We start from the raw sequence: 115,343 nt of genomic DNA, 5'->3' as shown, positions 1-115,343 counted from the left end.
GTACCGACACACTACCACCACCAATGGAAGCACCGATTAGTGAACATTCGCGGTCTCCGTGCCATAACTCAATTTTGACCGTATTAGGATGAGGAGCAGGCAGACCACTTGTAAAAAACTCCACCTCCATACCCGCTTCCTCTGCATATTGCTCTGCATCCGGTATACGGGGATCATCGGTTACATAATCAAGCAAGCCACCGATCAATGCGAGATCCGTACCATGCCCCTGATACGTATCGGCGAAGGAGCCATACAGCGTTAAACGGGCACGTTCAGGCGTGCACCCCAACCACTGACGGGCAATTCGACCCAATCTTGCTGCTCCAGCCGTATGTGAACTTGATGGACCTGTCATGGACGGACCAATAATTGAAAAAACGTCTTTAAAACGCATCGCAAACCCTCCATTTATAATCGTCATTTTCATCCAGACATACACCCATAATGTTCCTTTATTACTGAATGATGACATAAGAAAAGGACAGAAGAAGGCCTTAAGGCCCTCTCTCTGTCCTCGATACCTGAGAGTTTCATGATAAGAAGCGCGGCGGATTGATGCATGCCCTGTATTCACAGGTAATGTCCCCTGCACACCGTGCTGCTTGACCATATACCCCTTGGGTGGCGCAGATCGCGCACTCTCCAGAGTTGCGTCCAACGATGGTACATTTACCTGAGAGATTAACCACTGCGCCGGGTGCGTAGCAGCTTGCTCCTTCGGTGCCCGACAGCTGCCTTTTTACTCGGCATGCCCAGGACTCTCCCGCTCGCTATCATTCGCTTGTATGGAACCATTCTGATCGTGTACCAGAACGATAATTGAAGTTTTTATTACTTTCTCATTAAGATTAATCGACCGGAAGATCAGTGTCAACAAACTTAACGATTTCTTTGTGAATATTTACTTTTTTCCATTTCATACACAGAATAAATCAACAATTTGTAAACTTTTATCACATGAATGTGTTAATGCGTTTCATTCAGAAAGCGTATACATTCGTTTGTTTCTATGAGCAATATCTGTGATTAGTACTATCTATGTTAAGATCCACAGAACGGTTCGGGTATTCAGGCAACCATTATTCTGTACTAGAATTGCCGTATTTCTGCCTGTCACCCCACCACCGCCTTGGGCTTCGCCGGTTCATCGTAATACCTGCTTCGGGAAGGAAACATGCTCGTCACCCACAATCCCAACGCTGCCAGCACCATCACACCAGATACAACCGTATATACCATACGAAGCGACAACTGCTCTGCCACCACGCCTGCAACCAAAATGGAAACCACCTGCAGCACGCTTAACACCAGTCCAAGTATACTGCTCATACGGCCCATCAGATCGACAGGGATATTATTTTGATAAAAGGTAACCAGGCCCGTATTCGCCAGTGCCGAGCACAGACCAAGCAGAATAAAAGCAAACGCCGCCAGTTCAAACGAGAACGAACGGGCGAACAGGAAATAACCTAGCGCGACCAGAAGCACACCGCCACCCATCATGTGACGGATCGGCAAATGTTTGGCGAACAGCCAAACCAGCATGGAGCCTGCCAAATAACCAATCCCCGTGATACTCATCAAAGCTCCGTACTGCGATTCAGGCAGGTTCATCACCTGACGGATAAACACCACTTCCTGCGCATCGAGCGACATGCCGACCACCAGAATGATCTGAAACAGGGCATATATACCGACCACGTAGCTCGACTTCCGGCTAAAGCTCAGTACAGCCTTCCAATCCTGGGCAATCAACCAAGGTGTCAGCCTGTTTCCCTTCCCTTGATTCTGTTCTCCAAAGCCCAATTTGGGAAGAAACAATAGAATCACAGCAGAAGCAGCAAAGGAAACCGCATTGGCATAAATGGCTGCAGCCGGAGATAAATATATCAGCATCACTCCCGCGACTGCCGGACCGGTAATAAATGCACCTGAGCTGATTAGGGCTTGCAAGGAGTTGAAGCGCTTACGCCTTTCAGCGGGTACCAGCCGGGTAATGTACACCTGAGAGGAAGGGACGAATATGGAGGAAGACATACTGATCAGAAACATCACTGTATACATCATCCATAGGCTGGACATCAGGGGGAGCGTTGCCACCAACACTGCCCTTAGAATATCAGCACCAATCATCAACTGTCGCTGATCATAGCGATCAATCAGACTGCCTGACCATAACTTCGTGCACACCGAAGCAATCGGCGAGATAATCCACAATCCTGCGACTGCCGCCGGGGACTGTGTCATATTCAACACCATCAGGTTAATCGCCACAATATATATGAAATCACCCAAATTGGATATGCCCACACCGCCAAGTAGCAATCCGGCATGCTTCCAGCCACCAGACGGACTCTTCGAAGCAACTCTTTTTTCATGAATGTTATTCATAGCGCTTCCCACCCAACAGAATTCACAAATTATAACTCATAGAAGATACTCTCATTGTGTACATAGGGTCTGCAAAATTTGCTGCAAATAAGAGGCATTCGCTCTTTCATCCATTCGTACCTTGACTCATTCTCCATCTGAAATGCGAAATAGCCAAACGTAAAGATTAGCATGAACCCTTCCATTAACCGAATATCACGGTTCGTCAGTGGTTCTGTCTGCTCCGTATAACCTGATAGGAAGATATCCCGTTCCTCCCGATTGAATATCGTAGCTGCCCCGCCGGCATCAAAAAGATAGTAGCCATAACCGTATAAACAAAAATCAATCATGGATATGCCCTGATCCGTCACCAGCAGATTGCCGCGGGTAATATCCGCGTGAATCACTCCCCAGGTCTCGGCAGTGTGCGGATACGTTTCGAGTTGCCTGTTAATGTTCTCAAACGTCTCACGGATCAGATCGAAATCTTCAGGAGTAAAGATGCCACGTCTAACGCCCTCCTCCAGCTGCTCCAACATGACCAGATTCTCTTTGATCGAGCCGTAGGCAGGCCTTACTCCCGTTGGATCCAAGGCGGGGCTATCGGTATAGACCTCTGGGATGATCGCCTTATCAGCGTGCTGTTCATGGTCATTCACCTGCAGTCCGCCTTCAGACTTCTGTGAACCCACCTGTGGCTTGGGAGCTTCCTCTGGTCTTCGTCCATATTGATGCAGCGTCTGCAACTGTACGCCCAAATTATGAATCTGTGCTGTCGTCAGACGTTCTCCCTGTTTGATATCCCTGCCCTCGATCCATTCCAGGACAGTACAACAGATCTCTTCTCCTGCTTCGTCCAACCAGGCAGTGACCCACTCTCCCGATGTATTGCGTACAGGTGTCTGCACTCGCAATGGGCTGTTAGCCCGTAATTCATGAAGCAGATTCATCTCCGCTTCAAGAGCAGGTCTTGTATGCTGGATGCCCGTCATGCTTGCAAAAGCGGCTTTATGTATACGCAATAAAAACTTCTGTCCGGTTACATCATCCACCACCTGGTACGTTAGATTTTCATTATGTCGGATAAAGGAAACGGATGGCTTTTCTATAGAATAAAGCGAAATAATTTCAATTGCCATGATGTCATGGGATATCTTATGGGTAGTTATGATCCACATCTCCTTCTCTTATCAAATTAAAGGTGGCGCTTACAAATATCGTAGCATGATTGTTTTTATTTTGGCAAACTATTCCATATGTAGAATTACATAAAAAAAGCATAACCCCCGAACTGTCTCGCCCGGGTGTTATGCTTCCTTCTATCTCTATAGATCTATCTCTATCTCATACTCCATCCAATATAACAATTAACCGAAACGTCCCATAATATATTCCTGCGTCAGACGGTTGTCCGGGTTGGTGAAAATATGCTCCGTATCTCCGTGCTCAATCATGCTTCCCAGATAAAAATAAGCCGTATAATCCGAGATGCGTGCCGCCTGCTGCATGTTATGGGTAACGATCACGATCCGCAGCTCTTTCTTGAGCTCCGAGATCAATTCCTCCACCTTGCCCGTAGATACCGGGTCAAGCGCAGATGCCGGCTCATCAAGCAGCAAAATCTGCGGATCAACCGACAACGCGCGAGCGATACAGAGCCGCTGCTGTTGTCCACCTGAAAGGGCCAGTGCAGACTCATTCAGTCTGTCCTTCACTTCGTCCCAGAGCGCAGCGCGACGTAGGCTTTTTTCCACAATTTCATCCAATGCCTTCTTACTCTTGATACCACGGTAGCGGGGGCCAAACGCGATATTGTTGTAGATGGACTTGTGGAACGGGTTGGGCTTCTGCCACACCATGCCAATCTTTTGGCGAAGCTTGATCACATCCGTACCCGGCTCATTCAGATCATTGCCGTCCATCCAGATATGTCCCTCCGTACGGGAACCGGCAATCTCGTCGTTCATCCGGTTCAACGACCGCAGGAACGTGGATTTACCACAGCCGGATGGGCCAATGAGGGCTGTTACACTGGCTTCAGGGAAAGTCAGGCTGATCTGCTTCACAGCCTGAAAATGCCCATAATATATGCTTAACTGTTCCGTACCGAAAGGTATGGCCATGTTGGTTCCTCCTTATTTCGAAGCTGTCATTCGGCGGTAGACTACCCGACCGATCCAGCGTGCACTCAGATTGAACGCCAGCACGAGAAGTACAAGCACGGCTGAAGCGCCAGCTGCTACTTCTTTGGAGTCTGGGCCAATGCCTTCACTGTTTACTTTCCAGATGTGCACCGCCAGCGTCTCTGCCGGACGCAATGGATTGATCGGCGATCTTGGACTCGTTGGATTCCAGTCCGTGAAGTCCAGCGGTGGACTACTCATACCCGCTGTGAACATCAGAGCTGCTGCTTCACCGAAGATCCGGCCCGATGCCAGGATCGTACCCGTGATTAAACTGGGCAATGCAACAGGCAGCAGAATGGAAGTGATAATCTTCCATTTGGACAATCCGAGTGCAAGACCCGCTTCCTTCTGCTCTTTCGGAACGGCCCGGAACGCTTGCTCCGTTGTCCGTACCATGAGTGGAAGATTGAATATAGCCAAGGCCATGGCACCCGATAACAGGGAGAATCCGAGACCAAATGTATTAACAATCAGCAAGAGTCCGAACAAACCAATAACGATAGACGGGAATGAGGATAACACTTCCACAACCAATCGAATAAAGCTTGTAATCCGGCCAGGCTTGGCGTACTCGGCCATATAAATACCGCCGCCCCAGCCAAGGGGGATGGTAATAATCAAGGTCAGAACAAGCAGGAAGATCGAGTTGAATAATTGCGGTCCAATCCCGCCTCCACCTTTGAGCAGCTGTGGTGCACTGGTCAGGAAGTGCCAGTTAATCTGCCCAATTCCACGTACCAAGATGAAGCCAAGCAAACCGAGCAAGAGAACAACAATGAACAGGGCCAGAACAACGATGATGTAAGTTGCTATTTTATCAACCGTTTTAGCCTTCATTTTCATACCCGGTTCCTCCTTTCAAGCAGGCGAACCAGAATGACGAAGACAAAGGTCATCACCAGCAGGACAAGCGCCATACTCCACAGTGCATTATTATGAACAGATCCCATCGTGGTGTTACCCATACTCAGTGTGATTACACTCGTTAACGTTGAAGCCGATTCGAGCAGGGATGTCGGCACATGCGGTGCATTACCGATAACCATCTGTACAGCAAGAGCTTCACCAAATGCGCGAGCCATACCAAGTACAATACCTGTCAGCAAAGCTGGAAGAACCGTAGGGATAATGACACGATAGATCGTTTGCCAGCGGGTTGCACCCAGTGCATAGGACGATTCACGCAGACCTTTTGGCAGTGCAGACAGTGCATCTGCCATAATACTTGTTACGGTAGGCAAAATCATAACGGACAGAACCAAACATCCGGCTGCAATCCCGACGCCGGCTCCGCCAAACATGCTGCGCAACAAAGGAACGATAACACTGAGACCGATAAACCCGTATACAACGGAAGGAATACCGGACAGCAGTTCAATCGCAGGTTGCAATATTTTTTTACCTTTACCCGGTACAATCTCGGTCATGAAAAGCGCTGCACACAAGCTAAGTGGACTTGCGATCAGGGCAGCAAGCAATGTTGTTATGAATGACCCCGTAATGAACGGTAAAGCTCCAAAGGCAGCGGGTTCCCCCGTTGGATTCCACGTTTTGCCGGATAAAAATTCGCGCAAACTTACGCCATCCTGGAAAAAGGTCGATAAGCCTTTGGACGCTACAAAATAAACGATGGAAAACATGACAACGATCAGGAAAACGACACAAATCGACGTATAGATCCGTCCCGTCCACTCTTCCCAATAATGCTTTTCTCTCAAGGGCCGGCGCGGTTTCAACTTGTTGTTCATTACCGTTCCCCCTTCGGTCTGTTCCATAACAACCATCCTTCTATAGTAGAATTCATGCAAAATATGGGATAATTCCAGAGCAAACCGCGCAAAGAGGCAGGACCTGGGTCCGCCTCTCTCGCTGTATGCGCAAGTTCAAAGATTATTGAGTCACAGTACCTGCTGCGTCACGTTTTACTTTCATGCCGGATACTGGAATGTAACCAAGCTCCGTCACGTCGTTTTGTTGAATTTCGTCACTCAGGATGTAGTCGAGGAATGCTTGTGTTGCTGCATCCGGGTCACCTTTTGTGTACATGTGCTCGTAAGCCCATACCGGATAAGTTCCTGCTTCAACGTTCTCAACTGTTGCTTCTACACCTTCGTATTTCAAAACTTGCAGGCTGTCATCCAGGTAGGACAGAGCCAGATAACCGATTGCGCCTGGCGTTTCAGCTACGAGCTTTTTAACTGTACCGGAGGAATCTTCCTGAATAGAACCTTGGATATCTTCAACTTTTGTTCCCAGTGCAAAGTTCTCGAATGTTGCACGAGTACCGGAGCTGCTAGGACGGTTTACGATAACGATGGCTTGATCTTTACCGCCAACATCTTTCCAGTTTGTGATTTTACCAGAGAAAATGTCGATCAGTTGTTGCTTCGTCAAATCTTGTACACCTGCATCTTTGTTGCTTACTGGTGCAATTGCTACAACAGCTACTTGGTGATCTTTCAGTTCGCTTACTTTTGCTGCGTCATCGATCTTCTCTTCTGCAAATACGTCAGAGTTACCGATTGTAGCTTGTCCGTCGGATACTTGTGTCAAACCAGTACCACTACCGCCACCTTGCACTTGTACCGTTACGCTCTTATATTCATCAACTGCCATAAATTTTTGTCCAGCTTGCTCTACCAGAGGTTGCAGTGCTGTTGATCCAACAGCCAGAATGTTTCCGCTAAGTTCAGTAGCAGTTTCTCCTGTGGAATTATTGCTTCCCTCTGTACCAGCGTCATTTTTCGATCCGCATGCTGCGAGTACCAGTACGAACGTTAAGGTCATCAAAATGAACGGCAACTTTTTAAACATGTTTTGTTTTCCTCCCCCAATTTAGTGACGGTGATTTGCTTTTATTTTTGTTCACCATCAACTCTTTATTCATTGTAGTTTCGTTATGTCATCTCAAAATCAATGTTTTGTAAACGCAGTGTTAAAAATGTTTGCTGTGGATTGAAACACATCTGAGACAAATTGCTTGCTGAAGTGGTTGCTTCGGGAACGGACGTTGCTTCAATCCGTATTGTGTCCAGATTTTTATCACTTAATGAATAAATCGCTAATATTTTCGGGTGGCCGTTCCGGTTACGGATCGTTCTTCCGATCGCTGTTGTCTCCAATTTTTTTTGATCTGATATTCATAATGTTAAAATTCGGAGACAAAGGCGAACGCTGCCGCTTCTTCAGAATCGATTCCGTCCCCTCCACTACGTTCGGTGTTTTATCTACCTATCAAGAACAAAAGATAATTTTGATCTTTTCTTACAGGGAAAATCCTTACACAGAATAAGCTTCGCTTTTACACAATCGTTTCGTTCCCTGCGCTGTATCAGCACTGGTTGTGTCCCAGGCATTTTAATCCTCAGCCTGGGGGATGGCAAAAAGAAAAGGCCAGCAATATAGATGCTGGCCTTTGTGTACATCCTTTAATGTAGAGAGAGAATTATTTCTTCTATAGAAGAAATAAAAAAACTGCTTCATAGCCAGTGTGGAGCACCAGCGCATGAGAGCAGCTTTTTACAACAAGTTGGATCACAGGATGATTGCTAATGTAAAATACGATTGTACTAACCCAAAATCCATAACCATAACGCCAATCCGGCCAAGGTAATTAAGAGTGTGGGAATGGTTAAGATGATGCCTGCCTTGAAATAATATCCCCATGTGATCTTCACACCTTTGCGGGATAACACATGGAGCCACAGTAATGTGGCAAGTGAGCCGATTGGTGTCATTTTGGGGCCTAGATCAGATCCAATAACATTGGCATAGATCAGCGCCTCACGCACAATGCCTTCGGTATGTGCACCCTGAATCGCTAATAGGTTAATTAACACGGTGGGCAGATTGTTCATTACGGATGACAACACCGCTGCAATCATGCCCATGCCAATTGAAGCAATGAGCAGACCATGGTCTGCTATCGCATCAAGCCAGCGGCTCAGGTAATCGGTTAATCCGGCATTGCGCAGTCCGTACACCACGATATACATGCCCACCGAGAACACCACAATGGACCATGGAGCCTCCTTGATTACGCGTTTCATGTTCACAGCTTCGCTCTTTCTGGCTAATATGGCGAACAAAAGAGCCACTGCACCGACGATAACGGATACCGGAATCGGCAAAAACTCACTGGATGCATAGGCAACTAGCAACAGCACCAGCATGAACCAGGCGATGCGGAACATCCGCGGATCACGAATGGCTTCCTGTGGATCACGTGCTGATGTGATATCGTAGCGAAGCGGGATGCTTTTTCGATAAAACAAGAACAGCATCCCTGTACTCGCCACGATGGAAAATAGATTCGGCACAACCATCCGCACCGCATATTCCACAAATGTAATACCGAAATAATCGGCAGAAACGATATTGACCAGATTGCTGACAACCAGCGGCAACGAAGTTGTATCCGCGATAAATCCACTAGCCATAACAAAGGCGAGCACCATACGCTCATCGAACTTCAATGCCCGTACCATCGCCAGCACAATCGGGGTAAGAATTAGCGCTGCACCATCATTGGCGAAGAGAGCGGACACCGCCGCCCCGAGCAAAATGGAATAGATGAACAGCCTGCGGCCATTTCCTCCTGCCAGCCTTGCCATATGAAGAGCAGCCCATTCGAAGAAACCTGTCTCATCGAGTATTAGCGAGATCATGATGATACCAACAAAAGCCAGGGTTGCATTCCATACAATGGAAGCTACATCAGATGCATCGTTCAGACTGACAACACCACATATTAAGGCTAGCAAAGCCCCGCCCATGGCGGACCATCCGATGCCCAATCCACGAGGTTGCCAGATAACCAGCGTGATGGTCAGGACAAAAATAAGAATTGCAACATATGTCATAAAGCCTCCTGCGCCCACTATGCGCCCGCTATATTCATCATGTTTGGAGCATGATATGTGAATGGTCTGCCAGATATGATTACACCGCAATTCATACGCGTAAACCACGATATAGTTATACAGGGCTGCAGGAGAAAAGTCTATCTTTATTTCCTTCTAATCTCTATAGAAACTGGGTGAAATATATCGTCTAACGGTTAGGACTTGTCCCCATTTTTCGCTGTGTCCTCCACCATTTTGAACATACCCAGCAACCCTTGTAATTGCTCCGCCATACTGTTCAGATGTGCTGAAGACGAAGCGATCTCCTCTACAGATGCCAGCTGTTCCTGAGAAGATGCCGAGACCGATTCCGTATTTGCAGCAGATTCTTGGGTCACGATGGAGATATCGTTCATTGCTTTGGCAACGTTGGAAGCGCCGCTCTCCAGTTGCTTTGTCGTTTCGGACAAATCATCCAGCGTATGAGCAGCATCCTCCACAGCCTCCCGAATCTGAGCAAAGGATTGTCCAGACGTGTTCACAGCTTGAAGTCCGTCTCCAACCCGTGTCTGAGCTGCTTCCATAGCGCTCAGAGCAGCATCCATATCCCGACGAATATTATGAACCAATTCACCAATTTGTGCTGCCGAGCTTCCCGATTCTTCCGCAAGCTTGCGTACCTCTCCCGCTACGACAGCGAAACCACGACCCGCGTCACCCGCTCTAGCCGCTTCAATGGAAGCGTTCAGCGCTAGCAGGTTGGTCTGCTTTGAGATTGTGGCAATCACATCTACCATGCTGCCAATCTCAACGGATCGCGCATTCAGTGATTGGATCACCGTCGCCAGTTGTTCCACCGTTTCCTGAATGCTATTCATCTGCTCCACCGCCTCACCTGCAGCTTCATTACCTGAATAGGCAGCTCCGGATGTATGCCGCATGTTCGTTGTAACGGATTGCACACGCTCGGACATCATGCGAACATCTTCCGCCATTTGGCTCATTTGTCCTGATCCATCTGTTACACTCTTCACTTGTTGCTCGGCACCCTCGGCAAGTTCCTGAATCGCCATCGTTGAGTGCTCAATAGCTTTGGTCGTTTGATCCGCACTAGCGGATAATTCCTGTGAGGAGGCAGAGACCTGCTCTGCCGTCTCCTGTACACCAAGAATCATCATGCGCAGATTGTCGACCATCCGTTCGAAATACTTCGCCAGCTCGCCAACTTCATCTTTGCGTTTGGTCTCCAATTTCACCGTCAGGTCGCCTTTACTTACGGCTCTCGCGGATTCCTGCAGACGCTTGATCGGACGCAACATAGAACGCGTAAGCCAAATAATGAAGACCAGCGTAAGTATTGTGGCAGACAGGATAACGACTATAGTAGCCACCCGAATGTCTTTACTTGCATTGGATACTTCACTTTGGAACATTGTGCCGCCAATCTTCCACCCGGTTTCCTCATTAGTAGAGAAAATCATCGTTTTGGGATCATCATTATAGATATAACTAAACTCGCCTTCCTTGCTTTCATACATCTGATCCAACGCTGTACTTTGTTCTTGTGTACCAGCTTCCATGACTGGAGACACGATATAATTTTTGTCCGCATCCATGATGATGACATACCCTTCTTTGCCAACCCTAATGGATGCCTGTTCTCGCAGCTCTGTCAGATCCATGGACAAACCAACAACACCGGATTGATCATCAAGCGTTTTGGAGACAAAAACAACAGCAATGCCGTCCGTATTCTTGGATACTGGTGAAACTACTGGCGTGCCTGGCTTCTCCATTGCAAGCTTGTACCATTCCCGTTCCCGGGGATCATAAGCGGACCCCTGTGAGCTTCCCGCAGATTCCTTACCACGAACCATGACTCCCTCTTTGGTTCCCACAAAGATATTTAAAGCATCCGGATGTAAACCCAGATACTGTTTCAACTTCATTTCAAGCTCAGAGCCTTCAGTTTGTCCTTTAATCATATCTTTCTTAATCAAGCTGGCAAAATAATTGATATCATACACCTTCGCATCCACATGTGTGCCAATGATTGAATTCGTTGTGTCTACACTTTGTTTGGCACTGTCCATCAATTGGTCTTCCACCGTATGATCCGCGATAAGGAGCGTAACCATTCCAATGGTTAGACTCGGCAAGAGCAGCACCGCCAGAAAGGATACCAATAATTTGTTCCTTATGCTCCAGACGAAGCCTTTTTTCTTTTTGTTTTTCTTTTTCAGTTTATTATCTTTTGGCTTGGCTGACTTGCTTGCTGCCTTTTCTTGTTCATTCCCCCGAATGTTATTCATCTTGCTTCTCCCCCTCCAAATATAAATCTGCCCTTTTTCTTTTTATGTAGGACCTCTCCAACCTGATTAAATACGGTGTCCTATAGAGACCGCTGTAGTCTGAAGGCCTATCCTATATATCGGCTGAATGAGCATATTTATTTGATTGTGAAATGTACAGGGCATGCCAAACAAGCCACTCCGATGATGCGAAGTGACTTGGGGGGTACATCCATAATTTATTCCATTCAGGCAGAGGTTTTTCCGTAGGGACCTTGTGGTGGGTATGCTGTTGGCTTACCAAAGTAATACCCTTGGGCCAAGTCGATACCCACGGATCGACAAAATTCAAATTCCTCGAATCGTTCGATCCCTTCCGCGAGTACCCGCCCGCCAAAACGGCGTGACATTTCAACTATATCGATAATTTGCTGCTGTTTCGTCAAATCCTGATCACAACGATCAATGAGACTCCGATCTATTTTGACAAAATCCGGCTCCAGCCGATTCATTACTTCGAGTGTCGAGAATCCGGCCCCCACGTCATCCAAGGCAACCGACATTCCATGAGCACGATATACCTCAAAAATACGCTGCAAGATGGACATGTGCTGAATCTGTTCCGTTTCCACCACTTCAAACACAAAATCCTTAGGATCTAGCGAAAGGCGTTCAATCGTCTCAAACGTGTGCGTCAGGCAATATTCGGGGTTATAGATGGAGGAAGGTAAGAAATTCACGAAACGTTTGACACCATGCGGTAAAAGAACGGCACTCGTCTCAATGGCAGCAATACGTGCTGTCCGATCCAGAAAAGAATGCAATCCGGTATCCCGTGCAACTTCGAATAATTCATATGCACTGAAGGACCTACCTCGTTCAGCAGGACGAAGTAAAAATTCAAATCCGATAATCTGCTCCGATGCATCTACGATCGGCTGCATATGACTGCTAAATTGATGTTCCAAGATAATGGAAACCAGATCAGCATGCTTGAGGCGAGCTTCCTGCATGGAAAGACTAATCCAGCTATCGTCATTTGCCTGGCCATACAGTGGAGTGACCTGAACCATTAACGTATCCGGCAGGGTCGCTTCAATCTTCAGGATATCCTCAATACAACGCTCTACAGATTCAAGGTTCAAAAAATGCATCCAGATGAATTCTTCTGAATATTCAACATGTCTTTCCTGCATTTGCAGTGCTTCCAGCAAAGCGGGGGAAATGGGACGCATATACAGGGTACCTTGATACTCTATAGGATGAATTGGACTGCAGCCACTGCAATTCATGTAGAACCCCCTTGCCAGTTTGTGATTCTATCTCATTAATGATTAATAGTATATACCCAAAGTTTGTAAATATTATAGCACGGGTTTACAAATTTATCTCTACTGTTTTGATGACTCCAACTATGATGGTTACTGATGCATCAACAGTTCAACATAGCATGAAGAAGACCGACAGTCTAAGACTGTCGGTCTTCTTTTACCGCTAACTACTCTTAAGAAGCGGGAATTACGATTTTCTGTCCAACTTTCAGGTTGTGCACATTTGTAATTTTGTTAGCAGAGACAAGCTTGCGCCAGTCCACACCATATTTCAAACCAATGCGATAGAGATTATCTCCTTTTTTCACTACATATACCACTTTGCCGCCTGCTGGTTTCTCAGGTTGTGGCTTAGTTGTAGGTTTAGTTGGAGTTGGGTCTGGCTTCGTAGGCGTTGGAGTAGGCTCCGTGCCTGTTTCTGGAGTCGTTGCTGCTTCTCCTGTCAATTTCAAGCCATACTCAGCAAAACCGTCTTTGTTCGTCCCGATGAAGGACATCGCCGGGTTCGCTTCCACCAATGCTTTGGCATCTGGGGAAGATGCAAATACCACTTCAAGGTCGTTAAGAGCTGCTGCCGTTACACCTGCGGAAGGCTTAATTGGTGCAAGCGACCAGTTGCCGTCAGCCGTTGGGTTAATCGTTTTGTTCTCACGGATGTAATCAATGATAACCTGACGGTTCTCATCCGGTGCAGCCAAGACGATTCGTTTACCGTCCGGGTTAGCCAGTTTGGACGAAGAAGCACGATAGTTATTCGTTGCTACGATGAATTTTTGAGCTGGATCAACCGGTTTGCCATTGAAGCTCAGATCTTTAATACGGTTAGCCGATGCATTGACAATCGTTGCTTTGCCATCGTATTTGGCTGGTTGAGTCACATCAATTTGGTACGTGACACCATCGATAACGTCGAAGTTATACGTTGGGAAGTCCATATTGACCAGCTGTTGCTGTCCGCCTTTAGCCGGATCGATCTGATTGAATTGACCAGCAGACCATTCCAACCATTCTTTCAGCTCAGCACCATTAACCATAACGGCATGTACCGTATTTGGATACACGTACAGGTCAGCTACGTTTTTGATAGCAATTGTGCCTTTAGGGATATTCGTGTAATACGAAGCACCTGAACGTCCGCCTGCTTTGAACGGAGCTCCTGCAGACAATACAGGGATATCTTCATATTCTGTTCCTTGCAAATGTTTTTCGACATACCATTTCTGTGCATTCGTTACAATCTGAATGGATGGATCATCCTGAACCAGTGCAAAGAAGCTGTTGATTGGAGCTGTTGTTTCGCCAACTGGGCCACGAACATACTCAAGCGTACCTTCATGTTCGTCATGAACAGCATCAACGATCTCTTGATCCGCATCTACCAGAGCTTTTTTGTTAGCTGTGTCATAGATAGGGCGTGCTTCCACCGCGGAGTCTACCACTTTCCATTTGCCGTCTACCTGTTCGAGGTCCAGATCGATAATCCCGAGGTGGTCACCCCAGAAGCCTGGTTCAACGGAAGGAACACCATTGATTGTACCTTTTTCAAGATCTACACCTTTTTTACCGGCAAAATCCGCGCTCGGGAATACTTTGTGGGCATGTCCGAACAGAATGGCATTAATGCCTTCAACCTGGCTCAAATACAATACCGAGTTTTCCATCAGATCCGTTTGCGGAATATCTTCAAAACCGGAGTGAGGAATAGCCACAATAATGTCGGCACCTTCAGCCTTCATTTTAGGGATGAATTTTTTTGCAGTTGCGATAATGTCTTTGGCAATGACTTTGCCTTCCAGATTAGCGCTGTCCCACTGCATAACTTGTGGCGGTACAAATCCGATAACACCCACTTTGATGGTGTGCTCTTTGCCACTCTCGTCGGTCACTTTTTTGTCTAAAATTTTGTATGGAGTGAAATAGTTTTTGTCATTCGTCTCATCGTCGTCACCGTCATCTACATATACGTTGGCATTGATGTAAGGGAAGTTCGCACCTTCCAGCGTCATGTCAAGGAAGTCCAAACCATAGTTAAACTCATGGTTACCGATGTTTCCTGCATCATAATCGAGCAGGTTCATCGCTTTATATACAGGGTGAGTCTCACCCTTTTTGAGTGGATCAATCTTCGCTACATAATCGCCAAGCGGGTTACCCTGAATCAGGTCACCGTTGTCGAACAGCAAGCTGTTCTTTGCTTCATCACGGGCTTTTTTGATCAGTGTAGCCGTCTTCGCCAGTCCATACTGGTCTGTCTCTTTGTCGGAATAGTAGTCATAGTTAACTAAGTTGTCGTGAATGTCTGTTGTTTCCATGATCCGCAATTTAACCTTAGTAGCGTCCGCAGCCGATACAGGTACCGGAAATACCGCAAGCACGTTTAATGCAACCAAAGCGGCAGTCAGGCTCGATAATACTTTTTTACTCTTTCTCAAAATAACCCCTCCCGGTTATGAACATTGAATCATGCATTAGTGAGCAAACGAATAAGCGCAGAAATGCGAAAGATCTCATGGGTTGTGCGTACTGATTTTCTGATCGTATGCATCAGAATTTCAAGTTAGTTTATCTCACATGAACATCTATTCATATCTGTGCGTATCGTTTACATTCCAAATCATAACGTAATGTTTAGCCATTGAAAAGCATTATTTTTTACGTTATCCGCACATACATACCCTAGTTTACATTATCATGCGTGATTTCGACATTTTTTGCATGTTTTTGGATGAAAACAGTTTACACACTCTGTTAAAAACGTATATTACATGTGTCTTACATCTATATCCATATTAGCTGAATCCGTTCATACCAAAAAACCGTGAAGCCTTCTGGCGTTCACGGTTGGCTATGTCTTTTCCAAGTAGTGGCACTGCCCCCCACTATGAAAAGGTGATTTTCAACATTTAAATTACTGCTCCCACACCTGATGCTCATGATCTTTGCCAGTGTATTCAATCCGATTGGGGGTAATGTCCAAAATGACATAATTGGGATCGTTCGGGCCGTCAAACCATGCTTTTAATTCATCATTCCATACCTGTTCACGCAAACCTTCATTTTTCGTCACTTCACAAGTTCCTTCGATCTCGACTACTTCCTTGGAGCCACCCGCTTCATAACCTAGCAAAAGGCTGACGTTCGGATTGTTCTCCAGCTCTTCTACCTTGTGCGTACGACGGTTTGTCGCCAGATGAATGTTCATTCCATCGTTAAAAAGCGCCATATAGCGAGATTTCGGTTTACCGTTCTCCACCGTGGAGAAACTGCAAAAAGGGTTGTTTTCCAATGCTTTTACAATGTTTTGTTCCAATTCAGTCTGGTTCATGGGGATTGCTCCTTTCGATTTGGGGGATATTTGAAGAACTCCTGTAGGTGGCCGTTACGGGTACGGATCGTTCTTTGGATCGCTGTTGTCTCTGGATTATCTTGATTGAATCTCTATATGGTTATAATTCAGAGACAAAGGCGAACGCTTCGCTTCCTCAGAATCGATTCCGTCCCCTCCACTACGTCTACAGTTCTTCCAAATGGAGGAGTGGGTAAGCTAAAGTTCAAACAGAAACCTTTCAACGCCTCAACTTTACAGGTTTCGCTTCTTTAGGTTTTATCCACTCCGTTGCTGTGTATAAGTACAGTCAGCTTACGTTAAGTGTAATAAGCCTGTACTTATAGTGTACCCACCTCACCTATGGTGAATCCATGAACCCGTTCATAAACGTGACAGTTTTAATTTAAATCTCCCAGGTAAATGCGTGACGAATTCTTATTTTGCAACAACTCACCAATTGTTTTCGGATATAAACGAACCTGAGACAGCTCTTCAAGAGCAATCCATTCTACAGCTACCTGATGGTCGTCTGGACTGGTGCCTTCAAAGATTGTAGCTTTCGGATCTATTAACTTGCATTCAAAATAAAATTCAACCTGGTGCACATCGGCATCCCACTCGGCAAATTCGTGATTTTTCCCAATGTACTCCCGGATATGCAGCAGTTCTCCCACGGTCACCGCCTGTCCAATCTCCTCCAGACATTCACGGGCAACCGCATCTTTGAGCTCCTCGCCTTTCTCTTGTCCTCCGCCGGGGAAAACAAAAGCTGCACCATATTGATCCTCCAACCGGATCACCAGCAGACGTCCATCCTGTACGATAACGGCCTTCGCCGAATTACGTATCGGTTTCATGTTATAGTTTCACTCCTTACAAATTCGTATAGTTCGCTCCCTACCTAGCCCTCTGTTACTGTAGCAATTATCTAGCAACTCCAGGCGCAGACAGCGTAACTCCCTCAGATTCAAGCAACGTACGAATCTCTTGAGCAAATGTAAGAGCATGCGCACCGTCACCGTGAATGCAAATCGTCTCTGCTTTAATGGGGACAAGTGTGCCCTCCGTTGACAGCACGATTCCCTCTTTCACCATGCGCAGCACTTGAGCAAGGGCTTTTTCCGTCTGCTCGATGATTGCCCCGGGCTGACTGCGCGGTGTTAGTGTCCCATCAGGTGTGTAGGTCCGATCCGCAAAAACTTCACTCACACTGCGCAGTCCAATGCGATCCGCTGCCTGTATCATTGCACTTCCGGCTAAGCCATATAGATACAGATCCGGTTGTACTCTATAAATGGCCTCGGCGATACCCTCAGCGAGCCGATCATCTTCAGCAGCCATGTTATACAAAGCCCCATGAGGTTTCACATGATGCATGCGTCCTCCGGTTGAGCGGACAAAAGCATCCAGCGCGCCAATTTGGTATACAACCATGTCATAGGCTTCCCGTGGCGTAATGTCCATACGTCTCCTACCAAAGCCTTGCAAATCCGGCAGACCGGGATGGGCACCGATCGCAACCTGATGCTCCAATGCTTGCTGCACTGTTTCCCGCATCGTTGCTGGGTCACCCGCATGAAATCCACAAGCGATATTGGCTGAAGTAATCAGCCGCAGAATCGCCACATCCGACTCCATTCGGTACACCCCGAAACTTTCACCCAGGTCACAATTGATATCCACCGTGTTCATTGAAGGCCCCCATTTCTGCCAATCTCCTGCGAACCAGCTGATCGTTCAGCTTCCAATTCAGCTCCTGTTCCAGGAATAGTTGCTGCGCTTCTTCATATGTAATCTCCTTAAAAGCAACTTTTGCCCCGGGCCGTGCCTGTGCCAATATGGGCAAATCCACGCGGGCCACCTGTGCGATTACAGGATATCCTCCGATGGTCTGATGATCGGCCATCAATATAATAGGCTGACCGTCTGCTGGCACCTGTACCGTGCCATAGGTTACGGCTTCAGACAACCGATCCATTGGCTGACCGAGTTCCAGCTTTGCACCTTCCAATCGATAACCCATCCGATCTGATTGGGGAGAGATCACATATCGTTCTTGATGGAATCGTTCAAGGCTATTTTTATTAAACGCTGCACTGTCCTTGCCCGGCATGACACGAATGACAGGATCAGCTTGGTAGGCGGGCCATTCCCTGCTAGACAAATACCAGGCAGGTGCATGCATCCGTCGGTTGTTCTTTTCAGCGCGCAGGCTCAGATTATGCAACGTCGCTTGCGCTTCGCGAGAAGCTTCCCCCATTGGCAACCTGTCGCCCACCTGTAAGGCACGCCCTTTCAGCCCACCAATACCTGTTTTGAGATCCGTGCTTCGGCTGCCCATGACCTCAGGTACTGCGATTCCACCAGCAACCGCCATATAGGCCCGCAAGCCAGAGCGGCATCGACCAAATCTCAGCACGCTTCCAGCAAGAATCACGGTCGGACGCCATAGGGGAACAGGCAGGCCATCCACCGCTGCCGTCAGATCCGCCCCACATAAAGAGATCAGCTGATTTTCATAGAAATGAAGCTCTGGTCCGGTCATTGTCATCTCCAGCACAGCTGCACCACGTGAATTTCCAACCAATACATTCGCTGCTCTGGCTGCAAAGGTATCCATAACCCCACCTGGATGTATCCCATACCGGCGAAATCCCGTTCTTCCTTCATCCTGCACGGTGGATAACAGACCTGAGCGAATGACCTCAATACTCATCGTTCGCCCTCCTTCTGTTCCAGATATTCCTGAAGTGATATTGACACAAAACGAACCCGATCACCCGCTGCAAGCAGGCTCGGGGGATCTTCCGTCGGACGAAACAGCGCCAGCGGCGTTCGACCAATACATTGCCATCCGCCGGGAGTCGATACCGGATAAACTCCGGTTTGTTTGCCACCAATGCCCACCGTTCCTGCTTCAACCCGAAGTCGAGGTGTGGGTCGTCTGGGCGTAGCAATCTTCTCCGATAATCCGCCCAGATAAGGAAAACCCGGTGCAAATCCAATCATGTGAACCAGGTAATCGCCAGATGTATGAATAGCTATGACCTCATCTGGCGGAAGCCCATGTTCAGTAGCGACGTATTCCAGGTCGGGACCGAGTTCACCACCATAACATACCGGAATAATAACTGTTCTGGTGCAATCCTCTGCTGCTTCTTCCATTGTATTCAAATGATGAAGCAGCACCCTGCATACCTCGTGGTACGGAATGATCAACGGATCATAAAACAGCGTGACTGAGGCAAACGAAGGTAACCATTCGAAGACACCCGGTATAAGGCTCTTTTCCAGTAAAGCACATACCGACATCACCCTCCGGTGCACCGCTTCAGATATGGCATCCCCACAACGGATGATAACCCCTGTTTCGCCCAGAGGAGACAGCAAATCCTCAGTCCATGAATACGGCATTTCGGTCATGCCATCCCCTCCTTGTGCACAAGTTTATAATCCGTTGATCATTGTTTCTCCAAAGTCTGCAAAATAAGTGAACGGACAGCAGGAAAAGGCTCTGCTTCTTCCGTCCGTATCGCAAGATAGAGCGTCTGCAAAAAGACACGCACATTCAGGCTCATTTGGCTGATTTCCAGAAGAGATTTCCCCTCCGTCATTTCGTTTGGATTTAGTGAATCGATCCAAGACGAAATATCGTTTTGCTCCAGCAGATTGCGCCGAAGGATGGTGACCACTGCACGGGCAATCCGCTGATCCTCATCATGGATGTAAACTAGACTTGATTCGATAATTTTCACTGCGAGCGCATGCAAAAGTTCCCGCAAAGCGGCCTTCTCCATATAAGGCGACTGCGCAAGGTCTTCAACCGCATCTGCCGCGTGTGCCGGAGCGTGCGCCCAGCCCTTATCATCGGCATAGCCACGAACATCTTTTTCACGCTCCAGATACGTAGTCAACCGCTGATGAATAAACTCTATATCTTCCTTTTTCATAAAAGACCGCTGACGATCTACACTCAGAATTGGAGGCAGGAGCAGCACAGAGAAGGTTCGGGTAAACACACTGTCCGTGCCTCGTTCTCCGATTCCATGAAAAAGGTGCTGATCATCCAGCGCCATTTGTAACAGCTTCCCGAGCTGTTCTTCCGAAAATACACCCTGCCCAATCCAGGTCGCAAATGTAACATAGATCAGTTCATCCCGCAGGACCGGGTCCGGACTGCCAATATGCTGCATCATATGCAGAGCCAATTCGTAAGGCTGTTCCACTTCATGGATGGATAGATTAGTCGACTGAATATGCTGCAATTTCTGTTTTAATGCCAGAGCATCCATCTATCACAACTCCTTGGAGGAATCCAGATGCACGCTGCAATTGTATAGCCCACACTGCCAAAATTCCGCTTCCCAAGAAATCCGGGTGATCGACGTGTTGGACAGCTTTGCGCTCACATCAAGCTCAGGCACCAGACCTCGCAGTGTATTACGAAGAATGGCACCATGACTGACAACGACCACTTTACCATTGGGATGCTGGCGTACAATATCTTCTAACGCGGCACTACCCCGCACCGTGCCTGCATCCGCAAGCTCCCGGCCCAAATCGAGATTACTCCAATCCGCTCCCCAACGCGCTAAACGCTCAGCTTCGGTCGTACCTTCCACCTGTCCACCGCCCATCTCACGCAGCCTCGGGTCCAACTGAATCTCCTGAATTCCCAAACGATCTCCGATGATGCGAGCCGTCTCACTTGCACGCTCCAGGTCACTTGCATAGATGGCATCCCATTTTTCCTCACTCAGTCTTGCGGCAAGCAATACTGCCTGTTCTCTTCCTTCCTGATCCAGCGGATTATCCGTTTGTCCCTGGGAACGTTTCTCTTTATTCCAAGCCGTGCTTCCATGGCGAATCAATGCGATCTGTGTCATTGCTGTTCCTCACCTTTTTCTATACGTAATTCATCATCTGTAAAATGTTTTCGTGCCTTCGGTTTGGCAAATTTGCCACCATTATATTGACTAGAACCGTTTCTCGGAATGGAAAGACTGTTCCATGAGGTTTCTTTGAGCATTTTGGCTGCATAGATAATCTGTCCCACATGATAAGGATAGTGCGCCAATTGTCGGATGATTGCCTCCATAACGGTATGTCCTTCATTGCGAATATATATGATATGCGACAGTTGCTCCGGTGTAAAAGAACGAATGGCTCCAAGCAGACAGTTCCAGCCTTCCTCCCATTTGGCAAGCAGCTCTTCTCGGGTCGAGATATCATTCACGAATTCGGCATCTCGCTCACGCCACGGCTTTTCTCCATCAGTTGTCAGTACATCCGTCCAACGGGACAGCATATTGCCCCAGAGATGCTTCACAATAACCGCAATGCTGTTGGCATCTTCATTCCAGGATTGAAACAGCTGCTCAGACTCCAGTTGCTCCATAGCCTTCTCCCCAAGCTGCTTGTAATAAAGAAATTGCTTCTCGGCTGTATCCAGAAATACCTGATTCATGTCCACGCGTTCACAACCCTTCGCAAAATGTTTTTATTCAGGAAAAGAAAACGTCCCGTCCTCATTCGGTTCAAAGGAAATAACTTTTCGTACAGCGTCCAAATTAAGTTCACCATAAATATGTGGAAATAGTTCATTCAACTCATACAGGTCCTCATACACCAGTTCCGGCTTCAAGTCCCTCTCATCAATACCAAGCAATAACAAATCCGTACGCCCTTGATAAAATTGAGCTGCTACCCATGGAATCTGTTCTTTGGTGGAACAATGAATGAAACCATCCGTCTCCAGGCTATCCGGTGCATACACGATCTGCTTGGATACCTGCTCCCATACCGCTCGGGAAATAATACTGTAGATCATTGTTCCGCCTCCTTCAATTTCTTCTATGTTCCTGCACGTCATTGGAAGTATTATAGATCATCCCGGATACGTGAGTACAATTTTTGATCTGTAAATATACCTTTGATCTTCAATTGTTTGCGCAGTAAACCTTCAACTGACATGCCCAGCTTCTCCATCACTCGTGCAGATCCGATATTGCCTGCATTACATTTCCCCTCCAGCCGATTGCAGTCCAATTCCTGAAAACAGTATTCAACAACTGGCTGCATCGCTTCTGCCGCGAGGCCCTTGCCCCAATAACTGCTGGCTATCGCGTATCCCAGTTCGGCACTCTGCATGGGTTCATTAAGGTGGAAAATACCGCCTCGACCGATCAGCTTCCCCGTTTCCTTCAGAATAAAGGCCCATAGATAGACCGTTTTCTTCTCATAATTGTCCAACACTCTTTGAATATATTGAACGGAGTCATCCAACGTCTCATGGCAGTTCCACAAACTTTGCTGACTCACCCTCGGATCGGAGGCAAACATAAAATAATCATCGAGGTCGTTAAGCGTAAGACGTCTCAGTACCAACCGCTCTGTCTCAAACTCAGGTGAGTCTGCAAAAAGCTTCTCAATATTCACGTAAGTCCCACTCCCCATTATCAAGCCTTCTTAATTTCTCAGGAAATAACGATCAATCCCATACACAAACAGAATGCCGACAGCATACCTCAGCAGATCCATCGCCAGAAATCCATGTCCCAAAATAAGCGCACCCAGCATCGTAGAACGCACTTCGTTCAGCCAAGGGGTCTGAATTATTTGTGAACATTCGATGGCCCAGCTGAAAATCAGACTAACTATCATCGCCCACTCTCTGCTGCGATTAATCCATAACATGCGTATCCCAAAATAGATCATCCCTGCCCACAAGGCGTCACCAAAATGCTCACGCACAAAACTCGGCAAAAGTGCACCAAAGTGCCTGGACGCCAACCCTGCCGCCATGGTTATGATCACTGCGGTGAAATAAATCAGCCTGTCTTTGCTAAATACGGTCATCACGAATTAAATGCCCTCATCAAGCACTTTTAGAATAAATTCCGTTTTGGCAGTGGTATAAGCTTCTCTATCATCCTTATTCTCATCAGCAAGCTTAACCTTCAGGGCTGCGTATACCTCAACCAGATCCGGGCGTTGTCTCAGCACGTCCCGAAACTGGATTTGGCGATCCCAACGCACCTCTTCTGGGCGCATCAGATGAAGATGTACAGCTCTCTTGCCATCTTTCACCCTGACCCAGAATCGTCTGTATTCCCGACCATCCAGTTCAGGGGGAACGTAGTTCCATCCTACCGGATTCAGCTGATTGGCAATCAAGTCCATATCATCCCATGACTGAACCTCTCCCATCAAATCAATAATGGGCTTGGCGGGCAAGCCCGGAATGGACGTGCTACCTATATGTTCGAATCTATGAATATTGAACTGCTGCAACAGGTCTCTCAGTTGCTGAATTTCTTCCTGAGCTAGTAGGTCCCACATGGGATTGGCCTCAACAATCTCTACCGATTCTGTCGCCCACGCAGGCCAATTTTTAGGTTGCAAGTGATTTGTCATTCAGATGCTCCTTCCTTTGCGGGACTGAATTTAGATTTTTTTATACCTAAAAGGGGCGTATGTCTACGCCCCATCTGTTTCTGTTCATGATGATGAAATGAACTCAATTGATTTGCTTGATTCGATGATACTTTATTTTACCGTTACCGGTATGGTCACTTTTTTATTGCCCCATTTGGCTGTGATTGAAGTTTTGCCTTTACCTACGGCCACAATCTTGCCACCCGTTACTGTGGCTACACTTGGTTTGGTGCTGCTCCACACGGCACTGCTCGTTACAATCGTGGTTTTGCCTGTATCATACTGCGCCATCACACTCAGTGTTGTGCTTGCCTGCGGCGATAACACGAGTGTTTTCTGGCCTGTAATCAGCTTTTTGAGCAAAGGAACGACGGTAACCTCTGCCTTTATTGTCTGATTTTGATAAGTTCCTGTCAAGGTGGCTTTTCCTTCTGCCAGTGTTTTTACTGTACCGTTTTTGACGGTTGCTACAGTATTGTTGGAAGAAGTCCACGTCACCTGTTTCGAAAGATTAATCGTTTTCCCATTGGCATATGTACCGATGACCTTCAACGCTTTAGATTTCTTAATATTCAGCTGCATGACAGCAGGTGTCACTTCAACTTTGGTGATCTCATCCGTGATGGCTACGGGAACTTTAACCGTCTCTGAGCCATATTTGCCTTGTAGCAGCACTCTGCCAGGCGTAATTCCTTTAATTTTCCCACTTTCCAGCACAGCGGAAGCACTCGATACCGTCCATACGATCTCGGATGTGACGTCTTCTTCCTTGCCATTTGCACGCACAATGCTTACTTTGGGAAGCGTACTTTCACTCCCTTTGACAAAATTATAGGAACTCGGGGAAGCTTTGATGCTTTTAATTTTATCCTGAACCTTAACCAGCAATTGTGCTTTGGCACCATTTACCTGTGCGTATACCGTTGCTTCTCCTGCTGCTACAGCCTTTACCTTGCCTTTTGTTATGGTGACAACCGCATCGTTACTCGTGGACCATGTGACTCCACCGGTAACATCCTGTTTGTTATCAAATCCTTCAATCACCGCCATCACTTGAAGTGTAGTTGTCTGGGATACACTCATCTGCTGCGGACTGCTGTTGGTAATTTCAATGGACGTCACATCACCCGTGGCTGCCAGGGCAAGCGAAGGGGCCAGTACTGCCAATACTAAAATAAGGGCCAAGGTGCCTCGTATTGCTTTTTTGATTCCATTCATTGCAATCTTCATCTCCTGTAATCCAATATTTTACTTCTATTATATTATATCGGAAACACATTACATAAAAGTGAATAATGTTGGAGCAAAATCTCGGATATGAGGAACATTCGACATCTGTCCTCTGATGCAGCCCTCCCTATATTCCGAAATAAGCAGAGGCATTCTGCAAGTCATATGGAAGTGACTGAAGAATGCCTCACGGAGAGGATAGAAAAAACCTGGAAAAGCGAAGCGTTCGCCTTTATAAACGTTTTGAGATAATCAGGATAGATACGATGAGCAAAAAGAACATGACCAGCAACAGTTCGGGAAATATTTTATTCATCTTCAGCCTTTTCCACCGAGGAAACCGTTGTATGAATAAGCTCCAGCACCTTGTCAACGGCGTTCTCCGTGCCACTCGCCTTCATATGGTCTATCATACGCTCCCTCTCCTTATATACGAGGTCAATATCTCGCAGGAATGTCTGAGCAGTCAGCTCCTCCTCATGGAGAACCCTTGCATAACCTCGCTCCTGGAAATACTTCGCGTTCAGCGTCTGTCCAACACGAGATCCGCCATGGGCATGGGGAATCAGAAGCATCGGCTTGCGAAGCAACAGCCACTCATGGATCGCATTGGAACCAGCGCGTGACACAACCATATCTGCCATAGCCATTAAATCCGCAAGTTCTTCATGCACGTATTCAAATGCCTTGTAACCTGCAAACCGTGGAAAGGATGAGTTCAATTTACCTGTACCACATATATGAATGATTTGATAACGCTTGAGCAGCTCCGGCAGTGTTTCAAGTACCATAAGATTGAGCCTTTCCGATCCCTGACTACCACCCATAATCAACAGAATGGGTCGATCGGAGACAAATCGGCAAAAATGAATCCCCCGCGCGCGGCTGCCAAGCTTTAACTCCTCCCTGATTACAGGGCCTACGTACACCGTCTTTCCCGAAGCTTCCGCGGAGGCAAACGTTGTTGTATCCATAAACGTGGTACACATCATTTGAGCGTATCGCCGTGACAGCCTGTTGGCCAGACCTGGATGAAGATCCGGTTCCAGAATCAGAACAGGGACCCGGTTTAAGCTGGCACCCATTACAGCAGGAACAGCCACGAAGCCTCCTAACGAAAAGCAAACATGAGGTTTAATTCGTAAAATAAGCAGATAAGCCTGCAGCACCCCAAGCATAATCTTGAATACATCGGAAACATTTGCCCACGCCCAATACCTTCTCAACTTGCCAGTTGCAACCGTATGATAATGAACAGCCGGAATTTTTCCGATCAATTGGCGCTCGATCCCATGCTTCGACCCAATATAATGAATCTCCCATTCCTCCTGAAGCAGTCTGGAGATCAGAATGAGATTGGCTGTCACATGACCGGCGGAGCCGCCTCCTGTAAATATGATCCTCCGCTTGAACACAGAAATCCCCCTCTCCACAGCATATCGCGAACCTCTGCCTTGGTCAGGATGACATCCTCCGAATGATATCCTTTGCCAGCAGAAGCAGATGCCCGACATCCCTCGTTTTCCACTGATTTGGATGAAGGGGAGGCAGTGACAACAAAGTAGGACTTCTCCTCTTCCGCTTCACAAACGTTTTCCCAATCTGAGATCAATGTCTCATACAGCCGTTCTCCCGGCCGGGCACCGATGAAATGGATCGGAGCATCCTTGTGCCCAGCATCCTCTGCCAACACCTGTGCGATATCCGTTATTTTGCAGGATGGCATTCGAGGTACAATAATCTCGCCGCCCTCACATTGCTCCATCGCCGATAGGAGAATCTCCACGCCCTCTCCAAGGGGAAGAAAAAAACGTGTCATTCTGGAATCAGTAACGCTGAGAGGCTGCTCTAACTCAAGCTGGCGTTTGAATAACGGTACAACGCTGCCCGTTGAGCCAAGAACGTTCCCACTTCGTACACATGCAAAGCTTGTAGCAGAGCGGGTGTCCGCTAATAAAATCAACTTTTCCCCGATGGCCTTGGTCATGCCGTACATGCTTGAAGGATTCGCTGCCTTGTCTGTAGAGACATATACTACCTTCTGCACGCCATTCTCGATTGCAGCATCAATAACGTTCTGCGTTCCGATAATATTGGTTTTGACCGCACAATCTGGTTGGTCCTCGCAGACCGGTACATGTTTAAGTGCCGCCAGATGAAAGACATAATCTATATCCTTGCAGGCACCCGCCAGCTCCCATCGGTCTCTGATATCCCCCAGTACAAACTTTACTCTCGGGTCAGAGATGGCTTGCCTCATTTGAGCCTGAAGCGATTCATTTCGTGAAAAAATACGTATCTCTTTTGGCTCCTTAACGAGCAATTGTTTGACCAACTCTTCCCCCCATGAGCCTGTGCCTCCCGTTATTAAAAAGGTTTTATTGAACATTGGATATCCCTCCATGAATTAAGTTCTGCTTTGGTGATAAGCCTATCCTAAGGCCATTGTGTTACATCAGTATGACGACAGGTAAACCATTGACTTCCCCAAAGTTATCTGTGCACATTCAGACCGGATCACACGAAAAAAACCACCATCTGCATGGCGGCATCCACAGTTAACGCTGTATTAAAGGTAAAGAAAAATAAAATATAACCTTTCCATCGGCTACTCCAAGGCCATAGTCAGCATGGTGGTTCTCCAGAATCGTTTTGGCAATAGACAAGCCCAGTCCCGTCCCGCTAAACTTTTTGCTGCGCGAGCTATCCATTACATAGAAGGGCTCCCAAACCTGATCCCACTGCTCGTGTTCTTCTTTATCCGTTTCATTGGCAATGCCAAAATATGCCGCTTCCCCTTTTAGCTCAAGTGTTATGGTTATTCGGTCGCCACTTGTATATTTCACCGCGTTGGTCATCCAATTATGCAGAACAGACTCCAGCTTCCGTCGATCAGCCAGCACCCAGGTCTCGTCAGCCCAACGATCCTCCACTTCCACATGCAAATCATGCTGCTGAAATACGGTTTCATAGGTATGAAGGGTCTCCGTGAGCAGTTGGCGAAGATCAACAGGTTCAAAATCGTATACTTCGGCCTGCAGACGGGATAACTCCAATAGTCGGTCAATTAAACCAGCCAGCTCCTCGCTCTGTTGCTGAATTACCCCAGCGTAGGTTCCGTCATCCAGGCCATCCTGAATACCAGAGGCATAGACTCGAATCAGGGAGAGCGGTGTTTTCAATTCATGCGAGATATCCGAGATGAACGTTCGCAGATTGGCATTTTTTAGTTCCAGTGAATGCTGCGCCTGCTGCAATTTGTCGCTCATCACATTGATGCTGCGTCCTAATGACTCAATCTCATCACCTGTCTTTATATCAACCTTCGTAAACGATAAGTTGGAAATGGCCTCAGCCGTTTCACTTAGCTTCGCGAGCGGTTTAACGATCCGGGCGGTGTACAGCACGGACAGCAGGATGAGCAGCAGCAGCATACCGAGCCATATATACGCATTGAACTGATTAATAATTCGAATCGTCTCCGTTGAATGCGAGATGGATTCCCCTACTGCAAACACGGAATCCCCCACCTTCACAAAGTTGACGAGGAAGCTTGATTTTAACTTGGTCTGATCATAGAATTTATTTACCCTTGCACCCTCACGCAGCGCAGAGATACTCTCTTCTGTCAGCCAAAATTTACTGAGGGCAATCCCCTTACGGTTATATTGCCATAACAATTGATCGTTAATATCATTCACACTATCTTTCAACGAAGTATAAGCAATAGCGACCTCGTATTGCGTTTCAAGGCTCTCCATCCGTTGTATTGGAACGCCATGTTCTGAGGCAGAGATTTCAGTCGTTAATTCCGCCAACTTCTGCTTTTTTTGATACAAGAAATAGGTAGGCAGGAAAAAGGTATTGACGATAAAGGATAGGAAGAAGACCACACACAATGCACTGATAATACGCACGAGCAGCTTACGGGTCAGTTTACTCATTTTGATCCTCTAGGCAATAACCCATTCCCCGGTACGTTTTGATCGAATCTTCTCCAATTTTCTCACGCAGTCTGCGGATATGTGTGTCTACAGTGCGCTCCTCGCCGAAGTAATCAAAACCCCATACCTGATCCAGCAAAATTTTACGGGTTACGATCTGACCCTTATTCATTCCCAGAACCTTCATTAATTCGAATTCCTTATGGGTGGCCCCTACATCCACTCCACGACGATAGATCTTCTGGCCATCCAGATCGACGGTCAATTCTCCCACAATGATTTTGGAGGAAAGTTGCAGTAGCTTCTTAACACGCAAAAGCAGGATACGCGAATCAAAAGGCTTGCGCAGATAATCATCCGCCCCGGCTTTCAAGGCAAGAAATTCATCATCCGATTCCCCTTTGGCTGTCAGCAGCAGTACCTTCGCCCGGCTCGTACGCTTGATTTCCCGACACACCTCGATACCGCTGCGACCTGGCATCATCCAATCCAAAACCGCCAAATCGACCTGGTTATTATAAAAGAGCTCCAAGGCTGTTTCCCCATCCTCGGCCAAAAACACCTGAAAGCCCTCTTTAACGAAATAGGCTTTCAAGATTTGCAGCATCAGCGGCTCATCATCCGCAAGTAGCAGGTTCATATCTGCGCCTCCTTTCCAAACTGAATTCTACTATACAATCTGTACGTTACAGCTGTGTGACATACCACAGGCAAAACAAAAAGGAACCCCGGAATAGGTTCCTTTTTGTTTCTCAACACAGCCTGTAATCCGTTTAATTCTCTTCCTCCTGGTGTGGCAAAATCAAATATTCGGCACCGCCCATATAGGGCTGAAGTGCAGCTGGAATGCGAATGCTTCCATCCGCCTGCTGATGATTCTCCAGCAATGGAATGAGAATGCGCGGTGAAGCCACAGCCGTATTGTTCAACGTATGGCAGTATGCGAGCTTGCCTTCGGCATCGCGACAACGAATATTCGAACGCCGCGCCTGGAAGTCATGCAGATTCGACGATGAATGTGTCTCTCCGTACGCATTGCGGCTTGGCATCCAGGTCTCAATATCATACTGTTTGTACGTTTTCTGCGACATATCCCCTGTACACACAGCCACCACTCGATAAGGCAGTTCCAGCAATTGCAGCAATTCCTCGGCGTGTCCCGTAATTTCCTGCAGCATTCGCTCCGATTCTTTCGCATCCGGTGCACAAAGAATGACTTGCTCCACTTTGGCAAATTGATGCACCCGGTACAACCCGCGCACATCCCGCCCGCCTGAGCCAACCTCACTGCGGAAACACGTCGATACGGCAGCCAGCTTGATCGGCTCCTGCACATCCACAATCTCATCCGCGTAATACGAAACCAGCGGCACCTCCGATGTTCCCACCAGCCACTTGTTCTCGCCTTGCAACTCATAGACCTGATCCCGTCCTGTGGGGAAGAACCCCGTGTTCAAGAGTGTATTCTCCCTCACCATCAAAGGAACCTCCATTGGCGTAAATCCATGCTTCAACAGCAAATCAAGTGCAAGTTGCTGTACAGCCCGGTGCAGGAGCAGTCCTGCTCCTTTGAGCACGTAGCTTCGTGTTCCGCCGATTTTCACCCCACGCGGGATATCAATTAGATCATGCCCTTCACCGAGTTCCACATGATCCTTAGCCTCATAATCGAATACCGGCAGCTCCCCCACACGTCTCAGCTCCACATTATCCTCATCCGATGCGCCAATTGGAGTATCCGGCGATACGATATTGGGTACCAACCATTGCAGCCGTGTCACTTCCTCTTGCACAACGGCAAGCTTGGCTTCAACATGCGCCAACTGATCATTCAGCTGTTTCACTTGTTCCCTTAAACCCTCGGCCTGTTCACGCTCACCAGCTTGCATTAGCTTGCCGATATCTGCGGATAACGAGTTACGAACTCTACGCCCTTCTTCCGATTCCTGCAAAAGCGCTCTGCGCTCTTCGTCCCGTTCCAACAATTCACGTATACTGATATCCATTCTCTTGCCGACTGCCGCAGCTTGCACCTCTTCTGCATGCTCCCGAATCCACTTCATTTCCAACATGGTCACCGTCTCCTTTGGCTGTAAAAATACAAAGAGCGCCCTCATCCCTTGGGACGAGGAGCGCTCTGCTCGCGGTGCCACCCAACTTGCTGAACCAGAATACTCTGGTTCAGCCTCTTGGTCCGCGATAACGGGCGGTTCCGGTTAACTTGGGGAATAATTCGCTCCCCTGGCGAAAACGCCTCCGAGTTGGATGCTCTTCAACGGCATGGTCCGATCTGTAATTGTTGTGGTTCAGTATATACCAACTTTCGCCTCCATTGCAAGTTATCCGTGCACACCCTAACATGTCCTGTTATGATAGAGATTGTTTGTTTTAAGGAAATGCTCCTGAATGGCAGACTTACTACATATACATCATAATTAGAAGGAGTTTTTCTTTATGAAAAAATTGCTTTGGATTGGATGCTTGTCCTATTTCCTCATCGGACTTGCCCACGTGGTTCTCGGGTCCATCCTGCCCGTTGCCCTCGAACATTATGGCAAGGATTACAGCCAGGGAGGAACACTGATATTTGCCCAATTTGCCGGGTTCCTGGGTGGTGTACTGTTATCTCCGTGGTTGAATAATCGCTTTGGCAAACGAGGCGGTCTATTAATTGCTGCCGCTCTGCTCTGCATTGCAGAGTTATCCTATATGCTGCTGCCTCCATGGGGCTGGATGTTCGTCATTGCACCTGCAGCCGGATTCGGATTCGGGATGATCGAGGCTGTTATCGGTACAATCATCATTGCTGCAATTAAAGATAATACGGCTGTTGCCATGAGTCGACTTGAAGTGTTATTCGGTATCGGCGCCATGGTTATGCCGCTCATTGCCAGCGGTCTGATTTCTGCCGGGTATTGGCGTATGTCGTTCCTCGTGGTTGCCATCTGTGCAGCGATGACCTTTATATTCTGGGCCAAAAGTTCATTCGGTGAGCTGGACAGCGAGCTGAGTCGGCGTAGCTCCGACCAGACTCCCGGACACGCTCACGCTGCTGCATCGCCCAATGGAACGAATCCTGCAAACATTCAGCCAACTCGTTCCACCTATCGCGGCCGTAATTTGGCTCTTCTGTCTTTATTTGTTCTATTTTTCTTTCTCTATGTCGGCACTGAAATGAGCCTTGCCAACTTTATGCCAGCCATTCTGATTGAGAAAATGAACATGAAGGAAGCAGGTGCCGCGCTGAGTGTTACCTGCTTCTGGATCGCCATGTCTGTTGGACGACTGTTTGCCGGATATATTGCGGAGAAATTCCAATATCGAGTCTACGTGCTGTACAGTTGCCTTGCAGCAGTTGTGCTGCTAATGATCTTTCCTTTTACCAACCAGATCTGGTCGGCATTTCTGATCATTCTGTTACTCGGACTCGCACTGTCGGGTGTGTTCTCCATTGCCCTCGTCTTCGCCAGCAAAATGCTGCCTGGAACAGAAGAATCAACACCCAGCATCCTGATTGCATCAGGCGGGGTTGGTGGTGCCATTCTGCCTTTGGTCACCGGCTGGAGTCTGGATCATCTGGAAGTGAACCAGTCCGCATGGATGCTTGCCATTTTTGCAGTCGGTCTGCTGATTATCAGCGTGATCGCCTATCAATGGCAGCACAGGCATGCTGTAAGTTCAGCATCGTAACATCTATTGAAGGATGATAAATAAGATTCCAATTACACAGAGCCGTAAAAAGATAGGCTTCGTAGCCGTGAATGCTACGGAGCCTTTTTTAATTTATAATGAATGCCTCATGATTTTCGTGAAAATGTTCTTCGCTCTAAACTGATTATCGACTCTGGTATCTTAGACCAATGGACGATTACCCAGGAAATACTTTATTAATTACTTGGATCACCCAATGCAAATTTTTGCACATCCTGTTAAGCTCCCTTATTAACGACGGGAATTGCAACCCCTTTACCCTTGATGAATTTACCGAATATGAAGCGAACGAGTGGGCCTATGATAAGAATCTGTAGAGGCAGGGCCAGACTAAAGTTACGAAGTATGGTATGAAGGTATGTCTCAAGCAGTGATTTCCCCTCCAATTGATTGGCCAAATAGGCCGTAACCATGCCGTACAGAGACATGATCAGCACCATTCCTACAACCATGCAACCTGAGATAGCCAGAATGCCGAGTACCTTGTTGGATTTGTCGAACGGTAATGAGAAAGCCACTTTCTGCGCTACAGGTCCGACTATGAAGGATTCCACCAGAAAAGCGACGATAAAACACAATACAAATTGAAACAGTATTTCTAACGGGGACATCGAACCAATCAAACCATTTTTCAATAAATTGAAGGTCATCATGACGACAACCATCCCTGTGCACATCATCAATCCAAAATAAATATGTTCTTTCTTCGTTGTTGGCAATGCTCTCATCCTTTCTGTTTACCTTCGTAATTATAGAGATCACAACCCCTTCTTCATAAGTGAACATTATGTGAACAATTATAATTTTCCCAACATTAAAATCCGATTTGACAACCCAGGGTTACAGCCCTATGATATCCCTTAAAATGGTAGAAAAGATTCACTGAATATAGGAGGATTCTGAATATGAGTTTTCAAAAGCGCATTGACCACGTCGGCATCGCCGTTCGTGATCTGGAGACCACACTCCGTTTCTATACGGAGATTGTTGGTCTTGAATTGAAAGACCGGGTAACTCATACCAACGGCGTCATTCAGCTCGCCTTTCTCGGCTTCAATGGAAGCAACGAGACTGAGATTGAGTTGATTCAGGGATACAGTGACAAGCTGCCTTCCGAAGGAACGGTGCACCATTTTGCCATCCATGTCGATGACCTTGAATCCGAATACAACCGCATTAAGACAACCAAGGCCGAGTTTATTGATGGAGAGATCATTGCACTGCCTAATGGTTACCGTTATTTCTTCATCTATGGACCTGAAAAGGAATGGATTGAGTTCTTCCAGCGCTAAGAATTGGAGCTGATTTGATGAACATTTTAATTACCGGCGCAGCCGGAAAAATTGGACGTGATTTGTCCAAACACTTGTCAGAAGCATTTCACCTGCGACTAACGGATTTGAATATAGACAGACTGCATACGTATCAAGAGACAAGCCATGAGATTACCGCACTTGATGTGACAGATCCCGAAGCCTGTCAGCACGCTTGCGAAGGCATGGATGTGGTTGTACATCTGGCGGGAGATCCTTCCCCGCATGCAGGGTTCTATGAATCGTTGTTGGACATCAATATCAAAGGTACATTTAATGTATTCCGTGCAGCTAAAGACCAAGGAGTGCGGAGAGTCATTCTGGCAAGCAGCGCACAGACGATTGAGGGGTATCCCATTGATGCTCAAGTCTATCCGGACATGCCCACACGCCCGCGGAATTTGTACGGAGTTAGCAAATGTTTTGGTGAATCACTCGCTTCCTATTTTGCGTATACCGAGGGGTTACAAAGTGTTGCGATACGTATTGGGGCATATGATGATTTTCAACCGGATGGTCCGCCTCTGGAGGCAAGGGATATGAGCGCGTATATTAGTCCGGCTGACTTGTGTGATCTGGTGTTCAAAGCAATTACAGCTACAGATCTGGAGCCCTTCACCATACTTCATGGGATCTCAAATAATCGGTTTAAACGATTGAATCTGGAAGCCACACAGAAACAGGTAGGATATGACCCGAAATCAGATGCTTTTGCACTCAGTCAGATATCCCTATACGATACACCACGGTAAATTGTTAAAAATGACACATCAAGAGAGGTCGTTATGCGAATGTATAAGGGTCATTTTGAGCGCTGTACTCTTCCATCCAGTTCCTGACTGGACATGCATCGGCCTCTCGCCTATAATTACACCTAGTAATGCCCGTAACTTCATAGTTTCCCAGGGGAGTCGGAATTGGCCGGCTGAGAGTGTATCCCACCAAGATACTGACCCTTAGACCTGATCTGGATCATGCCAGCGTAGGAATCGGAGTATATCGAATTGGCCCAGCCCAGCCTCTTTGCTGAGTGCCACATCTCTAACGCCTGCACGCGTCCCGGATTAACGGGGCGCTTTTTTAATGTTCTTTTATATAGCCAGAGAGCTAAAAAAAGTGACGTCATCCGGATCATAGCTGGTATAAATCTGTCGATTTATGCAAGAAGCTTGGATATGAAGCCAAGGAGTACCCCGCGCCACTGGCCGGACAACATGAAGGAGAGATTCAAAGATGAGATGGCGTAAAATGATGGGACTGCTGCTTTTGTGCGTGATGCTGGTAACTGTGGCCGCTTGCGGCAGCAAAGAAGCTGCACCTTCAGGAGAGAACGGCAGCAGCAACACCCAAAATAGCATTGAAGGTGACAATACAGCCCTCAAGGATATTAAAGTCGTGCTGGACTGGACACCAAATACGAATCATACCGGCCTGTATGCGGCCGTAGATCAAGGTTTTTATAAAGCAGAAGGCTTAAATGTCGAGATTGTACAGCCAGGTGCCGGAGGCGCGGATACCATGGTGGCTTCGAACGAAGTGCCTTTTGGCGTAAGTTATCAGGAAAGTGTGACCCAGGCCCGCACACAGGGCGTACCACTTGTGTCCATCGCTGCAGTCATTCAACATAACACGTCCGGATTTGCCGCTCCGGTGGATCGGAGCATCAAGTCTCCAAAAGATTTTGAAGGCAAAACCTATGGGGGCTGGGGCTCCCCGGTAGAAGAAGCCGTGATGCAGTCCATTATGGAAGGCGAAGGCGCCGATGTATCCAAAGTGAAAAATATTAACATGGGCGATGCAGACTTTTTCACCGCTGTAAAACGTGATATCGACTTTGCCTGGATTTTCTACGCGTGGACGGGCATTGAAGCCGAACTTCGCGGAGAACCAATCGACATGCTGTATGTAAAGGATTATTCCGAAGCACTGGACTACTACACACCTGTACTTGTGACGAATGAACAGACGATTCAGAATGATCCCGAGCTGGTTAAAGCGTTCTTGAAAGCGACTTCCGAAGGATATCAATATGCGATTGAACATCCCGAAGAAGCTGCCAACATTTTGATTAAGGCCGTACCGGATCTGGATAAGGATCTTGTACTCGCAAGCCAGAAGTGGCTGAGTCCAAAATATCAGGATGATGCACCGCGCTGGGGTGAGCAGAAGCAGGAAGTATGGCAGAACTACACGGATTGGATGTTTAGCAAAAAACTGCTTGATGAGCAGGTAGATGTGTCCAAAGCGTATACAAACGAGTTCTTACCCCAATAAAAATCTAACTGTATAAGTTAACATTATGTACACAAGAACGAAGAGTGCAGAACCCATCTGTAGAAACGAAGTGGTCGCCTTTATCCCCGGATTTTCCCCATGCGGAAAATGAAATCAAAAAATCCGGGGATAACAGCGATCGGAAGAGGGTACTGCAATCGAAGTGGTAAAGTGTACATTCCCTATGTTCAACTTATACAATCCAACCCGAAAGGAAAAGTGATCTTTCATGGCAAGCACACTACTTAGCATCCAAGTCATTCCCAAAACGCCAAATGGCGAAAATTCCTATCCTTACGTTGACCGTGCCATTGAAGTTATTCAACAGTCAGGCCTGAAATATCAGGTCAATCCACTGGATACCACGATGGAGGGAGAACTGGAGGAACTGCTGGAGGTTGTTCGCAAAATGCATGAAGTTCTTGTGGAAGCCGGCAGCCCAAGCATCATCTCACAGATCAAGATCGCTCATAGCCCGAGCGGCTTCAGCATGGACAGCCTGACGGAGAAATATCGCTAATGCATGCCTATTGGAAAAGCGTATGGCCGCCCTTTGTGGCGGTTATTCTCTTTATAGCCGTATGGCAGGGAGCCGTCTCCCTGTTTCATATCGAGAAATGGATGCTGCCTGCGCCTTCTGACATCGCAAATGAAGCGGCCTCTCAAGCCGAGCGACTTGGCATACACGCATGGGCAACCATCCAGCTGACATTGATCGGGTTCGCAGCAGGTACACTTACGGGATTACTGATTGCGATGGTGCTGCATTTGATTCCATTTCTGAAATCTGCCCTCTATCCTTTACTTATTCTTAGTCAAAATATACCGACCATCGCGCTTGCACCGCTCTTGCTGATCTGGTTCGGATTTGGGCTGCTGCCCAAACTGATTACCATCATTCTGGTCTGCTTCTTCCCGGTGGCTGTAGCTGCCATGGACGGGTTGACCCGCACCGATGCGGCGATGATGAACTACATGCGCATGGCTGGCGCCAAACGCGGCTCAATTTTCTGGAAGCTTGAGCTTCCACATGCGCTGCCTTCGGTGTTCTCAGGGATCAAAATTGCCGCTACGTACAGCGTCATGGGTGCGATCATCGCGGAATGGATTGGAGCAGATAAGGGCATCGGGTATTATATGATGCTGCAAAAATCGGCCTATCGGACGGACCGTCTGTTCGTAGCGATCATGATTATTGTGGCACTGAGTCTGCTGCTCTTCCTGCTCATTGCGCTACTGGAGAAGCTGCTCGTTCGCTGGCGACCGCAGAAGCGATAATTTTGAAATATGCTCTATATAAAGGGTTAGGAAGTGATGACGAGATGACACCCGAACACAACGAGCGGGTAGCTGCTGCGCCGGATGCGAGTACAACCACTCCAACCGGTAGCAGAGGTCCTGAACATGAAGCAGTGGCTTTAACTGCTAAACATTCATCGCCAGCGTTGGAAGTTCAGAATTTGCATGCCTCGTTCCGCGAGCGGCGTAGCACATTACCCGTTCTGGATGGTTTGTCCCTGACCGTGGAACAAGGAGAATTTGTAGCCATCGTCGGTCCTTCCGGCTGCGGCAAAAGCACCCTTTTCCACATCATCGGTGGCTTGCTGAAACCACAGGAGGGCCAAATTCTGATGAATGGTCAGGATGTTACTGGACAGCGCGGCAAGATCAGTTATATGCCGCAGCAGCCTGCCCTCTTCCCATGGCGTACCATTGAAGACAATGTGCTGCTTGCTGGCGAGGTGTCTGCGGACACACCGCCACGATCCGAAGCGCTTGCCAATGCCCGGAAGTGGTTGGGCAGTGTCGGACTGGCCGGATTCGAACGAGCCTATCCGCATATGTTATCGGGCGGCATGCAGCAGCGGGTTGCATTTCTGCGCGCCCTGCTCAGTCCACAGGAACTGATGCTGCTGGACGAACCTTTCAGTGCGCTGGATGCACTGACCCGCAGCGACATGCAGCGCTGGCTGCTCGAAATCTGGGAACAGAATCGCCGCTCGGTGCTGTTCATTACGCATAATATCGAGGAAGCCTTGCTGCTTGCTGATCGCATCTATGTTTTATCGAACCGGCCTGCAGCCGTACTGCACGAGGTCGATGTTCCCTTTGAACGTCCGCGGCGCGAAGCGATCACGGAGGAACCTGCTTTTCTTGAGCGTAAGCGGCAAATTTCCCAGTGGATGAGAGAAGAACAACAGAAGACCCGCCTATCCAAATAGTGCGGGTTTTTGAGTTATTATTTTCCTGAAATGGGTGATCCAAGAGAGACTACGCTGCGTAACATTGGTAAAAGACAAAAAGGAGGGGTTTATCCATGCACTCAACCGCTTTTGTACCCTTGATCGATGCACATCTTCACTTGGACAAATATACACCTGAAGAACAACGCGAGATGCTGCATTCCTTCTCATCCCACCAAGTTGAAGCCGTCATCGCCGTCTCCATGAATCTGGCATCTGCCCAAGCCAACCTGGAACTAGCTTCACAATACCCTCGTGCCGTATATCCAGCCTTTGGTTTCCACCCTGAACAGGACCTGCCGTCCCTGGCAGAGCTGGATCTGTTCTTCCACTGGATCGAAAAGTATATCGGACAAGCTATAGCGATTGGGGAAGTTGGATTGCCTTATTACAACCGACAGGAAGCCGAACAATCCGGACAACTCTTTGATCAGAGCGGCTATATCGATCTGTTGGAGCGATTTATCCAGCTGGCGAAGCGGCACAGTAAACCGATTGTACTGCACGCTGTATACGAGGATGCCGATATCGCCTGTGACCTGCTGGAGCAATATCAGCATCGCCGCGCTCATTTTCACTGGTTCAAAGGTTCCAAGCGGACCGTCCAGCGAATGGCTGACAACGGACACTTCGTCTCATTCACACCCGATATCATCTATGAAGAGGAAATTCGCGAACTGGCCCGCCAGTATCCTTCGGAGCAAGTTATGGCAGAGACCGATGGACCTTGGCCTTTCGAGGGGCCCTTTCAGGGAAGAATGACTCACCCTGCCATGACCAGACAGGTCATTCAAGCCTGGAGCGAAGTGACTGGTATGGGCACAGAGCGGGCTGCGCGCCTCTTTTATCAGAATACGAAACGCTTCTACGGTCTTCCTTAGACGGTATTTATATGTAAAGCACCAAAAAAAGAAGTCAGCCGGCATCCGCCGTACTGACTTCTTTGGAATTCACTTTTTAACGCTTCAGGAACCCTTTACCTTCGAGAAAAGGCTTCATCTGCAAGCGTACCGGCTCTGTGAGACGTTTCGCCATCATTTCGGACCATGGTGTCGAACGTTCCCCCTGGGTACGCTCCTTCATGTATGCAGCGGTCGTTTCGTCATAGCTCTCTACGCCCTTGAGCGTCTGCTCAGCATTATAGCGACCATGGTGAAGCACCGCATCAAGCGGCAGACGCGGACGAATGCCCGTCTCCTGATCCGCTACGCCAATGCACATGCCGTAGACCGGATAGACACCTTCAGGCAAGCCTAACACTTCGTTGACTTCTTCAATGCGGTTACGCAGCCCGCCAATATAGACAATACCGAAACCTAACGACTCTGCCGCAAGCGCCGCATTTTGTGAAGCAAGCGCAACATCAATTGTCGCTACCATAAAGTTCTCAGTGGAGTCCTCATAGGATTCCTTCTCCGGCAAGTGACGTTTAGCAGCATCACTCAGACGATAAAGATCAGCACACCACACAAGAAACACAGGACATTCGTTGATGTAAGACTGATTACCCGCCAATTCAGCCAATTTGGCCTTCTGCTCCTGTTCGGTAACAGCAATTACAGTATAAGCCTGTACACTACTTGAAGAGGAAGCCATCTGCCCGGCTGCCACGATTGCTGCCAGCTGTTCCTCGCTTACCGGGTCTGGCTTGAATTTCCGTACAGAGCGGTGTTTCATCATCAATTCAATGGTTTCGTTCATTTCCATTCACTCCTAATCCTCGTAATACGAATTCAATGGTTTGCTCGGCCAGCTCATCTGTATTCATGTGCTGATAGTCAAAGCTAAACCGTGAATTCTTGGCCCGTTTGTGCGCCAAAGCCACACCCATCACCTGAAGCATCGCATAAGACACGGACTCTATTTGGAACAAGCCCTGCTCCTTGCCTTCTCGCAGCAGTTCCCTCACTCGGGTCCAGACGGGGTCCAGAAAGCGAAACACGGTATCTGTGCGATGAGTACGAAGCGTAATTTCCAGCTGTACAATATCGCTCATCTCCCGGTCCGTCATCGTGAACTTTACGACTTCACCTATGATTCGTCGGATACCTTCCACAGGCGAGGACATGGACTCTGCAGCCAACTCGTTCATCATATGATCAGGAAAAAAGTGCTCAAATAATGCTTCGAACACCTTTTCTTTGCCGCCAAAATGATACGAGACCAGCGACACATTCGCACCCGCCTCATCACAGATTTGACGAACACTTGTCCCATCATACCCCTGCTGTGCAAAAAGTTTCTTGGCTGCAAGCAGAATCCTCGTCTTGATATCCAATTCCGGTTCCGTCATTCGTTCCGCTCCTCTTGTCCGTTCTATTCATATGCTCCAGCTCACCGGGCTGCAGCAAGACTGCTCTATCGTTTCATTATGAAAGTTTGTGCATCAAAGTGCAAGGTTTGCCGTCTGCAATCCTGCAAGTCTCAACCTACTTATTAAACCAAGCACCCCGGTGAAAATCACCGGGGTGCTTGATCATATCCTATGAAGATCATTACGTCTGGAATATTAGCTGTTCATTGGAGCCGGTCTTGGTACCCCGGCTGGCATGCGTTGTTTTCTCAACAACGTCACTACCAGGGAGAGGGCTACTGCAATGACCAGCACAATAGCAACCGATCCAGCTGCCGCTTGGACACCAGGTCCTCCGAGCTGAACGCTCAGAATACCTTGAACTGCATACGTTGCAGGCAGATATTGCCCAATGCCGCTGTAGAAGCTGTTCAGCAATTCACGTGGCACCATTGCACCGGAAGATACCAGTTGCAGAGACAGTGAAATGATATTGAACAGGCTTCCCGCCGGTCCGAAGCAGATCAGGAAGAACTGGGAGAAGAACATGAACGTGCACAGGAACAACGCCTGGAACAACCAGAAAGAGATAAATCCTTGCTCAATCTGTCCACCCAGCGCAACGATTAACGAAGAACCGAGCAGAGATACGATCAGGGCAGACCCAATGTTAATGACCATTCTTGCGCCAAACAGAGTTAAACGGGAGTAAGTAGCGGACAGCATACCCATCGCTGTCTGCAGGTTCATACCCATGATCATGGCTCCCACATAAGAGGCCAGTACCATCATCATCGGAACCATCTGGTTATTCATGCCGTTAACCGGATTGATTGAAGTGGTTGTACCTTCCACACGGGTAGTCAGGTTGGTAGCAGCTTCAGCAGCCTGATCCGCAGGCGCTCCTGTGGCCGTCAGCACCGTCTGTACACCCTGAGCTGTTGCTTGCTTGTTAATCGTGTTCGTCACGCTTTGCGACACGCCTTGCATCATGCTTTTAATCGTAACCGGGTTCGCCTCGTTAATGGTGTACTTAATTTCGGCAGTGGAACCGGCTGTCTGAATCAGCTCATTAAACCCTGCCGGAATATTCAGCACCATATGAATCTTGCGATGGTTTAACTCATCCAGCGCTTCAGCGGCACTCAGATTAGATACGGTATGAAAAGGAAGCGTCTCGGCCATGCGATCTGCGATCCCCTTGGACTGTTCCCCGTCCTCATTGACAACGGCAACCGTCAATTCTTTCATCCGGTCATTCACTCCGGAATATGCTGTCATCCAGATCACGCTAAAGATCACTTGGAACATAAGCGCCGTCACGATCCCTACAATTACTGGTGGTTTTTTCAATAACACGCGTAAAGCCTGTAACATAAATGATGTCCTCCATTACTAGATAGTTCTAATTTGATTTAAACGATTGTTTGAATCAAACGATTGTTTTAAATTTTAAATCCATATGTCTATATTGTCAATTAATTTCTGAAAGGTTCAGAAAAGATAAAGATGTCTTTCGCAAACCGTAGTCATTCTTTTCATAAAAGGACATCCCTTCATATGCCCGTCTTCTACTAACAAGGAACGGACTTTTGCTTTAACCTTTCAGGCCATTTTTCCAACAAAAAAACACGACCCGTCGCCACGGACCGTGCTTTTATTTATGATTTGAAAAAAAGAAAGAAACGTTGAGCCCTTCCATACAGGGCAATTAATCATTCCGTTTCAGTTTCATTCGCTGCAAACGCAGCGAATTCAGTACAACTGACACAGAGCTGAAGGCCATTGCTGCACCTGCCAACCAAGGGGCCAGAAAGCCCACCGCTGCAATAGGAATACCAATTACGTTATAACCAAGTGCCCAGAACAAATTCTGCTTGATATTGCCCATGGTGCGTCGGCTCATCTCGATCGCATCTGCAATACTGTTCAGATCGCCACGCATCAGCGTAATATCGGCTGCTTCCATCGCTACATCGGTTCCGGTTCCAATCGCCATACCAATATCGGCTGTAGCAAGGGCTGGAGCATCGTTGATTCCATCCCCAACCATCGCTACCTTGAGACCGCTCTCCTGAAGTTTCTTCACTTCGGCCGCTTTGCCCTCAGGCAATACCTCAGCCAGCACTTTATCGATTCCAGCCTGTTCTGCCACGGCGCGAGCTGTTCGCTCATTGTCTCCCGTAATCATGATGACATCAATTCCCATGGCTTGGAGCCGCTTAATGGCTTCTCGTGAAGTTTCCTTGATGGTGTCAGCCACAGCAACGATCCCTGCCCATTGGCCATCCACCGCGATCAGCATCGCAGTGCGCCCTTGTTCTTCAAGGTTGTTCATCTGCTGCATGGTTTCCTCAGAGACATTCACCTTCGCATCCGTAAGCAGTCGGCGTGTCCCGACCAGGATCTCTTGTCCTTGAACCCGGGCCCGCACACCATATCCCGGTATGTTCTCGAATTGCTCTGGCTGGGTCAGTCCCAGACCCTTACCTCTGATTCCTTCCACAATCGCTTCAGCCAAAGGATGCTCCGAACTCTGCTCTGCCGCTCCCACCCGTTGCAGCAGCTCTGCTTCCGTCCATTCTGGAGCCGTCACCACATCCGTAAGCACAGGCTTCCCTTGGGTAACTGTACCTGTTTTGTCCAGCACAACGGTCTGGATCTGCTGTGCCGATTCCAAATGTTCGCCGCCTTTGAACAACACACCATATTCCGCCGCACGCCCTGATCCAGCCATAATGGACGTTGGGGTTGCGAGTCCAAGCGCACAAGGACAGGCAATCACCAGTACAGCAATCGCCTTCTCCAGCGAACCGGCAAAATCACCCGGACTCGCAAACAGATACCAGATCAGGAACGTCACTGCTGCAATGCCTACTACAATCGGAACAAAGATACCGGAGATCACATCTGCAATCCGCTGAATGGGGGCTTTGGAGCCCTGCGCTTGCTCAACCACTTTAATAATCTGCGATAACGCCGTGTCTGAGCCTACTCTAGTCGCACGCAGTCTTAATACTCCATTTTTGTTCAGCGTAGCACCTGTAACGGTATCTCCCGGTTTTTTATCAACGGGCAGGCTCTCTCCGCTTAACATGGATTCATCGACAGAAGACTGTCCTTCCTCCACGACGCCGTCCACCGGAATACTATCTCCGGGTTTCACGAGAACCAGATCACCTACCGCGACATACGCCGACGGTACAACAACCTCCTGACCATCACGAATCACTCTGGCTTCACGCGGAGCCAGTTCAATGAGGCTTTTGATCGCCTGAGAGGAGCGCCCCTTGGCTACGGCCTCAAACCATTTTCCCAATAGGATCAGCGTAATCAGAATCGCACTCGTCTCATAATATAGCTCTACTGTTGGCATGGTTGCTGTAGTCATTCCTGCCCCGCCATGATCCATCATGGTCGAAGCTGTACTGCCACTGGTCAGGGTCAGATACAGACTGTAAAAGAAAGCTGCACTTGTACCCAAAGCAACCAGTACATCCATGTTGGCACTGCCATTACGCAGCGCTTTATAGGCGCCCACATAGAACTGCCAGCCAATTACAAACTGCACCGGAGTTGCCAGTACCAGCTGGAACCATGGATTCATGAACAAGTCGGGTACCCATATCCAGGATGTGAACGAAAAATGGCCTACCATCGCCCACAACAGGGGCAAAGATAACAAGGCAGAGATCATCCACTTCCATTTTTTGCGCTGCAACTCACGTTCACGCACGGATTTTGTCTCTTCTTGCGTCTGTTGCAGCTCGGCTCCATAACCAAGTTGCTTGATCTTCGCCGTAATATCGGATGCCTTCAATGCTCCGGCAACGTATTCCACATGTCCTTTCTCCAGTGCCAGATTCACGTTCGCACGGGTTACACCCGGTAAACGTGAGAGGCCCTTTTCGATTCGAGCAGAACAAGCAGCACAGGTCATACCTGTAATGTCCAGATCCACCGATTCCGTTACTGTACCGTAGCCAAGCGCCTCCACCTTATCCCGCAATGCATTGATGTTCGTTGTCTTTGGATCATAGGAAACCGTTGCTTGCTCTATGGCGAGGTTAACATTCGCCTGGTTGACCCCTTCCATTCGGGACAACCCCTTCTCAATTCGTGTAGAGCAGGCAGCACAGGTCATACCTGTAATTTGCAGTGTTGTCTGTAATCCCGCTTCTTCCGGTGAAGGTATGGGTTCTGATGCCGATACGGTTTCCGTTGTTGATGATTTATCCATGAGGGTAGCTCCTTTCTTAATAAAATATTTCTACGTGTTCAATACCCCCAAGGGGTATATAAAAGACAAAAAATCAGGCTTAAACCATGAACTCATTTATTGGAAAAGTTCTGTTGAGTTCCTTTCCATGTAAGGGGAAGTTCAGTTTAAGCCTGCAATGATTAGACTACGTCATACCCTTGATCTTCAATGGCTGCCTTAATCTGATCCACATTGACTTTTTGCTCGTCATATTCAACTGCGACAGTTCCTGCTGCCAGATCAACCTTACCATTCGCTCCCGCATTCTTCACGGCTTCTTCAACCGATTTCACACAGTGATTGCAAGACATTCCTGTAACGTTCAACGTAATATTAGACATGGATAGTTCCTCCTTGGATATATAAATGATGAGTTCATTCAAAAATAATTACTTCATTAACTTCCTTACCGTCACCAACAATTCATCCACAACCTCATGCTCTCCGGCTTGAATGCGCTCAACAATACAGCTCTTCATGTGACCTTCCAGCAACAGCTTGCCAACCGAATTGAGAGCAGACTGAGCCGCAGCGATCTGCGTCAGCACATCATCACAATAGGTATCCTTCTCGATCAATCCCTTAATCCCGCGAATCTGTCCTTCAACGCGGTTCAAACGGGAAATCAGATTGCCCTTCATCTCCTGGGAGTGATGGCTCTTGCGCACATGCTTCCCGTCACTTCCTGCCGTATGACATGAATTGGCTTGCTGATCATCTGTCTGTGAAACTTCGTTCACCTCTGTTACGGATGACTCCAAAGGTTCCTTGGGATGGCTCTGATGTTCCATCACGAACACCCCTTTTCTTTCGTTCTGATATAAGAGTAACATACCCCATGGGGGTATGCAAGATTATTTCATTATTTTATTCAAAATGGATGCTTACCATGCTTCCTACGATTGCAGTATTGCACCCAGACATCCCCATTAGTCTCCGTACAGGCGGACTATAATATGTATTCCATTCTGCTGCTGCGCACAGCCAGGCCCAATTGCTCATAGAAAGCCTGAGCTCCGGTATTGAATGTAGATACTGTCAGTTCAACGCTGTCGACCTGAATTTCTTTGCCAAGCTCGATTAACTCCTGCATCAACCGTTTGCCTGTCCCATGTCCGCGATGCTTGCTGCCAACGATGATTTCATTGATGTACAGCATCTTTCGATCCTTTAACAAATTCACATTCTGAATAACATTCAGCTGTGCACTTGCATATCCAACAATCTCACCTTGATCCAGCAATTCCGCAACATAGAGATAACGATGTTCCGTCTCCATTAGTTGTTCATATTCCTTTTCGCTCATTCTCTTCTGCAGCTCTCTGTAAACGTCTGGCCTGGCTTCTACATGCAACTGATGAAGTTCATCCATTAATGCAGATACTCCCGTATAATCCCCCATGACAGCCCGTCTAATATTAATCACACTCATCTTCACATTCTCCTTTCACAAACGTTTCCCATGATTATACAATAAAAAGCAGATACCTTAACGGTACCCGCTTTATTTCAAGCTATATTTGGTTCTACTATTCTTCAGATGATTTACCTTCATCAAATGCTACAGGTGACGGTTTGGCAGACCATTCGTCCGCTTGCGGCTCAATATCTACACCGCTCAAAATTTTCTTTTTCTCCATCAAGGAATCCCCGTCTTCATCCAGCTTGTTGCGAATTGCCGCCTCATCCTGAGGTTGATTGTTCTGTTGTGTCATGTTGGAGTCCTCCTTCTATTATTTCATCGTTATTATGATGTTCCTATATATAACTTACCCAATTTTTTCATTGTCATTCGTGATATCACTTCGATGTCAATATGATTGTATATTGAATAATTTTGTAATACTACAATATTAATATCATTCTTAGAGGAGTTTTATATTTCATGGCTACAGATAAAAGAGTCTTTACACTTAGGCTAAGAGAAACGAATTTTGAGAAAATTAAAGTGATCGCTGACAAAAACAAACGGTCCATCGCGATGCAAATTGAGTATTTGATTGAGAAGCATATTGAAGACTTTGAAAAGGAGAAAGGCGTTATTTCCCCGGATAAACATAATGACGTATAGATCGTGCGCACGAGATTACATGCGCATCATCCATACGTCATTTTCATGATATTTCCTGAGTCCTGTTAATTGAAGTCCACCTGTTTATCCAAAGTGACTTCCTCCAATTTGTGTTCCAACTCTGGTATAGAAGGAATTAAAGAGAATTGAACGTTTTCCAGAGAAAAAGGCAGGGCAGGAACTACTCGGAAACTCAATTGTGTCTCCCCACCTCCTCCACGACTGCCTTGTCTCATAGTCATATGTCTCTGTCCGCTCAACACCTCAAGAGCCAAGTGTGGCACCAACTGTATACGTTCAGACTCATTTCCCTTATATTGAATTTCCACATATACGAGACTTTCGCCTTCATACTGCATCGAATGTGTAATGATGTACTCACACGAATCTTTAATCGTTTTCTTCATGATCGGCACAACACCCGTTAATTGAAGGGGCTCACGTGGAAAGTAATGCCGTTGTGGCATGGGCTGCACACTACGGAGAACATATCGAATATCTTCCTCCTTCATATCCAATAACTTTACCCATTGATCGATGGTATCTTGAGGGGGCTGATATTGGACAGCTCCGGTTATATTCTTTCTTGCAGCAACCAACTTCAGTAGTTGCCCATCAATCTGCTGTACTTCTTCATTATATTCATTAGGGATTTCACGAAATTCACTCCAGCCCATATTCAATCACCCTCCTAATTTAATGAAATACCACATGCAAATACAATTCGCTATGGCATCTGCATCCCCTCTTCTTTTCTAGGTTTAACCAAAAAAAACGGTGAACCTTCCCTTTCAGCTGCAACAGCCGATTCGAGAAAGTTCACCGCATAGCTTTAGATTTTCGCCACCTTGCTGCCCTTTACTTTAACATTCACAAGCAGGATGCTGGCTATGATCATAACGAGACCTGCGATCAGATTGACCGTCACCGACTCTCCCAGGAACAGTACACTGCAAAACAGGGCAATCAGCGGAATCAGAAATGTGAATGATCCTACCTTGCTGGCTTCGCCGGAGCTGACCAGTTTGAAGAACGCGAGCCAGCCCAACGCAATGACAAACACCGAGATAAACAGCATATCCAGTATAAAAGGAAGCACCCACTGTACGTCAGCCCAGCTCTCTGTGACCGTACCCGTTAAGGTCAGTACAACTCCACCGATTAGAATCGGAATGGCTGTCATCCAGATTCCATCGACCTTCATTGAAGTTCGCTTCATATATACGGTCCCGATCGCCCAGCTAATTGCACTAAACAGCCCAAGCATAACCCCTTCAGGTGAAACTTTGCCTGTCATGCCGCCTATACTGATCGTAGCCACTCCTGCAAAACCGAGCACCAATCCGGCGATTTTCATTCCATACATGGACTCGCCCAGCCACAACCAGGCCCCGATCCCAAGCAGCACAGGCTGTAGGAACACAATGGATGAAAATAATCCTGCCGGCACTTCCGTCAGCCCCACGGTCTGAAAGCCGTAGAAGAAGATGATATTAAGCACCGCAGATATGGCATAGATATGCCAAGTTTGTTTCAGTCTCAGCGTTTTGTAGCGGGGAAAAGCATACAATCCCAGCACCAAGCCCCCAATTAACAGGCGCATGCCTGCGAATATAAGCGGTGGTGTAAAATTTAATGCGTATTTGGTCAGGGGCCAGTTTACTCCCCACATGAGTACCAGAAAAACCAGGACCCAGCCTGCTTTTGCACGTGATAAAGCCATATGTTTATTCTCCTATCCGGCACACATCTACAGGAACAGTTTAATTTCGTACTCTTTGTCCCGCGCTCTGTCTGTGCCTGCAACCCATTTGGACGTCGATCCAGACCCGTTATCCATATCTATCTGTTCTTTGATCGTTCCGTTTCTCCATGATACAATAATGATCATAATAATTGAAATGCATGTTAATCATAAGGAGCATACCAAATCTGATATGAACAATTCACAGTTGCAGTTATTCGTGAAAATTGCAGAAACGGGAAGTTTCACCCGTGCAGGCCAAGAACTGAATATGACACAGCCCGCAGTCAGCAGGGCTATCTCTTCTCTGGAGAATGAACTCGATGTCATTCTAATCATACGAGATCGTAGGAACGGCATCGTGCTTACGGATGTGGGGCAGCGAATTTTGGTCATTTTCCGCCGGATTTTACAACAATTTGATAAGGTACAGCAGGTCGTTGCCGCTGAGAAAGGGCTTGAGATTGGTACGATTCGCATTGGCTCTTTCCCCATGTCATCCGCCCATCTGCTGCCGAAAATTATCCGCTCCATTCGAGACCGCTATCCTCAGATTCAATTTGAGCTGTACGAGGGGAACATCCTTGAAATTCAGGAATGGTTAAGCTCAAGGGCCATTGATGTGGCTCTCATTATTGCAACAGACAAAGAGCCAGTAGATATGGCTTATGAGACGCTTCCGCTTTATAGTGAGGAGATTCTCGCGGTGTTTCGGGACGATGAGCCTTTTGCGAATCTGGAGGTATTACCTGTACAAATGCTGGACAATCACCCTATGATCATTTGCAAAGGCGGTTACGAAGTACCGATTGTTGACCTATTCAATCGAGCAGATGCAGAGTTAAATTTCGGATTTGTGGTGTATAACGTGAACACTTGTCTCAGCATGATTGAGCAAGGACTCGGAACCTCTATGCTGCCTGTAATCTCTCTATCCTGGCTGCCTCCACGTGTCAAAGCACTCCCCACGGAGCCGAAAGCCTACAGGAATATCGAGATTGCCGTTCCTTCACTTGTTGATGCTTCTCCCGCATCCCGGTTATTTATTGAGACGGCACAGCAATTGTTTGGACAACGCTAACGAATCGATTGCACCTTATTGTGGCATATAACGCAGATTGGATAATCTTACGAACACCAGACGCGTTATGCAGATAGAAACTGATAGAAAGCCATGAAACAAGGTTAGTAACAGGGAAATAACGTGTCTACGATTTGTTGATTCGCCAAATTTGCCTAAATCCCCATAATAAGACCTGCTGAATTCGTTAAAAATATTGCGGCTTCGGTTGTTGAGACGGGATGGTATAAAGGTTACAGTTACAGTTTCAGTCACGATCATGGCTGCCAAAGTTAATGTAGCGCCATTCTCCCCTATCCCAAATTCAAAAGGGCGCCCCCTAGGTCATGTTCATGACCTTATGGGGCGCCCCTTTATATAGTCCACCTCAGGTGGACATCATTTGCGTATTTTGCAATTTCACCAGCAGTAGTACTACAAAATGCCCTGAGGATCTCAGCTTTACGCCTGATCCTGGCGAGCAAGTGCAGCCAGCGCGCGCAGCGCCGCTTCGATCTCACGCTCAACCGCATCGGCTACCGCATTTGTATGCGGATCATACTCTGCCGCCAGGTCGCTGTCTGCAAAACCGTCGATAGCGACAATCGCCCCGGCACGAGCACCGCGCAGTGTGCTGACAATGTAGAGCGCTGCAATCTCCATCTCAGCGGCAAGAGCACCCGCCTGCTTGTACTTGCGGTGAGGAATCTCTTCCACCCCAGTGAAGAATGCATCCAGCGTAACGGTAATGCCCACACCAACTTTACCCGCACTCGAAGCATCCGTTCCACTTGCATGCTCACGAGTAGCCTCAATTAACGCTTGTGTAACGCCAAGGTCTGCTACCGCAGGAAAACCATCCGGTACGAGCTGACGTGTCAGCCCGTCCGTACGCACAGCGGCCGTGCTGACGATAACGCTCCCCGCAGGATAATCAGCGGTATACGAGCCCGCTGTACCTACACGAATCAGGGTCGTTACCCCTGCACGGATCAGTTCCTCGAAGCAAACAGCCGCTCCGGGTGAACCTACGCCATGACTGACCACGGCCATGGGTATACCTTCGTATAATCCAACAAATGTGCGATACTCCCGGCTGAACGCCAGTTCTTTCGCCTGCTCCAGCTTACGGGAAATCTTCTCCGCACGTGCCGGATCCCCACAGACAATGGCGTATGCAGGCATATCTTCGGAATGAATTTGCAAAATAGGCATCAACATCTTAATCAAACTCCTTCTTCGTCCATTCGTCTTCCGGAATCGGAATATCTTCACCCGAGAAGCGCTGCTCCTTGAACGGATCGGCAAAATGGTGGAAACCATTAACTTCCCAGAAGCCATTGCGGTCTTCTTTCATGAATTCCAGCCCCCGTGTCCACTTCGCGCTCTTCCAGAAGTAGAGTTGAGGAACCACCAAGCGCAATGGATAACCATGCTTTGGTGTGAGCGGCTCACCGTTAAATTTAAAGGCAAGTAGCACATCGTCATGCAGCAGTTCTTCGAGCGGAACATTCGTCTCGTAATCGTGATCCGCATGGATCATGACGTATTTTGCTTCCGGTTTGACACCAAGAAGCTTGATGAAATCCGAGAATCGGATGCCTTCCCACGGTGTATCAAACTTCGACCAGCGGGTTACACAATGAATGTCGCTCACCGTGTTCACTTGAGGCATCGCCTGAAGCTCGGCGAAGGAGAACACCTTCTCCTCTTCAACCTCGCCGAATACTTTCAAATCCCAGGTCGCGAGGTCATATTCCGGCAATTCGCCCTCATGCAAAATCGGGAACTTCTCGGTCAGTACCTGCCCCGGCGGCAGCCGGTCTCCGTGCTCAGCACCCGCTTTGGGTGCCGGGCTTTTCGTTTTTTTCAGACGTTCAGCCTTATTATGCATGTGTGATTCCTCCTTCTTTATATGCTTTCAGCATAACATTCAGGAATTAACGCGAGCTTCCGCCCGCTTTCAGTGCATCCTGTGCGTAGGTACGATCTTTGAAAAAGAACATCGCCACCAGTGTCACAATATACGGCAGCATCATGGTAAAGTGAGTTGGCAGCGCGAAGCCCTGCAATCGGATACTGAGTGCTTCCATGAACCCGAACAGCACACTGGACCCCATAACGCCAAGCGGATTCGCTTGCCCCAGCATGGTCGCTACCAATGCGATGAAACCGCGACCTGCGGTCATACCTTCGGTAAACATCGTAACCTGACCAAGTGATAGCTGCGCACCCGCCAAAGCGCACAGTACACCGCACATCAGGACTGCACCATATTGAATGCCGCGCACCTTGATGCCGATGCTCTGTGCTGCTACCGGATTCTCGCCAACCGAGCGGAGACGGAACCCGGAGACACTTTTGAACAGATAAAATTGCAAGGCAATCACGATAATAATTCCAAGATACACCAGCGGGCTATGCCCTGAGATGACATCACCTACCCATGGAATGTCCTTAATAAGAGGGATATCCCATTTGGGGAGTCCCACCATATCTTTGTCGTAGTACGCACCCTTCACGTCAAAAATCGCCCGTAGCGCAAAAGTCGTCAGTCCTGTCGCCAGAAAATTAAGCGAGATCCCGACTACTATCGCGTTGGCCTTCAGATTAATACTGATAAAGGCAAATAGCGCAGAGAACAACATAACGATCACAATCGAGAATATGACGGCCAGCAGTACATTACCGAACAGATAGTTACCAACAATAGCGGAGAAAGCGCCGATCAGTACGAGTCCTTCCAGACCCACGTTGAACAGACCGACACGGGAGCACAAAGCCCCGCCGAGCGCTGCAAGCAGAATCGGCGTCATAATCCGCAGAGTAGAGCCAAACATGGCTGCATCAAACAGTTGTTGCATTGGACTTTTTCTCCTTTCTCCGCTTCAGGAATGAATAACCGATCTGAGCCGATACAAATAACGTCAACACCGCTTGGATGACACTGCCGACTTCCAGCGGCACATCCGTATTTCGTTCCATCCCCATGGCACCTGTCTGCAACGCTGCAAGCAGAATTGCAGCCACAGCTGTTCCTAGCGGATGCGAGCGGGCAAGCAAGGTTGCCATGATGCCGCTCCATGCATAACTTGCAGATGACAACGAGCCATCAAGGAAACGGTACTGTGTACCCAACACTTCGCCTGCACCCGCAAGACCTGCAAGTCCGCCACTAATGATCATGGACAGCATCATCATGCGAATGCGGCGCACGCCGCCATAGGTTGCAAAGGAAGGATTACTACCCAGCATGCGGATCTCATAACCCGTTACCGTCTTGTGTGTGAACCAGTAGATGAGAATAGCCGCTACGATAGCAATGATGAATCCGGCATGCAGTCCCATGCCCTGGAACAGCTTCGGCAGCCAGACACTCTGATCAATCATTGGCGTCTGGGCCATCGCCGCTGATCCGGTGCGGTCTTTGAACGGATAGGATACCATGTATCCTCCAAAATAAATCGCAATATAATTGAGCAGCAGCGTTGTGATCAATAGATTCATGCCGAAACGAGCATCCAGCCAACCGGCAAACAGCGACCACACTCCACCGGCAATGATCCCTGCCACAATGGCTGCAATACAGACAAACCAGCCTGGACCCGGCAGGTAGAGCGCCGTCAGCGCTGCACTAAGTCCGCCGAGAACCATCTGTCCTTCGGCACCCATGTTGAAAAATCCGGCGCGGAACGCCAGTGCTACGCCCAGTCCCGCAAGAATAATTGGCGTCGAACGCGCTAATGTGTTGGTGAAGAAGTAGAAGTTGCCGAAGGCCCCTTTCCACATCTCCGCATACGTATCCACCACGGACCCGCCTACGACCAGAATGGCTACAGCACCTGCCAGCAAACCGATGAATACGGCAAGCAGCGGCTGTACGAGTCCGCGAAGTGTTTCTTTTACCCGATTCATATCCGCTCTTTCCCTCCTGCCATCAACAAGCTGATCTGTTCTTCTGTTGCTTCATCTGCCTTCAGTTCCCCAGCGATTCCGCCTTCATACATGACAATGATTCGATCGGATAATTGCAAAATCTCGGACAATTCGGATGAAACGAGCAGAATTCCTGCACCTTCATTCCGTTTGCGCAGCAATTCGGCATGAATCGTTTCCATCGCTCCAATATCTACACCCCGTGTAGGTTCAGCCGCAATGAGAAACGGTGTATCCTGGGCAAATTCACGTGCGGCAATCAGCTTCTGCAAGTTACCACCGGAAAGGAACTGTGCCTTCGTTTCCGCAGAACCCGTCTTGATGCTGAACTGCTTGATCCAGTTCTCCACCATGGTCCGTGCTGCCTTTGCTTTAATGATACCGCGTGATTGAAGCCGGTGATGATGGCCCATCAAGCCATTCTCACGAACGCTTGCATCCTTCGCCGCTCCCCACATATAACGGTCTTCCGGGATATGGGCAAGTCCAAGTTCCCGAATGCGACGCACCGGCCAGTTTGTCGTATCCTGCCCTGACAGCAGGACGCGGCCGCTATCCGACTTGCGCAGTCCGGCAATGATCTGGATTAGTTCAGACTGACCGTTCCCGGAAATACCCGCGATTCCAACGACCTCACCTTTCCGAACTTCCAAATGAATATCCTTGAGTGCGGAACGATCCTCTGCCCCTGACAGACTCACTGCTTCCACCTGAAGCACCGCTTCTCCCGGAACGGATGGCTGCTTGTCCATACGTACCAACTCGCGTCCAACCATTAAGCGGGATAACTCCTCCACATTCGTATCTTTCGCTTCCAGCGTACCTGTCACCTGACCATCACGAAGAACCGTGATCCGGTCTGCCACATCCATGACTTCCTGCAGCTTGTGCGTGATCAATACAAAGGTTTTGCCCAGCTTGGCTAGAGACTTCATATTCGCGAGCAATTCTTTCACTTCCAGCGGTGTCAGTACCGCTGAAGGTTCATCCAATATAATGATATCTGCGCCCTGATGCAGCACCTTGAGAATTTCAACTCGCTGCTGCATACCCAGAGGGCACTCAAATACTTTTTTCCACGGATCAACTGGCATGCCATACGTTCTGCCCAGCTCGTTCACCTGGGCCGCTGCCTGTTTGCGGTCAAATACACCTGCAGCAGACGGTTCACGGCCGATCACGATGTTCTCAGCAACCGTAAAGGAAGGAAACAGCATGAAATGCTGGTGCACCATGCCGATACCGCTTGCCATGGCCTGAGACGGGGTAGCGAAGCTTACCTCACGTCCACGAACTTTGATTGTGCCTGATGTCGGTTGTTCCATTCCATACAACATGCGCATCAGGGTTGTTTTACCGGCTCCGTTCTCACCCACGAGGGCATGAATCTCTCCTTCTCGCAAATTAAAACGGATGTCCCGATTAGCGGTGAAGCCGCCGTATTTCTTCGTAATCTGCTCCATCTCCAACAGCATCTCGCGTTCTCTCCTCTCGGTCTATATACGTTCAACTAAAGCATATTTACACTAGCCACTACGATGACAGAACAACCTTCCGATTGCTGTTATCGGGTAAATGTTTAGTAGAACATATATAGTTCATTGTAATAGCAGCAAAACCGGCTGCCTGATCGGGCAGCCGGCTGATCAACTCAATTAATCCATCCTATGAAACAAAGATTACTACTGTTGCAAAGGATCTTTCACAACGATTTTGCCGGATACGATATCATCCTTGATCGCTTTAACCTTGTCGATTACTTCTTGTCCAACAAAAGCATTCAATGGAGATTCGCTATCACGTGTTACATAAGTCAGGCCTACGCCATCTTCTTTCAAGCCATAATTTACAGCACCCGCTTTGAAGTTTCCTTCTGCGAAATCCTTCACGGTCTGATAAGCAACCGTATCGGTCGACTTCAATTGAGACAGTACGATATGTTCCGGATCTTCAACAGTACGGTCCGTATCCTGACCGGAAGTATAGAAGCCTTTTTCCTTCGCGGCTTCGAACACACCCAGATCGCCTACAGCAGATGCCCCAGCAATGAAGTCAGCGCCTTTGCCGAATTGTACTAACGCCAGCTCTTTTGCCTTGGCCGGGTCATTGAATCCACCAACATAGTTCACGAGGAATTCCGCATCCGGGTTAACCGATTCCAGACCGGCTCTGAAACCTTCTGTATATTTCTTGATTAATGGAACGTCCATCGCAGCAATCATGCCGACTTTGTCTGTTTTAGTAGACAGTCCAGCAGCTGCACCAAGCAGGTACGCTCCTTCATATTCATGGAAACCAACGCTACGAACGTTAGGCAGGTCAACGGTTGTGTCTACAATGGCAAAGGACTTGTCCGGATTCTCGGCAGCAACCTTTTTCAATGCATCTTCTGCTTGGAAAGTTGCTGTAATAATCAGATCATAGTTCTCAGCTACTGCAGCACGCAGATTTTGCTCAAATGCAGCCGGGTCAGTCGATTCGATCGTTTTGGTATCTACCTTGAATTCCTCGCCTGCTTTTTTGAAACCTTCATCCATCTGTACGAAGAACGGGTTGACCCCAATTTTTTCAGGAAGGACAAGTGCCATGCGCAGTGATTTTTCACTGTCGCCACCTTGAGCCGATTGTTCGTCTTTGGAACCGGAATTTCCACAAGCCGCCAGCAAAATAGCTACCATCATGATCGATAAGACGAACGATAAACCTCTTTTCATTTTGAACTTTCCCCTTTTCACAATTCTTTTTTATAATCCTAGCGGATACTGTCGATCCTTGTCAATAAATCTTTGAGCGTATACACTAAATGGAATAAAATAGCTGATTTACATTCTACAAAGCGTCGGAAGGCGCTCTAAACCAAGGTTTTTTCCGTTGACATCCGAAGCCGCTCCATGCTAAAGTCAATCCAATTATTATATTCAGATAGGTTTTGTCAGAATTATAACGCAAGCTTGTTTATTTTCCAATCCTATTTTGAGGAGGCTATTCATTTGAAAAAAAAAATCACCCAGCTCACACTGGCCGCTCTGCTCGCTGCTCCGGTTACACTCGGCAGCTTCAGCTTGCCCGCTTCGGCATCCGCAGCATCGGCTACTCCCGCCGGAGAAACTACCTCACAGGCGGTTAAAGGACCGGTAGCACAAGCTCCTTCAGTCTATACCGAGAGTGCAGCCGATTACGCCCAATTCCTGCAGGCCAAATACAATATCCAATTGCCTCAGAAGTTAACCAAGGGTGACTTCATCAAAGCAATTGCTGCCATTCTTGGAACAGGTCAAGTTGCACCTGCTACAGATGAAGCAAGTGACAGTGAAATTAAGGCTCCTGCCTTTACTGATTTGAACTCCAATGATTCTGCGTATAAAGCTGCCGTTTCCTTATATAACAACGGTATCCTGTCCGGTACGGAAGTGCGTGCCAATGACAAACTGAGCACTTATGCTGCTGTCTTCATCGCAGTCAAAGCAGCCGGATTCAAAGAGCTGGCTTATACATATCCTGAAGACAAAACAACAAAGGCACTTGCTAAACTGGGCATTAGCCCAGGCCGCATTGAGGGACAAGCCGCGCAGGAGCTGGCCGCTGCCATTGATACCGGTTTAATCCCGGAAAGCCTGTACCCCGCTCTCCGTAAGGGCGGCGAAGCAAGTTCTGATTTTGCCAACATCTTGCTTGGACGGGTATTGACCAGTCAGGGCAAATACAAAAATGAAATCGGTCGTTCTGGCGATACTGACATTTACTCCAAATTGTACGCTGCCTATCGCACCGCTGATCTAATCGAAGCACCGGAACTTCGGACCATTGTGGATCAAGCACTGCGGGATGATCTCGTTACAGGTTACAATCTTAAGGACAGTCGCTTCGATTCCAACTTCATCGATGAACTGACCTTAACTTACGGGCATGATGATATTAAACACGCGGTACAGTTAATTGGATTGTTGCGTAGTGAAGGCATCGATGCGGACGTACAATTCCAGCCGAAGACTTCTGCCTTCATTTATTTGAAGGAATGGGGAGAGCCCAAAGAAACACCGGACTACAAGGTTACCCAGATCGAGAATGGCAACTACATTGCCTATGCCAAAGAATATGACATTCAGTTTGAATTCAATAACACAGCGGACAAAGCCCGCTTCAACGACATTATATTGAAGTATGCCAAAAAGAACAGCGATGACACCTCTGCCTTAATTCATGCTTCTTGGTGGCAGCCGCTGTATTACTCACCAACCGCTCTGGCGGAATATCCAGTCATCGCCAACAATAAAATTTCGCTTGGCAACTATTATGCACAATCTTTCTCCCTTAAGGAGAATTCCAAGGCAATTCAAGAAGGATTCCGTAAGCTGGCCCCTGATGCGGACATTTCCAGTTACACCTTCTGGGTGGACCAACCGTTCTTCAATTATCTGAACGGGGAATCGGAATAAACTGAACCTATACCAAATGAATTAAAACTCGCAATTTGACATAATATAAAGCCGTCTTTACCGAACTTTTCCATGGATTCGACCCATTGGTTCGTAAAGGCGGTTTTTGTTTTATTTTTTTGCAAAATTCTTCTCAAAAAAAATAATTTCATTGCAGGATTTACCAGTAAAAGGTCGAATAACATAGGTACACAAACACGCAATTACATTTACACATATCTGTAAGACAGGAGTTAATCATGGTATACGATGGCATTCTGCTCGGCTTGATCGTTGGACTGTTCCGGGGAGGATTTCGGTATGGTCTCCATCAGTTTGCAGCTCTCAAGCTGCGAGGCGGCTGGATATTCCCGGTGCTGCTGCTGGCTCAGTTCTTCATCTTTTACTTGCAGGAAAGGCTAGATTGGGTTGCATCCATCAACGGATACCTGTTTGCTGCCGTTTATGTCACAGGCTTAGCATTTTTGTGGCTTAATCGACATTACAAGGGTTTCACGCTGATCTGGATCGGTGTTTTCCTCAATTTCATCGTCATGGCGGTAAATGGGGGGCGTATGCCGGTTTCCGTGGATGCCTCTGCTGTTCTTGGGCCCTATTATGTGGACATGCTGCGCGAAGGCGGAGCTGTATCCAAGCACTATATGATGGATGCTTCCACACATCTTTCGTTTCTGGGCGATATCATCCCGCTGTCCAGTCCTTATCCGAGGACACAGGTGATCAGCATCGGCGATGTGGTCATGAACATTGGCATATTCCTGTTTATCCAGTACATGATGGTGAATCGAACCGGAGAAGCTTTGAAGCCAGTGAATTCCATCAGGCCTGAAGAGATTCGGACAGACTCCAAGGAAGGGAGGTCTTTTCCATGAAAAAATTCGAAGGCATTAAATATTCTCGTCTCGTTATCAACGCAATCATCGTAGCTTCTGTCGTTGTTGCATTGACTTCGGGATACAAGCTGGGCGGCTAGTACATATACTCGCCAACCATGACAAACAGGCTGCCAGCGGCCTGTTTTTTCTTTCTGGATTTTTGGGAGGTAACTTGTTATGTTATACATCAATATAGTACAAGCCGATATATTCACATCAAGAGCAGACTAAACCAAGCAGGAGAATTTTTATGAACTTTATTCGTAACCTTATCCATAAAGCAGATCGGAGCACCATGTATGTTGTGTTGCTTAGCTGCACGGGCATCGGTATTTTTCTGTATATGAACAAGTTGTCTTATCTCCATCTATCCTCTGACGAATGGGTAATGGTATACACGATGCTCGGTGCGGCGCTGATTTTGGATTACTTCACGTTTCAGATTCCGCCCAAAGGCAATCAGCAATCCATGGACTCTTCCGTGTACCTCGCCTGTATCTTCATGTTTGGTGGTGCATTCAGTCTGTCTGTACTGCTGCCCGTTTCCCTCATACTGTTAATCAAGGATCGCAAACTCGCCTGGTGGAAGCATATCGTTAATTTCAGCATCTACAGCCTCATGATTGCTGGAGCCGCTTACGTATTCACTTGGACTGGAGGAATTCCGGGAGCACTGGATGGATATAACCTGCTGCCCTATTTTGCGGCACTTGCAGCCTACTTCATCATTAATACGATCACGCTAGGGCTGTTCTTTCATTTCTCGACAAAGGATGCATTACAGCAGATGAAGCGTGTGTTCGTCACCGAATCACTGCTCGTTTATTTATGTACATTGATTTTGGCGCTCGTGCTGACCATTCTCATTGTGCACAACGGTGTTCTCGGCCTGCTGCTCTACCTCAGTCTTAGCATTCTGCTATCGCATGCGTTCAAACAGCTGTTCGTGATGTATCAGAGTATTGAGGAAAAGGCGAATACGGATCAACGCACAGGTTTGTTCAACCACAGTCATTTTGAAAGTATGCTGGAGAGCGAGCTTGGTAACGCCCGTTCCCAAGGAACCCCGCTTTCGCTGGGACTCATCGATATTGATGATTTCAAAAAGTATAACGACCGCTTCGGTCATCTCCAGGGTGACAGTCTGCTGGCCCTGCTCGGAGATTTCCTCATCCGGAAGACGGAGAGCACTCAGGTCACCGCCTTTCGTTATGGCGGCGAAGAGTTCACCCTGCTTATGCCAGGCATGGATCTGGACGAGGCCTATGCGTTCATGAACAAGTTGCGCAAGCAGCTGAACGACACCCCTTTTGAAGGAGTTGAAGTGTTTCCGCACGGTTGCCTCTCCTTTTCGGCAGGTGTTGCGCGTTATGAGGTTGATATGTACAACAAGTCACAACTCGTGGATCAGGCGGATAAAGCGCTATATTATGCCAAGAAACAAGGCAAAAACAATGTGCATCGCCACGGCAGCAATGACGGCATGGAGCATGAGATTGATCTGGTCCAGGATGTGCGCGATATTGAGCAGCAGCTCAACTTGTTCAGATATAAGGATATGGATACATTCAAACATTCCAAACGCGTATATAAATATGCCCTCGATTTAAGTGAGTTGCTGGAGCTCGATAATGTGGAAAAGCGAAATTTCGTGCTGGGTGCACTGATTCATGATATCGGAAAGCTCGAAATTCCGTGGTCCATCCTGAATAAGAAAGAAAAGCTTACCGCTGAGGAATGGGAAACGATCAAGGGCCATGTCACCTGGGGCAAAAAGATGGCTATGACCAACGAGCGTTTTGCCGATCTCATTCCCTATATCGAATTGCATCATGAACGGTATGACGGGGCAGGCTACCCTTATGGCCTGAAAGGCTCTGAGATTCCACGGTTGTGCCGGATGCTCACAGTAATTGATTCCTTCGATGCAATGACAACGGAGCGACCATATCAGGAAACGAAAAATGTGGATGAAGCAATCAAGGAACTGCAGATGTGCTCCGGTTCACAGTTCGATCCTGAGCTAGCCGAGCTGTTCATCCGATATATTCAGAAACGAACCGTGCAACAGCAACTTTTGTAACGCTCACCGAATATCCCCTTATTAAAGCCAAAAGCGCTACCCCCGGTCTGATCGGGGATAGCGCCATTTTCATGTTCATCATGGAATGAATCATGCACGAGACTACTTTATTGTTGTGCAGATTCTGCGTTATCGAGTGGTATTCATTTCGTGTGAAGTCTGATGCAGCTCTTTAATCATCTGCTGCAAAAACATGTTATCCTGACGACTGATTCCGTGCTGATTGTCTTGAAGAAGCATTTGATGAATGTTCTTCTTGAGCAACTCGCTGCGACGTTCCAATACCTCTTGATTCATGTTGTTGCGTTCACTCCTTAACATCTTTTGTAATGAATTTGTGTTCTATATAAGTATAGAGGACCTCCTCCAATAGGGAAAATGGATACAGCCCCGCTCATCTGTACTCATCAAGGCTCACCCTGCGTGACATAATTTCACCCTATGTGGTTCTTAGATATCCTTCTAAATGCTCCCTTATCCACCCGAGGTTCCTTCAAAGAAAGCCAGACTAGGGTCTGAAGCAAGCATGCGTTATAATGGTGCCAACCCTCGAAACGGATACATATAAAAGTGGACCTTATATCAAAGGAGTTCTGTATTCATGTCATACAAACAAATTAAATGGATGATTCTGCTGGTCCCCACATTCACGGTTGGCCTCTGGGAATACATCCGTCATCAATTCCTGATGCCCTACCTTTCCATGGATGCGGGTAACTGGCTTACCCCCCTTATCCTTTACCTCATAAGCGTCACCTTGCTAAGTCGCTTATTCAACATGCTGGAAAGTGCCAGGGCTGCTCTGGAACAGGAGCGTGCCTCCAAAGCGGCACTCGAAGCTCGGGATCAACTGGCTCGGGAGCTTCACGACGGCATCTCGCAGTCTCTTTTTCTCCTGTCGGTAAAAACAGACAAGGCCGAGCGCAGTTTAGCTGGAAGTGGTCACGAGAATGAAATCCAGGACATCCGCAAAACCGTACACGAGGTTAACGCCTATGTACGGCAGGCCATTGCCCAACTCCGTTACGTCCCCGGACAAGCTGCTGTACCGGAAGGAGCTTCCCTACTGTCACAGGTCGAGGTGCTTGTGGAAGAGACGGTGCCCTCGGCACGTCTGGAATGGGATCTGGACAGCACCTTCTTCTCCCCAAAAGAGCAGGTGGAGCTGCTCGCCTGCATTCGGGAAGCACTGCTTAATGTACGCAAACATGCCCAGGCTACAGATATTCGGGTGATTGCCGAAGGAACTCCTTTTGTCTGGTCGGTCCTCATTCAGGATAATGGGGTTGGTGTGAACGGAGATCCATTGAACCTGAAAGATCGGTACGGCCTGCGAATTACGAAGGAACGTGCAGCACAGATGGGCTGGTCTTTCGCCCTCGATTCAAGGCCAGGATACACACGAATAACGATTGGAAAGGAGCTTGCTTAATATGGAACTTGTACGGGTGTTGGTCGTTGATGATCATGCGCATGCGCGTGAAGCGATTTGCAGTATTTTATCTGAGGACAGCCTGTTTGAAGTAATTGGGACCGCTTCGAATGGAACGGAAGCGCTGGAGCTTACCGGGCAATGGATGCCCGATCTCATACTGATGGATGTGCAGATGCCGGATATGGATGGACTTGAAGCCACCCGGCAGATCAAACTGCGCTTCCCGTACGTTATTATCGTCATGGTTACAGTATCGGATGATGTCACGTACCTGTTCGAAGCGCTGAAGCAGGGGGCTCAAGGATATTTGCTCAAAAATCTGGCTCCCTCCACCTGGCTTGAATATCTTCGTGCCATCGTCAGTGATGATGCACCCCTGAGCAAAGAGCTCGCCTATCGAATTCTCCAGGAGTTTCCTTCCCCTCGCAGTAATGATGTACCTGATAATCCGCTGACTACGCGGGAGCTTGAGGTCCTGCAATGGGTATCTGCCGGATATACCAATCGTGAGATTGCCGACCAGCTCGGCATTTCGGACCAAACGGTGAAGAATCATCTGAAGAATATTTTACAGAAATTACAGCTCGAGAATCGGGTACAATTAACCCGCTATGCATTGGAAAGCGGACTGGCGGGTCGTAAGCTTCGGAAATAAGCTTTTGGCACATCCAGATATTCACCTGCACTTCATTAGCGGGCATTCATGTTTTTGTCACAATTCTATGGATCATTTCGTTTTTTTATAGCCCAATGTAGTCATACAGTGTTAATTTGGACAAAGTTATAATGGTATAGATTGTGCTCGGTTGACAAAGAATGACTTACAATTCTATGACCTAAGGGTGATGATTTTTTGATTTTGAGTAGATTCACCATGAAATGGGGCAAACGGCACTGGGCACTGATGGTCGCCTTGATGTTATTATGTTGCCTTGTTATGCCACAATGGGCATCTGCCCATGCTTATATCGTGCAGGCCTCACCAGGAGAAAATGAACTGGTGGCGACTGCACCTGAACGCCTGACTCTGGAGTTCAACGAGTCTTTGCAAACGGCCTTTTTTGATATTAAAATCACCGCACCGGACGGAACACAGGCAGATGACGGCAATGTGCATGTCGATGAGGATCGTCCTCATATTCTGGAGACCGGTCTGCGGACAGGACTCGGAAACGGGACCTATGCCGTAAACTGGAAGGCCGTATCTGCCGATGGTCACCCCATTCAGGGAGCCTATGTGTTTCATATTGGTGAACCATCCGGCGCTCCTGCTGGTTTCGCCGATTTAACCTCGGGTTCAGGCCAGGTTGGCGGACCAATAAAATGGATTTTGTCCCTGACCGACTGGATTCAATATCTTGCGTTGTCTGTGATTCTGGGCACACTTGCTTTCCTGCTGTTCCGGATTGCACCGGCTTCCATGGCGAGAGAACCTCTGGAGGTGCCGAGAAGCTACAGGTTGTTATGGATCAGTTATGGCGCCGCTTCTGCTGCCGCTCTGATCAGCCTGCCCCTAAACACATTGTATGAATCAGGCGTTGCCATCGGGGAGTTCAGCTGGGCACTGATGGGCAGTGCCCTTAAGCTGACGTCATTTGGTCAGATTTGGATGGGGCAAATGCTCGTCGTTATGCTGCTGGCAGTTACCATCCTCTCCGGATATGACCGGGACCGCTCGCTGCGTATCCGCATCTGGTCCTCATACGGATCACTGGTCCTCGTGCTTGGCTGGTTGTTCACCCATGCCATGACCGGGCATCCGGCTGCGGCAGAACAACGCACGCTCGCCATCGCAATGGACTTCGTTCATCTGATCGGAGCCGCTTTCTGGATCGGGGCATTAACCGCCATGGCTGTATGTCTGCCTCCGCTCGCGGATAAACTGCCTTCCGCTGTGCGAGGAGAGGTCTATTGGACGGCCATCCGACGCTTTACAGCCTGGGGCATAGGTGCTGTTGCTGCTCTTGTTGCTACGGGAATATATAGCAGCCTGATCATTTTACCTGCACCTATATTTACATCCTTGTTCACAACAGCGTATGGTCTCGTGCTTATCTCTAAAGTTGTCTTGCTTGTTGTGATGCTTCTATTGGCCTGGCGTCATGCCAGTATGGCACGTACAGGCAGCGGCAACCGACTCGCCGGCAGTCTGAAGGCCGAACTGATTGCCGGAGCCGTTGTTCTTGCGTTTGCTGCCGTGCTGACACATCTGTCTCCCGGACAACCGGCAGCTGTAGGGCCTTATAAAGAAGTGCAGACTATGGATGACGGAACTACGATTACGCTTCAGGTAAGTCCCAATCGTACCGGTGAGAACCAGTTCAAGATCGACGTGAAGAAACCGGACGGCAGTACAGTCAACGATCTCGAACAGATCACACTGTCACTGACCCACCTGGACATGGATATGGGCATTTACGAGATTACGATTCCAAAAAATGATACTGGCGTATATGAGGCAGAAGAATATATCTCCATGCCAGGTCGCTGGAACATCAAGGTGCATCTGCTGACCCGAACCCTGGATTCGCTGGATAGCGAATTTGAGATCGACACCGCTAATCCGTAGGTATAAACAGATTCAGATTAGAAACGCGACTCAATCTAAAATCAGTGTCTCAACAAGCTGCAATTGTAGTGAAGGGGACGAAATCGATTCTGGAAAAGTGAAACGTTCGCCTTTATTCCCGGATTTTCACTTATAAAGTGAATCCAAAAAATCTGGGAATAACAGCGATTGAAAGAACGATTCGTAACCGGAACGGTGACTTTGCAGCACATCAGGCACTTATTTTAGAAAATGGGCCGAAACATAAATGATAAGAATTGAGAGGGGTAATTTATTTTGAAAAAAACATCATGGACTTCCAAACTAACATCCAGCCTTACTGCTGGAGCCGCTGCGCTGATGCTGTTCGCCGGATTCGCCAGTGCACACGTTACCGTTAACCCAACCGTGGCACAGACAGGTGCATGGCAGACGTATAGCATCAAGATTCCATCCGAAAAAGAGCTGCCTACCACCAAAGTTACGCTGAAAGTACCGCAAGGCGTTGCATTCAAGCAATACCAACCACTGGCAGGCTGGAAAATCTCTACCGAAAAAAATGATTCCAATGAAGTAACGTCGATCACTTGGGAAGTGGACGGAGATAACGAAGGCATTCTGGCTGGTCAATTCCAGCAATTCAACTTCGTAGCACAGAATCCGGATACCGAAACAGAAGTAGCCTGGGATGCATTCCAGTATTATAGCGATGGCAGCATCGTGGAGTGGACAGGTGAACCAAGCGACAGCAACCCGCATAGCATTACAGCTATCAGCCAGGATCCTGCGGCTACAGGTAATGCTGCTGCAGGCGGAGGTCATGATAGTGCAGGCACTGCTGGTAATGCGGGTCATGATGATAAAGCAGCAACAGGTGACGATACAAAAGCAAACGACGATACCACTCTGGGTGACGCGTTGACCGACACTGTTACGGGTGAGCCAAACAACACGGATTCAGACCCAGGCACATTGAAGCTGCAACAGGCAACACTGATCGTATCGATTCTGGCGTTGATCATGTCCTTCCTGGGTATCGCTCTGGCAACCCGTCGCAAAAAACGTTAAGAGTTAATTTAGAGTTAACCTGCAGTCTACTATGTAAATTGAAAAGAAAGGAGCCTTTGGCATACGGGTCTATCCCGATGTGCCAAGGCTCCTTTTTGTTATCTGTATGCTCGCGCAGACTTCAATTCCAAACTCATACTTACCACCACTGGCTAGAATTGCTTCATTACGCACTTACGGTTATCCTTATGACTCTTTTCCTTACCGTTCCTGATCCGTCTGGATCATGATTTCAATATATTGCAGCAAGTTCTTCTTCTGTTGTTCAATGGACTGTATCCGTCCAGACAGACCTGCGAAGAACGCTTCAATCTGCTGCCTTGTATAATCAGCCGATTGGCCCTTCCAGTCGTCAAGACGGTTGTATATGCTTCTTGCCTCCTGCTCATCAGCCTGGAGACGGGCAAGCAGCTGGGTTAATTCCTTTTCAGCAATCCGAAGATCATTCAACTCAACCAGCAATTGACCGCTCACTCGCGTTCCTCCCTCCCTTATGTAATTTCTACTCGCCATACCCTTTGCGCAAAACTTTATTTAAAACTGACCTGACTCTCATCCGCCTGACGGAATGCTTCGGCCTTCTCTTCGATAAAGTTCAAGAACTGGCTCGTATGCTTCATATGCCATGTGCTCAACTCGTTAATAGATGCATCCAGCTGGGTGACGATAGGTTCGAGCCTGCGGCTTCGGCTGGAATGCAGGTATTGGGCCATCCGACTTCGCACCTTATTCAACTCTGCATTGCACTGCTGTGCATTCTGCTTCCATCGGCCTGCAACACTTTTGAGTTCTTCTGGCGTTACCTGAATCAGGCCAGATCCCCCTGCTGCTGCGCCCATGCTTCTTGCAAGGCTGCCTGCTTGCCCACCCAGATTCCGCATGAATGCCGCCAGATCAGACAGTACATTGGACGGCTGACGTGGTGAATAACTGATTTGCTCGCCTGTAACCGGATCATATAGATCATTGGAAATATAGCCGTTCTCGAACTTGTACTGTTTCAGACCGTGATACTCTTCGCCACCAAAGGTGTTACTGATTTTATCCCACATGCCCATGTCATCATTCATATCCTTGTAGTTGGAATTGATGTAATACATGGAGCCCACATGACGATCGTATCCACCAAAAAATCCGCTGGTTACAAAATCTCCGGGATGCCCATAGTTGATGATTTGACTATCAAAACCACCCTCTTCAGCCTTTCGTTTCGCCTCAGGCGTGAGACTGGATATCACGGATGGCGCGCTGAACGTCACCGCGGAAAGTCCTGTGTAAGCAGCTGCATACTGGGCATTCCCTCCGCCAAGCGAATGTCCTGTCAGCGAAAAATCCAAGTCCTTGTATTTTTTCTGCATATCTCTGGCATAGTCTTCCGCTTCATACATTTGGTTGGGGCCCAGTCCGATGGCCTTATCCAGCTTTTTATCCAGTTCCCCCACAGCATTCTCGACTGTAGTAATCCCGGTCACATCTCTTACCTTCTGGATTCCATGAGCCAACCAATCTGGCGTCAGGTCAGTACTTTGTTCGATTTTTCGGCCAAGCTCAGGCAGACCAATTTGAGCATCCGCATAATAATCAGGGGCGCTGCGATCCAATGATGCACTTCCCTCGGTTCCCCGATAAGCGATAACCGCCTGCTTGGTCTCCGGATTGTAGAAGGTCACCGCATCAAAACCGGATTTTTTGTTTCCGTGAGTATCCTCCAGAACTTGCCATCCGGGAAGATTCTCGAACTCAATACCTGATTTCAAATTCTCGTAAGCTAATTCAGACATCTTGTTGTATGTTTCATCATCAATCTTCGGTGATTTACTCACAACCGCTGCACCTCCAAGAAAATCCATCCTGAATTATGATTTTATTTGTTAAACGGGTCATAGCCCTTAGCGATGATGGCTTCCTTTATTGCTGGACTCATACCAAAGTTTTTGATTTTTTTGTCCTCATAGTCATACGAGATCGTAAATTCTTGCTCTTCATGTTCAACCACATGTCCTTCCATAGCAATCGAATCAAGCGCCATCTCAGGTAACAACTCTTTATTCGTGATGACTACGTCCAGTTCATATTTATTTTTCAGATAGGTGACGGCCTCAGCTTCCGCTTCTTTAAAATAAGCCTGTTTTTCACTTTCCTTCATATTCTGACACCCTCCCAAAATGAAAGTGGATAGTATGGTCAACAAAAATACACATGCGAGTTGTCGCTTCAACCTCATATCAATCACCTTTTCTTTTCTATTCATGAATGTCCATATCGAACTTCTGGTCACATTTCTCGCAGAAGCTTCATCATGATGTAGCCTATGCAATAAGGAGCCAGCGTATATCCACCCTTTTCTTCTGTTATCTGCATCATAGTACAAAATCAACAGGATCACATCGGCTGTTGGCATCGTTTTTATGTAACTTTGTTCCTAAATGATTCCATTAGAGCATTTCGGTGTACATTACCCATTTATCTGGATTTTGTATCACTTTAGCGTTTTCTTTTTGCCAGATATAACAAAAAGGCTTTCTCTTCAGCACAGCCTGTGCAGAAAAGAAAGCCGATTGTCCCATCAACAGTATTATCGCGAGCCTTATTATCCATACTGTCTGACCCCGGTTTCAGCCAATTGCTCACATACGAGACTATTATACCGTTCACACCGTCCAATCAATTCGTCATGCGTTCCCGCATCAACGAGTTCGCCCTGATCAATTACATATATGGTATCCGCGCTTCGAATGGTGCTCAGCCTGTGGGCAATAATAATCTGGGTACATTTCAACATGTTCAGATTATGGGCAATGGTCGCTTCTGTAACAGTATCCAACGCACTCGTTGCCTCATCCAAGAGAAGAATTTTAGGTCGGCTCACCAATGCTCGTGCAAGAGCTACCCGCTGCTTCTGTCCTCCGGACAAATTCGAACCTGCCTCGGAGATCAGGGTGTTGTACTTCATCGGCATCTTCTCAATATCGGCATGAATATCTGCCAGCTTCGCTGCGATCATAACATCCTCCGCTGTCGACTCCTCTGCATGTAGCCTGATGTTGTCATACACCGTGTTGTTAAAGACAAAGTTATCCTGAAGCACAATACTAATCTGACTACGAATATCCTGTTGTTCCATTTCTTCTACATTTAACCCATCAAAATAGATACTCCCCTGTGTCGGCGTATACAGCCCTACCAGCAATTTCGCCAAGGTACTCTTTCCTGAACCTGATTTGCCAACCAGTGCGACCCTTTGCCCAGCTTTAATCGTAATACTGATATTTTTCAGTACATCTTCACCATAGTCTGTATACCTGAAGCTGACCTGATCGATCGAAATATCCCCATCCAGCTTCACATCTTGAAGGGGCGTTGTTGATTTCTTCTTGAATTTATTACTTTGTTCGGCTTGAATGACATCATAGATTCGATCCAGCAGTGCATCCGCCATCACGAACTCGTTCAGCATCAAGGCAAGCGAGTTCAGCGGTCCCAAAAAAAGCGCAGCCAGGGACTGGAAAGATACGAGCATACCGAGGGTCATATTTCCCTGCATGATCTGATATAATCCCACCAGCAGAATGAGCATCGGTGTCATAAAGTTCAGCGTATTTGTCACAGTGTTCACTCTCGTTTGAAAAATCGCTTTTTCCTTGACCGTTGTAAGCTGGCGCTTGAATAGCGCTCTCCATTTCTCCCCGGTACGCTCTTCAATCCCAAGTGATTTGATGGTTGATATTCCTTCCAATACCTCTGTCATGAACGATCCAGCCAAGCTCTGTGCAACAATCTGGGTTTGGGTCAACTTCTTGAATCTGCTGCGAGTGTATACAAAAACAAAAATTTGTACCAGTCCTACACCAAGCAGTGTGAAAGCGATCAAACGGGACTGGATCACAATATATGTGAATGTCACAACAATCAAAAATAGATTGATCAGCGTAGAGATCATCTTCTGGGACAAAATTTCCCGGATGGTCGTGTTGCTATTAATCCGCAGCATCAGATCTCCACGGGATCGAATCTCAAAATATTGATAAGGCAGTCTGAGCATATGGGAGACAAAACTTGTCGTTAGCTGAGAATCCAGTACTTCCTGAAGCCTTACGATGCACATATCCTTCATATAACTGAAACCGATCTGGAACAGGGTTAACAGCACAATGCTGGTTATCAGGACAGGAAATAACGAGTATCCTTCACCGCTTGTAGCTGCATCGATTGAAACTTGCATCAGGAACGGAAAGGCCACCGATACCAGTTGCAGTCCCAGAGCGAGCAGAACGGTCCAACCAAAATACTTTTTGTTACTGCGAATCAAATCCTTGAAATACGCCAATTTACTAATCTTTTTCTCAGACAAGGGTACAAAACCTTCATCTGGATATACGAGCAAGAAAACACCTGAATATTTCTCAGCAAACTCCTGTCTGCTGATTACCAGCCTTCCCAAAGCAGGATCAACAATGATGAAGTGCCCACCGGCCTTAACCCGCTCAACCACGACAAAATGTCTGTCCTCCCAGAAACAAATGACCGGCAAGAAATCATTGTTAAGCGATTCTACAGGAGCTTTTTTGGCTATCCCCTTCAAATGATAGGTCTCGGCAACCTCTTTCATTTTGAGCATGGAACTGCCATCCCGACCGTTACCGAGCATTGCAAAACGTTCCTTCAAATCGTTAAAATCCGCTTCGTAGCCGTGATACGCAAGTAACATATGCAAGCAGCTGGGACCACAATCATATTGATTCATTTGTAGTTTGACAGGGACTTTGCGTTGTCTCTTCCCGCGACGGAATACAGGCCGTTCAGGCATAGTTACGCCCCAAATGAGATGGCTTTTCCACAGTGTTCAGTTGCTGCTGGGCGGATGGCTTTTCCACAGTGTTCAGTTGCTGCTGGGCGGATGCCGTTTCCATAACGTATGTCTGTACTATATCTCTCATTTCCTTGCGTTCAGGCCCCTCCATCATTAGGACTGAAGGTAGTTTACGGTTATACAGTCGCAGCAATTGATATCCAATGCCGGCAAGTCCGAGCATCAGTCCTGGAATTTGCTGACGACCAGGAATCCCGCATCTCCAATGATGGTTATCACTTCTCACCTGTGCCACAATATAGTCTGCCATCTGATATGAGTATTCCTCCAATGCTTCATCCTGCAAATAATCGGCTGCAAGCAGCATCAGCTCCAAATTGCCCATATCTCCATGACAGAGCGAATAGCTAACTTCTGTAAAACCGTCTTCCATCGTTTTAGCTATCGCTCTGCGGATGTCTGTTTCTAACAGATCCATAGCTCCCAATGAGTTCAATTTCTGCGCTATCCCTATGCGGGCGATTCCCAGACCGGGTGCACCATTACACCAGTACATGACATAATGTTCTTCCGGCATGTTGCCATCGGTGAACCGCAGATCTTTCCAATTGTTTACTTCCGGGCTGTAGAGGGATTCCTCATACTTCAGTCCTTCCATACAGGTTTCAAGATAGGCTTTGTTACCTGTAGCACTGTACAGACGAGCGAGACTCAGACAGATGCCTGCGTTCCCATGCGCAATGCCGCTAAGCGGTGTTTTATTAATCGCTGACGTCATCCAAGCAATGCCCTGATTCATCGGTTGTGCAAGATTCAGCAAGCGGTCTCCGCATCGAACGGCCATGTCCAACGCTTTTTGCGACTGAAAGATTGTATACATGTCCACACATGCCATCAATGTGCCCGCACAACCTGAGATCACATCCAATTGCTGATCATTATCGATCATCTCATCCAGTATATCGAGCAATTCCAGCATATCAGGACCAATACCCGGTTCTGAACACACTTTGGATTTATGCACCAGCAGATAGAGAAGTGACCCGTACCCAGTGAATAATGAGATGTTCCTGTCTATTTTTTTGCGAATCATTTCCCAGGCTGTCTGAATACACAGATCAACCATCTGCACATATTTATGTTTACCCGTCTCCTTACTCAAATAAAGATAGAAATAGGCAATACCTGTTACCCCGTTGTATAACCCCAACTCGGAAGATTTGTAGATTAACTTCTCATCTGCATCCATACCCATACTGATCCATGACACGGAGCGGCCGTCATCTCCCATAATAGCAATATCTTTTATGTACTCCCCGATCCTTACGGCTTCTTGCAGATATTCTTCTTTAGTCATGGATATTCGATGTTCACTCAATTTTTCCGGCCGCACGCTTGCTGTACTCTTCTCCATGGCGAATGAGCGTTCCAGCACATACTTGGTCTGGAGTGTCCTCTCAGTAAATTCCCACTGCATATCCATGTCTTCCTGATTCATTGCCCGTACTTTATCCGCGGTCTGCGTTAAAATATCAGAGGAGAATACGCCATCAATCGCTTGGTTGTCGTGGTGGTGAAACAGAATTTCCTCACCGATCAAGGTCTGGAACATAGGCACATCTCCGTGCAACAAATCATGGCATTCATATTTCACCAGTTTTTCACGATTACGATCCTGCCGCACAATGATCCACATCATGTCAAACAACAGACTTTTATCCAGCCCGTTTCTGAGATATTTCGGATGGGAGCTGGCTTCAATGAGCGTAAAATACGTTATGGTCGGGCGAGCAATTGTCCGTACAGCACATCCATGGAAATGCTTGCGAACTGTTGAGATAAATAAATCTTTTTTCTCTATGAGGGCACTGTATATGCGATAGAAACCATCCTTTAAACTTTGGATATACTGCTCAGGTTTAATTGGTGTATGTTCATATGAAGGCAGGTGGTTAAACCGGCTCACACTTACCTTGCTTCTTTTTATTCTCATGGTATCTGTGTTTTTATCGTGAATCTCATACGTATTGAGTATCTGATCCACATCTCCTGCGAGCCCGCTCAGATCACTGTGATACAAAGCGTTGGAGTCCAACGTGGGCAGCATACTTGTTTTTAACACGGAGTCATTTAATATGGCAAGGGTCTTCTCCAGCGCTGTATAATGATCCTTCTCTTCCGTGTACTTGAAGGGTTGATTGTGCAACAGCGATTCCAGATCAACGAAGAATGGATGCTCTCCCTGGGCAACGATGTTCTCCATGTGCATGTCTGTTGCGTTAACGGCGTACAGAATAGCCAGATACTGCCCCTGCCGCTCAAAAAAACGTTCGACTCCCTCCAAACTTGTGACTTCCTCATACTGAATGAACTGCTGCCAGCCATATTCGGAACGATCCAGCGATTTGGCAATGCGGAAAGGCAATCCGATCTTCTGATCGTTAAACCATTGCAGCAGTCCGGCAAAAGCGGTATCAATGGCCATGTCCCTTGGCTTGTACATGACATTGACCCCTTCTGAAAACTTCAGCCGTAGTACACTGGCTCCCCCATTATGGGAATCCCCGAGAAATACGATATCCTCCAGATTATCCAGCTTGAATTCAAAAAAGGATTCTAGTTCATGCCGATCTCTTGTTAAGCGCTCCAAAACAAGCATCATATTCAGACTGATACGCAGAGTATGCTCAACAATACCCCGGGCAAGAACAGGATATTCCAACAACAAGGCCAGAATCTGTTCTCTGGATTTTATTTTCTGGCTGACAAAGTGCTGATACCGTTGCCGGGAGTCCTCACCTCTCAATTCCGCTTGCAATCTTGCTTTATTTAATTCATAGATCAGTGTTTTGGCAGACATGTGGAATACTTTATCCGAAACGGTCTTCAGAACAAGCCCCGTAATACGCCGTTTGTCCAGCCAGTCATATCCATCAGTCAAACCTTCAGTCATAATCTGAATCGATCGTTGCAGAAAGGGTCTGGAAAACTCAAAAAACGGAATTTCTTCCGTATCTCCCTCAATAAAATATTCAATTTCCAGATGTTCGTTTTCAAGGAATGTTTTTCGGAGTTCCTGATGCCAAGGCGTCTGTGCAAAGTTGTACATGAAGCCCATGTCATTAAACAAATCCTGTACCGTATCAACATTCATGGATTCGGCCCTGAAGCGATCTGACAAATGCTCCTTATCATGAAAAAACTTGTCGAGCCACTGCTGCATCCTTCCAAAATCAGAATTTTGCGCTACAGGCATGTCCAAACTCTGATTGTTAGTGATTATATTTCCTTCTTCATATATATCAGCAACATCCTCCCCGCTAGATAAGATATCTTCCGGAACTGGGACAGCATTTCGCTGCACAAACTGTTTATATTTCTCCGTTAGGTATAATGCATCACTCCAGCGGCAGTTATTTAACTGCTCTTGCATGCTCATTTCTTTATCTCCCCTTTTATATTGATGTTAGGTGCTCAAAACCTCACATAAAAAATTCAAGCACATAACTGAAATCAGCTATGTGCTTGAAAATGAGAGTAAAATTTAACAACAAGTCAGCCAGGAAGAAGGTGAAACCGAATTATAATGACATTCATGACTTACCGTACAGAATACACCGCCGCTTGCTTGGGCTTCAATTGCCGATACCGCCCCTGTAATGACCATAAGTTCGTCATCACTGATGTCCTCGATTGCTCCCAGTGCTTCGAGATTGAATTGTTTCATTGAAAAAACCTCCATTCAATTTTTTTATATGTATAGCTTAAAAAAAGCTAAACACCAAAGTTGAATTTGTATACATTTAATTACATAAATTTAAAATTATGTAATTATCTCTTGTCCTTACTCTATCATGATATGCTATTTTTTGTAAATCTCTTTTTTGCTTTTTCCATCATTTTGACAAAAAAAATGAATTTTACTGCGATAACGACAAGATTGTGTTATTACGTTGTTAAACGCATACCATTTTAAATACCTGTCCCAAGACAGGTACTTTCTACGTGGCAGGTAATTTCAATACTGCTCTAAGCCCTTCTCCGCTTCCACTCTCCAGAACAAGCCTGCCCCGGTGGGCCTGCGCTATCCTTGCTACCATAGGAAGTCCCAAACCATGCCCCTGGCGAGAAGGACGTATGCGCCCTGAGGTATAGGGGAGAACGACCACATCGTCCAAGTATTCTTCGGGAATCCCACTTCCATCATCGGATACCACAAATTCACAAAATAAGTCCTCCGCTGCACGCATCGTTTCCAGCTCAATTGCACACCCATCCGGGTTATGCCTAATACTGTTTTGTACCAGATTCGTTACTGCACGATACAGTAATCGCTCATCTCCCACCACATACAGATTCTCATCCTGCACATGAAGCGAGATTGGATAACGTTCATCCAGGCCATTATTCAAAAAATCCGACACAACCTGTCTGGCCAGAACGGAGAGTCGAATCGACTTCAACTGTAGGGGTTGCATCTCATACTCCAGCATAGAAACCAAATTGAGATCACTGACCAGTGACCGCAAACGTTCACCTTGACGACGAATAATGGATGCCTGCTGTTTCTGCTCGGCTGTCAAATCCGATTGTTCCTCCAACTCACTCGCGTATCCCAGAATCATTGACAATGGCGTCCGTATATCATGAGAAATGCCAGCGATCCAGTTGGATCGAGCTTCATCCCTCGCTTTAAGAGCGTCATCCTTGTCCTGAAGCATGCGGGATGTTGAATTGATACTTTGAGACAGATCATTAAATATGCCCTTGGTCTCGACATGAACAGGTTCTTCCTTTGCAAGAGCATGAATGCCATGGATCAAAGGCCGAATACTACGTATCACACGTGTTCCAATTAATACGGATACAAGGAGAGCAAGAGCTATATTACATACTAATAACAGTACAATCCGAACTGGCAAAGACTTGAGCCACTCTGCCAGAAAGTCGAATTGGTATTTTCCGTATGTGTTTTTGGGGTAGCCTACCACCAATAGTCCGTCTTCACGTTCCCACACATACACCGGGTATTCCATAAGATAATACCGGGAGAACTTAGCAACATCCGTCACATTATAGGAACGTGGTATTTCGGCAGGGAGCCATTCGCTCCACTGTACCTTGCCCTCCGGATTCAATAACATCGCCCATGCCTGATATTTGTCCAGCAGTTTCATCTCATCGCTATTTAACGCATAATTCCCCTGCTCACCCCTACTCAATCCACTGGCGACCTGCTTCACAACCGCGCCAGGAGAAGGACCCTCGTGAATTTCCTTGAAAATTAATGATCCTAGCAGAATCAGATTGAACAGCAACAACACTACGGATACAAGAATGGTTGATCCTACGAACCTTCTTAGGATCCGAACAACTCCATCCATTACCGGAACTCCTGAACCATTAGTTTATAGCCAAGCCCCCGAACGGTTAGCAAAAATACCGGTTTGGATGGGTCTTCCTCGATCTTCTCCCGTATCCGCCGAACGTGCACCATCAGTGTATTTTCATAACCATAACTTTCGTCTCCCCATACGGCTTGACACAGTGCATCACTGGTTACAATCCGGCCCTGATTCTCATACAACTTGATCAGTATGGCGTGCTCCTTGGCTGTCAGTGGAAGCTCCCTATCGGTCCCCTGTACAACAGCGCTTTCCAAATCAATGGTTTGTCCACCCAAACGGAATACAGGCAATCTCTCAACGGTATTAGAGGCATATACCCGTTTCAGAATTGCCATCAATCGGAGGATTAACTCTCTCGGAAGAAAGGGTTTGACCATATAATCATCTGCTCCCAGGCCCAGACCGAGCAGGCGATCCTCATCTTCACCACGTGCAGATAGGAACAGGACAGGCATGTCCGAGAATGACCGGATCGAAGAGAGCAGAGAGAAACCATCCCCATCTGGAAGCATCACGTCCAAGATGGCTGCATCCGGCTTTTCAAGCCTGCATACTGCCAACGCATTCACGAAGTTATCGGCCGTATATACCCGAAAAAAACCTTCTTTACGTAAAAAACGCTCAATCATTTCTCTTATTTCGGGCTCATCATCAACGATCAATATTTTCTTATTTTTTAATAATTCCATTTATATCACCCTTTTCATTATACATGATAAAGGCATTCACCCGATATTTTCCATTTTCATTTAAGGTAAATGTAAGGTTATCTTCAGCCACGAGCAAGAAGCCTGAACTATATTTAGAGCAACAGAGACACTAGTGAAATGGAGTTGAGATCAATAATGAACACTTCCCCCATCGTGGAAACTCATAACCTGTCCAAATCATATGGCGGTACTAACCGCGTACACCAGGTTAATCTTGCTGTTGAAACGGGGCAAATCTTTGGGTTTCTGGGCCCTAACGGAGCAGGCAAAACAACCACATTAAAAATGCTGTTGGGTTTAATCAAACCCTCTGAAGGCACTGTAAAGGTGTTCGGTAAAGATCTGAATAAACATCGTCCGTCCATTCTTAACCAGACTGGGTCATTGATCGAATCCCCGTCCTATTACGGGCACTTGACTGGACTCGAGAATATGAAAGTTATGCAGCGACTGCGAAATGTACCAAATAAAAATATTGACGAGGCCCTCAAAATTGTTCGACTCGAAAATCAAAAGCACAAGCAGGCTGATCAGTATTCTTTGGGCATGAAGCAACGACTCGGTATTGCCATGGCCCTGCTCGCCTTCCCCAGCCTGCTGATTCTGGATGAGCCTACAAACGGACTAGATCCTGCTGGTATCGGTGAAATCCGTGAATTGATAAAATCCCTTCCAGGTCAATATGGCATAACAGTCCTGCTCTCCAGCCATCTGTTGTCAGAGATCGAACAGATTGCCACTTCAGTGGGTATTATCAGTGATGGAAAACTGTTGTTTCAGGGAACAATGCAGAGTCTTCAGGCCAACAACAAGGCCACCATTCGGTTTCAGACCACTAACCCGGCACGGGCAGAGAAAATCCTTTTGACCCAAGGCTATATGCCTAAAATCCAAGGAAAACAGCTGGTGTTCGACTATCTTCACGACGAGGAAGTCTCGCGAATGAACAAAGTGCTTGTAGAACACGATATCCCTGTGATCCGTATTGAGGAACACAAAAAAAGTCTGGAGGATATTTTCCTCGATCTGACGGGAAAGGAGCGGAGCCTGTAATGAAAGCTTTATCTTTGGAGTATTTCAAAATCCGCCGCAAAAAGATTTGGGTCATGCTAACCCTATTTCTTGCCGCAGAAATGATCTGGGCCTCCATGTCCATGAGCATCTCCATTTCCCGGAGTGCTACCAATGCGAGCTGGGAAGCATTGATTTTCAGCATTGCCTCCATGAACGGTTTGTTTCTGCCGATCATTTCGGCTATCGTTGTATCCCGCATCTGTGACATGGAGCATAAGGGGAACACGTGGAAGATGCTAATGACGACCAACACCGGACGCAATCACGTCTATACAGCCAAATACATCTGTGCAAACAGCCTGATCCTGTACGGTATCCTTGCACAGGCTGTCTTCATTGTAGGTTTTGGTCTATCCAAAAATATCCCTGGACCACTGCCGCTCTCCCTGCTTTTACAGTTCGCTGCTGGAACATTGTTAACTACGCTAGCGATAACGGCTCTCCAGGAATGGTTGTCTCTGACCGTCCGCAATCAGGCCTTTGCGTTATGCCTGGGCATGTTGGGCGGATTTATTGGAACAACTTCAGGGTTGTTCCCTGCAGGTATTCGTCACCTCTTCATTTGGTCTTACTACATGGATCTGAATCCGGTCACTTACATTTACAGCGCATCTTCAGGCACCTATGTATCGGGTATGCTGCCCATCGGTCTTTTCATAGCGGCCCTGCTGATGGCTGCCGTCTTCTATTTTGCAGGAAATATTCATGCTTCAAGACAAGAGATTTGAGGAGGAAACCACATGCTGAGGAGTATTTCCGCCGAATGGCTTAAACTTCGGCATTCCAGGATCAGCCTGGTACTGGCTATTTTGCCCATCATCAGCCTACTGATCGGATGCTTTAATTTTTATTTCAACCAAGCAGCTCTTCAAAATGGGTGGTACAGCTTGTGGACACAGGTTAGTTTATTCTACGGTGAATTTTTTCTGCCAATCCTGATAGCCATCTGTTGCGCCTTTGTATGCCGCCTCGAACACAGTAATCGCAACTGGAACATGATTCTGGCTTCCCCTTTATCAGTAACTAGCCTCTTTGTCGCCAAGCTGGTTATTGTCGGGATACTGATCTTCTCGGCCCAAGCCTTCTTCATGCTTATGTACTGGGCGGCAGGCCAACTGTTCTCTATACCGGGCTCATTCCCGATGGAAACAGTGGTGTGGAGCCTACGAGGCTGGTTCGCCTCCATCTCCATTGCCGCATTGCAACTGGGTCTATCGATACGCATACGAAGCTTCGCTACACCAATTGGTATCAGTCTTTGTGCAGTCTTTATGGGACTAGGCATGTATGTACTGAAAATCGGCATGTTATTCCCCTATTCCCTGCTAACCATAGGCATGGGCGTACTTAGTCAAAAGGGACTGACCCCTTTGGAAAATATCATCTTTCTATTGATGAACAGTCTCTTCATCCTTCTGTTTGCTACCTGGTCCATCCGCCGCCTGAAATACAAAGACATCGCATCGTCCTAAATTTACTGTTATCAAAGGAGTACAACTTATGAAAAAAGCACTTGCGATTCTTGCATTGGTACTTATTATTCTGACTTGCCTGTGGCTCTTTTTCATGGACCCAGCCAAGCTGACGCCCGACAACCCTTCCGGCAAAACAACCTACTATACCATTGTGAATCAATCCACTGTCGACAAAGATGACAACGGCAGATATGCCTATGAACTTGTCGGCTATACAGATGAAGGAAAAACTAAAACACTGAGCTTCTCTACCAGCAAGCTACTCAAAAATGGCGCCTATCTGAAATTATATGTATCCACACTGCGCGGAGTAACCCACTGGGAAGAGGTTGCAGCAGATGATCTGCCCGGGCAAGCAAAGCAACTGACTTCCAAATAGAAACGGGCATTATACAACTGTCTTATTTTTTCCATCAATAGATCAAAAAGAGCCTGCCCCAATTAATTAAGGGCGGCTCTTTGTATGTTATTCCAACACCATCCGCAGTGCGGTCAGTGCAATCCCGATAACAAACCCGGTAACGGCTCCGTTAATCCGAATCCATTGCAGATCCTGCCCTACCTTGTCCTCGATCAACGAGATCAATGAGGCATTATCCATTTTGTCCACATTTTCCCGCACGAGGTTACCGATTTTGGAATGGTTTTTCTCCAACAGCGTTGTTACGCCTTCCACAATCTTGGCATTCAAGCCTGCTAACAATGCTTCATCGGAGCGCAGATCAGACAATACCCGTTCAATGGCAGGCAGCGCATACGTATCCACATACTGTCCATCTTCCATCGCAGCCAGCGCCTTCTCCCTCAGCTCGACCAGCTTGTTCAGCACAGTTTCCTCTGCGTTCCATCCATCCAGCATGTTGTTCTTCCATCCGTTGACTCCATCCTGCATACTCTCACTCATCGCCAGCCGGACCACCTGGGTTCGCATCAGATCAAGCACTTTGTAACGAAGGGCGCTGCCTTCCCGCTTCATGTCCTCTACCCGGTCAAACAGATACCCTTGCAAAATGCTGCCCATACGCTCCTCGTTCAGATAACCCATGAATGCATTCATCGCAAATTGCATTAATCCGTTCATCTGGATTCCGCTGATCGCCTTCAGACCGCTTTCGCCCAAAAACATAATGGTCTCCGGTTTCACCAGCCACTCTTCTGCCTGCTTCAGACCGTAGTCCAGCGCTTTGGCATCATATCCACGCTCACTCATCTGAATCGAAGCCCGTTCCAGAATCGGACCCAGGTCGAAGGCACCCGCCTGTGATTTGATCTCACCCGCAACCAGTGGAGCGATCTGCTCCAACGGCAGGCCTGCAAGGATACGTTTGCAGAGTGTGTCGATCATGGTTTTGACTCCATCGTTGTGAAGTTCCCGTGTCATGGTATCCAGAACGATTTCTGCCGCTTTGAAACCCGCAATTTTCTCGGTAATACTATCCTTGTTCAACAAGTTATTTTCCACTGCGGAAACGAGGCCTTCCGTCAATTTGTCCCGATTTTTGGGCAGCAATGCCGTATGGGGAATCGGAATACCTAGTGGATGACGGAACAACGCGGTTACAGCGAACCAGTCCGCAAGTCCACCTACCAAGCCCGCTTCAAATGAGCCTACCAGCAGTTTGCCTACAACACCGCCCTGAAAAGGCAACGACGCGGCAAACCCCGCCCCCATAACGACGAGAGACCAGGCTGCTGCTTTTTTGGTTTGTTTAGGTTTAGCCATTGTATTGTTACTCCTTTATCTTTAATCACACGGGTTCAATGACACCCTGCTTTCCCGTGCTCCTCTGTTCTTTAGGTGTGCTCTTCAATAGGAAAGCTTCTGTTTCCATATTTCGTATACTTCATCTTATCACCCGTACGCGTCAAAACCAAACCTCTGACTGGCGAAAAAGGATAAAAGAGGGGTTTTCCCTATCGAAATGGTCGTATTCTTTTCCATTACCAAAAAGGTTTTAGTATAATCAATACAGACGGTCTTTCATTTAAGATTGGCTGGCGATCAGCAGGGTAATTACATAAGGAAATAATGAATGAATCAGAGGAGGAATTTCGGACCATGAAAAACGTGCAGGACACAACGACACTTTACAACGGAGTCAAAATGCCTTGGCTGGGTTTTGGCGTATTCAAAGTTAAAGACGGAGAAGAAGTGGTGGAAGCCGTCAAAACGGCCATTCAGGCAGGTTATCGCAGTATCGATACAGCGAAAGCGTATAACAACGAAACGGGTGTGGCTCAGGGTATTCGTGAATCCGGAATCGCCCGCGAGGATCTGTTCATTACCACCAAAGTGTGGAACGGGGACCAAGGGTACGAATCCACACTGGCCGCTTTTGAAGCAAGTATGGAACGACTCGAACTGGAATATCTGGACCTCTATCTGATCCACTGGCCTGTCAAAGGCAAGTACAAGGATACCTGGAGAGCGCTGGAGAAGCTGCATAAGGAAGGACGCATCCGCGCTATTGGGGTGAGTAACTTCCAGATCCACCATCTGGAGGACCTGATGACCGATGCGACCATCAAACCGGCTGTGAATCAGGTGGAACTGCATCCACTGTTGATTCAAACGGAGCTTCGGGAGTATTGCAGCAAACATCAGATCCAGATTGAAGCCTGGTCTCCACTGGGTCAGGGACATCTGCTGGAGCATCCACTTCTTCAGGACATCGCTGCCAAGTACAGCAAGTCACCGGCACAGGTCATTCTGCGTTGGGATCTGCAAAATGGCATCGTGACCATACCTAAATCCGTTACACCACAGCGCATTCGTGATAATGCGGACTTGTATGATTTCGAGTTGACCACGGAAGAAATCGAAAGCATTAATCAACTGAACGAGAACAAGCGATTTGGTTCCGATCCGGACAACTTTAACTTTTAATATGCAATCAGGTTAGAACACATCAAAAAATCCCGATTCGGATGCACACGCATCTGATCGGGATTTTGCTTGTTCATTCATGGTTATATTAGCCCTTGGAAACCAGTTTGAAATCATCAAAATGGAAACCTGGCGCTACAACACACGTTACCAGCACAGGCTCATCACCCAGGGGACGCGCTGTTTGCCATACTCCGGCAGGAACGAGCACCTGCGGTGATTGCCCGGCGGCAATATCCATACCCAGCACGAGCACTTCTTCATTTCCCGGGTTTTCCCCGTTGCCGCCCAATTTCAATTCAATTGGACTGCCGCTATGCCACAACCAGAGCTCATCAGACAAAACGGTATGCCATGCCGAGATTTCATGCGAGTGCAGCAGGAAGTACGTCGAACTTGCCGAGAAGCGAGGGCCTGAGTATGTATCCGGCAAAACAGATTGCGGGATTTGATACGATGCCTTCCATTCTTCCTTATACCAACCGCCTTCAACGTGTGGCTGCATATTCAGAGCAGCGACCAATGGCGATAATTCATGTGTCGTCATATCATGTTTCCTTCCTTCCAAATTGAATTGGAGACCCTCCTATCCAGAGTTTAGCCTCACTACCCCTACTGTAAAACATGAATAGACTTTTGTCACCTTTACCGCATATAGAAGCTTGCCGAAAATCATCCCACCAGCTATCACAACCAGCACCCTATCCATTTCGTCTGGCCGTATCCTCATTCAATTGAGAGCGTTTACAACAAACTGGATTTTCCGTTATGATATGGATATTAACCGTAGATCAGCTGGCGCAGAGGGGAGACGGGTTATGAGTGTTATAGAGGATCGGATTGGACCCAAGTATCGAATTGGTGAGAGTTCATTCACCATTGAACACATGAGCAGACACGACGGAAACGCCATGCCTCAGCCTCACGCTCATCCTTTTTACGAATTGTATTATCTGCTTGATGGAGAACGAGTCTATTCCATGAATGGTCAGCTTCTTACCGCCCGCAAAGGTGATTTGATTCTGATCAATCCGCATGATGAACATACAACGTCCAAAGGAAATATTCCCGGCTTTGAACGAATTCTGATTGGATTCTCTCCTTCTTTTGCCACCGGGATGGAGTTTGGAATATGTGGTCTGCTTCCCTTTGATCGTTCAAGGTTGCTGCACTTCACTGATGCGGAACAAGCCGAAATTGAACGAATGCTATGGCAGATGCTGCAAGAATGCAAGGAGCGCAGGCCCCATTACGAAATCATGGTGAGAAGCCTGCTTGCCCAAATCCTGATTCTCATCCACCGGGTTGAAGAGAATACTCGGCAGTCCTCTCCGGTTCCGCTTCATCCCATGCAGGATAAAATCAGCGAGATCGTCACTTACGTGAACAATCATTATACTGAGCCCCTTACATTGGAAGAGGCCGCAGCGCGATTTTACATCAGTCCATCCTATTTGAGCCGGATGTTCAGCCGTTTTACCGGATTTCGCTTCAGCGAATATTTGCGTGTTACACGGGTTCGGGAGGCACAGAGACGTTTACTGTCCACTCAGGAGCGGGTGCAAATGATAGCGGAGAAGGTTGGATTTGAGCATACAGCCCATTTTAATAAAACGTTTAAACAGGTCACCGGGACTACGCCGCTTCGCTATCGCAAAGAACATCGATAGATCATCCAAGCGATTGGCGAATCCGGTCGACTGACATATGACAACCTATCACGACACCGCGCGCCAGGAGATGCCCGCGGTGAAATGCTAAGCTGAACCCTTTTTACCTGCGGATCATTACACCACTTCTTACTTCAGGACCAACGGAGATCTGACGCCCCTCTGTATCGGCATCACTTTCACGGCATACGATTCCTGCCGATTCATGCCCCGTAACCATCAGAAGTCGACCATCTGCGCCCACGCCCTCAATCGCTTCCAGCTCCGCACCCTTACACTGATGCAAATGAATCAACGGTCCTTCGGTAATTTGCGCGTTCATTGCTACGATTCGCAGATGCTTCGCATGAGCGCACTGCACCCCTTTTCGTGCACTTACTTTGTACCCTTCAATCACCAGACCGTCCAAAGGCACTTCCGGCAGTCCACTAACCAACAACGCTGTTTCTGCCCCTGCACAGACTACATCCGAGATTCGAATATTCCGGAACACGGGAGTCTCCTCACTGACCTCCTGGGTCAAGTCGCTGCCGCGAGCGGAACCTTCCTGATTGGCATAGAAGAAGGAAAACGAGATAGCTTCCATGATGATATCTTTCATATAGATGCGCTCCACCTGAATATCTTCAACCACCCCGCCGCGCCCACGTGCGCTTTTGAAACGAAGCCCAATATCCGTTCCGATAAACGTACAATCCGAGACCCGTACATGCCGCACGCCACCGGACATCTCACTGCCGATAACAAAACCGCCATGACCATGATACACGGTGCAATCCCGAATCGTAATATATTCCGAAGGCAGACCGAGTTCACGACCCTCTGCGTCTTTGCCGGATTTCAGGCAGATCGCATCATCCCCCACATCGAATACACTCTGTTCCACAATGACATGACGGCAAGATTCGATGTCCAGCCCATCCCCATTCTGGGAAAACCATGGATTCCGCACACTCACGTTACGAATCGTGACATGCTCGGACGCCCAAGGATGCAGATTCCATGCCGGTGAATTCTGGAACGTTGGGCCGTCCAATAACACCCGCTTACACTGGCGCAAGCTGACCATGTTGGGACGCAAAAAGTCTCTGACTTCCTCATAAGCAGCCACATCAGCCACCTGCTCCAGATGCAGACGATTCGCAATCGCACCACCTTCAAGGGCAGAAGTCGAGGGCCACCAAATGGCTTCCTCTTCGTCAGCATGCTCCACCACACCGCCTGAAGAAACCAGTCGATTCCACTGCGATGCAGTCATTTTGGATCGTTTCACCGGACGCCAGGCTTCACCACCACCATCCCAAATCCCCTCACCCGTGATCGCAATATCCTCCAGTTGTTCACCATCAATGGGCGACTGACACCGCACCGCCTGCCAACCTTCGAAGCTGGACGCAATCAGGGGATATTGATCAAAATTGCGGCTGAACGTAACCAGAGCACCCGCCTGAACATGAAGCTCAATCCGACTACGGAGAACAATGGGACCCGTTAGCCAAATACCCGCTGGAATGACAATTCGACCACCGCCCGCTTCTGCACAAGCTGCTATAGCCAATCGAAACGGCTCGGTATTATCCGTCAAGCCATCCCCTATCGCTCCATAATCCGCAATCTGAAAATCTCGTGCAGGGATGACAGGTAAACTCACTTCGTAAGCCTTCATATCAGATTCAATACCTTCTCCTGTACCAAGTGGGGAGTAATATGTATTCATCGTTCATAACATCCTCTCTACCTATAATTGGATCGGACTGTCTTTAATATTGTACTACTTACTGGTAAGCGTTTTCTCGCTCCATCATATCAATGACTTAGAGCGTAAGGTTGATCTTTTTTGCCATGTGCAATTCAGAATTTGATGTTATTTGTTTTTATGATCAGAGTCATAAAGTAAACATCTCTTCCAGTATACTCTATACATCTATTCCAATGGTTGTAAAACAACTAGGAGAATCGATTCATTTTTCAGTCAGAATTCGCCATAAAGCGTTTGTTAATATGACAAATATATAACATAATCACTGGCTATAGCCCTATAAAACCTATTACTTATGTCATGTTTTATAACAAACCAATTGCCTTTAGCAGGATGAGTATGTATGATTAAATAACTAGTTTCAATTTATTCCTTAATATCCCTTTTCAAACAGACGTTGCAGAAAGGATGGGGTGTGCTCTTGATTGAATTTAGGGGTGTCCAGAAGCATTTTGGTCATTTTCATGTCCTCAAGGATATTCATCTTCACATTGAAGAAGGAGAGGTCGTTGTCATTATCGGCCCTTCCGGCTCAGGCAAAAGCACCTTGCTGCGCTGCATCAACCGCCTGGAGACGATTACCGAAGGTGAACTTGTCGTCAGTGGTGTCCCTTTACATCAGAAAAAGGTGGACATCAACCTCTTCCGTCGTGACATCGGCATGGTATTTCAACATTTCAATCTCTATCCTCACAAAAAAGTCATCGATAACATTACCCTTGCACCCATGAAGGTGCGAAAACAACCCAAAGCACAGGCAGCCTCTACAGCAATGAAGTATTTGACCCGGGTAGGCATTGCCGACAAAGCAGACAGTTATCCTTCCCAGTTGTCCGGTGGACAACAGCAGCGTGTAGCCATTGCAAGAGGTCTCGCCATGGAGCCCAAAATCATGCTTTTTGACGAACCCACCTCTGCGCTGGACCCCGAAATGATCGGGGAAGTTCTGGATGTCATGCGATCTCTTGCCCATAACGGGATGACGATGGTCGTCGTAACACATGAGATGGGATTTGCCCGCGAGGTTGCAGACCGGGTCATCTTTATGGATGAAGGCCGGATTGTGGAAGAAGCCTCCGCCGCTGAATTTTTCGACAACCCGAGAGAAGAACGGGCCAAGCAATTCCTGAGTCGTCTGATTCACCACTGAGAATAATCCATTTTGAGAGGGGTCTTTAAACCAATGAAGAACATATTGAAGTGGCCGTCGTTTATGCTTGTATTGATTCTGTCCCTGGTATTGTCCGGTTGTAGTACTGGAGAGGAAAGCAGCAGTAGCGGTGGTTCTGGTGGAAATGCCGAAGCCAAAGGCACGATTGAACAGATTAAAGAGCGTGGCAAGCTCATTGCCGGCGTGAAATACGATACGAAATTGTTCGGTCTGAAAGACCCGGCAAGCGGCGAAGTCGAAGGCTTCGATATTGATATCGCCAAAGCACTCGCCAAACAGATTCTTGGGGACGAAACCAAGCTGGAACTGAAAGAAGTGACATCCAAAACGCGCATTCCGATGCTGCAAAATGGTGACATTGATATCATCATTGCCACGATGACGATTACGGATGAACGCAAAGAACAAGTGGATTTCAGCGATGTTTATTTTGAAGCAGGGCAGTCTCTGCTGGTGAAAAATGACAGCGCGATTACCGGTCTGGAAAGTCTCGGCGGTGTGAAGGTGCTTGCTGTTAAAGGCTCGACTTCTGCGCAAAATATTCGGGAGAAAGCCCCTGATGCCGAGGTGCTTGAATACGACAATTACCAAGATGCCTTCACAGCCCTCAAAGCGGGTAAGGGCGAGGCACTGACGACCGATAATATCATCCTGATCGGCATGCAGCAGACGGATAACAACTACAAGCTGGTTGGTGGCAATTTCACGAGCGAGCCTTACGGCATGGCGATTCGCAAAGGCGACTCCGCCTTCGTGGAAGAAGTAAACAGCCTGCTCAAAAGCATGAAGGACAGCGGCGAATATGATACGTTGCACGAGAAATGGCTGGGCAGCAAGCCCGAGTAACCTCGATTACTGATGGTTTAGCGGCGGCTTCGCCTGTGATATGCGCTGCATGCGCAGGACGCAATCGCCGTTTCTACATCTGGAGAACGGAGGCTTCGCCTACATGGGCAAATTGGACTTCAGTATACTGATCAAACACTCAGATCGATTCCTGGAAGGTTTCCTCAATACCATCCAGGTCAGCATTATGGCCTTGATTGGCAGCTTTATTCTTGGGGCAATGATGGCCATCTTTCGAATCTCGCCTATCAAGCCGCTCAACTGGATCGGCACGGCTTTTGTGGAGTTTATCCGTAACATCCCTTTGCTGCTCGTCGTGTTTTTCTTTTATCTTGGATTGCCTGCACTGGGCATTTCCCTGGATGGATTCATCTCTGGTACACTCGGCCTGACAATCTATACGGCCGCTTTCATTGCCGAAGCGATCCGAGCGGGCATTCAGACGGTGCCCCGCGGGCAGCTGGAAGCCGCAAGATCTTCGGGTCTGTCCTACGTACAGGCCATGAACCTGGTCATTTTGCCGCAAGCAATCAAGATTGTATTGCCGTCCATTGGCAATCAGTTTATCAACCTGGTCAAAAACTCATCCATTCTTGCGGTCGTAGCTGGTATGGATCTGATGTATTTTGCCGATCTGATCAACTCGGATACGTTCCTGCCGCTGAGCGTTTACACCATTGTTGCCCTGTTCTACCTGGTGTTGACCTTACCGCTCAGCTTCCTGGTTCACTATATGGAGCGAAGGTTCGGACAAAGTGATGCTGACGCCAGCCGCACCAAAGGCAAACCGAAAAAGACCAAACCAACGGGTCAGGTCACCATGTAACATTCGAGCTATATTCTCTCTGTGTTCAGCACACCCGTTCAAGGTGCATCTCTACTCTAATATGCTATTCAACCGATGTTTCCAATCTTCTACATTTCCTGTCCGCACACAGAAGGAGGCTGATGAATTATGGACTTTAGCGGGGCCTATGCCTGGCCCAACCTTCGTTTCCTGCTGCACGGATTCCTGATCACCCTGCAAGTGGCAGGGTTGTCGATTGTATTCAGCTTTGTGCTCGGCACGGTGCTGGGTACCGTTCGATACACCCGAATTCCCGTCCTGTCACAGATTGTGGCTGTCATCGTGGATACGATCCGGAACCTGCCGCTGCTGCTGATCATTTTCTTCATTCATATCGTACTGCCCCAGCTGGGGATCAAAATGTCCGTCTTCTGGTCCACCGTCGTTGGACTGAGTCTGTTCGAAGGTGCCATGATCGCAGAGATTGTCCGCAGCGGCCTCAAATCGATTGAACGCGGTCAAGTTGAAGCAGCCCGCTCCTCCGGTCTGAGCTATATGCAGACACTCGGCGGCATCATCATGCCCCAGGCATTACGGCGCATGTCGCCACCAATGGTGAGCCAGTTCATCTCCTTGTTGAAGGATACGTCACTGGCGATCATCATCTCCCTGCCGGAGCTGATGCACAATGTGCAGATCCTCGGAGGTCAGAGCTTCGATTACGTCATCCCTGCCCTGCTGCTCGCAGCCGTATTGTACTTTGTCATCAACTACACGCTGTCCATTGTGGCACGGCGGCTTGAAGCACGAATGTCTTGACACCTGGAAGAAATAAGGCCTGAAAGAATATGAAACATGAAGTAACCGAGGCCGTATGATTGATTAGATATGAAGGTAATAATCAAATGGATGAAAAGAATAAAAGTGCCCCAAAGACTCCCAATCCACATTATGCAGTGGTTTGGGAGTTTTTTTGGGGGCCTACAGTTATGCTCATAAATTCAAGAACTTCCCACCCATTTCTAACGAACTGGGGGAAGCTTATTTAGTCATTTTTGAGACAGTTTCTACTCTAACGAATCGTAGACGCTCTATTCCTCCAAGTACCCCTGCTTTTACCCGCTATTTCAGTGTTTTGAGTAAAATAGTTTCACTGAGATTCGTTACATTTTTTATTTCAGCTTATATCCCCAAATTAGACGTCTCAGGTTCGTTAAAATTTAACGACCCAGTGATTAAATAAACACCCACACCACTCCCACTACTCCACTACTAATTCGCCCACAATCAGCTCATCCCTTAGATCTCCGCTCCGTTTCTGCGTAGTTCCTTCTGTAGCACCGCTACCGGCAGCTCCAATGGATCTAGCTTCATCTGCACAGCTAAAGCAGCGGCTGTTCCCGCGGCTTGCCCTGTAGCCATGCAGCTTGGAGTCAGCCTTGTCGTTGCATGAGCCTCGTGTGTAGTGGAAATGCAGCGTCCTCCCGCCAACAGATTGTGGATATTGTGGGATATCAGACAGCGGTACGGTATATCGTATGCTCCATCTCCTTCGATAAAGGCCGCTACGACACCCTGACCCGAGGGATCATGGATATCAATGGGATAGCCGCTTCTGGCAATTACATCGTCAAATTTTCGCCCTGCAACCACATCCGCCTTGGTCAACTCATAGTGCCCGATGATTCGCCTGGATTCACGGATACCGATCTGCGGCGCTACCGCTGAGATGGAAGCCCGTTCGAATCCAGGCACATCGCGCTGCAAAAACTCAGCGATCATCAGCACCTGCTTCCTGCCTTCCTGTTCAGCAGAGGTCAGATCCTCTGCATCCGTCGCATCGAGCCCCTGCACCCGGGTACAGTTAATCAATACTTCATCTTCAGCCGGTCCGGTAAAAAACAATACCTGATCGCGATTAATCGGCACACCAGATTTTTTCCATTGGGAATAGAAGCCGCTCACCCCGGTTAACGGAATGTTGTCCAGTTCTGCGAACGGGGTCTTGGCATAGAAATCTTCCGGGTGCTCCTGCACATATCGCTTCACTCGTCCAAGGTCCACGCCACGCATTCGGAACTTCATTGTCATCGGCTGGGATTGGTTGTCCTCATCCCGTCCCTTTGCAACAGCAGCGCCAGCAAGATAAGCCGCATCTGCATCACCGCTGGTATCCACGATTACGTGCGCTTGGAGCTCCATCCGGCCTGACTTGTTCGTCAGACGTACCGCCTCCACCCGATCATTCACAACAACCACTTCATCCACAAAGCTGTGCAATAACAACCGGACACCTGCCTCTTGCAGCATATCCGCTGCCACGACTTGATAAATAGCCGGGTGGTAAGGCGTGACGGTATGTACAAACCCAACCGTATCACGCAGATGCCCCGGGGAGCCGCCGCGCGCCTGCAGCCGATCTACGATCTCCTGGGCGATGCCCCGAATCACCTGTTCCCCACTCTCCGTATGGAAGGTCATCCAAGGGTAGACCATGGCGGCGGTCGACATCCCGCCAACGAAACCGTACCGTTCTACTAGCACCGTCCGCACACCCTGCCGTCCAGCAGCAATGGCAGCCGCTATGCCCGCCGGACCCCCTCCCACAATAACCACATCCGCATCTTCCTTTTTCAACCTCATCCGTTCACTCAAGTGTTATCACTCCTTCCGTTCTATTGCACGGGCTACTCTTTCAGTCCCGTCATGGCCACTCCCTCAATGAATCGCCGTTGTGCCAGGAAAAAGACAATTAGCAGTGGCAGGGTCGCCATGACGGTGGCGCTCATGAGATATTGCCAGGCGGTACCCACTTCATCCGTGAACAGGGATAACCCAAGCGGCAGCGTCATCAGTTCACGCGAGTTAATGAAAATCAACGGATCAAAAAACTCATTCCAGATCGTCACAAAAGTGAAGATCGTCAGCGTAGCCATACCGGGCTTGGCAATCGGCAGCATAATTCGCGCATAGATCCGGAATCGGTTGCAGCCATCAATCATCGCCGCTTCCTCCAGCTCCGTCGGTACCGTAATGAAGAACTGCCGCATCACAAAGATGCCAAACACGCCGCCTGCGCCAAAGATTGGCAGTAAAATCAACGGGAGATGTGTATCAATCCACCCCAGCTGCCGCATGAACAGAAACATGGGAATTGCCGTCACCTCATGGGGAATCATCATCGCACTCAGCAGGATAAGAAATACCACATTCCGTCCCTTGAACGGAATTTTGGCAAAGGCGTACCCGGCGAGAGATGCAAAGAATACCGTACCCACCACAACCACAGCAGCAATATATACACTGTTAAAATAAAAACGATGGAACGGAATCAACCGAAAGACATCGATGTAGTTCTGAAACCGGAACGTATCCGGTATCCACTGCGGTGGATAGGTGAATATGCTCTGAGGCTCCTTGAATGACGTCGATATCATCCAGATAAATGGAACAATCATGATCAGCGAGATCAGTGTGAGCAATAAGTACGTACCAAGGGCACTACCTGTCTTGCGAAGCGAAGAACTAGGCATCGCCTTCATTGAATACCCACCTCTTTCGAAGCTGCCATTGCAGCAGCGTCAGGATTAGCACGATAAAGAACAGTACATACGCAAGCGAAGAGGCGTAGCCGAACTGAAATAACTTGAATGCTTTTTCCCAGATATAATAGACCAATACCTTTGTGCTGTTGCTCGGCCCGCCCTGTGTCATGACGTAGATTTGTCCAAACACCTTGAGCGAGCCAATCACGGTCATCACCATGGTTAGAAACACCGTTGGTGTAATCATGGGCAGCGTGACGTGAAAGAAGGTCCCCCTTCTGCCCGCCCCGTCCAGTGTTGCCGCTTCGTAAAGTGAACGTGGTACCTGCTGAATGGCTGCAATGAACAGCACCATATTCAGACCCACATTTTTCAGTACACTTGTCACGATAACGGCAGGCATCGCTAGATCCTGATTGTAGAGCCAGGCCGGACCTTTGATGCCCATCATCAACAGTAGCTGATTGATTAGTCCCGACTCTGTCGCATACATCAGCTTCCATACGATGGACCATACAATTAGCGAGGTCATGACCGGAACGAAGATGGCTGTTCGGAAAATCCCGATGCCGCGCAGGCTTCTGGATAGCAGCAATGCGAGCAGCAGAGCGAGCACAATATTAAGCGGCACAAGCCCCGCCGTGAAATAGACCGTATTAGCAAGCACCTTCCAGAACATGGCGTCTGTCATCACATTCCGGTAATTTTCCAGTCCAATAAAATGATGCTCCCCCAGCAGCGGCCAGTCGGTCAGGCTCATGTATAGCGCCAAACCCATGGGGAACAGCAGCAGCAGGGTAAACCCGAGCACCATTGGTGATACAAACAGCCACCCCGCGATCTGGGCCTCTCTGGTGAGCGGACCTCTTCCTGTACGCTTGCGTGAATGGGTCACAGTTTGGCCCTCCTTTTTATCAAATTTCTTCCCTTAAACTGAACTCAGTGACGATTCTATATAAGTTGACCTATACATATACACAAGAACGTAGAGAACAGAAAAACCTGAAGAAGCGAAGTGTTCGCCTTTATCCCCGGATTTCCCCTTTATAAAAGGATTCAAAAAAATCTGGGGATAACAGCGATCGGAAGGTTGTTCTGGTATCGGAGTGGCAAGTGTAAATATTATTTAGTTCAATTTATATAGTCTGGACGGTTCAGGCTGTCCACCGCATTACGGAACCCATTAACAGCTCGTCGCAGCTGTTCCTCCGCTCTGCCTGTTACAACCGCTCCAAGCATGATCGCCTTGACCCCAGTATCACGAAGCACCCGAACGTCTTCTGGCACCAGCTTACGCTGGGAAGGGACCAATACCGGAATCTGCGCCTGCAAGACCAGACGGCGATACTTGAGCACATCCGCGAAGCTTAGAGGTGTACCATATTCCTTTCCAGGCACAATGGATGCCTCCAGGGCGGTGAAGCCGTAATGAGCCACCGACGTGACGAGGGAAGGTTCATATTCGTCATTGATCGCAAACGTTGGGTCCAGTCCCAGATCATCCAGCATGAAGGACGGAAGGTGATGTGCATAGATGGAATAGAAGTCCAAACCCATCCCCGAAAGGCGCTCCACATCCTCCCGCCTTGCTCCATCAATACTGCCCGACGGTACTACGCCCAGCGGACCGCCAAACTCACTGCGGATCGCCCGAAATACCTCAGCATAATTATCCAGTGGACCAAATTGGTTTCCGCTGGCGCGATGACCGACATTATAATGCACCTTCAGTGCATCAGCTCCCTCTTCGATTGCTGCACGGGCCAAAGACAGATCGTTCTCGGGCAAGCTGACCACAAGTGACAGCGATTTCCGATCCAGCAATTCCTTGAATTTGCCCATCATCCTCACCCTCCAGTTTCCACAAAAATTTATTGTTGCAGCACGCTTTGGACCTCTTCCTGCATTTGCTTCAGATTATCCTCGGGTTTCGCTGAACGGGCGAACAGGCGGTCAAATCCCTGCAACACCGCATTGTCGATATCCTGCCAACGGATATGGCCGGGAATCAAGCGCGCTTTTGGAATCTCATCAATTACCGCCTGCACAATATGCTCCTTGCTTGGATTATTCGGCTGATTAATGAACGCATCGGAGTTCAGCACAGAGGTCCGCGGAGGCACAAAGTAGGTGGCTGTCGCCTGAATACCCTGCTCACTGGCGAAATACTTCAACAGCTTCTTGGTTTCCTCCGGATGTTTGCTGTCGTTGAACATGGCATATCCAGCCTGCCCCAGCATCGGTACACTGCCCTGTGAGCCGGAAGGCATAGGAGAGATACTCCATTCAAAATCCGTAATCTCCCTTGCTTTGGAGACATAGCTGTAGTTATCGAAGAACATGCCCACATTACCAGCATCGAAGCTGACCTGCTCGCCCGCTTTTGGATGCGATTCATCGGTGAACATCATTCGCTCCAGCAGTTCAAAGGTCTGTACGCCATAGTCGTCGTTCCAGGTGAACTTCGTCATGCCTTCGTCGAATGGACCGCTGCCATTAGACCAGGAATAAGAGGAAAGCACCGCCCAGGTCTTCCAATCGCGAAAAAAATTGGCGCCATAGATTCGGTTGGTCGCCTCCTTGCTCGTGATCGCCTTGGCAGACTCCTCAAACTGTTCCCATGTCCATTGTCCTTGAGCGGCTAGTGTGTTGGGATCGGTCAGGCCGGCTTTGTCGAACAGCGTTTTATTGTAGAACATGACCACCGGAGGTGTGGAAAAAGGCAGCCCCAGCAGCTGATCGCCGTCACGGAACAAATCCAGTGTACTTGGAATATAATCATCCAGCTTAAACTGTGCATCATCCTTGAATTCGGATACATCGGCCAGAATGTGATTGGATTTGAATTGTGGCACCATTCGCTCCGACACCCAGGCAATATCCGGGAGGGAGCCCCCAGCGGCAAGCACAGATATTTTTTGTTGGTATTCCGCAAATGGCACGGATTCCATCGTTACCTTGATGCCTGGATTTTCCTTCGTGAAGCCATCGATCAGCTTGTTGTATACATCCATATGTGCCTGATTGCCCCACATCATGAACTTCAGCTCAACCCCTCCATCCTCTGAGGCTCCATTTTCAGGATCTGTGCCTGAACTGGAGCTTGTGCATCCGATCAACGCAAAAATCATGAATACGAGCATGAACATCAGTGCTGCTTTTTTCATGAAAATCCCCCTTAAGGCTTAGTGGTATAGATGTGCAACCAAAGTATAACGAAGGTAGCGACCGCCCATAAATCACGTCAATTACAGAAATGGTATGGTTTTTCAAGACGTTGGAATAAATACCCTGCGCCCGGCTATTCCTTCTCGTTGCTTTCCCGTCCAGCCATGCTGAATCGGTCACGATATTCCCCTGCTGTCCATCCCACCTGCTGCTTGAATACCAGCATGAAGTGCTTGGGACTCTGATGCCCGGATAACCGCGCTACGTCATAGATTTTGAGTCCCGTGTTGATCAGCAGCCACTTGGCCCGCTCCATGCGTGCCTCGGCGATGTATTCGGAGTAATTGGTCCCTGTTTCATTCTTGAACAGCTGGCTTAGATAGGTGGGGTTCAGATTAACAAGTGCTGCTATCGTCTGAAGTCGCAAATCCCCATCGGGGTGCTGCTTGATGTGCTCCTTCACATCTCGGATAATCTTCCGTGTATCTCCGCCAGCGTGCTCCTCTTTGCCAGATGACTCCGTGATTGGAAGGGTTGAAATGCCGTACTTGCGATCCAGTAGTAATTGAATTTTTTGGATGCATAATGCCAGTTCATGACGTTCAATCGGCTTCAGCAGATAGTTCAGTACCCCGTACTCCATCGCCCTGCGTGCATATTCAAACTCCCCGTAGCCGCTAATGATGATCATCAGCAGTTCAGGGTACATATCTCTCGCTTTGGATACCAATGTCAATCCGTCCATTTCACGCATGCGAATATCCGTGATTAACACATCCGGCACTTCACATCTCAGAAAATCCAGTGCCTCGGCTCCGCTCGAAGCTTCACCTGTTACCTGAAATTGAGGAGCGGCCTGTACAATCAGCTCTCTCAGTCCCTGACGGATGACCGTCTCATCCTCCACCAGCAATACTTTATACATGCGCTTCATTCCCCTTTCGGTTCAAGTTGAATGGATATCGTGACCGCCAGCCCCTGCCCAGGACTGCCATCGACGCTCAGGCTGCTGCCCTCTCCATACATGAGTCGGAGCCTTTGGGCGATATTGTTAAGCCCCAGCCTGTCCCCGGCATGGCAGCGCAATGCCTCACTGGAAGGCTGTCGAGCAATGGATTCATTTAATTCATCAATCTCTGCTTGAGCCATGCCTTTCCCATTGTCACGCACAATAATCAGCAGCTCATTAGCAAATTTCAATGCAGATACCCAGATCACCCCACCATCCGCCTGCCCTTCTATGCCATGGTAGACCGCGTTCTCCACCAGCGGTTGCACGACGAGCTTGGGAATCAGATACTCCGTCACAGCTTCATCGATGTCATAGATTACCTCTAGCTTGCCGTCATAACGTACCTGTTGAATGCGCACATAGGATTGTACAAAAGCCAGTTCTTCCTGAAGCGGAACCCTCCGGTCCACCTTATCAATCGTATAGCGCAGCAGCTTGCCAAGTGCCGTCACCATATCAGACACCTCCGCGTGCTTCTGGCGCACCACCATCATGTTGATGGACTCCAATGTGTTGTATATAAAATGGGGATTGATCTGGCTCTGCAATGCTGACAGCTCCGCCTCCCGCTCTTGAATGCCTAGCAAAAACACCTCGTTGAACAGTCGATTAATCTCTTCCATCATTCGGTTAAAGCCCCGGCTAATCTGCCCGAACTCATCATTGCTGAAATGTGCTACGCGCTGGCTAAAATCTCCCTGCTCCACCCGAATCATATTGTGCTTCAGTCGAATCAGGGGCCGAGTTATACGATAGGATAAAAGAACCGCGAGAATGGCTACGGCCGCCATACATAGCACAGCGAACCCAAACGTAAACGTAAGCATCTCTCCTGATTCCTTCTGAATAACGGCAATAGGCGTAAGGCTGATCACCGAAAGTCCTGAATAGCTGGAATGGTGCTGTACGTAGAGATAGGGCTTCCCATCAAGGACAACCTTCTGGTTTCCTGCGTATCCTTGAAGCTGGCCATGCGTTAACAGTTGGTCGTATGCGGACAGACCTCCGGTTGAGGTACGTTCGAACAGAAGACGCTGCTTGCTGTCGACAATCATCAGGCTCGCATTTTGCTCAAAGTTCAGATTGGATAAGAGTTGGCCGAAGGCTTCAAGTCGGATGTCGATCAGAATGTAGCCCAGTCGCTGGAGTGTACCCGGGTCACGAATCTCACGGGCAACCGATATATACGGCTCTTCCTGATTGCCTGTGTAATAGCTGGGTTCGTGCGGAGGAAGCAGACGCCATTCCCCTTCCGAACCGTCAAGCTCTGCAAACCAATGATCTGGTCTGCTGTCCCATACCGGATTGACCACTAACGAATCGAGATTAGAGAACAGAATGCCGCTGTTGCTGATTAGATGGATGCCACGAATTTCCGGTCGATCATACGCTTGACCGGACGTGTAAAGCTTCATTTTCAGATAATCATCGGACCTCGCCCATGTACCCGATCCCATCGGAGCATTGTATTTGCCCAGAATACCGAGCACCATCTGATCGTAGAGCGGCAAGAGCGACAACCTCTCGAAGTCCTTGACCAGCCGATTCAGATTGGTATTAATCTGGCGAACGATATCAATGGTGAACTGCTCCGTCTTGCGGTCAATCGTCTGCGAGAAGTGCAGGTAATTCACCACTCCCTGCAAGCTTAGTGGCAGCAAGGTTAGCGCCAGGAACAACAGGAGCAGTTTGGTGCGCAGATTCATGCTTCTTCCGAAATAACCCTGTACCTTGTCCATCATTTCCGTTCATCCCTCCCTTTCCCGACCATTGTATGAGCCCCCTTCACAGATCAATCTGGATATAACTGGGGTTCATCATATCCAGTTTTAATGATCGCTGGCTATCCTGCCAACCATGGGATTGGTACGGAATTTCAAGATTGAAGCCCAGGTTTCAGGCAAACGCAAAAAAGCCGACGGTATCGCTACAGTCGACTACTCTTCTATTGCATAAAAATAGCCGACTGCATTATGCAATCGGCTGTCTTTTCATAAAGTGTTTTTTATATTTGAAGCGATTATATTCATTAATTAGCTCGTCCAATACCATGGACTGTTGAAGGACTTTGTAGTCTTGCATGCCATGATATTCCGCCAAACGACTCAACTCATGCCTGTTCTGTTCGATTTGGTCTCTAATCTGCTTCGGTTCTCTCACAGCATGCACCCCCTCTTTTTAAAACATTTTAGGATACATTGCCAAAAAATTCATATTTTATTCCTTTGCAAAATAAAATGTTTGTTTACAGAGGGATACTTTCATAACACAAAATTTTGCATAGAGATATGAAACACTCTCATCACTACAATATGTGCGCAAAGATATTAAGATCATGTCTACATATAGTGTTCAAAAATGTTTAGTCGAAGAATTTAAGAACTGAATTTTTATCACTTTATTAATCAGTCTCTGATAACCATCCATTGGACGGGAGGTTATCATTGGAGTTGAATTAAGATAGTCTGAAAGGGGATCCTCAAAACTCAATTAAAGGAAATATCATCTCAGTCTATTCCATATTAAGTATAATCTCAGCAGATGCTATTTTCCACGTGAAATTAATACGAGTCACTTTAAAAATTAGAGCGCCCGATTTGATCTCCGTTATTTAATTTATGTCGTCATAAATTTCAAAATGTAAAAAAAACTTCCTTCTATTTCGAGTTAGTATGAGTTGTTTTATAAGTAACACTAGGTCTTTGGAGATTGTTAATAGTATGATAATTCAGGAATTGAATCACAGAATCAGGATAGGCGTAAGACGTTCTCTCATTCCGAACGTTTCCCCCAGACGATTCGAATTACAAATCGGTTCCATGTTCATCGCTATGTCATCGAGAGTGTTTAGGAGATTCTAAAATCTATTCAACACAGGTTATCTCCCCGGGCCAAAGCCATCCCGAAAAGCCATTGTCGATCGCTGAATCTACCCATGGATCTGCTTTCTGAACAGAGAAAGGCCCAATTAGAAAGCCAACTCACCTTCTCTCTGTTGTGACGCAGAGTCTGGGAATGGAAAGAATCTTTCTCTGAGTGGTTTAACTACTCTCGCAACATTCATGTAGCTCACTTGGGATTCAAACGCTGACTGGAGGAAGGCGAAACCATTGATCACCCTGCCGTCCGCAGCACATTGAAAATCATGCGAAACTGGCAAGAGGAGATCGTGGATTACCATCACTTGTCGTTTTACGAATGCGACAGTGGAAGGAAATCATAAACTGATTAAAACTTACAAGCGTCGGCACTACTTCACTCGTACTTGGGTGTGCTACAAAGCAGGTATTTTAGTCGAACGCTATCGACGATATTTAATAATTTGAAGAATTCAACCACTAATTTCTAGATTGAAAAAAATTGTTCAAGAAAAGAGCCTATCTTAGAAATGGCTAATTAATGTTAATTTAAGAATGTGGCGGTCTAAAAGACCTCTATGGCATGAGAGTCCTTTGTTTCTTTAAAGCAATCCATGTTACTAACAGGAAAAACATGGTATACGCTAAGGTAAACAGCATGCTTTTAGTTACAGAATAAATGTTAGGCATATCGTAGAATGATACAATTCCTCCATAAGCAGTATCTCTAAATAAAATAGGAAGCATTGATTTTTGAATAAATAAAGGTAAATACTGTCCTAAAGACCAACTATGGAACACTGATGATTCAATGGTTGGGTAGATAAAACCAACGATGATCCCCGCCATTAAACTTTTGCTCAAAACGGTGATGCAACCTGCAAACATCCCCCACAATAATAGACTTATAATAGAACCTAAAATTTGTAGAGAATAATCTTTAATCGTTATTATTTTCGTGTTTACTAAATCCATCGGAAGATTAAAAACAGCAGGAGTGACAAAGCTAAACATAATTCCTACAAGTATTGTCAGCAACATAAACAAAAGTATAAATGTAAATATAGCCATAACTTTTGTAAGCAGCACTTCTAAACGCGTCAATCCTTGAACCCATAATTGTCTGAGCGTAAAGCTACGGTATTCTATTCCAAATATCAGCGCACCAATGATAGAGATTACTATTGGTCCTAGGGCATTTACAGAAGCCAGCGAATAGGCTATTGCCATTTTAGGACTCAAGATAAATAACATCGCGGATAAAGAACTGCTGGAAGGTTCTGAACCACTGATAAATTGATATGTTTGTTCCACAGAATATCCACTATTATTCATAAATGCATGGAATGAGTTTTGAAAATTTGATCCGACACTTAAATATGTGTATATAACAAATACTAGGAAGATCACAGTTGACCATATACTGAACGGGTGTTTAATAAGCTTAATGCATTCATTCGTATACGATTTAATCATTATTCCCCTCCTCTATAAGCTGATTGTAAATAGATTCCCATTCTTGTACATGATTCAAAGTAATCCATTCGTTAATCGAAACATTTTTTTGGTGTAATGAATCTTGAAAAGACTCAAATGTACAATTTTTATCAAGCGTAATTTGCCAAGAAAAACGATCTAACCTGTTTGCATTCAGTACTTCATCAAGTTCCAAAAGTTCATTCGTGCTAAACTCTGCATTTACTTTTATTTGAATTAATTTTGGTTGCACACCATTATTATAATCAGATATATCCAATTCTTTTTCAATTCGTCCATTAATCATCATACCAAGTCTATTACAGCAATGTTCTATTACATCCCACTCATGACTCGCTATAACAAAACAACATTCTTGATTTGACATATCTTGAATTACTTCTACCAACCTATTATAGGAGTAATTATCGAGTCCATTTGTTGGTTCATCCAAAAGATAAACTTTCGCATTCTTTGAAAGAGCAATAGCTAGTCCTAGTCGTTGTTTCTGACCAAAAGATAGCGTCTTCACTTTCTTTTTCATTATTTGTGGTGTTGTCAGATCTAGTTTTTTTAATATTTTCATTGCTCTTTGGGGATCAGGGGATAATAATCGTACATTATCGTTACCCGTTAAATGGGAGTAGAAAGAAGTGGGTTGGAATGACATACTCGTTTGATTAAATTGACTTAATTTCTCTTCAATATAAATATTTCCTGAGGTTGGTGAGAGCAGTCCAGCTAAGCTGGATAACAAAGTAGTTTTGCCAGAACCATTGATTCCTACCAATGCATAAACATCACCAGCATTGAGAGAAAGTGAAATATTATTTAGTATCAGATCATTTTTAAATTTGATCTTCAAGTTATCTACTTTCAGAATTCTGTTCATATTAGCTCCTTTCGACTCTCATCCTTTATACCAACAAATACTTGGATAAGGTCATTATATACCCATCCAAGTATTTGTGTTTTTCATATGTTTTCTAACTTATTGAGCAGTTGAGTTACCAGTCGAAGAAACATTAATTAGAATACGACTTGTAAACTCTGATCCTCCTGCGTGACCCCATGGTGTAGGAATTCCGCTCTCAAACAATACGCCTTGGTTCGTTTGACCCGTTGAAGTATATTTATAATTCCATTTGTTCTCTTCGTCTTTGAAACCGTAGAGCGGAGCAGTAGAATTATTTTGCCACAAATTACCGAAGTTTGTTATTTTACCGTCATCCCAAGTCCATTGAGCAAACGCTTCTTGAGTTGCAACTGTAATTCCATACAAATTTTTATAGCTTTTCAGCCAAGAATGAGTTGAAATTGTCGCAAATGTTGAAAACCCATCGTTATTTGCCCCCGGCACTGGGGCTACATATGATTCAGAACCAATAATTGAAGTATCCGGAATTTCCACGTTCTCCGCTGCGAATGTTGGAGCAACACTACCAAATGCTAATCCTGTACTCATAACAGCGACAGACAACATTTTTAAGAATGAATTTTTTTTCATTTTGGAATTCTCCTTTTTTTTTGGACTGAAAAACGTTAAAGATCAACCAGCAACACTTCAAAAATTACGCATCTAAATGTCGTTCACCTCCGTTTCCAGAAAAAGAAAAAGAACCGTCAATCTTTTTATAAAACTGAAATACAATATAATTGACCCCCAAAAAAATATTATAATATTTTGCAAAAAATAATAAAAACCTTATCTTATGAATAAATACCCATAAATAAAAAATTAGAGTAAGCAATACTTATTGGAAATAATTAATACTCACCATCAAAGACTGTACACAATCTCACATGTTCGGTATCGGTTTTTATTATATGTTCTCTGCAGGAAACTTTAGTTGTTCCTTTACCAATGATTTAACATCTTTCGGAATTGTCTTAAAATCACGTAAGTGTATTGTCTTTTACTTTTTAATATTCATGTTCATTCCTAAAGTAAATCGATTATACTCATTAATTAGCTCATCCAACGCCATCGACTGCTCAAGCACTTTTACATTTGGAATTCCATATTGATCTACCAAGCGACTCAATTCTTGTCGTCCTTGCTCTATTTGGTCTTTTAAGATACTCTGTTCTCTCATGGCATGTACCCCTCTAGGACATTCTAGAAAAACATTTAATATGAGTAAGCTATTAGTTTCACTAATGGCTATAAGTGCTTTTTAGAACATAATATGTTTTGCATGATATTGTAAAAACAAATCTTTAGAAAAGGCATTGCATTAATCCTTTTTCAAAACACAAAACAACCTACCTCAGAAGCAGATAGGCTGTTTGTTTTATTTTATATTTATCGTCTTAAATAATTGTGAATACGTCTCTTGCTAAAACAAACTATCTTGCTGTCTGTATTTTACGTATAAATCAACGCATTTTACTGTCTCAGAAAGTCGGTAAACTTAACTTTTCTATTACATTTTTGTACTTTCTGATCTGTGTTTCATTGGCTTCGCTCCTATACTCCCCGTACAAATCTAAACATTTAATACACATCAGGTCATCTTTACTTGAAGAAGAAAGCTCTAGACACATAATTAAGGCATCAATTCCAAGTGAATAATTACATTGGTTTATTTGATATTTCGCCAATTCATAATAAAAAACTCTATATCCATGGTCTATCATTTGATCGGTATAACTACCTTTATTATGAAAGTCCGTATTAAACAAATTAATCGGATGTTCAAACTTTTTCAAAGCATGATCAATATTAAATCCATACTGATTAGCTGCTTCCAATATATTTAGCAAACCAGTTAATATCTCTTCCGGATTGCTCTCTAAATATCCTAAATAAGGAAAAATTAAATTCTCCTGACCTAGCATTATTCGGAATGCATATTGATTCCCCTCTCCCCATTTCTTAAATAGATCTACTATTTTTTGATCCTCTTCTGTAGGATTCTCAATCTCAATTATCTCCATGTATTTTTGCAGATAATTTATAGCCTTGTCGTACTCCTTGCGGGTATCGTAAACGCTTGATATTAATAAATTTGCATAGGCTTCATATGTAAAAAGAGGATAGGCTGTTAGCCTTTTTTTAATTTTTCGCCTACGGGATTGAATTTTTAATTGAAATTCTGATTTTCGTTCCAGTTTCCGCGCCCATGCTTCGACCTTATCCCACAAATGTATCGTATTATACACATTGGCCAAGTCTTTAATTGCATCCAATTGCACTTCTTCATTTAATTTATCGATATAAGGTTCGAACTTTACTGCGGCATTAAGATTATCAAATTTATTCAGTGTTTTATGAAGCAGAAAAATACGGTATTGGCAAAGGGCCAACCGCTCCGAATGTTGATACTTCTCACTGTCTGCCACACATTCATATATAATGAGTGCAGATTCATTCATGCATTTATTATAAAGACTCTCTGCCACATCAAATAACTCATCAATATAGGATTGATCATCTGTGACATGAGTGATGACTTGTTTAATAATATCCAGCTTGCCAAGCTCAGCGCAACGATATATAAACGGTTCCAATCTTCTCCAATGAGGTGCAGACTCAATAAAACATTCCACACCATACATTTCGTAAAAATAACCCTGTGCCAAATCCATTGCTGATGTGATTTGGTCTAGTTGATTCATTGACATAAGTCTGGTTCCTTTGATGATCGCACTTAAAGTACCAACATTAATGTCAGCAATTTCTGAAAATTGCTGTAGTTTATATCCCTTATCCTTTAAATTATTTTCAATATAGAAACGTATTTTGGGCATCGTCTTCATCGTCCTTCCCCAGATAATTCACGATTGAAAAGTCGGTACACCTAATTTATCTATTAGTTTTGTATACTGCTCTTCCTGGATCTTACTGGCGCGATACCTATATTTTCCGTATAAATCAATGCATTTAATACACATCATGTCATCATTACTTGAGACAGATCGTTCGAAACTAGTAATTAGATGTTCTATTCCCTCACCAATCTGGTTTTGGTTTAATCTATATTTTGCAAGTTCGTAGAATAATCGAGTATAGCTAAAATTCAAATCATGCAAATTGTTCGTTCTTAGTACGTAGTTATCTAGCCTGTTCTTATCAAGATAATTATGGAATCTATCCAATGCGTAATTAATATTGTAAGAATACTGATTAGCACATTTCAGAATATATACGAATGCTCTTAGGATTTCCTTAGGATTCGCATCTAGATAATCTAAATAAACGTCTAGAACTTCGAAATCACCTAAAAATAATGTATATAAATATCGATTCCCCTTCGCCCACCCCTTTAATAACTTTATTAAATCTTGTTCTTCTTTAGTTGGATCTTTAATTTCATCCACAATATTCTCGTATATATCTGTGTGTTTTAATGCCTGTACATATTGTTTACGCTCTTCAGACACATTAGCCTGTAGCAGATTAGCATAAGCTTTATAAACAAATAAAGGATAAAAGGATTTCCTGCGTTTAATTTTATGCTTTTTATTTTGAAATTTAATTTGAAAGTTAACTCTCCGTTTCAATTCATTAGCCAGTTCAAAAACCTTATCCCATAGACTAATTGAAGCATATATATTAGCTAAATCTTTAATGGCATCCATCTGTACTTCCTCATTCAATTTATCAATATAGGGTTCAAACTTTATTGCCGCTTTAAGATTATCAAATTTATTCAGCGTTTTATGAAGCAAAAAAATGCGATACTGACATAAGGCCAATCGCTCCGAGTGTTGATATTTCTCACTGTCTGCCACACATTCATACAAAATAAGAGCTGCTTCTTTTAGTCCTTTAGCAAAAAAGTCTTCAGCCACTTCAAATAACTGTTCTATATAGGATCGATCGTCCGTCACATGAGTGATAACTTGTTGTATACAATCCAATTTACCAAGTTCAGCACACTCGTATAAGTATGGTTCCAAACGTCTCCAGTGGGGCGCGGATTCAATGAAGGATTCCACCCCATAACTCTCATAAAAATACCCTTTTTCTAATCCCATTGCAGAAGTAATCTGATTCAGTTGGTTCATAGACATTGGTCTGCTACCCTTAAGAATAGCACTTAATGTCCCAACATTAATTCCTATAATATCGGAAAAATGCTGCAACTTGAGATTTTGTTCTCTCATATATTTCTCAATATGTGCTCTTATTGTAGGTACCATTTCCATTATCACACCTCCATCATCTAATCACTTATAATTCAATAACATATAATAAATGTTATTTTAATCCTGTATTTTACATCGGTCAATCTATGAAAACACAAAAAGGCTTACTTCCGCATTCGGAAATAAACCAATAAAGTATCCATAGATAATATCTCTTATACCTTATTTTACAATACTCCAGCACCATGTCCTGATGGTGTGTATATCTGATTTTGCACATCAGACTGATTTATAGGGTAATTACTAATAATCACAACACTAAACAAGAGTATAGCCATGATTTTTTTTATTTTCATAATAGCCGTGAACCTCCTCCATTAGATTGCGATAGTTATTTTCCACTTCTTTAGATGCAAAAGACCTATACCTCTCAAAGAGAGCAACACATTGTATTATGTCATTAGAATTATTAATTCTAATAGCTGAACTCAGACAAGTGACAAGCTTTTTCATTCCTTCTGCGTACCGCCCTCTGTTAAAAAGATACATTGCCAGTTCAAATAAAAGTTTAGAGTATTGATCATTCTTTATTTGCTCATTGTACCCTTCAGTTAAGGTTTTATCACTCAGCATTAAATTAAAGGAATTATCAAATTTCAGTAAAATATAATCTACATCCATTTCAAATTTATTTGCTGCTTCAATAATTTTAACAAGAGCAGTAAGAGTTTCTCCTTCATTTTGTTCAACCCAAGCTAGATATACCGGAAGAACCTCTTTCTTCCCCATCATCAGATTATATAAGTAGGTGTTGGCCTCAGTCCACCTATTAAACATATCGATATAAACTATATCTTCGTCGCTAGAATTCAAAACACTAGCTAATTCAGCATTTTTTCTCGTATATAACAGTGCCTCAGTGTACTCACCTTTCCACTCGCATGCAGTGGCTTTGAGCAAATTTGAATATGCCTGGTACACAAATAAAGGGTAGGCTGTTACCCTATTCTCTTTGCTTATTTTTTTCTTAGTATAGGATTGGATGATTTCCGCTTTCCGTCCCAGATCATCAGCAAGTGAAAATGACTTGTCCCAATATCTCAAAGCCAAGTATGTATTCGCCAGGTCCTTGATCGCATCCAGTTGCCGCTCTTCATCCAGCCTATTAATATATGGCTCAAAATGAACGGCCGCCCTGAGATTTTCATGCTGATCCTGACCTAGAGATAGTGTGAAAATGCGATATTGGCACAACGCGAGACGTTCCGAGTGTTGGTATTTCTCACACTCCGCAACACATTCATATAACATGCGGGCCGCTTTCTTTTGTCCTCGTTCAAGCATGCCTTCTGCCATTTCAAACAATTCGGAGATATAGGAGCGGTCATCCGTCACTTGCTGGATGATCCTCTGAATACACTCCAGCTTGTCCAACTCGGCGCAACGTTGCAGGAAAGGCTCTAATCTTCTCCAATGCGGTGCAGACTCCACGAAACATTCCGCGCCATAGATTTCGTAGAAATGACCTTCCTCCAGCTTCATGCCTTCGGTAATCAGATCCAGTTGAGCCATGGCGATTGGCCTCGTCCCTTTGATGATTGCACTTAACGTTCCGGCGTTTACACCCGATATATCGGCAAAGTATTGCAGGGTATAGCCCTGTTTCCTGATGTAGTCCTCAATAAAGGAGCGTATCGTAGTTGTAGGTTCCATGTCTCCCACCTCCACAATGAAAATCCATAAATTTGAATTTCTATGATATGCACAATTTTAATCCTAAATTTTACAGCGGTCAATAAAAATCGTGGCAATTTCCTGCCATATATCCAGCGATGAGCAGTTTTAACCCGCCTTATAGAAAAAATCCATTAGAAGAATGCATGGCAACATGGTAAAGTTAGTTTTAGCTTGAATATCCTACTATTTCCATAGGATTAGACAACCCAGGTGCTTTTCCAATCCAATCCAAGGGGATGGTTAGATGAAATTTGCCTTATTTAGTCTCATGATGAATCTTCCAAATGCCGTAACTGGTGAATCATTAACGACACAACAGAAATTCCACAACATTTTGGAACAAGCCAAACTGGCCGAACGACTGGGATTTGATGCATATGGGATTGGTGAGCGGCATGGTGCTCCATTCCTGTCCTCTTCGCCGCCCGTTGTGCTCACCGCCGTCGCTGCTGCGACTTCACGGATCCGGTTGCTAACTACGGTCACTGTTCTCAGTATACTTGATCCGGTACGGGTTGCCGAGGATTATGCCACGCTGGATCAATTATCGGGCGGACGGCTGGAGATGATCATCGGGAAAGGCAATGATCCTCGGCACTATCCTCTGTTTGGCATTAGTGAAGAGGAACAATGGGATTCACTCGGTGAGCGCTACGAACTGCTGAAACGGCTGTGGACTGAAGAGAATGTAACCTGGCAGGGAACGTATCGCCCTCCCTTTCAAGATGTTACCACTCAGCCGAGACCGCTTCAGCAATCCATTCCGATCTGGCATGGCAGCGCATCGAGCACCCGCTCTACCGAGCTTGCAGCCAAGTATGGCGAACCGATATTTAGTTCAAATTCCTTCCACCCTCAGGCAAAATACAAAGCGTTAATTGACCATTACCGGGAGCGTCTCGATTATTATGGTCATGATGCGAACCGAGCGGTGGTCGGCTCCGGGGCAGGCAGCCTGTACCTCGCGAATACACGCGAAGAGGCCATCCGGCGTTATACGCCTTATTATGAAGCCTTTCATGCTACGGCCGCTGCGCAGCACAACCAGTCGCCCTTTAAGGACCTGGAGGATAACATTGCACATGGTCCTGTACTGATTGGTAGTCCAGAGCAGGTCATTGAGAAAATCCTCAATTATCATGCCGCATATGGACATCAGGTACTGAGCATCAGCGTGGATGGACTCAGCCATGCAGAGCAGCTGGAGCAGGTAGAACGATTTGCCCAGGATGTAGCGCCCGTGTTACGACGTGAAATCCCCAGTTTTATATGGAACGAGCCCCCGCTCCTGAACCAGTCTCTTCCCTCTTCCTCTTCGCCTTCTCCCGATTCATGGCCCCCAGCCATCTCACCGATCTTCCAGGTATAGCTCTCAGTTCGCCACATATTCCCCATTCATCCACAAGCCTTTTGCATTCAGGGTGATTCTTGCGAATCGCCCTATCCCTCTCTCAAGATGTCTTTCTCTATGATTTAAGACTTAATGCCTTCAAACAATGAAATCAACGAACGGTGCACGAATTCAGTATCCAACGGTTCGCCAGTCACCAGCATGCGATAGAACATCGGCCCATAGACGAGGTCTATGAATAATCCGATATCACAATCCTTTTTCAACTCTCCCCGTTCCAAGCCTTTCTCAATAATTCCCCACGCTTCGCGCCGACGCGGCTGAATGTATCTGGTTCGGTATTCTTCTGCAAGCCCCGGATCAGACTGTCCCTCTCCGATAATCTGTGTGATCACTTTTCCTTCCCGGCTGATCAAAAAATTAACCAGATTGCTCGCATGAATCCGCACATCCTCAAATACCGATCCGGTATCCGGTACAGGCAATCTTGCCGTTGCGGCAGACATATACCCATCCATAATGACAGCTCCTTTATTGGGCCACCATTTATATATCGTTGCTTTGCTTACCTGAGCACGTTCAGCAATCTTTTCAATCGTAATCGCTCCAAAGCCATGTTCCAGCAACAATTCATAAGAAGCTGCAAGAATGGCATTCTGGGTTTCCACATTGCGGGGACGCCCTCTTTTGGCAGTCATCATAAGCCCTCCTTGGCATAACCAAACCATCTGTGTTTCATAAAAACGATACGTTCATTATACTAAATCACCGATAAATTAAACAAATTCAATCTTATCTTACTTCGATATACAAAAATATTTCCACGCCTATTTACAATACTGAACGTTTAGTTTATTATATGTTTATAATTAGTAAACGCATCGTTTAGTAATCACAAATTTCAATATACGTGTACATTCATGAAAATTATTTTGAGAACATGTGGAGGATGATGATCTTGCAAAACGAAGTGAAGGCTAACCCGGTTCCAAGCTGGTTGATTTTACTTTTGGCTGCGGCGTGTGGGCTGATTGCGGCAAACCTGTACTATGCTCAGACGGTTATAGGACCGATCAGTGTTACAACAGGGCTTTCCTCTGCTGCTGCCGGACTGATTGTGACGTTAACACAGGTCGGTTATGTTATTGGCCTGCTGTTTATCGTACCGCTCAGTGACATTCTGGAGAATAAGCGGCTGGTCACTTTTTTCCTCATCATTCTGGTCGTTGCATTGATTGCCGCCGCCTTCTCTTCCCATGCCGTATTATTTCTGACAGCTTCTCTCGTTATCGGAATCAGCTCAGTCGTTGCGCAAATTCTGGTTCCCTATGCCACCTACCTCACTTCTGAAGAGCAGCGCGGACGGGTGGTCGGCAATGTGATGAGTGGTCTGCTGCTGGGCATCATGCTGGCTCGACCTGTCGCAAGTTTTATTACAGACGCATTCAGTTGGCAGGCTGTTTTCATTTTCTCTGCGATTGTGATTGCGTTGCTCGCACTGCTTCTGTCACGCGCACTTCCTGCACGTCAGCCACAACCTGCGATGAAGTATGGACAATTAATCCTGTCATTAGGTTCCCTGCTGAAAACATTTCCCATGCTCCGCCGCCGCGCCCTCTATCAGGCCAGTCTGTTTGGCGCCTTCAGCCTGTTCTGGACTACAGTTCCCTTACAGCTCGCCAATGAATATGGCATGTCCCAGCAGGGAATTGCCTGGTTTGCACTGGCAGGTGTTGGGGGTGCTATCGCAGCACCTATTGCCGGAAGATGGGCGGATAAAGGGTTCACCCGCATATTAACCGGAGTCGCCATGATCATCGCGGTTGCATCTTTTGGGCTTGCCTATTTGTTCCAGGGCCACTCTACCGCTTCCCTTATTCTGCTTGTGATCGTTGCCATCACGCTGGATATGGCAGTCTCGGGCAATCTGGTGCTGGGACAGCGCATCATTTATTCGTTGAGTGAAGCAAGAGGACGGGTAAACGGGATCTTCATGTCGATCTTTTTTGTAGGGGGAGCGATTGGATCATCTCTTGGCAGCTGGTCGTATGCACACGGGGGTTGGAGTCTCACCACATTGATTGGTCTGATCATGCCTCTGCTGGCACTCGGATATTATTTAACGGAAAAGAAAACTGCCGTCGTCAGCAAGGCTTAATTGGACTTCATATGTAAGCAAAGGGCAGACTGATCTCAACAATCAGCTCTGCCCTTTTTCTTTTATTTCATAACACTGAACTTCTTAGTCGCGGTTCGAACTACATCATCCGCTCCCCAGACAATAACGCCGACCACTTTGGTGGCTTCCAAGTCCATGGACGCAATCTCACCTTCATACTGCTCGAAGGCATTGTTGAGCGATTGTCCCGTCTGCGAGAAAACAACATAGTTTAGTTCTTCGTTCTCAGTTGAACAGGATTTGGTTAAGTTGATGAGTTGGTTCTCGCCAGCCTTCAGGATGACCGTACTAAACCGGATACCCGCATGCTGATTACCGCTCTGATCCAGTACAGGGGCATCCGAATACAATCCGGGCTCCCTTAGGGCTGCTTGTCCCATTAATAATGCGGCAACATTCGCTGCTGCACCAATTTCGAGATTTTTCTCCAGTATAATAGCTATTCTCTTCATATGAGTGCGTTCACCCTCTGCATACTTTTTGTAAAACATACCCACGGCATGTTGATTCCCTCTCGCAATACTTTGTAGGTCACTAACCCATAATGGTCGGCACAGAGCTGATTCGTGAGTGCAATGGAACCCTCCGCATTGTGCATGACCTTTCTGCAAGCTTCAGGGTTGGACGATACGGTTCTGTTCTCTCTATAGATTGTATCAAGTTCAGATAACAAGTATGTAGTCGCTGGATGATGATAAATGATGTCGATCTGCTCGGGACATACAGCATCGAAGCCGGATAGGACCAGCGCAGGAATCTTCTCTACAAAGCTCTCAGACACCACCAATTCGGAATCCATGATGAAGCTGTTTAGCTTTGGATAAGCCCCGGGAACCAACAAGCAGGAAATTACCCCTGATTTCAAATCTTCCGCAGCCGCTTCAAATTCGGGGTATGGCTTGATAAGTTCAGAGTTGCCCAGCTTCTTCGCGATATGCATGCTGCAAGTCAGGAATCCTTCATCGTCTCCCAATGTTCCCAGTACGGCATATTTCTCTTTGGTTATCTCCATTTATTTCTATTTCCTCCTTTTTATTTCTAATCCGCTAAAGATCGTATACCAAAAAAATCCTATTGTCAATTAACACTTTAACGTAACAAAAATATGTATTATCATGCATATATTTAACAAAAAACTGTATTGTAAATGGAAAATATTGATATATAATGGTATGAAATGTGTTTTGCTAAATTACTTTTTACTAGAGGGAGGATTTATGAGAACCATCGTATACATATCTGATTTCAGACTTCCAGTTGGCTTAAACTTTGTGAAACCTCTGAAGAAATTAGCTGATTACAAGAAAATTCTGATCATCGAGCGGTACAATCTGCATAACGAGGATGTACTCAAAGACTTCTTCGACGAAATCAGATATATCGACCATTTGGAATCAGTGGACTCCATTAGAGACCATATCATTGATATTCGAAAGTCGCATTCCATTGCTGCCTTGTTAACTCCGGGTGAAAATGCCATTGAGATCGGCGGCCAAATCCGATCCGAATTCGGCATCCCCGGTATGCAGCGCAATCAAGCCGAAGCCGTCCGCAATAAATGGATTATGAAACAAATGCTTCATCAACGCGGAATTCGGACTTCGGACATTGTAATTGCCCTGAATGAAGAGGACTACCTCCAATTCACCGATAAACACGGGTTCCCGATTATTGTAAAGCCGCTCAGCGGATATGGGAGTATTAATACGTTTAAATTTTCCAGCATGGAAGAATTGATCCACTATCTCCAGCACTCAAGACAAGAGCAGCAAAAGGACTTGCTGGAGGAATTCATCAGCGGTACAGAGCTTCACTGTGATTCCATTGTCTCGAAGGGTGAAGTGGTATTCTCATCCGTCTCCCAGTACCTGTATAACTGTCTGGACATTGCCACGAACCAGAAGCCGCCGGCAAGTATTACTTTTCCTGAAGGTTCCGGGGAGAATTTCATTCAACGGATCAAAGAGGTTAACACACAGGTCATTGCCGCACTCGGAATCAATCATTCCGTAACACATGCCGAACTGTTCCTGACTCCCCAAGGAGAAGTCGTATTTGGCGAGATCGGTGCAAGAATCGGGGGTTCACAGGTTATGCCGCCTTGTATCAAGAACACACACGGCGTTGATTTCTTCAAGGCAGTCACTGAATTGGAAGTTGGCATATATGAATTCAGCAAACAAGAGACGAGTAACAAGTATACAGGCATGATTTGTTTTCCTTCACGCTCAGGAATCATTCGGAATATTTCCGGAATAGAGGATTATGAGGATATCTCCGGGATTATTGAGTTCCATGTAGCTTACCAGGTGGGACAACGCGCCGGAGACGTGAGTGATACGATGACCCGATCAGGCTTTGCGATTGTGGAAGGTGATTCGTTTGAGGAATTGCGTCATACATTGCTGGATATGTACGATCGTTTCAACATAGAAGTTAATGTTGCCGAAACCGTATAGGCTGTCTGGGAAGAACGGGTAAGCCCATAGCTGGATTGACCGTTTCTGGGGAGGTTTGGATGTATTGTCTTTATTCAAAACATATGCGGGGTTAAGCCGCGAAATATATTATCTTTGTTTGGCCCGAACGATTAACAGCACAGGGGATTTCGTATTTTCCCTCATTACCTTGGTTCTGACTTTGCAGATGGGGATGAACGTTGTCAATGCAGGCATATTTGTTTCAATGGCAGCCTTGATCAGCGGGCCAGGCGTACTCCTTGGGGGGTATTTGAGTGATGTCATGGGCAAAAAAACCATTATCGTTACCGGACAATCGCTTGCTGCTATCATAATCATCTGCTGCTCGTTCTGGTCGGGCACTATTACGGTTGGATATTTGCTAATTGCAGTTATGTTCTTCATCAGCATTACCCGGCCTGCATATAACGCGTTGATCATTCAGCTGTCTCCACAGGAAACAGGGCGAAAATCCGCCTTCTCTCTGATGTATTTGGGAGCCAATCTGGGTATAGCCATCGGGCCGTTGGTGGCCGGCTTTTTCATCAAGGATTATATCAACATGGTCTTTATAAGTATTGGCTCCGTGTTTCTGTTATCCAGCTTCATCATCATCAACCGGGTAAAGGTTGGTACAGCCAAGGAATTGGACTCAACAGGCGGCCAACATGCTGTCCAACAACAACAACAACAACTACAACCAAGCCAATCGCCTTCTCCATTATTCAGACTGTTGCTGAAAAATCCGCTCGTCGCCTTCTTTATCGTGGTGTCATTCCTTAATTATTTTATCTATATGCAATACTCGTTTAGCCTTCCGCTCCAAATGAATTATTCGTTCGGTGAGAACGGCGCGGCATATTACGGCTCTGTCATGACTATTAATGCCATCAGCGTCATCGTTCTGACTACCTTAATCCTGTCCGTTACACGCAAATTAACCGCGCTAAACTCCATTGCCATAGGGGCACTCTTCTATGGAATCGGATTTGGTGCGTTGAGCTTGATGGGTTACTTTCCCTATTTCACCCTTGTGGCCATCTCTACGGTGCTGTGGACCATTGGAGAGATTTTGGTGCAGACCAATATCAATCTGTATATTGCTTCGCGTGTACCGGACACGCATCAGGGGCGGTTTAACGGTCTGCTGCTGTTCGTAGGCTGCCTGGGCTATACACTCAGTCCGTATTTAACCGGAATTTTTATCAAAAGCATGGACATGGGGAGCGTATGGATCATTATTCTGGCCTTCAGCTTGTTCTATGCGTTGTGCATGATAATCCTGTGGTATATCGAAAAAAGCTCAACCAGAAAAAGTGAAATTGAACCATTGGATTTATCACAAAGTGTTTGAGCATCGAAGCTGGTCCCCAGGATCAGCTTTTGTCCTTTTATCATCATTTTTACACCAATTTATGATGTAAAAACCCTTTTTAATAAGGTCGTAGAAGTCTCAAATACCCGATGAACTATAAAGGGGGATTTTTCTTGCTTTTCACTAAAATAAACAGAAGAGATAGGAAAAACAGAAACTCTGAAATACTGACCA

Annotated in this window: 107 protein-coding genes and 3 riboswitches (1 of these 110 only partly in view); of the genes, 31 read left to right on the top strand and 76 right to left on the bottom strand. The window is 46.7% G+C overall.

Translation table 11 applies throughout. The annotated features are described in order from the left end of the window. The 29 genes from sdaAB to serS form a co-directional block, all read right to left on the bottom strand. Window positions 1-397, bottom strand: partial view of an L-serine ammonia-lyase, iron-sulfur-dependent subunit beta gene (sdaAB, locus tag P5G61_RS15475; RefSeq protein WP_024632230.1) — the 5' portion only. 293 nt of this gene lie to the left of the window's left edge; the window shows 397 of its 690 coding nt (coding positions 1-397); the start codon lies at window positions 395-397; the stop codon falls past the left edge of the window. Window positions 398-509: 112 nt separating this feature from the next. Next, window positions 510-651, bottom strand: a riboswitch (glycine riboswitch). A 4-nt stretch (window positions 652-655) separates the two neighbouring features. Beyond that, window positions 656-779, bottom strand: a riboswitch (glycine riboswitch). Between the two features lie 337 nt (window positions 780-1,116). Then, a complete protein-coding gene (locus tag P5G61_RS15470; RefSeq protein ID WP_301247363.1) occupies window positions 1,117-2,394 on the bottom strand; it encodes an MFS transporter in 1,278 nt (425 codons plus the stop codon). Window positions 2,395-2,423: 29 nt separating this feature from the next. Further along, window positions 2,424-3,515 carry a phosphotransferase enzyme family protein gene (locus P5G61_RS15465; protein WP_301247362.1) on the bottom strand — a complete coding sequence of 364 codons (1,092 nt, stop codon included), beginning with the start codon at window positions 3,513-3,515 and terminating at the stop codon, window positions 2,424-2,426. Window positions 3,516-3,743: 228 nt separating this feature from the next. Then, a complete protein-coding gene (gene pstB / locus P5G61_RS15460) occupies window positions 3,744-4,499 on the bottom strand; it encodes a phosphate ABC transporter ATP-binding protein PstB (protein ID WP_024632233.1) in 756 nt (251 codons plus the stop codon). 12 nt (window positions 4,500-4,511) lie between these two features. Then, the gene (gene pstA, locus P5G61_RS15455; protein ID WP_301247542.1) at window positions 4,512-5,399 is read right to left on the bottom strand and encodes a phosphate ABC transporter permease PstA; all 888 of its coding nucleotides are present in this window, start codon (window positions 5,397-5,399) and stop codon (window positions 4,512-4,514) included. Window positions 5,400-5,401: 2 nt separating this feature from the next. Continuing rightward, the gene (pstC, locus tag P5G61_RS15450; protein WP_301247361.1) at window positions 5,402-6,310 is read right to left on the bottom strand and encodes a phosphate ABC transporter permease subunit PstC; all 909 of its coding nucleotides are present in this window, start codon (window positions 6,308-6,310) and stop codon (window positions 5,402-5,404) included. A 142-nt stretch (window positions 6,311-6,452) separates the two neighbouring features. Continuing rightward, window positions 6,453-7,376: a phosphate ABC transporter substrate-binding protein gene (locus tag P5G61_RS15445; RefSeq protein ID WP_301247360.1), complete on the bottom strand. Its 924-nt coding sequence runs from the start codon at window positions 7,374-7,376 to the stop codon at window positions 6,453-6,455. 755 nt (window positions 7,377-8,131) lie between these two features. After that, the gene (locus P5G61_RS15440) at window positions 8,132-9,424 is read right to left on the bottom strand and encodes an arsenic transporter (RefSeq protein ID WP_301247359.1); all 1,293 of its coding nucleotides are present in this window, start codon (window positions 9,422-9,424) and stop codon (window positions 8,132-8,134) included. Window positions 9,425-9,621: 197 nt separating this feature from the next. Beyond that, on the bottom strand, window positions 9,622-11,718 hold the full coding sequence (locus P5G61_RS15435) for a methyl-accepting chemotaxis protein (RefSeq protein ID WP_301247358.1): 2,097 nt from the start codon (window positions 11,716-11,718) through the stop codon (window positions 9,622-9,624). Between the two features lie 227 nt (window positions 11,719-11,945). Then, window positions 11,946-12,989: an EAL domain-containing protein gene (locus P5G61_RS15430; protein WP_301247357.1), complete on the bottom strand. Its 1,044-nt coding sequence runs from the start codon at window positions 12,987-12,989 to the stop codon at window positions 11,946-11,948. Between the two features lie 212 nt (window positions 12,990-13,201). Further along, window positions 13,202-15,460, bottom strand: a complete 2,259-nt coding sequence (locus P5G61_RS15425) for a bifunctional 2',3'-cyclic-nucleotide 2'-phosphodiesterase/3'-nucleotidase (RefSeq protein WP_301247356.1) — start codon at window positions 15,458-15,460, stop codon at window positions 13,202-13,204. 476 nt (window positions 15,461-15,936) lie between these two features. Continuing rightward, window positions 15,937-16,353: a pyridoxamine 5'-phosphate oxidase family protein gene (locus P5G61_RS15420; RefSeq protein WP_076290637.1), complete on the bottom strand. Its 417-nt coding sequence runs from the start codon at window positions 16,351-16,353 to the stop codon at window positions 15,937-15,939. Window positions 16,354-16,754: 401 nt separating this feature from the next. Next, window positions 16,755-17,213 (bottom strand): NUDIX domain-containing protein, encoded by a 459-nt coding sequence (locus tag P5G61_RS15415; RefSeq protein WP_301247355.1) that lies wholly within the window; start codon window positions 17,211-17,213, stop codon window positions 16,755-16,757. Between the two features lie 67 nt (window positions 17,214-17,280). After that, a complete protein-coding gene (locus P5G61_RS15410; protein WP_301247354.1) occupies window positions 17,281-18,048 on the bottom strand; it encodes a LamB/YcsF family protein in 768 nt (255 codons plus the stop codon). After that, window positions 18,023-19,072, bottom strand: coding sequence for a 5-oxoprolinase subunit C family protein (locus P5G61_RS15405; protein WP_301247353.1), 1,050 nt, complete (start codon window positions 19,070-19,072; stop codon window positions 18,023-18,025). Before P5G61_RS15405 ends, P5G61_RS15410 begins: the two co-directional genes overlap by 26 nt. Further along, on the bottom strand, window positions 19,069-19,779 hold the full coding sequence (gene pxpB / locus P5G61_RS15400) for a 5-oxoprolinase subunit PxpB (protein WP_301247352.1): 711 nt from the start codon (window positions 19,777-19,779) through the stop codon (window positions 19,069-19,071). The genes P5G61_RS15405 and pxpB overlap by 4 nt, the downstream gene beginning before the upstream one ends. A gap of 38 nt (window positions 19,780-19,817) precedes the next feature. Further along, window positions 19,818-20,648 (bottom strand): DUF2785 domain-containing protein, encoded by an 831-nt coding sequence (locus P5G61_RS15395; RefSeq protein WP_301247351.1) that lies wholly within the window; start codon window positions 20,646-20,648, stop codon window positions 19,818-19,820. Between the two features lie 3 nt (window positions 20,649-20,651). After that, window positions 20,652-21,242 (bottom strand): histidine phosphatase family protein, encoded by a 591-nt coding sequence (locus tag P5G61_RS15390; protein ID WP_301247350.1) that lies wholly within the window; start codon window positions 21,240-21,242, stop codon window positions 20,652-20,654. After that, window positions 21,239-21,829 carry a DUF1572 family protein gene (locus P5G61_RS15385; RefSeq protein WP_024632247.1) on the bottom strand — a complete coding sequence of 197 codons (591 nt, stop codon included), beginning with the start codon at window positions 21,827-21,829 and terminating at the stop codon, window positions 21,239-21,241. The genes P5G61_RS15390 and P5G61_RS15385 overlap by 4 nt, the downstream gene beginning before the upstream one ends. A gap of 27 nt (window positions 21,830-21,856) precedes the next feature. Beyond that, window positions 21,857-22,186, bottom strand: coding sequence for a DUF952 domain-containing protein (locus P5G61_RS15380; RefSeq protein ID WP_301247349.1), 330 nt, complete (start codon window positions 22,184-22,186; stop codon window positions 21,857-21,859). Between the two features lie 50 nt (window positions 22,187-22,236). After that, a complete protein-coding gene (locus tag P5G61_RS15375; protein WP_301247348.1) occupies window positions 22,237-22,794 on the bottom strand; it encodes a GNAT family N-acetyltransferase in 558 nt (185 codons plus the stop codon). A gap of 30 nt (window positions 22,795-22,824) precedes the next feature. Further along, a complete protein-coding gene (locus P5G61_RS15370; protein ID WP_301247541.1) occupies window positions 22,825-23,214 on the bottom strand; it encodes a ribosomal maturation YjgA family protein in 390 nt (129 codons plus the stop codon). Window positions 23,215-23,220: 6 nt separating this feature from the next. Next, entirely contained in the window at window positions 23,221-23,772 is a 552-nt protein-coding gene (locus P5G61_RS15365) for a GrpB family protein (RefSeq protein WP_301247347.1), read from the bottom strand. 132 nt (window positions 23,773-23,904) lie between these two features. Next, on the bottom strand, window positions 23,905-25,011 hold the full coding sequence (locus P5G61_RS15360) for an Ig-like domain-containing protein (protein ID WP_301247346.1): 1,107 nt from the start codon (window positions 25,009-25,011) through the stop codon (window positions 23,905-23,907). Between the two features lie 320 nt (window positions 25,012-25,331). Further along, window positions 25,332-26,438, bottom strand: a complete 1,107-nt coding sequence (gene murG / locus P5G61_RS15355) for an undecaprenyldiphospho-muramoylpentapeptide beta-N-acetylglucosaminyltransferase (RefSeq protein ID WP_301247345.1) — start codon at window positions 26,436-26,438, stop codon at window positions 25,332-25,334. Then, window positions 26,387-27,412: a polysaccharide biosynthesis protein gene (locus tag P5G61_RS15350; RefSeq protein ID WP_301247344.1), complete on the bottom strand. Its 1,026-nt coding sequence runs from the start codon at window positions 27,410-27,412 to the stop codon at window positions 26,387-26,389. Before P5G61_RS15350 ends, murG begins: the two co-directional genes overlap by 52 nt. Window positions 27,413-27,581: 169 nt before the next feature. Beyond that, entirely contained in the window at window positions 27,582-28,967 is a 1,386-nt protein-coding gene (locus P5G61_RS15345; protein ID WP_301247343.1) for a sensor histidine kinase, read from the bottom strand. Beyond that, window positions 28,960-29,607 carry a response regulator transcription factor gene (locus P5G61_RS15340; RefSeq protein ID WP_301247342.1) on the bottom strand — a complete coding sequence of 216 codons (648 nt, stop codon included), beginning with the start codon at window positions 29,605-29,607 and terminating at the stop codon, window positions 28,960-28,962. Before P5G61_RS15340 ends, P5G61_RS15345 begins: the two co-directional genes overlap by 8 nt. Before the next feature lie 133 nt (window positions 29,608-29,740). Beyond that, window positions 29,741-31,039 carry a serine--tRNA ligase gene (gene serS, locus P5G61_RS15335; protein ID WP_301247540.1) on the bottom strand — a complete coding sequence of 433 codons (1,299 nt, stop codon included), beginning with the start codon at window positions 31,037-31,039 and terminating at the stop codon, window positions 29,741-29,743. A gap of 382 nt (window positions 31,040-31,421) precedes the next feature. On the opposite strand from serS, the gene P5G61_RS15330 reads away from it, so the two are divergent. Next, on the top strand, window positions 31,422-32,657 hold the full coding sequence (locus P5G61_RS15330) for an MFS transporter (protein ID WP_301247341.1): 1,236 nt from the start codon (window positions 31,422-31,424) through the stop codon (window positions 32,655-32,657). 239 nt (window positions 32,658-32,896) lie between these two features. Here P5G61_RS15330 and P5G61_RS15325 read toward each other — a convergent pair whose 3' ends face one another. After that, window positions 32,897-33,397 (bottom strand): DUF2798 domain-containing protein, encoded by a 501-nt coding sequence (locus P5G61_RS15325; protein ID WP_301247539.1) that lies wholly within the window; start codon window positions 33,395-33,397, stop codon window positions 32,897-32,899. 186 nt (window positions 33,398-33,583) lie between these two features. On the opposite strand from P5G61_RS15325, the gene P5G61_RS15320 reads away from it, so the two are divergent. From P5G61_RS15320 to P5G61_RS15290, 7 genes are all read left to right on the top strand, one after another. Further along, window positions 33,584-33,970, top strand: coding sequence for a VOC family protein (locus tag P5G61_RS15320; protein WP_301247340.1), 387 nt, complete (start codon window positions 33,584-33,586; stop codon window positions 33,968-33,970). A 17-nt stretch (window positions 33,971-33,987) separates the two neighbouring features. Beyond that, on the top strand, window positions 33,988-34,743 hold the full coding sequence (locus P5G61_RS15315) for an NAD-dependent epimerase/dehydratase family protein (RefSeq protein ID WP_301247339.1): 756 nt from the start codon (window positions 33,988-33,990) through the stop codon (window positions 34,741-34,743). A gap of 142 nt (window positions 34,744-34,885) precedes the next feature. Further along, window positions 34,886-34,998: riboswitch (TPP riboswitch) on the top strand. A gap of 226 nt (window positions 34,999-35,224) precedes the next feature. Next, a complete protein-coding gene (locus tag P5G61_RS15310) occupies window positions 35,225-36,265 on the top strand; it encodes an ABC transporter substrate-binding protein (RefSeq protein ID WP_301247338.1) in 1,041 nt (346 codons plus the stop codon). 229 nt (window positions 36,266-36,494) lie between these two features. Continuing rightward, a complete protein-coding gene (locus P5G61_RS15305) occupies window positions 36,495-36,785 on the top strand; it encodes a thiamine-binding protein (RefSeq protein WP_301247337.1) in 291 nt (96 codons plus the stop codon). Further along, the gene (locus P5G61_RS15300) at window positions 36,785-37,543 is read left to right on the top strand and encodes an ABC transporter permease (RefSeq protein ID WP_301247336.1); all 759 of its coding nucleotides are present in this window, start codon (window positions 36,785-36,787) and stop codon (window positions 37,541-37,543) included. The genes P5G61_RS15305 and P5G61_RS15300 overlap by 1 nt, the downstream gene beginning before the upstream one ends. Before the next feature lie 44 nt (window positions 37,544-37,587). After that, on the top strand, window positions 37,588-38,487 hold the full coding sequence (locus tag P5G61_RS15295; protein WP_301247335.1) for an ABC transporter ATP-binding protein: 900 nt from the start codon (window positions 37,588-37,590) through the stop codon (window positions 38,485-38,487). A gap of 95 nt (window positions 38,488-38,582) precedes the next feature. After that, the gene (locus P5G61_RS15290; RefSeq protein WP_301247334.1) at window positions 38,583-39,389 is read left to right on the top strand and encodes a TatD family hydrolase; all 807 of its coding nucleotides are present in this window, start codon (window positions 38,583-38,585) and stop codon (window positions 39,387-39,389) included. A gap of 76 nt (window positions 39,390-39,465) precedes the next feature. On the opposite strand, the gene nfsA is transcribed toward P5G61_RS15290, so the two are convergent. The 8 genes from nfsA to P5G61_RS15250 form a co-directional block, all read right to left on the bottom strand. Next, window positions 39,466-40,209 carry an oxygen-insensitive NADPH nitroreductase gene (gene nfsA, locus P5G61_RS15285; protein ID WP_301247333.1) on the bottom strand — a complete coding sequence of 248 codons (744 nt, stop codon included), beginning with the start codon at window positions 40,207-40,209 and terminating at the stop codon, window positions 39,466-39,468. Further along, window positions 40,193-40,801 (bottom strand): TetR family transcriptional regulator, encoded by a 609-nt coding sequence (locus P5G61_RS15280; RefSeq protein WP_301247332.1) that lies wholly within the window; start codon window positions 40,799-40,801, stop codon window positions 40,193-40,195. The genes nfsA and P5G61_RS15280 overlap by 17 nt, the downstream gene beginning before the upstream one ends. A gap of 216 nt (window positions 40,802-41,017) precedes the next feature. Beyond that, the gene (locus tag P5G61_RS15275; RefSeq protein ID WP_301247331.1) at window positions 41,018-42,178 is read right to left on the bottom strand and encodes a YhgE/Pip domain-containing protein; all 1,161 of its coding nucleotides are present in this window, start codon (window positions 42,176-42,178) and stop codon (window positions 41,018-41,020) included. Between the two features lie 334 nt (window positions 42,179-42,512). Continuing rightward, window positions 42,513-45,041 carry a heavy metal translocating P-type ATPase gene (locus P5G61_RS15270; RefSeq protein ID WP_301247330.1) on the bottom strand — a complete coding sequence of 843 codons (2,529 nt, stop codon included), beginning with the start codon at window positions 45,039-45,041 and terminating at the stop codon, window positions 42,513-42,515. Between the two features lie 161 nt (window positions 45,042-45,202). Then, entirely contained in the window at window positions 45,203-45,403 is a 201-nt protein-coding gene (locus P5G61_RS15265) for a copper ion binding protein (RefSeq protein WP_079348675.1), read from the bottom strand. 48 nt (window positions 45,404-45,451) lie between these two features. Continuing rightward, the gene (locus P5G61_RS15260; protein WP_301247329.1) at window positions 45,452-45,853 is read right to left on the bottom strand and encodes a metal-sensitive transcriptional regulator; all 402 of its coding nucleotides are present in this window, start codon (window positions 45,851-45,853) and stop codon (window positions 45,452-45,454) included. 158 nt (window positions 45,854-46,011) lie between these two features. Further along, window positions 46,012-46,494, bottom strand: a complete 483-nt coding sequence (locus tag P5G61_RS15255; protein ID WP_301247328.1) for a GNAT family N-acetyltransferase — start codon at window positions 46,492-46,494, stop codon at window positions 46,012-46,014. 97 nt (window positions 46,495-46,591) lie between these two features. Beyond that, window positions 46,592-46,777 (bottom strand): hypothetical protein, encoded by a 186-nt coding sequence (locus P5G61_RS15250; RefSeq protein WP_301247327.1) that lies wholly within the window; start codon window positions 46,775-46,777, stop codon window positions 46,592-46,594. A gap of 170 nt (window positions 46,778-46,947) precedes the next feature. Between P5G61_RS15250 and P5G61_RS15245 the strand changes: the two genes are divergently transcribed. Continuing rightward, window positions 46,948-47,133 (top strand): Arc family DNA-binding protein, encoded by a 186-nt coding sequence (locus P5G61_RS15245; RefSeq protein ID WP_301247326.1) that lies wholly within the window; start codon window positions 46,948-46,950, stop codon window positions 47,131-47,133. 65 nt (window positions 47,134-47,198) lie between these two features. Here the strand turns inward: P5G61_RS15245 and P5G61_RS15240 are convergent, their stop codons facing one another. Both P5G61_RS15240 and P5G61_RS15235 read right to left on the bottom strand, forming a co-directional pair. After that, entirely contained in the window at window positions 47,199-47,810 is a 612-nt protein-coding gene (locus P5G61_RS15240) for a hypothetical protein (protein ID WP_301247325.1), read from the bottom strand. Between the two features lie 155 nt (window positions 47,811-47,965). Further along, window positions 47,966-48,856, bottom strand: a complete 891-nt coding sequence (locus tag P5G61_RS15235; protein ID WP_301247324.1) for a DMT family transporter — start codon at window positions 48,854-48,856, stop codon at window positions 47,966-47,968. Window positions 48,857-49,070: 214 nt separating this feature from the next. Between P5G61_RS15235 and P5G61_RS15230 the strand changes: the two genes are divergently transcribed. Continuing rightward, window positions 49,071-49,958, top strand: coding sequence for a LysR family transcriptional regulator (locus P5G61_RS15230; RefSeq protein WP_301247323.1), 888 nt, complete (start codon window positions 49,071-49,073; stop codon window positions 49,956-49,958). 441 nt (window positions 49,959-50,399) lie between these two features. Here P5G61_RS15230 and P5G61_RS15225 read toward each other — a convergent pair whose 3' ends face one another. The 6 genes from P5G61_RS15225 to P5G61_RS15200 all read right to left on the bottom strand — a co-directional run bounded on the left by P5G61_RS15225 (window position 50,400) and on the right by P5G61_RS15200 (window position 56,587). Further along, a complete protein-coding gene (locus P5G61_RS15225; protein ID WP_301247322.1) occupies window positions 50,400-51,158 on the bottom strand; it encodes a nucleoside phosphorylase in 759 nt (252 codons plus the stop codon). 1 nt (window position 51,159) lies between these two features. Continuing rightward, complete coding sequence (locus P5G61_RS15220; RefSeq protein ID WP_301247321.1) at window positions 51,160-51,831, bottom strand: sulfite oxidase-like oxidoreductase; 672 nt, start codon at window positions 51,829-51,831, stop codon at window positions 51,160-51,162. Between the two features lie 46 nt (window positions 51,832-51,877). Then, window positions 51,878-52,801 carry an ABC transporter permease gene (locus tag P5G61_RS15215; RefSeq protein WP_024632282.1) on the bottom strand — a complete coding sequence of 308 codons (924 nt, stop codon included), beginning with the start codon at window positions 52,799-52,801 and terminating at the stop codon, window positions 51,878-51,880. Beyond that, the gene (locus P5G61_RS15210) at window positions 52,785-53,852 is read right to left on the bottom strand and encodes an ABC transporter permease (protein ID WP_024632283.1); all 1,068 of its coding nucleotides are present in this window, start codon (window positions 53,850-53,852) and stop codon (window positions 52,785-52,787) included. Before P5G61_RS15210 ends, P5G61_RS15215 begins: the two co-directional genes overlap by 17 nt. Continuing rightward, window positions 53,849-55,348 (bottom strand): ABC transporter ATP-binding protein, encoded by a 1,500-nt coding sequence (locus P5G61_RS15205; protein WP_024632284.1) that lies wholly within the window; start codon window positions 55,346-55,348, stop codon window positions 53,849-53,851. Before P5G61_RS15205 ends, P5G61_RS15210 begins: the two co-directional genes overlap by 4 nt. 207 nt (window positions 55,349-55,555) lie before the next feature. Beyond that, entirely contained in the window at window positions 55,556-56,587 is a 1,032-nt protein-coding gene (locus P5G61_RS15200; protein ID WP_301247320.1) for a BMP family lipoprotein, read from the bottom strand. 276 nt (window positions 56,588-56,863) lie between these two features. Between P5G61_RS15200 and P5G61_RS15195 the strand changes: the two genes are divergently transcribed. The 3 genes from P5G61_RS15195 to P5G61_RS15185 all read left to right on the top strand — a co-directional run bounded on the left by P5G61_RS15195 (window position 56,864) and on the right by P5G61_RS15185 (window position 61,267). Beyond that, on the top strand, window positions 56,864-58,309 hold the full coding sequence (locus P5G61_RS15195; protein WP_301247319.1) for a hypothetical protein: 1,446 nt from the start codon (window positions 56,864-56,866) through the stop codon (window positions 58,307-58,309). 239 nt (window positions 58,310-58,548) lie between these two features. Continuing rightward, complete coding sequence (locus P5G61_RS15190; protein ID WP_024632288.1) at window positions 58,549-59,181, top strand: DUF5317 domain-containing protein; 633 nt, start codon at window positions 58,549-58,551, stop codon at window positions 59,179-59,181. A 253-nt stretch (window positions 59,182-59,434) separates the two neighbouring features. After that, window positions 59,435-61,267, top strand: a complete 1,833-nt coding sequence (locus tag P5G61_RS15185) for a bifunctional diguanylate cyclase/phosphohydrolase (protein ID WP_301247318.1) — start codon at window positions 59,435-59,437, stop codon at window positions 61,265-61,267. Between the two features lie 129 nt (window positions 61,268-61,396). Here P5G61_RS15185 and P5G61_RS15180 read toward each other — a convergent pair whose 3' ends face one another. Further along, entirely contained in the window at window positions 61,397-61,564 is a 168-nt protein-coding gene (locus tag P5G61_RS15180) for a hypothetical protein (RefSeq protein WP_162842449.1), read from the bottom strand. 304 nt (window positions 61,565-61,868) lie between these two features. Between P5G61_RS15180 and P5G61_RS15175 the strand changes: the two genes are divergently transcribed. The 4 genes from P5G61_RS15175 to P5G61_RS15160 all read left to right on the top strand — a co-directional run bounded on the left by P5G61_RS15175 (window position 61,869) and on the right by P5G61_RS15160 (window position 66,318). Then, complete coding sequence (locus P5G61_RS15175; RefSeq protein ID WP_301247317.1) at window positions 61,869-62,699, top strand: sensor histidine kinase; 831 nt, start codon at window positions 61,869-61,871, stop codon at window positions 62,697-62,699. A 1-nt stretch (window position 62,700) separates the two neighbouring features. Continuing rightward, window positions 62,701-63,357, top strand: coding sequence for a response regulator (locus tag P5G61_RS15170; RefSeq protein ID WP_301247316.1), 657 nt, complete (start codon window positions 62,701-62,703; stop codon window positions 63,355-63,357). A 219-nt stretch (window positions 63,358-63,576) separates the two neighbouring features. Beyond that, window positions 63,577-65,271, top strand: coding sequence for a copper resistance CopC/CopD family protein (locus P5G61_RS15165; RefSeq protein WP_301247315.1), 1,695 nt, complete (start codon window positions 63,577-63,579; stop codon window positions 65,269-65,271). 276 nt (window positions 65,272-65,547) lie between these two features. Continuing rightward, entirely contained in the window at window positions 65,548-66,318 is a 771-nt protein-coding gene (locus tag P5G61_RS15160) for a YcnI family copper-binding membrane protein (RefSeq protein WP_301247314.1), read from the top strand. 201 nt (window positions 66,319-66,519) lie between these two features. On the opposite strand, the gene P5G61_RS15155 is transcribed toward P5G61_RS15160, so the two are convergent. From P5G61_RS15155 to P5G61_RS15120, 8 genes are all read right to left on the bottom strand, one after another. Further along, the gene (locus tag P5G61_RS15155) at window positions 66,520-66,792 is read right to left on the bottom strand and encodes a hypothetical protein (RefSeq protein WP_301247313.1); all 273 of its coding nucleotides are present in this window, start codon (window positions 66,790-66,792) and stop codon (window positions 66,520-66,522) included. Window positions 66,793-66,848: 56 nt separating this feature from the next. Continuing rightward, entirely contained in the window at window positions 66,849-68,099 is a 1,251-nt protein-coding gene (locus P5G61_RS15150; RefSeq protein WP_435874197.1) for a Tle-like phospholipase domain-containing protein, read from the bottom strand. 83 nt (window positions 68,100-68,182) lie between these two features. Further along, the gene (locus P5G61_RS15145; RefSeq protein ID WP_301247311.1) at window positions 68,183-68,464 is read right to left on the bottom strand and encodes a hypothetical protein; all 282 of its coding nucleotides are present in this window, start codon (window positions 68,462-68,464) and stop codon (window positions 68,183-68,185) included. A gap of 444 nt (window positions 68,465-68,908) precedes the next feature. Further along, window positions 68,909-71,125 carry a peptidase domain-containing ABC transporter gene (locus P5G61_RS15140; protein WP_301247310.1) on the bottom strand — a complete coding sequence of 739 codons (2,217 nt, stop codon included), beginning with the start codon at window positions 71,123-71,125 and terminating at the stop codon, window positions 68,909-68,911. Next, window positions 71,118-74,567 carry a type 2 lanthipeptide synthetase LanM family protein gene (locus P5G61_RS15135; RefSeq protein WP_301247309.1) on the bottom strand — a complete coding sequence of 1,150 codons (3,450 nt, stop codon included), beginning with the start codon at window positions 74,565-74,567 and terminating at the stop codon, window positions 71,118-71,120. The genes P5G61_RS15140 and P5G61_RS15135 overlap by 8 nt, the downstream gene beginning before the upstream one ends. A gap of 105 nt (window positions 74,568-74,672) precedes the next feature. Next, a complete protein-coding gene (locus tag P5G61_RS15130) occupies window positions 74,673-74,855 on the bottom strand; it encodes a type A2 lanthipeptide (protein ID WP_301247308.1) in 183 nt (60 codons plus the stop codon). A 274-nt stretch (window positions 74,856-75,129) separates the two neighbouring features. Then, complete coding sequence (locus P5G61_RS15125; protein ID WP_301247307.1) at window positions 75,130-76,512, bottom strand: sensor histidine kinase; 1,383 nt, start codon at window positions 76,510-76,512, stop codon at window positions 75,130-75,132. Further along, on the bottom strand, window positions 76,512-77,225 hold the full coding sequence (locus P5G61_RS15120) for a response regulator transcription factor (protein ID WP_301247306.1): 714 nt from the start codon (window positions 77,223-77,225) through the stop codon (window positions 76,512-76,514). The genes P5G61_RS15125 and P5G61_RS15120 overlap by 1 nt, the downstream gene beginning before the upstream one ends. Before the next feature lie 156 nt (window positions 77,226-77,381). Here P5G61_RS15120 and P5G61_RS15115 point away from each other — a divergent pair, with 156 nt between their 5' ends. Genes P5G61_RS15115 through P5G61_RS15100 form a run of 4 tightly spaced genes read left to right on the top strand, consistent with a single transcriptional unit; the run spans window position 77,382 to window position 80,174 of the window. Continuing rightward, window positions 77,382-78,299 carry an ABC transporter ATP-binding protein gene (locus P5G61_RS15115; RefSeq protein WP_301247305.1) on the top strand — a complete coding sequence of 306 codons (918 nt, stop codon included), beginning with the start codon at window positions 77,382-77,384 and terminating at the stop codon, window positions 78,297-78,299. Then, window positions 78,299-79,048, top strand: coding sequence for an ABC transporter permease (locus P5G61_RS15110; RefSeq protein WP_301247304.1), 750 nt, complete (start codon window positions 78,299-78,301; stop codon window positions 79,046-79,048). The genes P5G61_RS15115 and P5G61_RS15110 overlap by 1 nt, the downstream gene beginning before the upstream one ends. A 12-nt stretch (window positions 79,049-79,060) precedes the next feature. Continuing rightward, window positions 79,061-79,792 carry an ABC transporter permease gene (locus tag P5G61_RS15105; protein ID WP_301247303.1) on the top strand — a complete coding sequence of 244 codons (732 nt, stop codon included), beginning with the start codon at window positions 79,061-79,063 and terminating at the stop codon, window positions 79,790-79,792. A 28-nt stretch (window positions 79,793-79,820) separates the two neighbouring features. Next, window positions 79,821-80,174 carry a YxeA family protein gene (locus P5G61_RS15100; RefSeq protein ID WP_301247302.1) on the top strand — a complete coding sequence of 118 codons (354 nt, stop codon included), beginning with the start codon at window positions 79,821-79,823 and terminating at the stop codon, window positions 80,172-80,174. A gap of 87 nt (window positions 80,175-80,261) precedes the next feature. On the opposite strand, the gene P5G61_RS15095 is transcribed toward P5G61_RS15100, so the two are convergent. Next, on the bottom strand, window positions 80,262-81,518 hold the full coding sequence (locus P5G61_RS15095; protein WP_301247301.1) for a DUF445 domain-containing protein: 1,257 nt from the start codon (window positions 81,516-81,518) through the stop codon (window positions 80,262-80,264). A 336-nt stretch (window positions 81,519-81,854) separates the two neighbouring features. Here P5G61_RS15095 and P5G61_RS15090 point away from each other — a divergent pair, with 336 nt between their 5' ends. Further along, on the top strand, window positions 81,855-82,682 hold the full coding sequence (locus tag P5G61_RS15090; protein WP_301247300.1) for an aldo/keto reductase: 828 nt from the start codon (window positions 81,855-81,857) through the stop codon (window positions 82,680-82,682). 88 nt (window positions 82,683-82,770) lie between these two features. Here P5G61_RS15090 and P5G61_RS15085 read toward each other — a convergent pair whose 3' ends face one another. Beyond that, window positions 82,771-83,229 (bottom strand): cupin domain-containing protein, encoded by a 459-nt coding sequence (locus P5G61_RS15085; protein ID WP_301247299.1) that lies wholly within the window; start codon window positions 83,227-83,229, stop codon window positions 82,771-82,773. A gap of 271 nt (window positions 83,230-83,500) precedes the next feature. On the opposite strand from P5G61_RS15085, the gene P5G61_RS15080 reads away from it, so the two are divergent. Next, the gene (locus P5G61_RS15080; RefSeq protein ID WP_301247538.1) at window positions 83,501-84,352 is read left to right on the top strand and encodes a helix-turn-helix transcriptional regulator; all 852 of its coding nucleotides are present in this window, start codon (window positions 83,501-83,503) and stop codon (window positions 84,350-84,352) included. Window positions 84,353-84,455: 103 nt separating this feature from the next. Here the strand turns inward: P5G61_RS15080 and P5G61_RS15075 are convergent, their stop codons facing one another. After that, entirely contained in the window at window positions 84,456-86,069 is a 1,614-nt protein-coding gene (locus tag P5G61_RS15075) for a glycoside hydrolase family 28 protein (protein WP_301247298.1), read from the bottom strand. Window positions 86,070-86,532: 463 nt separating this feature from the next. Between P5G61_RS15075 and P5G61_RS15070 the strand changes: the two genes are divergently transcribed. The 4 genes from P5G61_RS15070 (at window position 86,533) to P5G61_RS15055 (ending at window position 89,734) form a co-directional block, all read left to right on the top strand. Continuing rightward, complete coding sequence (locus tag P5G61_RS15070) at window positions 86,533-87,261, top strand: amino acid ABC transporter ATP-binding protein (RefSeq protein ID WP_076290684.1); 729 nt, start codon at window positions 86,533-86,535, stop codon at window positions 87,259-87,261. A 33-nt stretch (window positions 87,262-87,294) separates the two neighbouring features. Further along, window positions 87,295-88,128 carry an ABC transporter substrate-binding protein gene (locus P5G61_RS15065; RefSeq protein WP_301247297.1) on the top strand — a complete coding sequence of 278 codons (834 nt, stop codon included), beginning with the start codon at window positions 87,295-87,297 and terminating at the stop codon, window positions 88,126-88,128. 103 nt (window positions 88,129-88,231) lie between these two features. Continuing rightward, on the top strand, window positions 88,232-88,954 hold the full coding sequence (locus tag P5G61_RS15060) for an amino acid ABC transporter permease (RefSeq protein ID WP_301247296.1): 723 nt from the start codon (window positions 88,232-88,234) through the stop codon (window positions 88,952-88,954). Between the two features lie 129 nt (window positions 88,955-89,083). Further along, window positions 89,084-89,734 carry an amino acid ABC transporter permease gene (locus P5G61_RS15055; protein WP_301247295.1) on the top strand — a complete coding sequence of 217 codons (651 nt, stop codon included), beginning with the start codon at window positions 89,084-89,086 and terminating at the stop codon, window positions 89,732-89,734. A 480-nt stretch (window positions 89,735-90,214) separates the two neighbouring features. Here the strand turns inward: P5G61_RS15055 and P5G61_RS15050 are convergent, their stop codons facing one another. The 15 genes from P5G61_RS15050 to P5G61_RS14980 all read right to left on the bottom strand — a co-directional run bounded on the left by P5G61_RS15050 (window position 90,215) and on the right by P5G61_RS14980 (window position 107,781). After that, on the bottom strand, window positions 90,215-91,570 hold the full coding sequence (locus P5G61_RS15050; RefSeq protein ID WP_435874180.1) for an FAD-dependent oxidoreductase: 1,356 nt from the start codon (window positions 91,568-91,570) through the stop codon (window positions 90,215-90,217). A 32-nt stretch (window positions 91,571-91,602) separates the two neighbouring features. After that, complete coding sequence (locus P5G61_RS15045; RefSeq protein ID WP_301247294.1) at window positions 91,603-92,457, bottom strand: carbohydrate ABC transporter permease; 855 nt, start codon at window positions 92,455-92,457, stop codon at window positions 91,603-91,605. After that, complete coding sequence (locus tag P5G61_RS15040) at window positions 92,441-93,355, bottom strand: carbohydrate ABC transporter permease (protein WP_301247293.1); 915 nt, start codon at window positions 93,353-93,355, stop codon at window positions 92,441-92,443. The genes P5G61_RS15045 and P5G61_RS15040 overlap by 17 nt, the downstream gene beginning before the upstream one ends. A 236-nt stretch (window positions 93,356-93,591) precedes the next feature. Then, window positions 93,592-94,302: a beta/alpha barrel domain-containing protein gene (locus tag P5G61_RS15035; protein ID WP_301247292.1), complete on the bottom strand. Its 711-nt coding sequence runs from the start codon at window positions 94,300-94,302 to the stop codon at window positions 93,592-93,594. Window positions 94,303-94,331: 29 nt separating this feature from the next. Continuing rightward, on the bottom strand, window positions 94,332-95,627 hold the full coding sequence (locus P5G61_RS15030; protein ID WP_301247291.1) for an ABC transporter substrate-binding protein: 1,296 nt from the start codon (window positions 95,625-95,627) through the stop codon (window positions 94,332-94,334). Between the two features lie 134 nt (window positions 95,628-95,761). Then, entirely contained in the window at window positions 95,762-96,553 is a 792-nt protein-coding gene (locus tag P5G61_RS15025; protein WP_301247290.1) for a response regulator transcription factor, read from the bottom strand. Window positions 96,554-96,558: 5 nt separating this feature from the next. Beyond that, window positions 96,559-98,382 carry a cache domain-containing sensor histidine kinase gene (locus tag P5G61_RS15020; protein ID WP_301247289.1) on the bottom strand — a complete coding sequence of 608 codons (1,824 nt, stop codon included), beginning with the start codon at window positions 98,380-98,382 and terminating at the stop codon, window positions 96,559-96,561. 229 nt (window positions 98,383-98,611) lie between these two features. Further along, window positions 98,612-98,800, bottom strand: coding sequence for an aspartyl-phosphate phosphatase Spo0E family protein (locus P5G61_RS15015; protein WP_064642743.1), 189 nt, complete (start codon window positions 98,798-98,800; stop codon window positions 98,612-98,614). Between the two features lie 1,274 nt (window positions 98,801-100,074). After that, window positions 100,075-100,974: an ABC-2 transporter permease gene (locus P5G61_RS15010; RefSeq protein ID WP_301247288.1), complete on the bottom strand. Its 900-nt coding sequence runs from the start codon at window positions 100,972-100,974 to the stop codon at window positions 100,075-100,077. After that, window positions 100,967-101,866, bottom strand: a complete 900-nt coding sequence (locus P5G61_RS15005) for an ATP-binding cassette domain-containing protein (RefSeq protein WP_301247287.1) — start codon at window positions 101,864-101,866, stop codon at window positions 100,967-100,969. Before P5G61_RS15005 ends, P5G61_RS15010 begins: the two co-directional genes overlap by 8 nt. A gap of 99 nt (window positions 101,867-101,965) precedes the next feature. Next, on the bottom strand, window positions 101,966-102,481 hold the full coding sequence (locus tag P5G61_RS15000; RefSeq protein WP_109999318.1) for a hypothetical protein: 516 nt from the start codon (window positions 102,479-102,481) through the stop codon (window positions 101,966-101,968). A 409-nt stretch (window positions 102,482-102,890) separates the two neighbouring features. Beyond that, window positions 102,891-103,070, bottom strand: coding sequence for an aspartyl-phosphate phosphatase Spo0E family protein (locus tag P5G61_RS14995; protein WP_109999319.1), 180 nt, complete (start codon window positions 103,068-103,070; stop codon window positions 102,891-102,893). A gap of 301 nt (window positions 103,071-103,371) precedes the next feature. Further along, window positions 103,372-104,736, bottom strand: a complete 1,365-nt coding sequence (locus P5G61_RS14990) for a helix-turn-helix transcriptional regulator (RefSeq protein WP_301247286.1) — start codon at window positions 104,734-104,736, stop codon at window positions 103,372-103,374. An 18-nt stretch (window positions 104,737-104,754) separates the two neighbouring features. Then, complete coding sequence (locus tag P5G61_RS14985) at window positions 104,755-106,128, bottom strand: helix-turn-helix domain-containing protein (protein ID WP_301247285.1); 1,374 nt, start codon at window positions 106,126-106,128, stop codon at window positions 104,755-104,757. A gap of 258 nt (window positions 106,129-106,386) precedes the next feature. Then, window positions 106,387-107,781: a transcriptional regulator gene (locus P5G61_RS14980; RefSeq protein WP_301247284.1), complete on the bottom strand. Its 1,395-nt coding sequence runs from the start codon at window positions 107,779-107,781 to the stop codon at window positions 106,387-106,389. Between the two features lie 268 nt (window positions 107,782-108,049). Here P5G61_RS14980 and P5G61_RS14975 point away from each other — a divergent pair, with 268 nt between their 5' ends. After that, the gene (locus P5G61_RS14975) at window positions 108,050-109,174 is read left to right on the top strand and encodes an LLM class flavin-dependent oxidoreductase (RefSeq protein ID WP_301247283.1); all 1,125 of its coding nucleotides are present in this window, start codon (window positions 108,050-108,052) and stop codon (window positions 109,172-109,174) included. 104 nt (window positions 109,175-109,278) lie between these two features. Here P5G61_RS14975 and P5G61_RS14970 read toward each other — a convergent pair whose 3' ends face one another. Beyond that, entirely contained in the window at window positions 109,279-109,854 is a 576-nt protein-coding gene (locus tag P5G61_RS14970; RefSeq protein ID WP_301247282.1) for a TetR/AcrR family transcriptional regulator, read from the bottom strand. A 254-nt stretch (window positions 109,855-110,108) separates the two neighbouring features. Here P5G61_RS14970 and P5G61_RS14965 point away from each other — a divergent pair, with 254 nt between their 5' ends. Then, window positions 110,109-111,314 carry an MFS transporter gene (locus tag P5G61_RS14965; RefSeq protein WP_435874196.1) on the top strand — a complete coding sequence of 402 codons (1,206 nt, stop codon included), beginning with the start codon at window positions 110,109-110,111 and terminating at the stop codon, window positions 111,312-111,314. Window positions 111,315-111,376: 62 nt separating this feature from the next. Here the strand turns inward: P5G61_RS14965 and P5G61_RS14960 are convergent, their stop codons facing one another. Then, window positions 111,377-111,787 (bottom strand): DUF2000 family protein, encoded by a 411-nt coding sequence (locus P5G61_RS14960; RefSeq protein WP_301247280.1) that lies wholly within the window; start codon window positions 111,785-111,787, stop codon window positions 111,377-111,379. Further along, window positions 111,784-112,347, bottom strand: coding sequence for a hypothetical protein (locus P5G61_RS14955; RefSeq protein ID WP_301247279.1), 564 nt, complete (start codon window positions 112,345-112,347; stop codon window positions 111,784-111,786). Before P5G61_RS14955 ends, P5G61_RS14960 begins: the two co-directional genes overlap by 4 nt. 205 nt (window positions 112,348-112,552) lie before the next feature. On the opposite strand from P5G61_RS14955, the gene P5G61_RS14950 reads away from it, so the two are divergent. Then, window positions 112,553-113,794, top strand: a complete 1,242-nt coding sequence (locus tag P5G61_RS14950; RefSeq protein ID WP_301247278.1) for an ATP-grasp domain-containing protein — start codon at window positions 112,553-112,555, stop codon at window positions 113,792-113,794. A 64-nt stretch (window positions 113,795-113,858) separates the two neighbouring features. Then, complete coding sequence (locus P5G61_RS14945; protein ID WP_301247277.1) at window positions 113,859-115,148, top strand: MFS transporter; 1,290 nt, start codon at window positions 113,859-113,861, stop codon at window positions 115,146-115,148. The last annotated feature ends 195 nt before the right edge of the window (window positions 115,149-115,343 follow it).

Source organism: Paenibacillus vandeheii, from assembly GCF_030433635.1.
Classification (GTDB): domain Bacteria; phylum Bacillota; class Bacilli; order Paenibacillales; family Paenibacillaceae; genus Paenibacillus; species Paenibacillus vandeheii.
This window is presented reverse-complemented; position numbering and strand designations above follow the sequence as displayed.

Coding starts and splice junctions, on each gene's coding strand:
- P5G61_RS15265 (WP_079348675.1), bottom strand. CDS start 45,403: ATGTCTAATATTACGTTGAACGTTACAGGAATGTCTTGCAATCACTGT.
- P5G61_RS15085 (WP_301247299.1), bottom strand. CDS start 83,229: ATGACGACACATGAATTATCGCCATTGGTCGCTGCTCTGAATATGCAG.
- P5G61_RS14975 (WP_301247283.1), top strand. CDS start 108,050: ATGAAATTTGCCTTATTTAGTCTCATGATGAATCTTCCAAATGCCGTA.
- P5G61_RS15210 (WP_024632283.1), bottom strand. CDS start 53,852: ATGAATCGGGTAAAAGAAACACTTCGCGGACTCGTACAGCCGCTGCTT.
- P5G61_RS15135 (WP_301247309.1), bottom strand. CDS start 74,567: ATGAGCATGCAAGAGCAGTTAAATAACTGCCGCTGGAGTGATGCATTA.
- P5G61_RS15110 (WP_301247304.1), top strand. CDS start 78,299: ATGAAAGCTTTATCTTTGGAGTATTTCAAAATCCGCCGCAAAAAGATT.
- P5G61_RS15410 (WP_301247354.1), bottom strand. CDS start 18,048: ATGAACACGGTGGATATCAATTGTGACCTGGGTGAAAGTTTCGGGGTG.
- P5G61_RS15360 (WP_301247346.1), bottom strand. CDS start 25,011: ATGAATGGAATCAAAAAAGCAATACGAGGCACCTTGGCCCTTATTTTA.
- P5G61_RS15200 (WP_301247320.1), bottom strand. CDS start 56,587: ATGAAAAGAGGTTTATCGTTCGTCTTATCGATCATGATGGTAGCTATT.
- P5G61_RS15260 (WP_301247329.1), bottom strand. CDS start 45,853: ATGGAACATCAGAGCCATCCCAAGGAACCTTTGGAGTCATCCGTAACA.
- P5G61_RS15005 (WP_301247287.1), bottom strand. CDS start 101,866: ATGAACAGAATTCTGAAAGTAGATAACTTGAAGATCAAATTTAAAAAT.
- P5G61_RS15390 (WP_301247350.1), bottom strand. CDS start 21,242: ATGACACAGATCGCATTGATTCGCCATGGAAGCACGGCTTGGAATAAA.
- P5G61_RS15020 (WP_301247289.1), bottom strand. CDS start 98,382: ATGATGGACAAGGTACAGGGTTATTTCGGAAGAAGCATGAATCTGCGC.
- P5G61_RS15075 (WP_301247298.1), bottom strand. CDS start 86,069: ATGAATACATATTACTCCCCACTTGGTACAGGAGAAGGTATTGAATCT.
- P5G61_RS14980 (WP_301247284.1), bottom strand. CDS start 107,781: ATGGAACCTACAACTACGATACGCTCCTTTATTGAGGACTACATCAGG.
- P5G61_RS15295 (WP_301247335.1), top strand. CDS start 37,588: ATGACACCCGAACACAACGAGCGGGTAGCTGCTGCGCCGGATGCGAGT.
- P5G61_RS15030 (WP_301247291.1), bottom strand. CDS start 95,627: ATGAAAAAAGCAGCACTGATGTTCATGCTCGTATTCATGATTTTTGCG.
- P5G61_RS14965 (WP_435874196.1), top strand. CDS start 110,109: ATGATCTTGCAAAACGAAGTGAAGGCTAACCCGGTTCCAAGCTGGTTG.
- serS (WP_301247540.1), bottom strand. CDS start 31,039: ATGTTGGAAATGAAGTGGATTCGGGAGCATGCAGAAGAGGTGCAAGCT.
- pxpB (WP_301247352.1), bottom strand. CDS start 19,779: ATGACCGAAATGCCGTATTCATGGACTGAGGATTTGCTGTCTCCTCTG.
- P5G61_RS15320 (WP_301247340.1), top strand. CDS start 33,584: ATGAGTTTTCAAAAGCGCATTGACCACGTCGGCATCGCCGTTCGTGAT.
- P5G61_RS14970 (WP_301247282.1), bottom strand. CDS start 109,854: ATGACTGCCAAAAGAGGGCGTCCCCGCAATGTGGAAACCCAGAATGCC.
- P5G61_RS15035 (WP_301247292.1), bottom strand. CDS start 94,302: ATGGGCAAATTCAAGGAATTGCTGGATCGGAAATCGCTGTCACTTGTG.
- P5G61_RS15420 (WP_076290637.1), bottom strand. CDS start 16,353: ATGAACCAGACTGAATTGGAACAAAACATTGTAAAAGCATTGGAAAAC.
- P5G61_RS15120 (WP_301247306.1), bottom strand. CDS start 77,225: ATGGAATTATTAAAAAATAAGAAAATATTGATCGTTGATGATGAGCCC.
- P5G61_RS15445 (WP_301247360.1), bottom strand. CDS start 7,376: ATGTTTAAAAAGTTGCCGTTCATTTTGATGACCTTAACGTTCGTACTG.
- P5G61_RS15220 (WP_301247321.1), bottom strand. CDS start 51,831: ATGCATAATAAGGCTGAACGTCTGAAAAAAACGAAAAGCCCGGCACCC.
- P5G61_RS15330 (WP_301247341.1), top strand. CDS start 31,422: ATGAAAAAATTGCTTTGGATTGGATGCTTGTCCTATTTCCTCATCGGA.
- P5G61_RS15025 (WP_301247290.1), bottom strand. CDS start 96,553: ATGTATAAAGTATTGCTGGTGGAGGATGAGACGGTCATCCGTCAGGGA.
- P5G61_RS14960 (WP_301247280.1), bottom strand. CDS start 111,787: ATGAAGAGAATAGCTATTATACTGGAGAAAAATCTCGAAATTGGTGCA.
- P5G61_RS15230 (WP_301247323.1), top strand. CDS start 49,071: ATGAACAATTCACAGTTGCAGTTATTCGTGAAAATTGCAGAAACGGGA.
- P5G61_RS15415 (WP_301247355.1), bottom strand. CDS start 17,213: ATGAAACCGATACGTAATTCGGCGAAGGCCGTTATCGTACAGGATGGA.
- P5G61_RS15150 (WP_435874197.1), bottom strand. CDS start 68,099: ATGTCTGAATTAGCTTACGAGAATTTGAAATCAGGTATTGAGTTCGAG.
- P5G61_RS15000 (WP_109999318.1), bottom strand. CDS start 102,481: ATGAAAAAAAATTCATTCTTAAAAATGTTGTCTGTCGCTGTTATGAGT.
- P5G61_RS15205 (WP_024632284.1), bottom strand. CDS start 55,348: ATGCTGTTGGAGATGGAGCAGATTACGAAGAAATACGGCGGCTTCACC.
- P5G61_RS15125 (WP_301247307.1), bottom strand. CDS start 76,512: ATGGATGGAGTTGTTCGGATCCTAAGAAGGTTCGTAGGATCAACCATT.
- P5G61_RS15165 (WP_301247315.1), top strand. CDS start 63,577: ATGAAATGGGGCAAACGGCACTGGGCACTGATGGTCGCCTTGATGTTA.
- P5G61_RS15345 (WP_301247343.1), bottom strand. CDS start 28,967: ATGAGTAAACTGACCCGTAAGCTGCTCGTGCGTATTATCAGTGCATTG.
- P5G61_RS15350 (WP_301247344.1), bottom strand. CDS start 27,412: ATGTTCAATAAAACCTTTTTAATAACGGGAGGCACAGGCTCATGGGGG.
- P5G61_RS15435 (WP_301247358.1), bottom strand. CDS start 11,718: ATGAATAACATTCGGGGGAATGAACAAGAAAAGGCAGCAAGCAAGTCA.
- P5G61_RS15010 (WP_301247288.1), bottom strand. CDS start 100,974: ATGATTAAATCGTATACGAATGAATGCATTAAGCTTATTAAACACCCG.
- P5G61_RS15095 (WP_301247301.1), bottom strand. CDS start 81,518: ATGGCTAAACCTAAACAAACCAAAAAAGCAGCAGCCTGGTCTCTCGTC.
- P5G61_RS15240 (WP_301247325.1), bottom strand. CDS start 47,810: ATGGGCTGGAGTGAATTTCGTGAAATCCCTAATGAATATAATGAAGAA.
- P5G61_RS15140 (WP_301247310.1), bottom strand. CDS start 71,125: ATGCCTGAACGGCCTGTATTCCGTCGCGGGAAGAGACAACGCAAAGTC.
- P5G61_RS15235 (WP_301247324.1), bottom strand. CDS start 48,856: ATGGCTTTATCACGTGCAAAAGCAGGCTGGGTCCTGGTTTTTCTGGTA.
- P5G61_RS15045 (WP_301247294.1), bottom strand. CDS start 92,457: ATGAAGGCGATGCCTAGTTCTTCGCTTCGCAAGACAGGTAGTGCCCTT.
- P5G61_RS14990 (WP_301247286.1), bottom strand. CDS start 104,736: ATGAAGACGATGCCCAAAATACGTTTCTATATTGAAAATAATTTAAAG.
- P5G61_RS15310 (WP_301247338.1), top strand. CDS start 35,225: ATGAGATGGCGTAAAATGATGGGACTGCTGCTTTTGTGCGTGATGCTG.
- P5G61_RS15465 (WP_301247362.1), bottom strand. CDS start 3,515: ATGGCAATTGAAATTATTTCGCTTTATTCTATAGAAAAGCCATCCGTT.
- P5G61_RS15065 (WP_301247297.1), top strand. CDS start 87,295: ATGAAGAACATATTGAAGTGGCCGTCGTTTATGCTTGTATTGATTCTG.
- pstA (WP_301247542.1), bottom strand. CDS start 5,399: ATGAAGGCTAAAACGGTTGATAAAATAGCAACTTACATCATCGTTGTT.
- P5G61_RS15115 (WP_301247305.1), top strand. CDS start 77,382: ATGAACACTTCCCCCATCGTGGAAACTCATAACCTGTCCAAATCATAT.
- P5G61_RS15305 (WP_301247337.1), top strand. CDS start 36,495: ATGGCAAGCACACTACTTAGCATCCAAGTCATTCCCAAAACGCCAAAT.
- P5G61_RS15175 (WP_301247317.1), top strand. CDS start 61,869: ATGTCATACAAACAAATTAAATGGATGATTCTGCTGGTCCCCACATTC.
- P5G61_RS15170 (WP_301247316.1), top strand. CDS start 62,701: ATGGAACTTGTACGGGTGTTGGTCGTTGATGATCATGCGCATGCGCGT.
- P5G61_RS15090 (WP_301247300.1), top strand. CDS start 81,855: ATGAAAAACGTGCAGGACACAACGACACTTTACAACGGAGTCAAAATG.
- P5G61_RS15380 (WP_301247349.1), bottom strand. CDS start 22,186: ATGATCTACAGTATTATTTCCCGAGCGGTATGGGAGCAGGTATCCAAG.
- P5G61_RS15055 (WP_301247295.1), top strand. CDS start 89,084: ATGGACTTTAGCGGGGCCTATGCCTGGCCCAACCTTCGTTTCCTGCTG.
- P5G61_RS15100 (WP_301247302.1), top strand. CDS start 79,821: ATGAAAAAAGCACTTGCGATTCTTGCATTGGTACTTATTATTCTGACT.
- P5G61_RS15440 (WP_301247359.1), bottom strand. CDS start 9,424: ATGACATATGTTGCAATTCTTATTTTTGTCCTGACCATCACGCTGGTT.
- P5G61_RS15405 (WP_301247353.1), bottom strand. CDS start 19,072: ATGAGTATTGAGGTCATTCGCTCAGGTCTGTTATCCACCGTGCAGGAT.
- P5G61_RS15145 (WP_301247311.1), bottom strand. CDS start 68,464: ATGAAGGAAAGTGAAAAACAGGCTTATTTTAAAGAAGCGGAAGCTGAG.
- P5G61_RS15185 (WP_301247318.1), top strand. CDS start 59,435: ATGAACTTTATTCGTAACCTTATCCATAAAGCAGATCGGAGCACCATG.
- P5G61_RS15395 (WP_301247351.1), bottom strand. CDS start 20,648: ATGGATGCTCTGGCATTAAAACAGAAATTGCAGCATATTCAGTCGACT.
- P5G61_RS15470 (WP_301247363.1), bottom strand. CDS start 2,394: ATGAATAACATTCATGAAAAAAGAGTTGCTTCGAAGAGTCCGTCTGGT.
- P5G61_RS15270 (WP_301247330.1), bottom strand. CDS start 45,041: ATGGATAAATCATCAACAACGGAAACCGTATCGGCATCAGAACCCATA.
- P5G61_RS15300 (WP_301247336.1), top strand. CDS start 36,785: ATGCATGCCTATTGGAAAAGCGTATGGCCGCCCTTTGTGGCGGTTATT.
- pstB (WP_024632233.1), bottom strand. CDS start 4,499: ATGGCCATACCTTTCGGTACGGAACAGTTAAGCATATATTATGGGCAT.
- P5G61_RS15280 (WP_301247332.1), bottom strand. CDS start 40,801: ATGACGGAACCGGAATTGGATATCAAGACGAGGATTCTGCTTGCAGCC.
- P5G61_RS15275 (WP_301247331.1), bottom strand. CDS start 42,178: ATGTTACAGGCTTTACGCGTGTTATTGAAAAAACCACCAGTAATTGTA.
- P5G61_RS14950 (WP_301247278.1), top strand. CDS start 112,553: ATGAGAACCATCGTATACATATCTGATTTCAGACTTCCAGTTGGCTTA.
- P5G61_RS15245 (WP_301247326.1), top strand. CDS start 46,948: ATGGCTACAGATAAAAGAGTCTTTACACTTAGGCTAAGAGAAACGAAT.
- P5G61_RS15315 (WP_301247339.1), top strand. CDS start 33,988: ATGAACATTTTAATTACCGGCGCAGCCGGAAAAATTGGACGTGATTTG.
- pstC (WP_301247361.1), bottom strand. CDS start 6,310: ATGAACAACAAGTTGAAACCGCGCCGGCCCTTGAGAGAAAAGCATTAT.
- P5G61_RS15190 (WP_024632288.1), top strand. CDS start 58,549: ATGGTATACGATGGCATTCTGCTCGGCTTGATCGTTGGACTGTTCCGG.
- P5G61_RS15340 (WP_301247342.1), bottom strand. CDS start 29,607: ATGAACCTGCTACTTGCGGATGATGAGCCGCTGATGCTGCAAATCTTG.
- P5G61_RS15365 (WP_301247347.1), bottom strand. CDS start 23,772: ATGACAAATCACTTGCAACCTAAAAATTGGCCTGCGTGGGCGACAGAA.
- P5G61_RS15370 (WP_301247541.1), bottom strand. CDS start 23,214: ATGACCGTATTTAGCAAAGACAGGCTGATTTATTTCACCGCAGTGATC.
- P5G61_RS15290 (WP_301247334.1), top strand. CDS start 38,583: ATGCACTCAACCGCTTTTGTACCCTTGATCGATGCACATCTTCACTTG.
- P5G61_RS15215 (WP_024632282.1), bottom strand. CDS start 52,801: ATGCAACAACTGTTTGATGCAGCCATGTTTGGCTCTACTCTGCGGATT.
- P5G61_RS14955 (WP_301247279.1), bottom strand. CDS start 112,347: ATGGAGATAACCAAAGAGAAATATGCCGTACTGGGAACATTGGGAGAC.
- P5G61_RS15255 (WP_301247328.1), bottom strand. CDS start 46,494: ATGAGTGTGATTAATATTAGACGGGCTGTCATGGGGGATTATACGGGA.
- P5G61_RS15060 (WP_301247296.1), top strand. CDS start 88,232: ATGGGCAAATTGGACTTCAGTATACTGATCAAACACTCAGATCGATTC.
- P5G61_RS15430 (WP_301247357.1), bottom strand. CDS start 12,989: ATGAATTGCAGTGGCTGCAGTCCAATTCATCCTATAGAGTATCAAGGT.
- P5G61_RS15225 (WP_301247322.1), bottom strand. CDS start 51,158: ATGTTGATGCCTATTTTGCAAATTCATTCCGAAGATATGCCTGCATAC.
- P5G61_RS15180 (WP_162842449.1), bottom strand. CDS start 61,564: ATGAATCAAGAGGTATTGGAACGTCGCAGCGAGTTGCTCAAGAAGAAC.
- P5G61_RS15080 (WP_301247538.1), top strand. CDS start 83,501: ATGAGTGTTATAGAGGATCGGATTGGACCCAAGTATCGAATTGGTGAG.
- P5G61_RS15250 (WP_301247327.1), bottom strand. CDS start 46,777: ATGACACAACAGAACAATCAACCTCAGGATGAGGCGGCAATTCGCAAC.
- P5G61_RS15130 (WP_301247308.1), bottom strand. CDS start 74,855: ATGAAACAATTCAATCTCGAAGCACTGGGAGCAATCGAGGACATCAGT.
- P5G61_RS15105 (WP_301247303.1), top strand. CDS start 79,061: ATGCTGAGGAGTATTTCCGCCGAATGGCTTAAACTTCGGCATTCCAGG.
- nfsA (WP_301247333.1), bottom strand. CDS start 40,209: ATGAACGAAACCATTGAATTGATGATGAAACACCGCTCTGTACGGAAA.
- P5G61_RS14995 (WP_109999319.1), bottom strand. CDS start 103,070: ATGAGAGAACAGAGTATCTTAAAAGACCAAATAGAGCAAGGACGACAA.
- P5G61_RS14985 (WP_301247285.1), bottom strand. CDS start 106,128: ATGGAAATGGTACCTACAATAAGAGCACATATTGAGAAATATATGAGA.